The organism is Streptomyces lacrimifluminis, from assembly GCF_014646095.1.
Classification (GTDB): domain Bacteria; phylum Actinomycetota; class Actinomycetes; order Streptomycetales; family Streptomycetaceae; genus Streptomyces; species Streptomyces lacrimifluminis.
In genome coordinates this window covers 71622-186964 of record NZ_BMMU01000007.1, presented here as the reverse complement: position 1 = coordinate 186964, position 115343 = coordinate 71622, and the positions used below count along the sequence as shown (strand labels likewise).

The 115343-nt window shown below is 70.8% G+C and carries 92 protein-coding genes, 1 pseudogene and 1 riboswitch (1 of these 94 only partly in view); of the genes and pseudogenes, 29 read left to right on the top strand and 64 right to left on the bottom strand.

The features are described from left to right. Together IEY89_RS13570 and IEY89_RS13565 are read right to left on the bottom strand one after the other, a co-directional pair. A protein-coding gene (locus IEY89_RS13570; RefSeq protein ID WP_189147626.1) for a polynucleotide kinase-phosphatase crosses the window boundary here: on the bottom strand, positions 1–2368 show its 5' portion. The gene continues 227 nt to the left of window position 1, outside the view; only the first 2368 of its 2595 coding nucleotides appear in the window; the start codon lies at positions 2366–2368; its stop codon lies off the left edge, out of view. After that, complete coding sequence (locus IEY89_RS13565; RefSeq protein WP_189147625.1) at positions 2365–3870, bottom strand: 3' terminal RNA ribose 2'-O-methyltransferase Hen1; 1506 nt, start codon at positions 3868–3870, stop codon at positions 2365–2367. The genes IEY89_RS13570 and IEY89_RS13565 overlap by 4 nt, the downstream gene beginning before the upstream one ends. Positions 3871–4124: 254 nt before the next feature. On the opposite strand from IEY89_RS13565, the gene IEY89_RS13560 reads away from it, so the two are divergent. Continuing rightward, on the top strand, positions 4125–5525 hold the full coding sequence (locus IEY89_RS13560; protein WP_189147624.1) for a M1 family metallopeptidase: 1401 nt from the start codon (positions 4125–4127) through the stop codon (positions 5523–5525). A gap of 43 nt (positions 5526–5568) precedes the next feature. Here the strand turns inward: IEY89_RS13560 and IEY89_RS13555 are convergent, their stop codons facing one another. The 10 genes from IEY89_RS13555 to IEY89_RS13510 all read right to left on the bottom strand — a co-directional run bounded on the left by IEY89_RS13555 (position 5569) and on the right by IEY89_RS13510 (position 17257). After that, positions 5569–7119 carry an ABC transporter ATP-binding protein gene (locus tag IEY89_RS13555; RefSeq protein ID WP_189147623.1) on the bottom strand — a complete coding sequence of 517 codons (1551 nt, stop codon included), beginning with the start codon at positions 7117–7119 and terminating at the stop codon, positions 5569–5571. Next, positions 7116–7976, bottom strand: coding sequence for an ABC transporter permease (locus IEY89_RS13550; RefSeq protein ID WP_189147622.1), 861 nt, complete (start codon positions 7974–7976; stop codon positions 7116–7118). Before IEY89_RS13550 ends, IEY89_RS13555 begins: the two co-directional genes overlap by 4 nt. After that, entirely contained in the window at positions 7973–8926 is a 954-nt protein-coding gene (locus tag IEY89_RS13545) for an ABC transporter permease (RefSeq protein ID WP_189147621.1), read from the bottom strand. Before IEY89_RS13545 ends, IEY89_RS13550 begins: the two co-directional genes overlap by 4 nt. Beyond that, complete coding sequence (locus tag IEY89_RS13540; RefSeq protein ID WP_189147620.1) at positions 8923–10500, bottom strand: ABC transporter substrate-binding protein; 1578 nt, start codon at positions 10498–10500, stop codon at positions 8923–8925. Before IEY89_RS13540 ends, IEY89_RS13545 begins: the two co-directional genes overlap by 4 nt. 88 nt (positions 10501–10588) lie before the next feature. Next, entirely contained in the window at positions 10589–11374 is a 786-nt protein-coding gene (locus IEY89_RS13535; RefSeq protein ID WP_189147619.1) for a class I SAM-dependent DNA methyltransferase, read from the bottom strand. 293 nt (positions 11375–11667) lie between these two features. After that, positions 11668–12924: an MFS transporter gene (locus tag IEY89_RS13530; RefSeq protein WP_189147618.1), complete on the bottom strand. Its 1257-nt coding sequence runs from the start codon at positions 12922–12924 to the stop codon at positions 11668–11670. Further along, positions 12908–14035 (bottom strand): dipeptide epimerase, encoded by a 1128-nt coding sequence (locus tag IEY89_RS13525; RefSeq protein ID WP_189147617.1) that lies wholly within the window; start codon positions 14033–14035, stop codon positions 12908–12910. Before IEY89_RS13525 ends, IEY89_RS13530 begins: the two co-directional genes overlap by 17 nt. Next, positions 14032–15117, bottom strand: a complete 1086-nt coding sequence (locus IEY89_RS13520; RefSeq protein WP_189147616.1) for a PLP-dependent cysteine synthase family protein — start codon at positions 15115–15117, stop codon at positions 14032–14034. Before IEY89_RS13520 ends, IEY89_RS13525 begins: the two co-directional genes overlap by 4 nt. Further along, positions 15114–15965 (bottom strand): Rossmann-like domain-containing protein, encoded by an 852-nt coding sequence (locus IEY89_RS13515; protein ID WP_189147726.1) that lies wholly within the window; start codon positions 15963–15965, stop codon positions 15114–15116. Before IEY89_RS13515 ends, IEY89_RS13520 begins: the two co-directional genes overlap by 4 nt. Before the next feature lie 32 nt (positions 15966–15997). Next, positions 15998–17257 (bottom strand): ATP-grasp domain-containing protein, encoded by a 1260-nt coding sequence (locus IEY89_RS13510; RefSeq protein ID WP_189147615.1) that lies wholly within the window; start codon positions 17255–17257, stop codon positions 15998–16000. Positions 17258–17424: 167 nt separating this feature from the next. On the opposite strand from IEY89_RS13510, the gene IEY89_RS13505 reads away from it, so the two are divergent. Then, a complete protein-coding gene (locus IEY89_RS13505; RefSeq protein WP_189147614.1) occupies positions 17425–18933 on the top strand; it encodes an alpha/beta hydrolase in 1509 nt (502 codons plus the stop codon). 84 nt (positions 18934–19017) lie between these two features. Here the strand turns inward: IEY89_RS13505 and IEY89_RS13500 are convergent, their stop codons facing one another. Next, complete coding sequence (locus IEY89_RS13500; RefSeq protein ID WP_189147613.1) at positions 19018–19941, bottom strand: LLM class F420-dependent oxidoreductase; 924 nt, start codon at positions 19939–19941, stop codon at positions 19018–19020. 270 nt (positions 19942–20211) lie between these two features. On the opposite strand from IEY89_RS13500, the gene IEY89_RS13495 reads away from it, so the two are divergent. After that, positions 20212–20382 (top strand): hypothetical protein, encoded by a 171-nt coding sequence (locus tag IEY89_RS13495; RefSeq protein WP_189147612.1) that lies wholly within the window; start codon positions 20212–20214, stop codon positions 20380–20382. Between the two features lie 126 nt (positions 20383–20508). Here IEY89_RS13495 and IEY89_RS13490 read toward each other — a convergent pair whose 3' ends face one another. The 4 genes from IEY89_RS13490 to IEY89_RS13475 form a co-directional block, all read right to left on the bottom strand. Beyond that, complete coding sequence (locus IEY89_RS13490; RefSeq protein WP_189147611.1) at positions 20509–20982, bottom strand: DUF6099 family protein; 474 nt, start codon at positions 20980–20982, stop codon at positions 20509–20511. A gap of 160 nt (positions 20983–21142) precedes the next feature. Beyond that, positions 21143–21508, bottom strand: coding sequence for a nucleotide pyrophosphohydrolase (locus tag IEY89_RS13485; protein ID WP_189147610.1), 366 nt, complete (start codon positions 21506–21508; stop codon positions 21143–21145). 304 nt (positions 21509–21812) lie between these two features. Next, complete coding sequence (locus IEY89_RS13480) at positions 21813–22997, bottom strand: ATP-binding protein (RefSeq protein WP_189147609.1); 1185 nt, start codon at positions 22995–22997, stop codon at positions 21813–21815. A gap of 120 nt (positions 22998–23117) precedes the next feature. Continuing rightward, entirely contained in the window at positions 23118–23507 is a 390-nt protein-coding gene (locus IEY89_RS13475; protein WP_189147608.1) for a cell division protein SepF, read from the bottom strand. Between the two features lie 271 nt (positions 23508–23778). Here IEY89_RS13475 and IEY89_RS13470 point away from each other — a divergent pair, with 271 nt between their 5' ends. Both IEY89_RS13470 and IEY89_RS13465 read left to right on the top strand, forming a co-directional pair. Continuing rightward, a complete protein-coding gene (locus IEY89_RS13470) occupies positions 23779–27936 on the top strand; it encodes a bifunctional nitrate reductase/sulfite reductase flavoprotein subunit alpha (RefSeq protein WP_189147607.1) in 4158 nt (1385 codons plus the stop codon). A gap of 139 nt (positions 27937–28075) precedes the next feature. Beyond that, entirely contained in the window at positions 28076–29830 is a 1755-nt protein-coding gene (locus tag IEY89_RS13465; protein ID WP_373287236.1) for a hypothetical protein, read from the top strand. Positions 29831–29849: 19 nt separating this feature from the next. Here IEY89_RS13465 and IEY89_RS13460 read toward each other — a convergent pair whose 3' ends face one another. Next, positions 29850–30365, bottom strand: a complete 516-nt coding sequence (locus IEY89_RS13460; RefSeq protein WP_189147606.1) for a YceI family protein — start codon at positions 30363–30365, stop codon at positions 29850–29852. A 160-nt stretch (positions 30366–30525) separates the two neighbouring features. Here IEY89_RS13460 and IEY89_RS13455 point away from each other — a divergent pair, with 160 nt between their 5' ends. Beyond that, positions 30526–31038: a MarR family winged helix-turn-helix transcriptional regulator gene (locus tag IEY89_RS13455; RefSeq protein ID WP_189147605.1), complete on the top strand. Its 513-nt coding sequence runs from the start codon at positions 30526–30528 to the stop codon at positions 31036–31038. A gap of 23 nt (positions 31039–31061) precedes the next feature. Here IEY89_RS13455 and IEY89_RS13450 read toward each other — a convergent pair whose 3' ends face one another. Beyond that, entirely contained in the window at positions 31062–31754 is a 693-nt protein-coding gene (locus tag IEY89_RS13450) for a sigma-70 family RNA polymerase sigma factor (protein WP_229695204.1), read from the bottom strand. A gap of 230 nt (positions 31755–31984) precedes the next feature. Next, the gene (locus IEY89_RS13445) at positions 31985–32662 is read right to left on the bottom strand and encodes a hypothetical protein (protein ID WP_189147603.1); all 678 of its coding nucleotides are present in this window, start codon (positions 32660–32662) and stop codon (positions 31985–31987) included. A gap of 417 nt (positions 32663–33079) precedes the next feature. Between IEY89_RS13445 and IEY89_RS13440 the strand changes: the two genes are divergently transcribed. Both IEY89_RS13440 and IEY89_RS13435 read left to right on the top strand, forming a co-directional pair. Next, on the top strand, positions 33080–34075 hold the full coding sequence (locus tag IEY89_RS13440; protein ID WP_189147602.1) for a TIGR01777 family oxidoreductase: 996 nt from the start codon (positions 33080–33082) through the stop codon (positions 34073–34075). A 284-nt stretch (positions 34076–34359) separates the two neighbouring features. Beyond that, a complete protein-coding gene (locus tag IEY89_RS13435) occupies positions 34360–35826 on the top strand; it encodes an alpha/beta hydrolase (RefSeq protein WP_229695203.1) in 1467 nt (488 codons plus the stop codon). 75 nt (positions 35827–35901) lie between these two features. On the opposite strand, the gene IEY89_RS13430 is transcribed toward IEY89_RS13435, so the two are convergent. Beyond that, a complete protein-coding gene (locus tag IEY89_RS13430; RefSeq protein ID WP_189147601.1) occupies positions 35902–36741 on the bottom strand; it encodes an NmrA family NAD(P)-binding protein in 840 nt (279 codons plus the stop codon). A gap of 82 nt (positions 36742–36823) precedes the next feature. Between IEY89_RS13430 and IEY89_RS13425 the strand changes: the two genes are divergently transcribed. Further along, positions 36824–37783, top strand: coding sequence for an AraC family transcriptional regulator (locus IEY89_RS13425; RefSeq protein ID WP_229695202.1), 960 nt, complete (start codon positions 36824–36826; stop codon positions 37781–37783). Between the two features lie 18 nt (positions 37784–37801). Here IEY89_RS13425 and IEY89_RS13420 read toward each other — a convergent pair whose 3' ends face one another. Then, a complete protein-coding gene (locus IEY89_RS13420; RefSeq protein WP_189147600.1) occupies positions 37802–39130 on the bottom strand; it encodes a class I SAM-dependent RNA methyltransferase in 1329 nt (442 codons plus the stop codon). Positions 39131–39243: 113 nt separating this feature from the next. Next, a complete protein-coding gene (locus tag IEY89_RS13415) occupies positions 39244–41292 on the bottom strand; it encodes an APC family permease (RefSeq protein WP_189147599.1) in 2049 nt (682 codons plus the stop codon). 442 nt (positions 41293–41734) lie between these two features. Between IEY89_RS13415 and IEY89_RS13410 the strand changes: the two genes are divergently transcribed. Together IEY89_RS13410 and IEY89_RS13405 are read left to right on the top strand one after the other, a co-directional pair. Further along, a complete protein-coding gene (locus IEY89_RS13410; RefSeq protein WP_189147598.1) occupies positions 41735–42406 on the top strand; it encodes a potassium channel family protein in 672 nt (223 codons plus the stop codon). Next, a complete protein-coding gene (locus tag IEY89_RS13405; protein ID WP_189147597.1) occupies positions 42406–43083 on the top strand; it encodes a potassium channel family protein in 678 nt (225 codons plus the stop codon). Before IEY89_RS13410 ends, IEY89_RS13405 begins: the two co-directional genes overlap by 1 nt. 180 nt (positions 43084–43263) lie before the next feature. Here the strand turns inward: IEY89_RS13405 and IEY89_RS13400 are convergent, their stop codons facing one another. From IEY89_RS13400 to IEY89_RS13370, 7 genes are all read right to left on the bottom strand, one after another. Further along, positions 43264–43983, bottom strand: a complete 720-nt coding sequence (locus tag IEY89_RS13400) for a DUF3159 domain-containing protein (RefSeq protein WP_189147596.1) — start codon at positions 43981–43983, stop codon at positions 43264–43266. Between the two features lie 3 nt (positions 43984–43986). Further along, positions 43987–44385 (bottom strand): OB-fold nucleic acid binding domain-containing protein, encoded by a 399-nt coding sequence (locus IEY89_RS13395; RefSeq protein ID WP_189147595.1) that lies wholly within the window; start codon positions 44383–44385, stop codon positions 43987–43989. 66 nt (positions 44386–44451) lie between these two features. Then, positions 44452–45135, bottom strand: a complete 684-nt coding sequence (locus tag IEY89_RS13390; protein WP_189147594.1) for a response regulator — start codon at positions 45133–45135, stop codon at positions 44452–44454. Next, positions 45132–47729 carry a sensor histidine kinase gene (locus tag IEY89_RS13385; RefSeq protein ID WP_189147593.1) on the bottom strand — a complete coding sequence of 866 codons (2598 nt, stop codon included), beginning with the start codon at positions 47727–47729 and terminating at the stop codon, positions 45132–45134. The genes IEY89_RS13390 and IEY89_RS13385 overlap by 4 nt, the downstream gene beginning before the upstream one ends. Positions 47730–48006: 277 nt before the next feature. After that, a complete protein-coding gene (locus IEY89_RS13380; RefSeq protein WP_189147592.1) occupies positions 48007–48774 on the bottom strand; it encodes a DUF3710 domain-containing protein in 768 nt (255 codons plus the stop codon). Position 48775: 1 nt separating this feature from the next. Then, positions 48776–49327 carry a dUTP diphosphatase gene (gene dut / locus IEY89_RS13375; RefSeq protein ID WP_189147722.1) on the bottom strand — a complete coding sequence of 184 codons (552 nt, stop codon included), beginning with the start codon at positions 49325–49327 and terminating at the stop codon, positions 48776–48778. Between the two features lie 11 nt (positions 49328–49338). Then, positions 49339–49923, bottom strand: a complete 585-nt coding sequence (locus IEY89_RS13370) for a PaaI family thioesterase (RefSeq protein ID WP_189147591.1) — start codon at positions 49921–49923, stop codon at positions 49339–49341. 58 nt (positions 49924–49981) lie between these two features. Between IEY89_RS13370 and IEY89_RS13365 the strand changes: the two genes are divergently transcribed. Beyond that, a complete protein-coding gene (locus IEY89_RS13365; protein ID WP_189147590.1) occupies positions 49982–50455 on the top strand; it encodes a DUF3093 domain-containing protein in 474 nt (157 codons plus the stop codon). Between the two features lie 109 nt (positions 50456–50564). On the opposite strand, the gene IEY89_RS13360 is transcribed toward IEY89_RS13365, so the two are convergent. The 4 genes from IEY89_RS13360 to IEY89_RS13345 form a co-directional block, all read right to left on the bottom strand. Further along, positions 50565–51488 carry a hypothetical protein gene (locus IEY89_RS13360; RefSeq protein ID WP_189147589.1) on the bottom strand — a complete coding sequence of 308 codons (924 nt, stop codon included), beginning with the start codon at positions 51486–51488 and terminating at the stop codon, positions 50565–50567. A gap of 13 nt (positions 51489–51501) precedes the next feature. Next, the gene (locus IEY89_RS13355) at positions 51502–51798 is read right to left on the bottom strand and encodes a DUF4193 domain-containing protein (RefSeq protein ID WP_006380512.1); all 297 of its coding nucleotides are present in this window, start codon (positions 51796–51798) and stop codon (positions 51502–51504) included. A 393-nt stretch (positions 51799–52191) separates the two neighbouring features. After that, positions 52192–53442 (bottom strand): sensor histidine kinase, encoded by a 1251-nt coding sequence (locus IEY89_RS13350; RefSeq protein WP_189147588.1) that lies wholly within the window; start codon positions 53440–53442, stop codon positions 52192–52194. Between the two features lie 6 nt (positions 53443–53448). Then, the gene (locus IEY89_RS13345; protein ID WP_189147587.1) at positions 53449–54102 is read right to left on the bottom strand and encodes a response regulator transcription factor; all 654 of its coding nucleotides are present in this window, start codon (positions 54100–54102) and stop codon (positions 53449–53451) included. A gap of 433 nt (positions 54103–54535) precedes the next feature. Here IEY89_RS13345 and IEY89_RS13340 point away from each other — a divergent pair, with 433 nt between their 5' ends. Then, the gene (locus IEY89_RS13340; RefSeq protein ID WP_189147586.1) at positions 54536–54709 is read left to right on the top strand and encodes a hypothetical protein; all 174 of its coding nucleotides are present in this window, start codon (positions 54536–54538) and stop codon (positions 54707–54709) included. A gap of 200 nt (positions 54710–54909) precedes the next feature. On the opposite strand, the gene IEY89_RS13335 is transcribed toward IEY89_RS13340, so the two are convergent. Beyond that, complete coding sequence (locus IEY89_RS13335; RefSeq protein ID WP_189147585.1) at positions 54910–55725, bottom strand: inositol monophosphatase family protein; 816 nt, start codon at positions 55723–55725, stop codon at positions 54910–54912. 8 nt (positions 55726–55733) lie between these two features. After that, positions 55734–56861: a ferrochelatase gene (locus IEY89_RS13330; RefSeq protein ID WP_189147584.1), complete on the bottom strand. Its 1128-nt coding sequence runs from the start codon at positions 56859–56861 to the stop codon at positions 55734–55736. 151 nt (positions 56862–57012) lie between these two features. On the opposite strand from IEY89_RS13330, the gene IEY89_RS13325 reads away from it, so the two are divergent. The 3 genes from IEY89_RS13325 to sepH all read left to right on the top strand — a co-directional run bounded on the left by IEY89_RS13325 (position 57013) and on the right by sepH (position 60962). Further along, the gene (locus IEY89_RS13325; protein ID WP_189147583.1) at positions 57013–58251 is read left to right on the top strand and encodes an MFS transporter; all 1239 of its coding nucleotides are present in this window, start codon (positions 57013–57015) and stop codon (positions 58249–58251) included. Further along, the gene (locus IEY89_RS13320) at positions 58211–59530 is read left to right on the top strand and encodes a D-arabinono-1,4-lactone oxidase (RefSeq protein WP_189147582.1); all 1320 of its coding nucleotides are present in this window, start codon (positions 58211–58213) and stop codon (positions 59528–59530) included. Before IEY89_RS13325 ends, IEY89_RS13320 begins: the two co-directional genes overlap by 41 nt. Before the next feature lie 406 nt (positions 59531–59936). Further along, positions 59937–60962 (top strand): septation protein SepH, encoded by a 1026-nt coding sequence (gene sepH / locus IEY89_RS13315; RefSeq protein WP_189147581.1) that lies wholly within the window; start codon positions 59937–59939, stop codon positions 60960–60962. Positions 60963–61086: 124 nt separating this feature from the next. On the opposite strand, the gene IEY89_RS13310 is transcribed toward sepH, so the two are convergent. Further along, the gene (locus IEY89_RS13310; protein WP_189147580.1) at positions 61087–61938 is read right to left on the bottom strand and encodes a sulfurtransferase; all 852 of its coding nucleotides are present in this window, start codon (positions 61936–61938) and stop codon (positions 61087–61089) included. A gap of 380 nt (positions 61939–62318) precedes the next feature. Here IEY89_RS13310 and IEY89_RS13305 point away from each other — a divergent pair, with 380 nt between their 5' ends. Beyond that, positions 62319–63122, top strand: coding sequence for a VOC family protein (locus IEY89_RS13305; protein ID WP_189147579.1), 804 nt, complete (start codon positions 62319–62321; stop codon positions 63120–63122). Between the two features lie 19 nt (positions 63123–63141). Here IEY89_RS13305 and IEY89_RS13300 read toward each other — a convergent pair whose 3' ends face one another. From IEY89_RS13300 to IEY89_RS13280, 5 genes are all read right to left on the bottom strand, one after another. Continuing rightward, complete coding sequence (locus IEY89_RS13300) at positions 63142–64512, bottom strand: C40 family peptidase (protein ID WP_229695201.1); 1371 nt, start codon at positions 64510–64512, stop codon at positions 63142–63144. A gap of 195 nt (positions 64513–64707) precedes the next feature. Continuing rightward, positions 64708–65358 carry a thymidine kinase gene (locus IEY89_RS13295; protein ID WP_189147578.1) on the bottom strand — a complete coding sequence of 217 codons (651 nt, stop codon included), beginning with the start codon at positions 65356–65358 and terminating at the stop codon, positions 64708–64710. Between the two features lie 86 nt (positions 65359–65444). Continuing rightward, positions 65445–66635 (bottom strand): alkaline phosphatase family protein, encoded by a 1191-nt coding sequence (locus tag IEY89_RS13290; protein ID WP_189147577.1) that lies wholly within the window; start codon positions 66633–66635, stop codon positions 65445–65447. Beyond that, positions 66635–67222 (bottom strand): DUF5998 family protein, encoded by a 588-nt coding sequence (locus IEY89_RS13285; protein ID WP_189147576.1) that lies wholly within the window; start codon positions 67220–67222, stop codon positions 66635–66637. Before IEY89_RS13285 ends, IEY89_RS13290 begins: the two co-directional genes overlap by 1 nt. Before the next feature lie 40 nt (positions 67223–67262). After that, positions 67263–70136, bottom strand: coding sequence for a bifunctional acetate--CoA ligase family protein/GNAT family N-acetyltransferase (locus IEY89_RS13280; protein ID WP_189147575.1), 2874 nt, complete (start codon positions 70134–70136; stop codon positions 67263–67265). 179 nt (positions 70137–70315) lie between these two features. Between IEY89_RS13280 and IEY89_RS13275 the strand changes: the two genes are divergently transcribed. Then, positions 70316–70597 carry an HPr family phosphocarrier protein gene (locus IEY89_RS13275; RefSeq protein WP_006379745.1) on the top strand — a complete coding sequence of 94 codons (282 nt, stop codon included), beginning with the start codon at positions 70316–70318 and terminating at the stop codon, positions 70595–70597. A 172-nt stretch (positions 70598–70769) separates the two neighbouring features. Here the strand turns inward: IEY89_RS13275 and IEY89_RS13270 are convergent, their stop codons facing one another. The 4 genes from IEY89_RS13270 to IEY89_RS13255 all read right to left on the bottom strand — a co-directional run bounded on the left by IEY89_RS13270 (position 70770) and on the right by IEY89_RS13255 (position 75540). Continuing rightward, a complete protein-coding gene (locus IEY89_RS13270) occupies positions 70770–71465 on the bottom strand; it encodes a GntR family transcriptional regulator (RefSeq protein WP_189147574.1) in 696 nt (231 codons plus the stop codon). A gap of 188 nt (positions 71466–71653) precedes the next feature. Beyond that, positions 71654–72427, bottom strand: coding sequence for a M23 family metallopeptidase (locus tag IEY89_RS13265; protein WP_189147573.1), 774 nt, complete (start codon positions 72425–72427; stop codon positions 71654–71656). Positions 72428–72440: 13 nt separating this feature from the next. After that, a riboswitch (cyclic di-AMP (ydaO/yuaA leader) is annotated at positions 72441–72608 on the bottom strand. 215 nt (positions 72609–72823) lie between these two features. Further along, a complete protein-coding gene (locus IEY89_RS13260; RefSeq protein ID WP_189147572.1) occupies positions 72824–74212 on the bottom strand; it encodes a M16 family metallopeptidase in 1389 nt (462 codons plus the stop codon). Beyond that, positions 74209–75540 (bottom strand): M16 family metallopeptidase, encoded by a 1332-nt coding sequence (locus IEY89_RS13255; protein ID WP_189147720.1) that lies wholly within the window; start codon positions 75538–75540, stop codon positions 74209–74211. The genes IEY89_RS13260 and IEY89_RS13255 overlap by 4 nt, the downstream gene beginning before the upstream one ends. A 398-nt stretch (positions 75541–75938) precedes the next feature. Between IEY89_RS13255 and IEY89_RS13250 the strand changes: the two genes are divergently transcribed. After that, positions 75939–78395 carry a DNA gyrase/topoisomerase IV subunit A gene (locus tag IEY89_RS13250; RefSeq protein ID WP_189147571.1) on the top strand — a complete coding sequence of 819 codons (2457 nt, stop codon included), beginning with the start codon at positions 75939–75941 and terminating at the stop codon, positions 78393–78395. Between the two features lies 1 nt (position 78396). Here the strand turns inward: IEY89_RS13250 and IEY89_RS13245 are convergent, their stop codons facing one another. Next, positions 78397–79509: a CobW family GTP-binding protein gene (locus IEY89_RS13245; RefSeq protein WP_189147570.1), complete on the bottom strand. Its 1113-nt coding sequence runs from the start codon at positions 79507–79509 to the stop codon at positions 78397–78399. Positions 79510–79829: 320 nt separating this feature from the next. Here IEY89_RS13245 and IEY89_RS13240 point away from each other — a divergent pair, with 320 nt between their 5' ends. Both IEY89_RS13240 and IEY89_RS13235 read left to right on the top strand, forming a co-directional pair. Continuing rightward, complete coding sequence (locus IEY89_RS13240) at positions 79830–80381, top strand: DUF6082 family protein (RefSeq protein ID WP_189147569.1); 552 nt, start codon at positions 79830–79832, stop codon at positions 80379–80381. 156 nt (positions 80382–80537) lie between these two features. Continuing rightward, positions 80538–80774 carry a hypothetical protein gene (locus IEY89_RS13235; protein ID WP_189147568.1) on the top strand — a complete coding sequence of 79 codons (237 nt, stop codon included), beginning with the start codon at positions 80538–80540 and terminating at the stop codon, positions 80772–80774. Between the two features lie 207 nt (positions 80775–80981). On the opposite strand, the gene IEY89_RS13230 is transcribed toward IEY89_RS13235, so the two are convergent. Then, positions 80982–82157, bottom strand: a complete 1176-nt coding sequence (locus IEY89_RS13230) for a citrate synthase/methylcitrate synthase (RefSeq protein WP_189147567.1) — start codon at positions 82155–82157, stop codon at positions 80982–80984. A 97-nt stretch (positions 82158–82254) separates the two neighbouring features. Here IEY89_RS13230 and IEY89_RS13225 point away from each other — a divergent pair, with 97 nt between their 5' ends. From IEY89_RS13225 to IEY89_RS13205, 5 genes are all read left to right on the top strand, one after another. Beyond that, positions 82255–83511 carry a citrate synthase family protein gene (locus IEY89_RS13225; protein WP_189147566.1) on the top strand — a complete coding sequence of 419 codons (1257 nt, stop codon included), beginning with the start codon at positions 82255–82257 and terminating at the stop codon, positions 83509–83511. Between the two features lie 73 nt (positions 83512–83584). Then, positions 83585–84523, top strand: coding sequence for a ferredoxin family protein (locus tag IEY89_RS13220; RefSeq protein ID WP_189147565.1), 939 nt, complete (start codon positions 83585–83587; stop codon positions 84521–84523). Between the two features lie 144 nt (positions 84524–84667). After that, the gene (locus IEY89_RS13215; protein ID WP_229695200.1) at positions 84668–86374 is read left to right on the top strand and encodes an ATP-binding protein; all 1707 of its coding nucleotides are present in this window, start codon (positions 84668–84670) and stop codon (positions 86372–86374) included. Next, positions 86371–87051: a response regulator gene (locus tag IEY89_RS13210; protein WP_189147564.1), complete on the top strand. Its 681-nt coding sequence runs from the start codon at positions 86371–86373 to the stop codon at positions 87049–87051. Before IEY89_RS13215 ends, IEY89_RS13210 begins: the two co-directional genes overlap by 4 nt. A 213-nt stretch (positions 87052–87264) precedes the next feature. Further along, the gene (locus tag IEY89_RS13205; protein ID WP_189147563.1) at positions 87265–87957 is read left to right on the top strand and encodes a response regulator; all 693 of its coding nucleotides are present in this window, start codon (positions 87265–87267) and stop codon (positions 87955–87957) included. A gap of 48 nt (positions 87958–88005) precedes the next feature. On the opposite strand, the gene IEY89_RS13200 is transcribed toward IEY89_RS13205, so the two are convergent. The 5 genes and pseudogenes from IEY89_RS13200 to IEY89_RS13180 form a co-directional block, all read right to left on the bottom strand. Then, positions 88006–89598 carry a monocarboxylic acid transporter gene (locus tag IEY89_RS13200; protein ID WP_189147562.1) on the bottom strand — a complete coding sequence of 531 codons (1593 nt, stop codon included), beginning with the start codon at positions 89596–89598 and terminating at the stop codon, positions 88006–88008. After that, positions 89595–90161, bottom strand: a complete 567-nt coding sequence (locus IEY89_RS13195; protein WP_189147561.1) for a DUF485 domain-containing protein — start codon at positions 90159–90161, stop codon at positions 89595–89597. The genes IEY89_RS13200 and IEY89_RS13195 overlap by 4 nt, the downstream gene beginning before the upstream one ends. A gap of 69 nt (positions 90162–90230) precedes the next feature. Next, positions 90231–90347, bottom strand: a pseudogene (locus IEY89_RS40610) (LuxR C-terminal-related transcriptional regulator); the annotation flags it as partial. A gap of 924 nt (positions 90348–91271) precedes the next feature. Further along, positions 91272–91547 (bottom strand): hypothetical protein, encoded by a 276-nt coding sequence (locus tag IEY89_RS41905; RefSeq protein ID WP_189147559.1) that lies wholly within the window; start codon positions 91545–91547, stop codon positions 91272–91274. 203 nt (positions 91548–91750) lie between these two features. After that, positions 91751–93871, bottom strand: a complete 2121-nt coding sequence (locus IEY89_RS13180; protein ID WP_189147558.1) for a DNA gyrase/topoisomerase IV subunit B — start codon at positions 93869–93871, stop codon at positions 91751–91753. Positions 93872–94321: 450 nt separating this feature from the next. On the opposite strand from IEY89_RS13180, the gene IEY89_RS13175 reads away from it, so the two are divergent. Continuing rightward, entirely contained in the window at positions 94322–94552 is a 231-nt protein-coding gene (locus IEY89_RS13175) for a DUF7455 domain-containing protein (RefSeq protein WP_055532400.1), read from the top strand. Between the two features lie 169 nt (positions 94553–94721). Here IEY89_RS13175 and IEY89_RS13170 read toward each other — a convergent pair whose 3' ends face one another. The 8 genes from IEY89_RS13170 to IEY89_RS13135 all read right to left on the bottom strand — a co-directional run bounded on the left by IEY89_RS13170 (position 94722) and on the right by IEY89_RS13135 (position 109466). Further along, positions 94722–95576: a S1 family peptidase gene (locus IEY89_RS13170; RefSeq protein ID WP_189147557.1), complete on the bottom strand. Its 855-nt coding sequence runs from the start codon at positions 95574–95576 to the stop codon at positions 94722–94724. A 225-nt stretch (positions 95577–95801) separates the two neighbouring features. Continuing rightward, positions 95802–97337, bottom strand: coding sequence for an RNA polymerase sigma factor (locus IEY89_RS13165; protein ID WP_189147556.1), 1536 nt, complete (start codon positions 97335–97337; stop codon positions 95802–95804). A 514-nt stretch (positions 97338–97851) separates the two neighbouring features. Further along, entirely contained in the window at positions 97852–98739 is an 888-nt protein-coding gene (locus IEY89_RS13160) for a FadR/GntR family transcriptional regulator (RefSeq protein WP_189147555.1), read from the bottom strand. A gap of 162 nt (positions 98740–98901) precedes the next feature. Continuing rightward, a complete protein-coding gene (locus tag IEY89_RS13155; protein WP_189147554.1) occupies positions 98902–101028 on the bottom strand; it encodes an ABC transporter ATP-binding protein in 2127 nt (708 codons plus the stop codon). Positions 101029–101112: 84 nt separating this feature from the next. Beyond that, positions 101113–101871, bottom strand: a complete 759-nt coding sequence (locus tag IEY89_RS13150; protein WP_189147553.1) for an NUDIX hydrolase — start codon at positions 101869–101871, stop codon at positions 101113–101115. A 140-nt stretch (positions 101872–102011) separates the two neighbouring features. After that, a complete protein-coding gene (locus IEY89_RS13145) occupies positions 102012–103928 on the bottom strand; it encodes a glycogen debranching N-terminal domain-containing protein (protein ID WP_189147718.1) in 1917 nt (638 codons plus the stop codon). Positions 103929–104743: 815 nt separating this feature from the next. Further along, the gene (locus IEY89_RS13140) at positions 104744–106330 is read right to left on the bottom strand and encodes a DUF4192 domain-containing protein (RefSeq protein ID WP_189147552.1); all 1587 of its coding nucleotides are present in this window, start codon (positions 106328–106330) and stop codon (positions 104744–104746) included. Positions 106331–107306: 976 nt separating this feature from the next. Then, positions 107307–109466, bottom strand: a complete 2160-nt coding sequence (locus IEY89_RS13135) for a RecQ family ATP-dependent DNA helicase (protein WP_189147551.1) — start codon at positions 109464–109466, stop codon at positions 107307–107309. 492 nt (positions 109467–109958) lie between these two features. On the opposite strand from IEY89_RS13135, the gene IEY89_RS13130 reads away from it, so the two are divergent. Then, positions 109959–110600, top strand: coding sequence for a hypothetical protein (locus IEY89_RS13130; protein ID WP_189147550.1), 642 nt, complete (start codon positions 109959–109961; stop codon positions 110598–110600). A gap of 404 nt (positions 110601–111004) precedes the next feature. Here IEY89_RS13130 and IEY89_RS13125 read toward each other — a convergent pair whose 3' ends face one another. From IEY89_RS13125 to IEY89_RS13115, 3 genes are all read right to left on the bottom strand, one after another. After that, entirely contained in the window at positions 111005–111691 is a 687-nt protein-coding gene (locus IEY89_RS13125; protein ID WP_189147549.1) for a hypothetical protein, read from the bottom strand. 68 nt (positions 111692–111759) lie between these two features. Then, positions 111760–112461 (bottom strand): ribonuclease HII, encoded by a 702-nt coding sequence (gene rnhB / locus IEY89_RS13120; RefSeq protein WP_189147548.1) that lies wholly within the window; start codon positions 112459–112461, stop codon positions 111760–111762. A 105-nt stretch (positions 112462–112566) separates the two neighbouring features. Continuing rightward, on the bottom strand, positions 112567–113190 hold the full coding sequence (locus tag IEY89_RS13115) for a TetR/AcrR family transcriptional regulator (RefSeq protein ID WP_189147547.1): 624 nt from the start codon (positions 113188–113190) through the stop codon (positions 112567–112569). A 226-nt stretch (positions 113191–113416) separates the two neighbouring features. Between IEY89_RS13115 and IEY89_RS13110 the strand changes: the two genes are divergently transcribed. Continuing rightward, the gene (locus tag IEY89_RS13110; RefSeq protein WP_189147546.1) at positions 113417–114973 is read left to right on the top strand and encodes an MFS transporter; all 1557 of its coding nucleotides are present in this window, start codon (positions 113417–113419) and stop codon (positions 114971–114973) included. The last annotated feature ends 370 nt before the right edge of the window (positions 114974–115343 follow it).

Below are 115343 nucleotides of genomic sequence, written 5' to 3'. Positions count from 1 at the left end.
GCCCCCGGCACTTGATGCCGGGCTGCACCAGCCGCCCCTTCGTGTCCCGCACCACCCCGCCCAGCGGCTTGACGACCATGCCCTCACCACCCCGCCCGGTCATCTCCAGCCACCAGTCCACACCCGCCCGCACCGACTCCGCGTCCCCCGTCCCGACGTACAGACGACGCGTCGTCTGCAGCAGACCCGTACCGTCGTGCTCCACCAGCCGGTCCAGCAGGGCCAGTTGCTCGTCGTGCGGCAGCCCGGCCAGGCTCCGCCCCTCCGTCGCCAGGACCTGGAAGGGGGCCAGGCGGACCCCGTCCAGTCCCTCCGTCGGCCAGCAGTAGCGCCGGTAGGCCGCCGTGAACGCCGAGGCGTCCGAGGCCCGTTCACGCTGGCGCGCCAGCAGGTCCCGCACGTCGATGCCCCGCGCCGACGCACCCTCCAGCGCGGCCAGCGCCCCCGGGAACACCGCCCCGGAGGCGGCGCCGACCGCCGCGTACTGCGACCGCAGCAGCCCGGACGCCTTCAGCGACCACGGCATCAACTCGGCGTCCATCAGCAGCCAGTCGGTGCCCAGCTCCGCCCACAGGCCGGCCGCGTCCGCCGCCGCCCGCACCCGGCCGAGGATCTCCTCGGTCACCGTCGGATCGTCGACGAACGGACGCCCGGTGCGCGTGTACAGCGCCCCGGTAGGACCGTCATCGGCACCTGCTCCCCCACCACTGGCAGCGTTCACACCGAACCGCTTCCTGGCCACCTCCGCGTCGCGGCACACCAGGACCACCGCCCGCGACCCCATGTGCTTCTCCTCGCACACGACCCGCCCGACCCCGTCCGCCCGGTACTGCTCGAACGCCTCCGCCGGGTGCTCCAGGTAGCCTTCCACCTGGGACGTCGCCGTCGGAGCCATCGTCGGCGGCAGGTACGGCAGCAGGCGCGGGTCCACCGCGAAACGGCTCATGACCTCCAGGGCCGCTGCCGCGTTCTCCTCCCGGACGGTGATCCGGCCCGCGTGGCGCGTCTCCACCACCCGGCGTCCGTGGACGTCCGCGAGATCCAGCGGCCGGCCGTCGTGCCCGCCCGGCGCCTCCGACCGCAGCGGTCTCACCGGCTCGTACCAGACCTGCTCCGCCGGTACGTCGACCAGTTCCCGCTCCGGCCAGCGCAGCGCGGTCAGCTTGCCGCCGAAGACGGCACCGGTGTCGAGGCAGATGGTGTTGTTCAGCCAACTCGCCTCCGGGACGGGTGTGTGGCCGTACACGACGGCCGCCCGCCCCCGGTAGTCCTCCGCCCACGGGTAACGCACCGGCAGGCCGAACTCGTCGGTCTCACCGGTCGTTTCGCCGTACAGGGCGTGCGAGCGCACCCGGCCCGACGTACGGCCGTGGTACTTCTCGGGCAGACCGGCGTGGCAGACCACCAGCCGCCCGCCGTCCAGGACGTAGTGACTGACCAGCCCGTCGATGAACTCCCGCACCTCGGCGTGGAACTCGGCGCTCTCGTCGGCCATCTGCTCGATGGTCTCGGCGAGTCCGTGGGTGTGCTGGACCTTGCGGCCCTTGAGGTGACGGCCGTACTTGTTCTCGTGGTTGCCGGGTACGCACAGCGCGTTGCCCGATCCGACCATGGACATCACACGGCGCAGTACACCCGGGCTGTCCGGGCCGCGGTCGACGAGGTCGCCCACGAAGACAGCGGTACGGCCGTCCGGGTGCACCCCGTCCTCGTAACCCAACGTGCCGAGCAGGGACTCCAGTTCGGACGCGCAGCCGTGGATGTCGCCGATGATGTCGAAGGGGCCGGTGAGGTGGGTCAGGTCGTTGAAGCGCTTCTCGGTGCGGACCTCGGCGTTCTCGATCTCCTCCACACCGCGCAGAACATGCACCTTGCGGAACCCCTCGCGCTCCAAGTGGCGCAGGGAGCGGCGGAGTTCGCGAATGTGGCGGTGGATGACCCGGCGCGGCATGTCGGCCCGGTCGGTACGGGAGGCGTTGCGTTCGGCGCACACCTCGTCGGGCACGTCGAGGACGATGGCGATGGGCAGCACGTCGTACTGCCGCGCCAGCTCGATCAGCTGCTTCCGGCTGCTCTCCTGGACGCTGGTCGCGTCGACGACCGTACGGCGACCCGCCGCGAGTCGCTTGCCGGCGATGTAGTGCAGGACGTCGAAGGCGTCCCCGCTGGCGCTCTGGTCGTTCTCGTCGTCGGCGACCAGGCCTCGGCAGAAGTCCGACGAGATGATCTCGGTCGGCTTGAAGTGCCGTCGGGCGAAGGTGGACTTGCCCGAGCCGGACGCCCCGATCAGAACGACCAGGGAGAGGTCGGTGACGGGCAGCACACGCCCGTTCTTCTCAACACGTGCGACGTTCTCGACACTGCTCATGCGCCCTTCGCCTCCTTCTCTTCCTTCATGTCGTTCCTGGAATCGGTCTCGGTCTCGGTCTTCATCGTGAACACGGCCATCTGCGTGGGCGGACCCACCTCCGGGTCGTCCGGCCCGACGGGCACGAACTCCGCCTCGTAGCCGTGCCGTTCGGCCACCGCGTCCGCCCAGACGCGGAACTCCTCCCGGGTCCACTCGAAGCGGTGGTCGCTGTGCCGGCTGTGTCCGGCCGGGAGGGATTCCCAGCGGACGTTGTACTCGACGTTCGGCGTCGTCACGAGGACCGTGCGGGGGCTGGCCGCGCCGAACACCGCGTACTCCAGGGCCGGCAGTCGCGGCAGGTCGAGGTGTTCGACGACCTCGCACAGTACGGCCGCGTCGTACCCCTTGAGCCGCTTGTCGGTGTAGGCGAGCGAGCCCTGGAGCAGCTTGACGCGCGACGCCTGCCGCTCCCCCATCCGGTCCAGCTTGAGCCGCCGCGCGGCGATGGTGAGCGCGCGCATCGACACGTCGACGCCGACGATCTCGGTGAACGCGGGGTCCTTTAGCAGCGCCTGCACCAACTGGCCCTGCCCGCACCCGAGATCGAGCACCCGGGCGGCCCCCGACGCCTTCAACGCCGCGATGATCGCGTCCCGGCGCTGCACGTTGAGCGACGTCGGCTTCTCCTCCGGCTCCGCCTCCGTCTCGTCCTCGACCGCGTTGTCGATCTCCTCGACCTCGCTGTCGTCGGCCTCGGCCAGCCGGACCAGTTCCAGGCGTTCCATCGCCTGCCGGGTCAGCGACCAACGGCGGGACAGATAGCGGCTGGTGATCAGCTTCTGCTCCGGGTGCGCGGGCAGCCAGCCCTCGCCGGCCCGCAGTAGTTTGTCGACCTCGTCGGGCGCGACCCAGTAGTGCTTGGCGTCGTCGAGGACCGGCAGCAGGACGTACAGGTGGCGCAGCGCCTCGGCGAGGGTCAGCGTCTCCGATTCCAGGACGAGACGCACGTACCGGGAGTCGCCCCACTCCGGGAACTCCGTGTCCAGCGCCACCGGTTCGGCCGTCACCGTCCAGCCGAGCGGCTCGAAGAGGTTCCGTACGAGGTCGGCGCCGCCCCGGGCCGGCAGTGCGGGCACCTCGATGCGCAACGGACGTACCTGGTCCGGGAGTTCCGGCTTCGCCCGGCACTGACCCTTCATCGCGCTGCTGAACACGGCGCTGAGCGCGACCGCGAGCAGCGAGGACGCCGCGTACGGGCGGTCGTTGACGTACTGCGCGAGTGCCGCGTCGGGTGCGCCACCGCGTCCCTTGCCCTTGCCGCGCCGGACCAGTGCGACCGCGTCGACCTCCAGCAGCAGCGCGGCCGTGCAGCGCTCGTCGGACGCCTCGGGGTAGAGGACGTGCGCGGTGCCGTAGGAGGTGGAGAACGTCTGCGCGTTGTCGGGATGCTTGTGCAGCAGGTAGCCGAGGTCGGTCGCCGGGCGTTCGGGGGTGCCGGTGGTACTGATCGTCAGGAACACGGTGGGTAGGCCTCGATGAAGGGTCTGAACTGGGGATACTTCCTGTGCGTCAAACTACAGGGAACACCCCCGGCGTACTCAGGCATTTTCTTTCGGCACGGCCACGGGCACCGGCACCGTCACCGTCGGCCGTCCGGGATCCGGCGCGTGTCTCCGCCGGCCTCCGTCGGTCTCCGCCGCCGAAGCGGAGTCGTCCCCCTCGCTTCTCGCAGGCAGGGGGCCGGCATCGGGACGATGTGACAGGATCCGCTGCCATGTCGTCGCTACCCGCGTGGTCGTCAAGAGCCGCTCACCGTCTGCTCGTTGCACTGCTCGCGTCTCTCGTGACGGCCGGCTCCACCGTGGCCCGGGCCGACACGGCGCCCGCCGCGAGGGCGGGGGCCTCCGCCGTGGCCGCGACACCCGACAGGCTTCGCTACGACGTGACCCTGCGCGGCGACGCCGACGGCTCCCACTGGACCGGCCGGCAACGGGTGTCGTTCCGCAACGCCTCCGATCGCCCCCTGCGTGAGGTGTTCCTACGCCTGTGGGGCAACGGCGACGACGGGTGCGGCGCTCCCGGCAAGCCGTCCCCCGTCAGGGTGTCCAAGGTGCGCGGTGGCGCTCCGGGCCGGCTCACCGTGGGCTGCACGGCGCTGGGCGTCACCCTGCCGAAGCCGCTCGCACGCGGTGAGCGGACGGCCATCGCCCTCGACGTGTCCATCGCCGTGCCCGAACGGAACAGCCGCTTCGGCCGCGAGGGCGCGTTCCGCTTCCTGGGCAACGCGCTGCCGGTCCTGGCCGTGCACGACGCGAAGGGATGGCACCTCGACCCGTACGTGTCCACCGGCGAGAGCTTCTACGCTCTGGCAAGCGACTTCCGGGTGCGCCTCGACCACCCGTCGTCCCTCAAGGTCCCGGCGACCGGCCGTACGTGGACCCGCCCCGGCAAGCCCGGGCGCACGATCACCCAGAGTGTCGCCCAGCGGGTACGGGACTTCGCGTGGGCGGCGGGCCCGTTCCGCACCGCGACCGAGACCTCGCCCGCCGGTGTGCGGGTGAAGTCGTACTGGTCGCCTGACACACCCGCCGCGGGCGTCCGCCTCACCCGCCAGGACGGCGTAGCCGCCGTCGACCGGTTCGGCAGGGAGTTCGGCCGCTATCCGTACGGCGAGATCGATCTCGTGATGACCAGCGGGTTCGGCGGCGGCATGGAGTACCCCGGCCTCGTCCTCCTCGGCACCACCGAGGAAGGCGGCGCCGTCGTCCACGAGGTGGCCCACCAGTGGTGGTACGGCATCGTGGGCAACGACGAGTACAACTCGCCCTGGCTGGACGAGAGTTTCGCCCAGTACGCCAACGCGCGCTTCTACGGCTGGGACACACTCGGCTGCTGGTCGGAGGACGACTGGCCGAGCGACAGCGCCGCACTCACCAACTCGATGGCCTACTGGGCAGCGCACCGCGACGAGTACCACCTCGTGTACACGGCCGGCTCGTGTGCCCTGGCGGATCTGGAGCGCGCCCTCGGCGCCGACACCATGGCGCGACTCCTCAAGCGGTACGCCCACGACCACTGGTACGGCGTCTCCACCACGGCCGACTTCAAGAAGGCCGCACAGTCCGTGACGGACAAGGACCTGGGCCCCTTCTGGAAGCAACACCGCATCCGCTGAAGCCCCGCGAGCCACCCGCCCGGCTCCCCTCTCCGCTCCGCCTCTACCCGGCCGCCGCCAACAGCCGCTTCGTGAACGGGTGCGACGGCTCGGTCAGCACCCTTGCCACCGAGCCCTGTTCGACCATCTCCCCGGCATCGAGTACGGCGATCCGGTCGGCCAGCGACGCGATGTCCAGGTCATGCGTGATGAGGACGACGGACAGGTCGTCGCGCCCTCGCCGCAGCCCGGCGAGGACTTCGAGGAGACCCCGCCGGGTGACCGTGTCGAGGCCCGAGGTGATCTCGTCGCAGATGAGGACGCGAGGCCGGGCCAGCAACGCCCGTGCGAGCGCGGCACGTTGGAGTTCGCCGCCGGAGAGCCGACCGGGGAGACGGTGGGCCTGCTCCTCGGTGAGCCCCAGCTCCAGGAGGGCGGCGAGGGCCTCCGCCCCGGCGTCCGCGGCTTCGGCGCCGCGCAGCCGTACGGCCGTCCGGGCGACCTGGTCGACGACCGGCCGGTACTCGTCGAACGCTGCTCGCGCGTCCTGGAACACATACTGGACGGCGGCCAGTTGACGCCGGTCGCGAGCGCGCAGGCTACGCGGAAGGACGTTGCCGTCGAGGGTCACCTGCCCGTCGTGGTCCCGATGGAGTCCGGCGAGGCATCGGGCGAGGGTGGTCTTGCCGCTGCCAGAACGACCGACGACTGCGAGGCACTCACCCGCGTGCAGACCGAGTTCGGGGACGCGAAGGACCTGGGTGCGGTGGTGGCGGGCAGTGAGGTCCCGGACGTGCAGGACGGGGACACCGGTCCGGTCGTCAGAGTCTCCGTCATTGCCGTCCCTGTTGCCGAACTCCGTCTGTCGGGCCAGGAGTTCACGGGTCCACACATGGCGGGGCGCGCGCCACACACGTTCCGTCGGTCCGGACTCGACGACCCGGCCCTCGTACATCACCAGCACCTCGTCGGCCAGCGCGCGGACGACGTCGAGGTCATGGCTGAGCAGGACCACGGCGATGCCCTGCGCGGCGACGGCCGTCAGCTCGTCGACGATGCGGCTCTTCGTCAACGCGTCCTGGCCCGTGGTGGGTTCGTCCGCGACGACGACCCGGGCACCCAGCAGCAGCGCCTGGGCCAGCACCACCCGTTGCTGCTGACCGCCGGAAAGCTGGTGGGGGTAGCGGTGCAACAGGGTCTCCCCCGCGCTCAGTTGGGCATCCGCCAGGGAACGAAGCACTCGGGTGCGAGCTTCCGTCCGGCGTACCGCCCGGGGCAGGTCCCGTACTTGTTGGCGGGCGATGTCGTGGAGGAGGGCGCCCACCCGGCGGGCGGGGTTGAGGACGGCGGCGGGATGCTGGGGGACGTATCCGATCGGCCCGCCGCCTGACACCCGCACGTCGCCCGACACCCGGGCGCCGGGCGGGTGTTCCCCGAGCAGGGCCAGGCCTGTGGTGGTCTTGCCGCTGCCGGACGCGCCGACCAGGGCGGTCACCCGGCCGGGGAACACCCGGAGGCAGACTCCGTCGACGAGGGGCCAGCCGTCGATCTCGACACGGAGGTTCTCGATCTCGGCGACAGGTGAGTCGGTGGAGGCGTTGACGGGGGCGTTCATGACTGTCGTACCTTCTCGCCGTTGCGTCGGTTGTCGCCGGGGCGTCGGGGGTTACCGGCGCGTCGGGTGCTGCCGGAACGTCGGTCGAGCGCCGCGTCGAACAGCAGGTTGCTGCCCGTCGTCAGCGTGACGATCAGCAGCGCGGGCACGACCACGGCCCAGGGCTGCACGAACAGCCCGGTGCGGTTGCGGTCCACCATGACCGCCCAGTCCGCGGCGTCCGGTGCGACCCCGACACCGAGGAACGCGGCCGTCGCCACCAGGTACAGCACGCCGGTGAGCCGGATGCCCGCGTCGGCGGCGAGGGTGCGGAGGATGGCGCGGCCGACATGGCCGAAGGCGATGCGCCACCAGGTCTCGCCCTGCATACGCAGTGCCTCGACAGCCGGGCGGGAGGCGGCCTCGGCCGCCGCCGCGCGCACGATCCGGGCCGCGTCCGGGATGTTGGCCAGGGCGACGAGCAGGGCGAGCCCGACCGCGCCCGGTTCGAACACCGAGGCCACGAGCAGGATCAGCAGCAGCGAGGGGACCGCGAGCAGCACGTCCAGGGGCCGCATCAGGAGCTCCTCCAGCCAACTCCGGTGTGTGAGCGCGCTGATGAGGCCGAGGGGCAGCGACACGAGGTAGGCGAGCGCGGTCGCGGCCAGCGCGGTCACGACCACGGGCCGGCCGCCGTGCAGCACCTGCTGCCATACGTCCCGGCCCACGAAGTCGGTGCCGAGCCAGTGCCCGTCCCCGAGCGTGAACGAGACGGCCCGCGGCCCCGGTTCACCCGCGAACAGCGGCCCGAGCAGGGCGAGTACGAGGGGCAGGCCGATGACGGCGGCCCCGAGCACAAAACGCGAACGGCCCTTCACGCGGCCACCCCCGCCCGGGGCGCGAACCGGTGGGCGACTAGATCGGCGCCCAGGTTGAGGACGACGGTGAGCACACCGAACACCACCGCCAGTCCCTGCACGACCGGCACATCGCGTTCGGCGACGGCGTTCATCAGCACGGTTCCCAGGCCCGGGATCACGAACAGTGCCTCCACGACGATGACTCCGCACAGCAACCAGTCGACGGTGCGCGCGAGTTGCTGCGCAGCCGGGGCGACGGCGTTGGGCAGGGCATGGCCGTACCGGACGCGGGCGCCCGGGATGCCGTACCGGCGTGCCTGGGCGACGTACGGCGAGTTCAGCGCGTCGACCATGCCGGCGCGTACCAGGCGGGACAGTGAGCACACCGGCCGTGACAGCAGGACCAGGACGGGCAGGACCAGGGCGGCGGGGTGGCCGAGCAGGTCGGTGCCGTAGCCGACGGCGGTCGGCGGCAACCAGCCCAGCCGGAGCGCGAAGACGGTCACCAGCAGCACTCCGAGGGCGAACTCCGGTACGGCGTACACGCCGAGGGTGACCGAACTGACGAGCCGGTCCACGAGCCGCCCTTCGTGCCGGGCTGCCAGTACGCCCAGCCCGACTCCCAGCGGAATCAGCAGCGTTACGGTGGTGGTCGCGAGCAGCAGAGTCGGACCGAACCCGTCCTCGATGTACGTGGTGACCGGGCGCCCGGAGGTCAGCGAGGTACCGAAGTCCCCGTGTGCGAGGCCGGCCGCCCAGCCCAGCAGCCGTTCGTGGGCGGGCCGGTCGAGGTGCATGGCCTCGCGGATGGCCGCGATACGCGCCGGGTCGGGCTGGTCCCCGGCGAGTGCGACGGCCGCGTCGCCCGGCAGCGCCTCGGTGAGCGCGAAGACCAGCAGCACCACGGCCACGGTCTGCGCGCCGCCGAGGAGCAGCCGCCGGACGACGAAGGAGCGCAGTCCGCTCACGCCAGCCAGACCTTGTCGAACCGCGCCCAGTCGAGCGAGTTGGCGGGTGCCTTGGCCTCAACCCCCTTGACGTTCCTGGCGGTTCCGAGAATCCAGTCCGCGAACCCCCACACCAGGAAGCCGCCCTCGGTGTACAGCCGGCGCTGCATCCGCTCGTACACAGCCGTCCGCTCGGTCTTGTCCTTCGTCGACTGGGCCTGCTGGTAGAGCGCGTCGAAGTCCTTGTGGTGCCACTTCGTCGCGTTGGTGGTGGAGTCGGTGAGCAGTCGCTGCGAGATGTGCGCCTCGATGGGCATGGCGCCGGAGCGGTAGCAGCAGATCGTGCCGGAGTCGAGGATGTCGCTCCAGTAGGAGTCCTTGCTGCCCATCTTCACGTCGATCGTGACGCCCGCCTTGGCGGCCTGGTCGCGGAAGATCCCGGCGGCCTCGGTGAAACCGGCGGCGACCGCGGAGGTGTCGAGCGTGACCTTGAGGTTCTCGGCTCCGGCCTGCTTCAGCAGGGCCTTGGCCCGGTCGAGATCCTGCGCCCGCTGCGGGAGGTCGGCGGCGTAGTACTCGTACCCCTTGCCGAACAGGTCGTTGCCGACGACTCCCGCGCCGGACAGCGCGCCGTCGACGAGTTCCTGCCGGTCGGCGATGAGGAAGAAGGCCTCGCGGACCCGCTTGTCGTCGAAGGGCGCGCGGTCGGTCTTCATCGCGAATCCCTGCATGGCGCTGTTGCGCAGCCGCACGATCTCGATCTGTCCCTTGCCCTCATGGGCCCGCGCGGTGGTCGGGTTCAGTTCGTGGGCGTACTCGACCTGGCCGCCGAGCAGCGCGTTGACGCGTGCGGACTCCTCGTTGGCGACGACGAACTCGATCTCGTCGAGGTGCGGGGCGCCCTCCCAGTAGTCGTCATAGCGGCGGAACAGGGCGGAACGGCCGGGCGTGAAGGACACGAACCGGAAGGGCCCGGAACCGACGGGCTCGCTGTCGAAGTCGGTTGCGTCGGCGGGCACGATGTACGCGCCGAACGCGGCCAGGATGTTGGGGAATTCGGCAGTGGGCCGCTTCAGTACGAACTCGATCCCGTGCGTGCCCGTGGCCCGGCTGGCGTCGAGGTCGATCGGTTCCAGGGACGCCTTCGCCCGGAACGCCTGGTCGGGGTCGGCGATCCGCCGGTAGCTGTACAGCACGTCCTCGGCGGTGACCGCCTTGCCGTTGTGGAACGTGGCCCGGCGCAGGGTGACCTGCCAGCGGTCCAGTGCCTTGTTGGCCTCCCACTTCTCGGCGAGGCGGGGCTGCGCGGAGAGGTCGGCGCCGTAGTCGGCGAGTTTGTCGTAGAGCGCCTTGGCACGGGCCGCGTCAGCGAACAGGCTGGCCAGATGCGGGTCCAGGGTCTCGCTGGCACCCCCGCCGGCGAAGGCGGCGCGCAGCCGCCCGCCGCGTCTGGGCGTACCGCTGTCGGAGCCGCTGCCGTCGGACGGGTCGTCGGTGGAGTCGGCGCAGCCCGCGAGGCCGAGCACACCTAGCGCGGCGGTGGTGCCCACGGCGGTGAGAAAGCCGCGTCGGCGCAGGGCAGGCAAGTCGTGCATGGGAGTCCTTTGTTCGGCGTCACGGGAGGTGCGGAAATGTGTGTGCGTGGGGGGGCTGTCGGCGATCGCGCCGGCGTCAGTGCCGGCTTCAGTGCCGACGTCGCGCGACGAGGTGCAGCCGGTCCGCGTCGGTCGTCTCACCGGGCAACTCGCCTTCCTGCCAGGCGGGTTCGCTACGCGGCCCCGGACCGTCGTGCAGTTCGAGTACGTCGAAACCGTGCGCGGCGAGGACGTGACGCAGCTCCTGCGGGAACAACAGCCGCCAGGCGGACCGCTGTTGGCTGGGCGGCGTACCGTCGTCGGCCGTCCAGTCCCGCACCCGGCGCAGGAGCCCGGCCGTCCGGTCCACGGTGAGCGTGGTGACGGAGCGGTAGGCGGTGCCCTGCCAGGTGAACCCTCCGACGGCCGGGGTGTCGAGCAGGTCGGTACGGCCGAGGAAGTAGGCGCCGTTGCGCATCTCGGCGACAAGGAGTCCGCCGGGCGTGAGGGCTCGTCGGCAGGAGGCGAGGAATCCGTCGAGCTGTTCGTTGGTGTGGCAGTACAGAAGCGCACTGTCGAGACAGACGACGGCGTCGAAGGCACCGGCGCCCAGTTCGAACCCGGTGAGATCGGCGCGAACGTACTCAGGGCCCGGGTGCCTCTCCCGGGCGTGGGTGAGCATCGCCTCGGAGAGATCGGCTCCGGTGACGGTCCGCCCGGCGCGCTGCAGATACTCGGCGTCGCGCCCCGTACCGCACCCGATGTCGAGCACCCGCGGCCCGCCTCCGTGCCGGCTCAGACAGTCCTCGGCCCAGCGCCCGGCCAGCCGGTCGGGGTCGGGGAAGCGCGCCTCGTACAGCTCCGGGTGGTCGGTGAGCAGGTTGCCGCTGCTCACAGAACGTTTCTCGGCGTACGGATTCACAGCGGGCTCCCCGCTGGAACAGTTCACAGTGGGCTCGTCGCCGGAGCAATTCACAGCACGATCGCCGTCGGCACCGTTCACACCACGGCTCGCGCCAACGGTGTTCACAGCACGTTCCGCGCCAGGGCGGTTCACACTGCGCCCGCCGCCCCCGCTGTTCACAGCCTTCCCCTCTCCACGATTGTTCACAGCACGTCCCTCCCCACGACTGTTCACAGCACGCTCCTCCCCCGACCTGTTCACAGCCCTCACCTCTCCAGCCCTGTTCACACCGCACTCCTCTCCGTCACGCCCGCCAGGCCCGCCGGGCTCACCGGCAGCGCCCCCAGCCGGTGCAGCCAGGCCACGCCCCCGGCCGACGCGAGGCCGAACACCGCGCAGCACGCCCAGGGCACCCACTCGCCGCCGCCGCGGTCACCCGCGTCCATGGCCCACCCGACGACCGTGTTGCCGACGGCGGCGGCGATGCCGGAGACGACGTAGAAGATGCCGAAGTAGGTGCCCGTCAGTTCGGGCCGGCCGAAGTCGGGGATCAGTTCCATGACGAACGGCGAGGCGACCATCACGCCGAGGTTGAGGATGAGCACCCCCACCAGAACGGGTACGGCGGCCCACCACGACCCGTCTCCCGCCCCCGCCACGAGCATCGGCGGGACGAACGCCAGCCCCATCAGCGCCAGCCCCGCCGCGATCCAACGAGCCCTTGTGCCAGATGACTTGAGCGAGCGGGTGATCCGGAGCTGCAGCGCGAGGTTGGCGAGTGTGCCGACGAGGAAGACGAGGCCCGCCGCGCCGTCCCAGCCTGTCGCCCGCCGGGCACCGTCGGGGAGGAGCAGGTAGAGCTGGTTCTCCAGGGTGAACATGCCGACCATGGCGAGCGCGAAGGCCACGAAGGCGCGGTTGCTCACCACCTCACGCCAGTCTGCGAGGACGCCGCCCTTCGCGGGTTCGACCTCCCGGGCGGGCAGGACGAGAGCCTGGGCGACCGTGAGGACCGCGAAGATACCGGCGGCGGTGAGTGCGGACGCCCGGAAGTCGACCAGGAGCAGTGCGCTGCCGAGCAGCGGTCCGACCAGCGCTCCGGTGGTGGCGAAGACGTTGAACAGCGCGAACGCCTCCGCTTTCCGGCCTCCGGCCTCCTGCGCGAGGTAGGCCCGTACGGCCGGGTTGAACAGCGCCCCGGCCAGCCCGCTCAGCACGGACGCGGCCAGCAGCACCGGCAGTCCGTCGCCGAGCGCGAACAGCCCGAACCCGACCGTCCTCAGCCCGCACCCGGCGATGATCACCCCACGTGCGCCGAGCCGGTCGGCAGCGGAGCCGCCGATGATGAACAGGCCCTGCTGGCTGAGGTTGCGCACCCCGAGGACGATGCCGACGACGGCCGCCGACATCCCGAGGTCCTCGCCGAGGTGGGTCGCGAGGTAGGGGATGAGGAGGTAGAAGCCGGTGTTGACGCCGAGTTGGTTGACGAGGAGCAGTTGGACGGCGAGGGGGAAGCTCCGCATCTCACGCAGCGTTCCCATGCCCGCCCCCCTCGGCTCCGAGCACCTGGGGTCCAGATCCCTGTACCCCGGACTCCCTCACCCCGGACTCCCGCACCCCGCGCTCCTCAACTCCGAGGCCGGGTCCGCCACTTGTCCGTACGACGCCGTCGGCACCGCCGATTCCGGACCACGGGTCCCGGGCCAGCAGCAGATGTCCGTCCAGGTCGGTCCAGCGGGCGCGGTCGGCGAGGTGGACGGCGGGTGCGATGCCGAGGGTGCTGGCGGTGAGACAGCCGAGCATCAACTCCGTACCGCTGCCCTCGATCAGCCCGGCGATACGCAGGGCCGCGTGCACCCCGCCGCACTTGGCGAGCTTGACGTTGATGCCGTGCACGCGCCCGGCGAGCCGCCGCGCGTCCTCCAGGTCCACCGCGTCCTCGTCGGCGATGAGCGGCAGCGGCGATCTCTCGGCCAGGGCCCCGAAGGCCTCCGGGTCGCCGGGGGCAACGGGCTGTTCCACCGCCTCGACGCCGAGTTCGGCGAACCGGGGCAGCAACTCCCGCGCCTGGGCGATGCTCCAGGCCCCGTTGGGGTCGAGGAGCAGCCGTACGCCGGGCGCGGCGTCGCGGATGACGCGTACGCGCTCCACGTCGTCCTCCGGATCGGGCGCCCCCGCCTTGACCTTGACGATCCGGAAGCCGCTCGCGGCGAGCCGCCGGGCCGCGTCCGCCGCGTCCCGCGCCGAGGTGATGCCGATGGTGCGGGCGGTCGCGGCGACGGGCCCACCGGCCACGCCCAACAGCCGGTGTACGGGGACGTCGGCGCGCTTGCCGACGAGGTCGAGGAGCGCGGCCTCCACAGCGGCGGTGACAGCGGGCGGTGTGCTGTCGTCACCCGCCGATTCCCGGGCCCGCAGCGCCTCCAGGGCGTCTTCCGGAGTGGCGAAGCGGCTCAACTCCACTTCTCCGAGGTGCCGTTGGAGCGTGTTGGCGTCGAGGCCGTAGTACACGCTGGTGACGGCCTCACCGTGGCCGTGCAGGCCCTCGTGTTCGATGCCGAGCCACACGGCGTCGCGGGCTGCCATGGTGGAGCGGGAGATGCGCAGCGGCTCGGTGAGTTCGAGGCGGACGGTGCGCAGGCTGGCCTTCACTGGTTCCTTTCCTGCGGGGAGAGCGGGTCGGTCACGCGCGTGCAGCGCACCCAGCCGGTGGCCTCGGCCGCGCGGGGGTGCGGTATCTCGACCGGGCGGGTCGCCGCCGCGCTCGGGTCGAGACCGTGGGCGAGGGCGAAGTCGTCGTCGTAGACGGTGCCGAGGTAGCGGTGCGGACCGTCGGGGAAGACGGTGGCGACGACGGCGCCCGGGTGGACACGGGCCGCCCAGGCGGCGACGCGGGCGACGGCACCGGTGCTCCAGCCGCCGCTGACGAAGCTTTCGCGGGCGAGTCTGCGGCAGCTGTCCACGGCTTCGGAGGGGCCGACCCAGTGGACCTCCTCGAAGGCGTCGTAGGCGACGTTCCGCGGGTGGATGCTGCTCCCGAGGCCGCGCATCAGACGGGGCCGGGCGGGCTGGCCGAAGATGGTGGAGCCGGTCGCGTCGACGCCGATGAGCCGCAGTCCCGGCCAGCGCCGGCGCAGTGGGCCGGTGATTCCGGCGCTGTGCCCGCCGGTGCCGACGCTGCACACCAGGATGTCCAAGTGGTCGAGCTGGGCGGTGAGTTCGGCGGCCAGAGAGGCGTATCCGGCGATGTTGTCGGGGTTGTTGTACTGGTCGGGCCAGTAGGCGCCGGGCAGTACGGCGAGGAGTTCACGGAGCCGGGTGAGCCGCGCCGCCTGCCAGCCGCCCTGTGCCGCCGGCCGGTCGACGATCTCCAGCCGTACCCCGTGCGAGCGCAGCAACTGCCGCATGGAGGGCTCAAGTTCACTGTCGCCGACCAGCACCACGGGGTGCCCGAGGGCCTGCCCGGCGAAGGCGAGCCCGACTCCGAGGGTGCCGGAGGTGGACTCCACCACCGGTGCGCCGGGGAGCAGTTCGCCCCGCTCACAGGCGCCGAGGAGCATGGACACGGCGGCGCGTGCCTTCATCCCGCCGACCCCGAGCCCTTCGAGCTTGGCCCAGAACCCCGGCTGCGGGCCCGGGAGTTCGGCGGTGATCCGGGCGAGGGGGGTGCGTCCGAGGAGCGCCAGCAACTCATGGCGTGCGGCAGGGGTGGAACGTACAACGGTCGTCGTCATCGGAGACCGCTTCCGCCGTAGCAGTGGATGGTGCCGGGGCCGCCGTCGAGCCAGAAGAAGGGGTACGGCTCCGCACACACCGCGCTCACACCGTGCCCGAGGAAGCGGGGCAGAATCGCGCTGCCGGTCTGGGCGAACATCACCAACTGCCGTCCGTGCGCGAGCGCGTGGCGCCGAAGCGGCTCGAACGTCCCGTTGCCGAGTGTCATCCCGGAGGCGAGTACGGCGTCACAGCGTCCGCTCTCCGTCTCGGCGAGGGCGTCCGTGACCACCGGCTCGCCCCACTCCGTCGTACCACCCTTGAGATCGCACGCGACATAGTTCAGTCCACGGGAACGCAACGCCTCCAGAAGGGAGTTGACAACCCCGACGACCAGGACCGTCGCCCCGGCGGGCAGGTCGAGCAGCGCGACGACGGCCCGTGCCCGTGCCCGCGACTTCACCAGCGAGGACCCCGGCGGGAGTTGGACCGTCCGGGCCCCGCACTCCGGAACGTGCGGGGTGACATGCATCAGGTAGGCGTCGAGGGCGGCCACGCGCACGGGCAGCAGGGGGTGTTGGAGGAGCCGGACGATGTCCGCGCCGACGCAGTCGTCGATCGCGGAGTCCGGCAGTTCCCGGGGTTCGACGGCACACGACCCGACGGCCGCGCCGAGCCGCAGGCTGAGCACCTCGTTGCGGTATCCGCTCCCCCGCCCTTCGTGCCGTACGGCCTGCCGGGTGGAGAAGGCAACGGCGATGCGCAGCTTCGCCGGATCGGGTCCCAGCTCACCGGCGAGGGCACGGGCCACCAGCCCGTCGTAGGAAACCGCTGAAGCGACTGCCGGCGAAAGCTCCGAAGCGGCCACCGGGGCGACCGTCGGTGTACGCGGTCCGGCGTTCACTTGATCACCAGTCCGGCGCGCAGCCCGTCGAGCAGGGAGTCGACGCGGGCGCGGGCGCCGAGTCCGTCCGGGTCGGCCGCCATGACGTGCCCCAGGTATTCGTTGTTGCTGCCCGCCACCCTGACCGTGGTTCCCGGCTCGGCGAGTTGCACCTCCAGCACGCCTTCCTGGGCCCGGAGCCGGTCACCGCCGGTCAGCGCCTCCAACCGCCCCTCCGTCTCCGGGACGAGAAAGCCGATGGCCGCGCTGCGCAGACCCGTGTCGGTGCGGCGCAGGTCGGGGGCGTGGCCGAGGGAGACGTCCACGAAGACTGCGGCGAGGTCGATGCCGGTGACATGGCGGACGAGTTCGGTGATCCGGTTGCCGGCCGGGCGGGGGTTCACCTCGATGACACGCGGCCCCGCGGAGGTCAGTTTGATCTCCGTGTGCGCCACGACCCCCTCCACCAGGCCGAGTGCCTTCAGGGCGCCCAGCGCGGTCTGCTCGGCGGCCTCGGTGTCGGCGGCCGAGAGCGCGGCCGGGAACATATGGCCGGTCTCGATGAAGGCGGGCGCTCCGCCGATGCTCTTGTCGGTCACTCCGACCACCTGGACCGCGCCCGCGAAGGACACGGTCTCGACACTCACCTCGGGCCCGTCGAGGAGCTCTTCGAGGAGTACGACGGGCGGGCGCCGCTGCCCCCGGGCGTTGACCGGGAACGCGCTCAACGCCTTGCACGCCTCGGCGAGTTGGGCCTCGTCGTCGACGCGGCGAACGTACATCCCCGCACACAGGTCGACCGGCTTGACGACCAGCGGATACCCGATGGCGGCGGCCTCGCGCACGATGTCGGCCCACTCCTCGCACACGGCGAAGCGCGGCCCGGGTACCCCGGCGTCGGCCAGTGCACGCCGGGTGGCGTCCTTGCGGCAGGCGCTCTCCACGGCTTCGGGGCCGGAGCCCAGCAGCCCGAGACGCCCGGCGATCCGCGCGACCGTGGGCAGGTAGTAGTCGCACGAGGTGATCACCCCGTCGAAGCCGAGTACCCCGTGCAACCGCTCGACGTACGGCAGCAGTTCGTCGAGATCGTTGGTGTCGGCGGTGACCACGTTGCGGGCACCGAGCAGCGGGTGGGCGGCCCCCTCGGGCGCGCTGCGCAGGTAGTGGTGCAGGTCACGGGTGAGGAACGTGAACTCGTGTCCGCTCTCCCGGATCGCTCGCGGCAGCAGCCTGCTCATCGATCCGACCCAGCTCTCGACCACCAGCAAATGAGCCACAACTCCCCTTTCCACCCCGGCGGTTACGGCCGTCAGGGCAGCGCGAAAGCGCCCCCGTCAGGGAGGGCTCCGGACTTGACCGTGGACACGTTATCGATAATCGTTTTCATTGTCATCTGATGGCCCGACGATTACCGAAGCCGAACCGACCCGAGATTGCGAGACCCGTGACCCGCCCCCCACGCCGTTCGGCCCTGCTGTGCGCCCTCCTGGCCGGCGCCACAGCCCTTCTCCCCACCCCGACGGCCCAGGCCACTGCCGCCCCCCTCCACTTCGGCACCTGCCCCGACTCCGTACCGAGACCGACGGCGCCCGAGACCGTCGAGTGCGGCTGGGTCGACGTACCCCTGAACTGGAACGCCCCGGCGGCGGACGGCCCACGGCTGCGGATCGCCGTCTCCCGGGTCCGCGCCTCCGGTACGGCCGTCGAACGGCGCGGCATCCTGTTGGTGAACCCGGGCGGGCCGGGCGGCTCCGGCCTGCCCTACGCGGTCACCAAGCGGGCCAAGCTCCCCGAGAGCGTGCGGCGCGCGTACGACGTGATCGGCTTCGATCCGCGGGGCACCGGCCTGAGTTCACCCGCCGACTGCGGTGCGATGGGGAGCCTGTTCGACAGCGACCGTCCACACACCGACCCCGTGCCCGTGGGACCCCGCGCCGAGTCGGCATACCTCCGCTCGCTGCGCGCCCTGGCGGACGACTGCGCGGCGGGCGTCGGCGACGAGACGCTGCCCCACCTCTCCACGGAACAGACCGCGCGGGACATGGACGCGATCCGTGCCGCTCTCGGCGAGCGCCGGACCAGCTTCCTCGGTGTCTCGTACGGGAGTTATCTCGGCGCCGCCTACGCGGCCCGATTCCCCTACCGGGTAGGGAAGATGCTGCTGGACAGTGCCGTCGGACCGTGGGACTGGTACGGCTTCGACGTCGTCCAGAGCCGGGCGCTGCTGCGCCAGCGTGACACCTTCTTCAACTGGACCGCACAGCACCCGGACCGATTCGGGCTCGGCCACGACGCCGGGGCGGTGCGCGACGCGTATCTGCGGGTGCGGGACGGGCTTCGCGAGCGGCCCGTGGACGGGTTCGGGGCGGCGGCCTTCGACCGGGCCGTCTACCGCGCCCTCGGCCGGACCGAACGCTGGGCGGGACTGGCCGACGGACTGCGTACGTACCTGCGCGGCGGTACGCCGGGCACCCTGCGCCCCGCGACAGACCTCGACTCGCCGGGCTCACGCACCTTCGAGGCGGCGAACCGCACGGTGAAGTGCGCCGACGGCCCCGGTCCGGCCCCCGCCCGCATCCTGGCCGACCTCCGCCGCACGCGACGACTGGACCCACAGCCCGTACTGACCGGCTTGGAGGCGTCGGCCTGCGCCTTCTGGCACCACCGGCCCGCCCGCCGTACGGCCCTGGGCAGCCCCGCCGCCCCGCCCGTCCTGCTGATCGCCTCCGCCCACGACCCGGTCACCCCGATCGAGGGCGCCCGCGAACTGCGTCGCCTGCTGCCCGGCTCCCGCCTCGTCACCCTCGACGACGACTACTCCCACGGCGTGTTCGCGAGCCGGGGCAACGCGTGCGTGGACTCGACGGCCGCCACCTATCTGGTCGACGGGCAGGTACCCACGGCCGATGTGCGGTGCGCGGGACCCGGGCTGCCGGTGGTGACCGGTCCGTAGCGGACACCACGAACGCACCCCGTCGCGGCCGGAGAACAACGGTCGACGGGTACGAGCCGACCACGAACCGGCCACACGCCGGGGTTACGACAGCTGCGACTGCACCTGCGAGGAGATCAGCTCCAGGTGGTCCAGATCGTCGAGGTCGAGGATCTGGAGGTAGAACCGCTGGGAGCCGGCCTCCGCGTACCGGCCGATCTTCTCCACGACCTCGGCCGGGGAACCCGCCAGTCCGTTGGCCCTCAGTTCGTCGACCTCGCGTCCGATCGCGGCAGCGCGGCGGGCCAGCTCCTGCTCGTCCTTGCCGACACAGACCACGAGCGCGTTCGAGTACGTCAGCTCGTCGGCCTTGCGGCCCGCCTGTTCGGCCGCCGCACGCACCCGACCGAACTGACGCTCGGTGTCCTCGACCGATGCGAACGGCATGTTGAACTCGTCGGCGTACTGCGCGGTCAGCCGCGGGGTACGGGTCGCGCCGTGGCCGCCGATGAGTACGGGGATCTTTGCCTGCGCGGGCTTGGGCAGGGCGGGCGAGTCGGTCAGGTCGTAATGCGTGCCGTGATGACTGAACGTTTCCCCGGTCTTCGCCTCCCACAGTCCGGTGACGATCGCCAGCTGCTCTTCGAGACGGGCGAACTTCTCCTGCGGGAAGGGGATGCCGTACGCCTTGTGCTCCTCCTCGAACCAGCCCGCGCCCAGGCCGAGTTCCACCCGGCCGCCGGACATCTGGTCGACCTGCGCGACCTGGATCGCCAGGACGCCCGGGAGCCGGAAGGTGGCGGCCGTCATCAGGGTGCCGAGGCGGATACGCCTGGTCTCACGGGCGAGTCCCGCAAGGGTGATCCAGGCGTCGGTGGGACCGGGCAGGCCGTCCCCACCACCCATGCGGAGATAATGGTCAGAGCGGAAAAAGGCGTCGAAACCAAGGTCCTCGGTGGCCTTCGCCACGGCGAGCAGGGTGTCGTAGGTCGCGCCTTGCTGGGGTTCGGTGAAGATGCGAAGATCCATGCCCCCATCCTGCACGGTCGGACACCGGTCAACCCCACCGGCGCCCTCCTGCCCCACGCCTCCCCGGGCGGGTGAAAAACCGTCAACCGCGCGTGAGGTGCGGGTCCGTGCCAGTGACCCCCCACCGCGATGATCGTTGGCTCGGGCGGAGCCGGCCCGACCGGCGCCCGCCCCGGCACCGACCGGTCGGCCGCTCGATCGCCGGCCCGCTCGCTCCGGGGCGCACCCGCGTCGGCCCCCTCGGGGGCAAGGGGCCGAGGAGGCCGTCCGTTGTCCGAAGAAGTCGTGCCGCAGCAGGCGGGGCCCACCCAGCCGAAGGGGCTGCTGCAGCAGATGGAGGAGCTGATGGCCGCGCTGAACGCGGATCTGTCTGCGCTCGACGCGGACTTCCAGTCCGCGGGGGTGTCGTCGACGTCCGCGGAGGAGCCTGAGGCGGTGTGACATTGCCCGGGCCGAGCTGCTGGGCTCGGCCCTCTGCCCCACTGGGATTCGGGCGCGCAACGCGCCCCGAAAGGGGCGCGGGGAACCGCGCGGTCGGCCCCCACCGGCCCGCACCGAGCGAACCGCCTAGCCGGCCACTCGCTCCGCTCCCCCCGCCGCCTCCCTGGCCGCCAGTTTGCGGAGCATCTCCAGGACCCGGTCGCGGGACTCGTCCGCCGCGTCGATCGATTCCATGCACTGCCAGTACGTCGTCTCGTCGTCCGCCGCGCTGGCGATGCCGACCAGGGCCATGCCCGCCTCGCCGAGGAGGGCGCCGAGGCAGAGGAGTGCGTGGCGGGCGTCGCCCAGCTCGGTGAGCTGAGCCGCGCGTAACGCGCCGGCGGCGAGGGGCGGTTCGTCCAGTACCCCGCAGCCTCGGCCCGCCAGTTCGGTCAACCCCAGCGCCTCGCCCCGCAGTTCGGGCGGCCCGGTGACCGCGAGGCGGCTGCCTATCGCCTGCGCGAGGGCCTGTGCCTGCCACACCTCCGTCAGGGTCTGAGGCACACCGTCGCTGCTCGCGAGGGCACGTCTGCTCGTCAGGATGAGCCGCACCGCATCCATGCGCTGCCCCAGTCTGTCCCCGACGCGCTGTTCGCACGTCCGCCCGAACTTTCACCGTCCACTACCCAGAGTGAAGGTGTGTGGGACGAAAAGCCAGAGGAAGACGGAAATCTGCGGACAACAAATCGGGAACGGACCGCGATTCGACTCCGTAGAGTAACTATTCCTTTGTCGGGAACCGCTGTTCGTTGCGGTCGATCTTCGCGTCGAGGGCGGCCAGCGCGTCGATCCCGAGCACCTCGCACAGTTGGAGCAGATACGCGAGCACATCCGCGACCTCGTCCGTCACGCGGTGGGCGGTGTCCGGGTCGTCCATCACCCGGGCCGACTCCTCCGGCGTCAACCACTGGAAGATCTCCACCAGTTCGGACGCCTCCACGCTGAGCGCGGTGGCGAGGTTCTTGGGGGTGTGGAAGGGCTGCCAGTTCCGTGCCGCCGCGAAGTCGGCCAGCCTGCGCTGGAGTTTCGCTACGTCCGAGCCGACGCCGCCACCCTCGTCGTGCTCGCGGTGTTCCTGTTCTGTCACGACTTCAGTGTGATCCAGCAAGGAACCCCGCGCCCTTGGATCGGGAGGAATCGCCTCTCCGGACCGTGAGGAACCCCAGGTGTGAGCGCGGAGGCGGGAATCGCGTCCTGGGCCCGCACTCCCGCACGGCGGGCTTGCATCCGGTGAACGGCTCCCGCAACATCCGCGCCCGCGCGTGGGAGTTGTGGCGACGCGGGACACGGTCAGCGGCCCCCGCCCCACCCCGGAAGCCGGACGGCCGGGGCGGGGCTGGAAGCAGACGCGGTATCACCGCCTGTGATGCCCGTTGTGCAGGCCCGGCGCTTCAGTCGGCGCCCGGGTAGTTGACGTGTACCACCGTCGCCCCCTCCACCCCCTCCGCCCAGGACGCGTCGCTCACCGTCCCGAGGAGGCGGATGTGGCCGCGGTCGCACATACGGGCCGCCAGTCGCAGGAGTTCAGCGCGCTGCCGTACGTCCAGGGACCGGTCGAAGCCGTCGGCCAGGACCGTGAGCGACTGGAGGGCGTCCGGCACCTCGCCGGGCCGGTCGACGGCCAGGACACCTGGGCCGGTCAGCAGGACCAGCGCCAGGCCCGCGTACCTCAACTCACCGTCGCCCAGCCTGCCGAAGTGGGTGAGCGGACCGTTGCCCCGGTCGAGGACGGCCCGCACGCGGCCGTCGGCGACCTCGTCGGCCCGTACGTCCGTGACCGGGCCCGCGCAGGCATCGCGGACGGCGGCGACCAACAGCCCGTGGCGGATGGCGCATTCGGACCGGGTGCGCCAGAGGACCTCGGCCAGGTTGTCGCAGCCCGGCAGGAGTCGCCCACTGGCCACCGGGACCGCCGCGCGCATCCGGTCGGGCCGAGGGTCGCAGGCGAAGACGGAGCGCAGGGCGACCACCATCTGCTCGGCGGCGGCGAGGACCTGGCGCTGCCCGTCCGTCTTCCCGGCCACCCGCAGCGGCAGCAGGGCCGTGCCGAGCCGGTCGTCCGGCATCGGGGCGCGGGTGACCGACGCCGAGCCGGCGGTGTACCAGGCGGCCTGGACGGTGCGCCGGCTGGGATCGCGCAGCGCCGTCTCCAGCAGGACGACCCCGCCGGCGCTCAACCGCTCGCCCACGATGCGCAGTTCGGGTTCAGCCTGGACGGCGACGTCGAGCAGGACGGGACCCTCGGGGCCGTCCGCCGTACAGCCGATGCGGAAGCCGCGCCGGCGCTGGGCGTCGGGGCGGGCGCGTTCCGGTACACAGGCCGCCGGGTCCGGGAACGCCTCCGAGACGGCGGCGCCGGAGCCGAGCCGGGCCAGCGACTCGTACGCCCTGAGGGCGGTCGACTTGCCGCCGCCGCTCGGCCCGGCGAGCAGGGTGAGCCGCCCGAGCGGGAACCTGGCCCGGCGGTGCCCCGCGTAGGCGGACAGCCTCAGCTCGATGACGCTCGGCCGTTCGGGACGCGCCGCCCTCTGCGCTGCGGTGGCCGGGGCGGGCGGTAAGTCCAGTGACAGGGTCATATCCGGACCGTAGGCCTCCGCCCGTGAGGCGAACCGTTCCGCCCGCCGCACCTTCCTACGAACGAGGGACGGATCTCCTGACGAGGCCTGTTGGTGAGGGCTGTTGGTGTGAGGCCGGTCTCAGTGTCCCGGGATCCCCGCTCCCCCCATGAGCCCCCCGACCTCCGTGCCTGGCGGGGTGAGAAGGAACACGTTCCGATCGACCCGGTGCATCCCGCTCGCGAGGCCGAAGACGACGCCCGTGCTGAAATCGAGGACCCGCTTGGCGGTGTCCGCCTCGGCGCCCGTCAGATCGAGGAGCACCGGTATGCCCGCCATCAGCGTCTCGGCGACCTCGCGCGCGTCCGCGAAGACGTTGACACGCAGGACGACGAAACGGCGCCTGGCCTCCGTCTCCGCCTCGGGCATCGACCGGTGGCCCACCGCGGACGGCCAGGCGTCCCGGCCTCTCAGCGGTACGACCTGGGCGAGCCCCTCCCACTGTTCGTCGGTGACATCGTGGCTTCTCATCGGCACACTCCGCCCTGGCTCGCACTGACTGTCTGCATCAGCCAATTCTTACTCATGGTCACCCGATCGGCCCAATACGACACGCTCAGCGACCCCCTGTGTGAGAAAAATCCGAACACCTATACGTACCTCACAGCACTGACACTCTGGCTGTGCAGGGGGCGTAACCGCTCATGATCGGATCACGTGACATCGACGTAACGGGCAATTCGTACGCTCACGGGTAGCGGGCCCGGCATGGAGAACGACGGAAGACGGAGAAGGGCAGCACGTGACCACTACCCCCACGACCACGCAGGTACGAACCGTGTGCTCGTACTGCGGGGTGGGCTGCGGAATCGTGCTGGACGTCGGGCTCGGACCCGACGGACGGCGTACGGTCTTCAAGGCGTCCGGGGACAAGGCGCACCCCGCGAACGCCGGGCGGCTGTGCACCAAGGGCGCCACCACCGCCGACATGCTCGGCGCGCCCGGCCGGCTGACCACCGCGCTGGTCCGGGACGGTCTCGACGACCGGGGCGAGGAACTGGTGCCCGCGCCCGTCGCGGACGCCATCGCGGAGACCGCGCGGCGGCTGCGCGGAGTCGTCGACGAGCACGGGCCCGACGCCGTCGCCTTCTATGTCTCCGGGCAGATGGGCCTGGAGGCCCAGTACCTGGCGAACAAACTGGCGAAGGGGTTCGTCGGCACGAACCAGATCGAGTCGAACTCCCGGCTGTGCATGGCGAGCGCGGGCACCGGATACAAGCTGTCGCTGGGCGCCGACGGGCCGCCCGGCTCGTACGACGACTTCGACCACGCGGACGCCTTCCTCGTCATCGGGTCGAACATGGCCGACTGCCATCCGATCCTGTATCTGCGGATGATGGAGCGGGTCAAGGCCGGGGCGAAGCTCATCGTGGTCGACCCCAGGCGTACCGCCACCGCCGCCAAGGCCGATCTGTTCCTGCAGATCAGGCCCGGGACGGACCTGGCGTTCCTCAACGGGCTGCTCCACCTGCTGCACGCCGACGGGTACACGGACCCGGAGTTCATCGCCGCCCACACCGAGGGCTGGGAGGAGATGCCGGCGTTCCTCGCCGACTACGCGCCGGACGCCGTCTCCGCGATCACCGGGATCCCCGAGGCCGACATCCGGGAAGCGGCGCGGATCATCGGGGAGGCCAGTGCGTCCGGTGAGTGGATGAGCTGCTGGACCATGGGGCTCAACCAGTCCACGCACGGCACCTGGAACACGAACGCGCTGGTCAACCTGCATCTCGCCACCGGCGCGATCTGCCGCACCGGCAGCGGGCCGTTCTCCCTCACCGGCCAGCCCAACGCCATGGGCGGCCGGGAGATGGGGTACATGGGGCCGGGGCTTCCGGGGCAACGGTCCGTGCTCGTGGACGAGGAGCGGGCGTTCGTCGAGGAGCTCTGGGAGCTGCCGGCCGGCACGCTCCGCAAGGACGGCGCCGGGCACGGCACGGTCGAGATGTTCCGGCGGATGGCCGAGGGGCACATCAAGGCCTGCTGGATCATCTGCACCAACCCGGTCGCCTCGGTCGCCAACCGCCGTACGGTCATCGAGGGCCTGGAGGCCGCCGAGTTCGTCGTGACCCAGGACGTCTTCGCCGAGACCGAGACCAACGCGTACGCCGATGTCGTCCTGCCCGGCGCGATGTGGACCGAGGCGGAGGGCGTCCTCGTCAACAGCGAGCGCAGTCTGACCCTGGCCCAGGCGGCCGTCGACCCGCCCGGCGACGCCATGGCCGACTGGCGGATCATCGCGGCCGTCGCCCGCGCGATGGGGTTCGAGGGCTTCGCGTACGAGAGCGCCGAGGACGTCTTCGAGGATCTCAAGCGGGCGTGGAACCCGAAGACCGGCTGGGATCTTCGCGGGGTCACGTACGAGCGGCTGCGGGAGACGCCCGTGCAGTGGCCGGCGCCCACGGTGGACGGGCCCGCGCGCAATCCCATCCGGTACCGGGAGAAGAACGGGGACAAGGAGGGCGAGGGGCTGCGGTTCCCCACCGCCAGTGGACGTGGCGTCTTCCACGCCCGGCCGCATCTGCCCGCCGCCGAACTGCCTGACGACGACTACCCGTTCGTCCTCAACACCGGGCGCGTGCAGCACCAGTGGCACACCCTGACGAAGACGGGGAAGGTCGCCAAGCTCAACAAGCTGAACTCCGGGCCGTTCGTGGAGGTGCATCCCGAGGACGCGTGGGAGTTGGGGGTCGTCGACGGCGACTCGGTCGAGGTCGGCTCACGGCGCGGACGGGCCGTGCTGCCGGCCGTTGTCACGGACCGGGTGCGGAGGGGTTGCGTCTTCGCGCCCTTCCACTGGAACGACCTCTTCGGGGAGTACCTCAGCATCAACGCGGTGACGAGCGACGCGGTCGATCCGCTGTCCCTGCAGCCGGAGTTCAAGGTGTGCGCGGTGTCCTTGGTGAAGGTGCACCGCCCCGAGTCCGAGGTGCGGCCACCGGAAACCCCCGAGCCGGTCCGCCCTCACGTACCTGTCGCCGTACCGGAGTTCGCGTTCACGCCCGCTCCCCCGCCCGTCCTCAGCTCGCAGGAACGCCGGTACCTCTCGGGTTTCCTCGCCGGGCTGCCCACGGGCGCCGTGGGGATTCCCGTGCTGCCCGCTTCCGCTCCCTTCAGCGCCGAGCACGCCGACTGGGTGAACGGGATGCTCGCCGGCATGTACTCCAGGGCGGTCGACGCCCCGCCGCAGGAACGGGTCGGTGTCGGGGTCGAGGTCGACGGGCGCGAGGTCGTCGTGCTGTGGGCGTCGCAGACCGGCAACGCCGAGGAACTCGCCGGCGCGGCGGCCGAGCGGCTCAACGCCGGCGGACACCGGGCGAGGCTCGTCGGCATGGACGAGGCCGATGTGACCGCCCTCGCGCGCAGTGCCGATCTCCTCTTCATCACCAGTACGTTCGGCGACGGCGACGCACCCGACAACGGCTCCGGCTTCTGGGACGCCCTCTCCGGGGAGCAGGCACCGCGGCTGGACGGCGTGCGGTACGCCGTCCTCGCGCTGGGCGACTCCTCGTACGACGACTTCTGCGGGCACGGGCGCCGACTGGACGCGCGGCTCGACGAGTTGGGGGCGGTGCGGATCGCGCCGCGCACCGACTGCGAGCCCGACTTCGAACCGTCGGCGGACGCGTGGCTCGACCAGGTGCTCGACGTACTGGACACGAAGGACGCGCAGGACGCGCAGGACGCGCAAAAGCCGGGTTCCCCGCAGAAGCAACAGCCGGGCAGGACGGCTGCCCAGGCCTCCGCTCCCGCCGCCGTCCCCTCTCCCGCCGTCCGGTCCGTCAAGCCCGCCCCCTCCCCCGCCCGGCTCGTCGGCAACCGGCTGCTCAGCCTGCCGGGCGCGACCAAGGAGGTGCGCCGGTTCACCTTCGACACGAGCGGCACGGCACTGACGTACGAAGCGGGTGACGCGCTCGGTGTGCGGCCCGTCAACTCCGCCTCCCTGGTGGCGGAATGGCTGGCCGTGACCGGACTGGACGCGTCAACCGGCGTACAGGTGGAGGGAGTCGGTGAGTTCTCGCTCTCCGATGCGCTGCACCGGCAGCTCGACATCACCCGGATCACGCCCGACCTGCTGCGCTTCGTCTCCGAACGGGCCCGGGACAACCGCGAATTGAAGAAGCTGATGCGGTCCGACAACAAGGACGGGCTGGCTCGCTGGTCGTGGGGGCGGCAGGCCGTCGACGTGGTCGCCGAGTACGGGGTGCGGGCGTCCGCGCAGGAGTGGGTGACGGTGCTGCGGCGGATGCAGCCCCGGCTGTACTCCATATCGTCGAGCCCGCTCGTCGACCCGGCGCGGGTGTCGCTGACGGTGTCCGTGGTGCGGTACGAGAACCTGCACGGCCGGCCGCGCGGCGGAGTCTGCTCGCCCTTCCTGGCGGACGCCGGGCCGGACACGGCGGTGCCCGTCTTCGTACAGCGCTCACCGCACTTCAGGCCGCCCGCGGACGCCTCGACGCCGATGGTGATGGTCGGGCCGGGTACCGGGGTGGCGCCGTTCGTGGGGTTCCTGGAGGAGCGGCGGGCGCTCGGGCACGCGGCGCCGAACTGGCTGTTCTTCGGCGAGCAGCACCGCGCCACCGACTTCTACTACGAGGACGAGCTGGCCGCCCTGGTCGCCGACGGCACGCTGACCCGTCTGGACACGGCGTTCTCCCGCGACCAGCGCAACAAGGTCTACGTCCAGGACCGGATGCGCGAGCACGGACCCGAGCTGTGGCACTGGCTCCAGGAGGGCGCCCACTTCTACGTCTGCGGGGACGCCTCCCGCATGGCCAAGGACGTGGACCGGGCGCTGCGGGACATCGCGGTGGCGCACGGCGGTCTGAGCGAGGACGAGGCAGGTGTGTACGTGAAGCAGCTGACGGTGGCGAAACGCTATGTGCGAGACGTGTACTGATTCCTCTACCGATTTCTCATGACGTGACGTTGCCCAAATCGCCATAATCAACTACCGGCTGACGTTCTTACCGGTCTCACACCGGACCTTTCACCTCCACCCGCGTGCGGCACACCGGGCACGAATACGTTCCGGTGTCGTGCACTTGGCAGAAGCAGCACCGGACGTCACGGCAGAGACCGGCCCCCTGCGACCCCGGGCCCCGGCGATCACGCCGGAGGCCGACGCCCCCGCGCAGTGGCATCGTGTCCTGACGCTGCTCGCGACCGTCAGCCTGTTCATCGGCACGCGAGCGGTGTGGACACAGGCCGCCAGTCACCGGCTCGCCGTCGCCGCCGTCATCTCGCTCTGCTATCTGTCGATCCTGGTCGGCGGAGTACTGGCGTCGACCGTACGCCGGACGCGTTCGCTCGCCCGCCTCGACCTGTGCGTCCTGGTCACGGCCGTGACCCTGACCCTGTGCACGTTCACCCTGAACCACGCAGGCGGCGACGAGGGCGTCCTCACCGCGCAGGCCGCCCGCGAACTCACCGCCGGGCACCCGGTGTACGGGCAGCCCTGGCCGTGGCTCTTCCAGCACAATCCCGACGTCGCCCTGACCCCGACGATGAACGGCGGCTACGACCTCACGTACGGCTACCCGCCCCTGGCCCCGCTGCTGACCGCGCCGCTTCTGTGGCTCGGGCACGGCGCGCTCGCGGCGACCGCCGTGACGACCGGGGCGCTGCTCGTCGGTGCGGTGACGCTGTGGCGGCTGCTGCCGGTGCCATGGCGGTCGGCGGCGACCCTGGCGTGCCTGGGCTTCGGCTTCCTGCCGAGTTACGCGCGGCTCGGTTACCCGGCGATCCTCGGGCTCGCGCTGCTCATCCCGGTGGTGGTGCGCTGGCCGCGGATCGGTGCGGGCGGACGCCTTGGACGCGGCGGCCTCGCGCGGGCCGCCTGTCTGGGCGCGGCCTGCGCGGCGCAGCAACTGCCGTGGTTCCTCGTGCCGTTCCTGCTGGCCGGGATCTACGCGGTGCGCCGGGGCGAGCTGGGCGCGCGGCCCGCCGCCGGGGTGGTGCTGCGGATCGCCGGTACGGCAGTCGTTGTATGGCTGCTGATCAACACGTACTTCATCGTCAGCGAGCCGCGCACCTGGGCGGCCGGGGTCGCGCTGCCGCTGACGCAGAACGCGACGATCCACGGGCAGGGCCTGGTGGGCGTCGCGCTCTACTACACCGCCGGCAGCGATCGGCTGGCCTGGTACAGCCACGCGAGCATGCTGCTGACGGGGGCCCTGCTGGCGTTGCTCGTCCTGTTCGTGCGGCGGCTCGGTCCGGCGGCGACGGTGCTGCCGTGGTGCGCCTTCTTCCTGGCGACGCGTTCGCAGGACGGTTACTACCTGCTGATGACCCCGCTGTGGCTGGCGGCGGCGGTGACCGCGCCGGCCGCGTCCTTCGCCGGTGCCTGGCAGCCCCGGCCGCGCTTCCTGTCGGGTCCGCGCAGGCGTCCGGCGCTGGTCGCGGCGGCCGGACTGCTCCTCGTACCGGCGCTGGCGAGTGGCGCCGTGGCGGCGACGGGTTCGCCGCCGCTTCGGATGCGGGTGACGAGGGTGCTCACGGTCCGTCCGGGCGCCGTGTCGGAGCTGGACCTCCGGGTCACGAACACGGACGACAGCGCCCTCGCACCCCACTTCACGCTCACCACCGGCCAGGGCATGAGCCGCTGGTGGAAGGTGGTCCAGGGGCCGGCCGCGCTGCCCGCACGCGCGAGCGCCGTCTACCGGCTCCGGCCGCCCGGACCGGTGTTCCACGTACCCCGGCGCCCGGGTACGCGGATCCGGCTGCGCGTGTTCACGGCGTCGCCGGACACCTTGTCGAGCATGGACGTCAGGCTGCCGGGCGAGCGGTCGTAGAGCCCTGCGGCACCGTCCCTCAGACGGGGGTGCGGGTGAAGCGGAGGGTGGCCGTGACCGTCGCGAGGCCGCGGATCATGCCCAGCTGGTTCCAGCCCAGGCCGAACTGGTCCCGGTCCACGGTGAACTCCGCGTCCAGGGTGAGCACGTCGGCACCGGCGCCCGTGAGGCGTGCGGTGACGGTCGTGGGGCGGCTGATGCCGCGCACGGTCAACTGACCGTTGACGTGGACGGAGTCGCCGTCACGGAGTTCGGCGCCGCGCACCGCGAAGGTGATCTCGGGATGGTTCTCGGCGTCGAAGAAGTCGGCCCCGTGCAGGTGCTTGTCACGCTTGGCGTGCTTGGTGTCCAGGGAGGCGGCGTCCAGGGTCACGGTGCCCGTGGCGGAGCCGTCGGGCAGGACCTCGCCACCACCGCCGGTGGCGGTGAAGGTGCCCTTCACGGTGACCAGCCCCCACATCGTCTTGTGCGCGACGGCGACGGTGGAGGCCGTCCGGTCGAGCTGCCACAGGCCTGTTTCCACGGCAACGGTCATGAGCTGTCTCCTGACAGGAACGAGGGTCTCGCGACTGGTGCGATTCGCGCGACCCCGAGTCATCCAAATTTGGACGACGGGGCGATGACGTCACACTAGCTCGTTATCCAAATATGAACAACCCCTCGTGCAAAATTGGACAACCGGTAGAATCGACGGCATGGCCGCCCCTCCCGAACACCCCGCCGACCTGACCCGATGCGCCGCCGCGCGGGAGGGCGGTCTGCTCCCGGCCGAGCTACGGGGCTGGATGGTCCTGCTGGCCGCGACCGGGGCGATCGAGCAGCGGCTCGGCCCCGTCCTCAAGGACACGCTCGGGGTCTCCCACGACGAGTTCCTGGTGCTGTGCCTGCTCGCGGACCGGCCCGACGGCGGACTGCGGATGACCCGGATCGCGGAGCTGCTAGGACGCCCCAAGACCCGGCTCACCTACCAGATCGCCTGCCTCTCGCACGCCGGGCTGGTCACCCGGCGCTCGGTGTGCGGCGACAAGCGGGGGGTCGAGGTGGCCCTCACCGACAAGGGCCGCCGCCTGTTCACGGAGACCTCGCCGGCCCTGGCCGACACCGTCGCCTCGGGGCTCGCGGATATCGGCCCCGAGGAGCGCGAGACAATGTGCGCGCTGCTGCCCGAGGAGCCCGAGAAAGTGGACGCGGACAGGGAGAAGCGGTGACCCTCCTGCCGCGCCCACCCTCCTCAGGCAGCCAGAACGGCCAACGGGCGCTCGTTCACGGCCTCGGACACGGACTCCGGCGCCGCCGTCTGGCTCTCGGCCTCGCGCTCGGCCTCGGCGAGCAGGTCGACGAGGGTCGCGCGGGCCCGGGCCACGCGTGAACGCACCGTGCCCACAGGGCAGTCGCTGACCTCGGCCGCCTCCGCGTAGGGCAGCCCCATCAACTGCGTGAGGACGAACGCCTCGCGCCGCTCGTCGGGCAGCGCGGCCAGCAGGTCGAGGAGGGCGACCCCGTCGTCGAAACCGGGCAGCCCGCGCGGCTGGGCCAGTTCGACGGTGAGCCGCCAGTCCTCGGCGTCGTAGAGCCGGGGCCGGGCGGCGGCGTGCCGGAAGCTGTCGATCACCGCGCGCCGCGCGATGGCCATCAGCCAGGAACGGGCCGAGGAGCGCCCCTCGAACCGGTGCAGACTGCCGAGCGCCCGCAGGAACGTGTCCTGGGCCAGGTCGTCGGCGGCCTGCGGGTCGGCGCAGAGATGGGCTACGTAGCGCACCACATCGCGGTGCAGGGCGCCGACGAAGCGTTCGACGGCGACCGGATCACCGCCACGGGCGGCGAGCGCCCAGGCGGTTATCGACTCGTCGACCGAGAGGGTCGGGGAGGCCGGGACAGTCGGGGAGGCCGACACGGTCGGGGCGGGGAGTACGGGAGTGATCACCTGGTGTCCTTCTCGGATCATCCGGAATCCGGCAGGGCGGCCCACGCGACACGGTGCGAGGCAGCGCGACGCGGGGGCGATGCGATGCGCGAGACGTGGGCGCACACCGCTGCCGGCAGAGGGAGGACGGCCGTCCGCGCAGGTGGGTACGGCCGAGGCCCGGGGCTCCTGCGGCGGCCGACGCGGAGTACGTCGCCACCATCCGGAGCGGCCCCGGGGAACCAGCTGTCTCAGGCGACAGCGATCCCCGTGGGCGGGCCCCGAGAGGTGATCGCGTGGACGAGCAGGAGCAGCCGCGGCGCCCGGTCCGAGCCGCCGCGCCGCGGGCACAGGCGGGGGCGGTCCGGCGTCGCGGGCAGCGCGAGCGCCAGCCGCAGCGGAGCGGTCAACCGGCCTGCCACCGCCCGCAGAATGCGGAACGCGGCCCGCTCACCGTGCGCCAGCCACAGACCGCACAGCAGCGCGGCGAGCGTGTGGGCGGCGAGCATGCCGTACGAGGACGACAGGACGTCCATACCGTGACCGCCGTGGGCCATGTGCCCCGCGCCCGCGCCCGCACCCATGCCCATGCCCATGCCCAGGTCGGTGCCGCCGTGGGCCATGTCCATGGAGTCCATCGCCGTGCCGACGGCGCCCGTACCCGCATCCGTACCCGTGCTCCGGGTGAACGAGAACGCCGAGTGGAGCGCGCCCTGGGCGACGACCACCACGCCCACCACCAGCGGGAGTCCGCGCTCGCGGCCGGTCAGGCACCAGCCCGCACCGCCCGTGATCAGGACCCCGGCGACCAGCGTCCACCAGGCGACGGTGGAGCCGGACATGAGCACGTGCCCGAGGGCGGCGAGCAGCACACAGACGGCCGCGAACACCGCGGCCCGTAGCGTGCGTACACCCCACCCGGCAGTCATGACGGCCCTCATCCTTCCATCCGGGGCTCGAACGTCACTGACAGGTACGCAAAGTACCGATCTACCGTTCGGCGGGTACCCCAGGCCGTTCGGCGGGATGCCACCGGACACTCGGCGGACACACCGTCCGGCCTGCGCGTTCCCCGTCCGGACGCACGACGCGGAATGCTTCGCCGCCGAACCCGGACCCTCACGCTCCGATCCAACCCACAGCTGCTGTCAACATCGCCGACGCGCGTCCCGTGCAGGTCGGCCGACCGGTCGGCGTGGACTCGCGCGCGGCCCTCGCCATCCTCGGGATGGACGCCGGCCTTACGGCCTCCGCTTCGCCACGGTCCCGCCCTCAGCAAATTTTGAACACGTTCAAATAATTGCGCTACTCTCTCACCATCACGTTCCAAGCCCACAGGGGGAGCCATGAAGGTAGTCATACCGGGTGGAACCGGTCAGGTGGGTGGCATCCTCGACCGGGCGCTCACCGCCGCCGGTCACGACGTCACCGTGCTGACCCGACGGCCGGCACGCGACCGTGAGATCGGCTGGGACGGCGAGACGCTGGGCGCCTGGGCCGAGACGATCGACGGCAGCGACGTCGTGGTCAACCTGGCGGGCCGCAGCGTCAGCTGCCGCTACACGCCCGCCAACCTGCGGGCCATGATGGACTCGCGCGTGCACTCCACCCGGGTCGTCGGCGAGGCGATCGCGGGCGCCGCGCGGCCTCCCCGGCTCTGGCTCCAGATGAGCACCGCCACCATGTACGCCCACCGCTTCGACGCCCCCAACGACGAGGCGACCGGCGTCATCGGCGGCACCGAACCGGACGTACCGGACTACTGGGCCTACAGCATCGACATCGCCAAGGCCTGGGAGGAGGCCCAGGAGCAGGCGGCGACCCCCGCCACGCGCAAGGTCGCCCTGCGGACGGCCATGGTGATGAGCCCGGACCGCGGCGGCGTCCTCGACATCCTGCTGCGGCTGGCCCGGCTCGGCCTCGGCGGCCCGGTCGCGGGCGGCGCACAGTACGTGTCCTGGATCCACGGCCACGACTTCGTCCGCGCCGTCGAGTTCCTGATCGACCGGGACGACCTCGCCGGACCGGTGAACCTCGCCGCTCCCCACCCCGTACCGCAGCGCGCGTTCATGCAGGCGCTGCGCGCCGCGTGGGGTGTGCCGGTGGGCCTGCCCGCGACGCGGTGGATGGCGGAGCTGGGCGCGTTCGCGCTCCGCTCGGACACCGAACTCCTGCTGAAGAGCCGCCGTGTCGTCCCCGGCCGGCTGCTCGACGCGGGCTTCACCTTCGAACACGCCGAGTGGCCGGAGGCCGCCACCGACCTCGTACGCCAGGTACGCGCCAGGGGGCGGACAGACAGCACCCGGGCCCTGCCGAAGGCCATGGGGCCGGCGGGCCGATGACCGGCCGAAGGCGGGCGAGCGAGTGCGCCGGCCCCGATCGGCCGCACCTGGACGGGGCCCCGAAGCCGCTCATGACGACGTGAGTGCCGGACACGGGCCACTTCTCCCGGGCGGCACAGCAAGGCCGTCGAGCATGACAGGGGCGCCGCGGCCGGGCATGCCTCCGGCCTCGGCCGGTGCGGAGGAGCAGGTACGCCGCCGCCCTCTTGTTCCCGCCTCGGACCCGGCCCGTCGACCATGACTCGTCCGTCATGCGACGACAGGCCCGCCGAGGCTTCGCGCAAGTGACCCCTGCCGCGCGGGCCGTCGAGGGCGAGGGAGAAGCTGATCTCGACCAACTCTCCCTGGAGGTACGTGAGATGACGAGCCGTCTGCCGCGCCGTTCGGTGCTGGGTGGAATGATCGGCGGTGTGGCGCTGGCCGTGTCCGGCACGGGGGCCGGATCCGCACTGGCCGCAGGACGCACACCGGGCGCCACCGGACAAGGGGCCGTCGGCCCGGAGCCCTACGTGCCGGTGAAAGTGGGCGCCGGGGGCGGACCCGCCGGGACGGACCGGGTGCGTGTCCTCAAGGTCGGCCCGAACACGGCGACCAGCGTTCTCGTGCTGGTGCCCGGCATGTTCGGGGCCGCGAACGACTTCCGCCTGCTGGCCCGTGACCTGGTCGCGGCCGTGCCCGGGTTGCAGGTGTGGGCACCCGACCGGCGCGAGGAGAACCTCGCCGACCGGTCGGGATTCGCGGGCCCGGACCCCCTCGCCTACTACCTGGACGGCCACTACCGCACCCAGGACCCGGCCGCCTCCCCCTTCGCCGCCCACTGGGGCCTGCCCCTGGCCCTCGCCGATCTCCGGGCCGTCGTCCGGTCGGCGGGGCGCGGTGGCCGGCGCGTGGTGCTCGGCGGGCACTCGTGGGGAGCGACGACCGCGATGGCGTACGCGGCCTGGGACTTCGACGGCTGCCCCGGCTACCGGGATCTCGCCGGGCTGGTGGCCATCGACGGCGGGGTGCTCGGGGCCTTCGACGGGACGGGCGACCCGGTTCACGACTCGCCGGAGGAGATACGGGAGCGGCTGGCGGCCATCGACGCCGGGGCGGTCTTCGACCTGACGCTGAGCGGCGTGGGTCTCGGCAGCCGCCCGGAGAGCACCCAGATCTGGTACCAGCTCGCCGGCCACTACGCGCTCCACGACCCCGACGGCCCCTCGGTCCTCCAGCCCCGCCTGCCCGACGCCCTGCGCCTGCCGTACACCGTCACCAACGCGGGCCAGCTGGGCTTCTTCGTGGACGCCGGCTTCGGCTGGCCGAACGCCATCACCGTGCACTCCGGCCACCTCGCCGACAGCGGCGACGTACGCGGCTGGGTCGACGCCGGGATCACACCGATCGGCCGGGTCGCGGCGGCGTACGCCGGTCCGGTGCCGACCGTGTGGGAGTGGTACTGGCCGGCCCGGCTCTCCGTCGACCTCGACGTCACGGACGCCTACACCGACTCGGCGCTCGCCCGCTCCCTGGGCCTGCGCCTGCACCACGCCCACCGTCTCGACGTACCCCTGTACGCCTTCGGGACGAGCCAGGCCAAGGGCACGATCGAGGAGGCGGCGCGCAGGGTGGTGGCCGGTTCCCGTATCCCGTACGCCGCTTACGAGACCGACACCGGCATGAACCACCTCGACCCGCTCTTCGCGGCCCCGGCCCACAACACCCTGACGCGGACACTCGCGGAGTTCCTGACGGGGCCGGGAGCGCGCTGACTGAGGGGACCCGTCCGGCCGGTTCCCGCGGGGACCGGCCGGACAGCCGGTGCCGACGCTCCGGGGACGAATGGTTCAGCTGCTCCAGACGCCTTGTCGGGCGGCGGCGTCGGCGTACTCGGAGAAGTCGCGGGGAGCCCGGCCCAGCGCCCGCTGGACGCCGTCGCTGAGCGAGGCAAGGCCGCCCGAGCGGACGTAGTCGTACATGCCGACCGACAGGTGCACCCACTCCTCGGGCGCACCCTGTGCCCGCTGCTCCTCCGCGTACGCCTCCTGCGTCACCGGCACATAGCGGAGGTCACGGCCGGTGGCCCGGGCGATCTCCGCGACCGTGTCCCCGAACGTCATCAGCCGGGGGCCACTGAGCTCGTAGTGCCATCCGGCGTGCCCGGCCTCCGTGAGGGCGGCGACCGCCACCTCGGCGATGTCCTCGGCGTCGATGAACGCCTCCTTGCCGTCCCCGGCCGGCAACCGAACCTCGCCGCTGAGCACGGGGTCGAGCAAGAAGTCCTCGCTGAAGTTCTGAAAGAACCACCGCACCCGCAGCACGGTCCACTCCGGGCCCGCGTGCTCCAACGCCCGCTCCGCGGCCAGGACATGTTCCTGAGCAGGGCCCCAGGCGTCGGAGGGCGTCGACAGCAACACCGCGTGCCGCACACCGGCCTCCGCGGCCCGCCGCCCGAACGCGGCGACGTCCTGCGCGGCCTGCGGGCCGCCCAGCCCGGGGTGCACCACGTACATCCCCGTCACACCCCGCAGGGCCGGCTCCCAGGTGGAACGGTCCGTCCAGTCGAAGGTCGCCGTGCCGGAACGGGAGGCAGCGCGGACCGTCGTACCCCGCTCCCGAAGCAGCCGTGCCACTCTGCGGCCGGTCTTGCCCGTGGCCCCTGTCACCAGGATCATCTCGTCGCTCATGACCTCAACAGAACCAGCCGCAGACCGGCCGGACCATGCCGTGCGGACTCACGTCCATATGCGTTCGTCTACCCTGACCGGCATGGATCCCATGGGACTGACCAGCACGGATCCGCTGACGGACCTCCTGACCGGGGTACGGACCAGTGGCGCCGTCTTCAACCAGTCCTGCCTGACCGGCTCCTGGGCGGCCCGCTTCGAGGGCGGCCCGCCACTGGCCCTCGCCGTCCTCGTACGCGGCTCCGCCTGGATCACCCCCCAGGACGGCGACCCGGTCCGGATCGGCCCCGGGGACGTCGCCGTCCTGTGCGGCGGCGCCCCTTACGTGATCGCGGACGCCCCGGACACCGAACCGGACGTGGTGGTCCGTCACGATGGCCGCTGCACGACCCCGCAGGGCGAGGAACTGGCCGGTCCCCGGGTTCCGGACGCCGACGCCTGGGACACGGAAAAGGCCCACAGCACACTCCTGTTGAGCGCTGTGTACACCGTGGACAGCGGCACCCCGGGCCGGCTGCTCGCCGCGCTGCCACCCCTGGCCGTCGTCGAGGCGCGCGTGGGTGTCTGCCCGGTCGGTCGGACGACCTTCGAGGAGATCACCCGAGAGGAACCCGGCCGGCAGATCCTCCTGGACCGGACACTGGACCTGATGCTCATCACCGCCCTGCGCGCCTGGTTCACCCGCCCTGGCGCCCAGGTCCCCGCCTGGTACCGGGCGCACAGTGACCCCGTGGTCGGCCCCGCCCTACGAATGCTGCAGGGAGACCCCGCCCACCCGTGGACCCTGCCTGCCCTGGCGGCGAGGACCGGTGTGTCCCGGGCCAACCTGGCCCGCCGCTTCACCACCCTCGTCGGACAGCCACCCATGACCTACCTGAGGAAACGCCGCCTCACCCTGGCAGCCGACCTCCTGCGCAAGCCCGACACCACCCTCGCCACGGTCGCGAACCGCGTCGGCTTCTCCAACGCCTTCGCCCTCAGCGCCGCATTCAAACGCGAACACGGGGTCAGCCCGAGCGAGTACCGAACAAGCGTTGGATGAGCCCCAAGGAACAACAGCTCAGACACCCTTGGCGGCAGGCTCCAGAATCGCCACGCACTCCACGTGGTGCGTCATCGGAAACAGATCGAAAGCCCGCAACGTCCGCACCCGATACCCCCCGTCCCGGAAGTACCCCAGGTCCCGCGCCAGCGCCGCCGGATCGCAAGCCACGTACGCGATCTTCCGCGCCCCCAGCTTCACCAGCTGCTCGACCGTCTTCCGCCCCGCCCCCGCCCGCGGCGGGTCCAGGACGATCAGGTCGACCTCGGTGATGCCCGTGCGCGGCAGGACCGCCTCGACCTTGCCCTGTTCGATGCGGACGCGGTCGAAGGCGGCGAGGTTGTGCCGGGCGTCCTCGACCGCGCGCTTGCCCGACTCGATGCCGAGGACCGCGCCCTTGTCGCCGATGCGGTCGGCGAGGGCGCCCGCGAAGAGGCCGACGCCGCAGTAGAGGTCGAGGGCCATGTCACCCTTGCGCGGGAGCAGGCCCTGCATGACCGCCTTCGTCAGTGTGTCCGCCGCCATCGGGTGCACCTGCCAGAAGCCGCCGCTGCCGACCCGGTGCGTACGGCCGTCGGCACGCTCGCGGACGAACGCGCGGCCGTGGACGCGGTGGATGCCGCCGTCGTGCTCCTCGACCCGCATGACGGAGACGGGCTTGTCAAGCTCGACCAGGGGCAGCCGGGCGCCCGGCCTCGGCTCCAGGATGACCATGCGGTCCTGGGATCCGGTCGCGGCGATCACGTCGACGGACTCCATCCCGGACCAGTCGCGCTCCTCGATGCCCAGCTCGCTGACGCCCGGCGCCGCGATCATGCAGTGCTCGATCGGCTCGACCTCGTGTGAACGGTGGTGCCGCAGCCCGGCGTTGCCGTCCGCGTCCACCGCGTACTGGACCCTCGTACGCCACTGGGGGACTTCGCCCGGCGGCAGCTTGTCGCCCTCGGCCGGCATCACCGTGCCGTCCCAGCCGGCCTCCTCCGGGGTGAGGCCGGCGAGCCGCTGCAGCTGTTCGGCGATGACCTCGCCCTTGAGGCGGCGCTGGGCGCCGGGCTTGGCGTGCTGCCAGTCGCAGCCACCACAGCGGCCGGGGCCCGCGTACGGACAGGGGGCCTCGACCCGGTCCTTGGACGCCGTCAGCACCTCCACCGCGTCGGCGCGCAGGAACCGCGCCCCCTCCTCGCCCTCCGTCACCCTGGCCACGACCCGCTCACCGGGCAGCGTGTGCCGGACGAAGAGCACCTGCCCGTCATCCGTACGGGCGACGCAGTGGCCACCATGGGCGACGGGACCGACCTCGACCTCGTACTCCTGCCCCGCCAGCGATTTCTTCGGTTCTGCCTGCATGGCGGGGTGACTCCAGGGGAGAGAAAAGGGAACGGCCGGACAACAGCCCACCAGTCTACGTGGGTGCCGCCCGACCACTCACCACAAGCCCGTAGCGGGCCGTCCCCGGTTCGTCAGTTCTTCCCGCTCGGTTCGCGCGTCCGCTCCTCGGCCGGCCCACGCCGGACGGAGCCGGGCGCGTTCCAGTCCTGCCGCTTGCGGGCCCGCTTCTTGGCCACCTCGGACGACTGGAGCTGGTAGGGCACCGACGTCACCATGACGCCCGGGGTGAACAGCAGGCGCCCTTTGAGCCGCAGCGCGCTCTGGTTGTGCAGCAGCTGCTCGTACCAGTGACCGACCACGTACTCCGGGATGATCACGGACACGGCGTCGCGCGGCGACTCCCGGCGCAGCCCCTTCACGTACTCGATCACCGGTCGGGTGATCTCCCGGTACGGCGAGTCGAGCACCTTCAGCGGGACGGTGATCCCCCGCCGCTCCCACTCCTCCTGCAGCGCTCTCGTCTCCGCCGGATCGACGTTGACGCTGAGCGCCTCCAGTGTGTCGGAGCGCATCAGTTTCGCGTACGCGAGCGCGCGCAGCGTGGGCCGGTGGATCTTCGAGATCAGGACGACCGAGTGCACCCGCGACGGCCGCACGCTGTCGTCGCTCGGACCCTCCGGGGCCACGAGCTCCTCGGCGACCCGGTCGTAGTGCTTACGGATCGCCGTCATCACCGCGTAGAAGATCACCATGCCGAGGAGCGCCACCCAGGCGCCGTGGGTGAACTTCGTACCGAGTACGACGACCAGCACCAGCCCGGTGAAGAAGGCGCCGAAGGTGTTGATGGCGCGGGAGCGGAGCATGCGCCGGCGCTTCGCCGGGTCCTTCTCGGTGGCCAGGTGCCGGTTCCAGTGCCGGACCATGCCGGTCTGGCTGAGCGTGAAGGACACGAACACGCCGACGATGTACAGCTGGATGAGCCGGGTCGAGTCCGCCCCGTAGACCCACACCAGCAGGATGGCCGCGCCGGAGAGCAGCACGATGCCGTTGGAGAAGGCGAGCCGGTCGCCGCGGGTGTGCAGCTGGCGCGGGAGGTAGCGGTCCTGCGCGAGGATCGAGCCGAGCAGCGGGAAGCCGTTGTACGCGGTGTTGGCGGCCAGGAAGAGCACCAGCGCGGTGGCGGCGGCGAGCAGGATGAAGAAGAAGCTGCCGTCGCCGAAGACGGCCTCGGCGACCTGTGAGATCACCGGGTTCTGGACGTAGTCCGAGCCGACCGCGACTCCCTTGTCCAGCAGGTCGTGCGCGGGATTCTCGGCCATCCGCACTTTCGTGGCCATGGCCAGCACGATGATCCCGCAGAACATGGTGACGGCGAGGATACCCATCGCCGCGAGGGTGGTCGCCGCGTTCTTGGACTTGGGCTTGCGGAAGGCCGGCACACCGTTGGAGATGGCCTCGACACCGGTGAGCGCGGCACAGCCGGAGGAGAAGGCGCGCAGCAGCAGGAACACGAGGGCGAACCCGGCCAGTCCCTGGTGTTCGGCCTTGATCTCGTAGCCGGCCGTCGGCGCGCGCATGGTGTCGTCCAGCACCAGGCCGCGGAACGCGCCCCACGCGATCATGATGAAGACGCCCGCGACGAACACGTACGTCGGAATCGCGAACAGCTTCCCGGACTCCTTGACGCCCCGCAGGTTCATCAGCGTCAGCAGCACGATGACGGCGATCGCGCAGAACACCTTGTGCTCGACGACGAAGGGGACGGCGGAGCCGAGGTTCTCGATGCCGGAGGAGATCGACACGGCGACGGTCAGCACGTAGTCGACGAGCAGCGCGCTGGCGACCGTGAGGCCGGCCTTGGGGCCGAGGTTGGTGTTCGCGACCTCGTAGTCGCCGCCGCCGCTCGGGTAGGCGTGCACGTTCTGCCGGTAGGAGGCGACCACGGTGAACATCAGTACGACGACAGCGACCGCGATCCACGGGCTGAAGTGGTACGCCGACACACCCGCGATCGACAGGACCAGCAGCACTTCCCCGGGAGCGTAGGCCACGGAGGACAGCGGGTCGGAGGCGAAGACGGGGAGAGCGATGCGCTTCGGCAGGAGGGTTTCGCCGAGCCGATCACTGCGCAGTGCGCGCCCGATCAGGATCCGTTTGGGCACGTCGGTCAGTTTGGACACGGACAGGATCGTAAGCTCCCCACCTTGTCCTGGGCACATCCGGGTGAAAACCCGACGGTCCGCCGAGTGAAATCCCGGTATCCGAGACAGGCGCAGGCCCCCGTCCCCGCGTCCTCATGGCTATATGACGAAAACACGGCACCCTTTATGCCCCCTTTAGCCTTCTTTCCGGCTTCCTCGCTTTCCCCTCTTGCCCGGGAGACCCCATGCAGCATCTCGCCGCGGAGCTGATCGGCGCCGCCGTCGCACTCGCCGCCCTCGCCCTTCTGACCGCGGCCAGCGTGCGCAGCATCAGCCGCAGGTAGGCGGCCCACGGATACACATGGAGTGCACACGGGGTGCCCAGCGCCCACCGTGCGTGTATAGCTTGGGCGGGGGTCTGAGACCCTGTTCAGGCCAGGTCGACAACGGCGGGCTTCGACATCGGATCGGAAGGACGGTCGTGCACATCGTCATCATGGGCTGCGGCAGAGTGGGTTCCGCTCTCGCGCAGACCCTGGAGCAACAGGGGCACACGGTCGCCGTGATCGACCAGGACCCCACCGCCTTCCGACGACTGGGCTCCGGGTTCGGCGGCCGTCGTGTCACCGGAGTCGGCTTCGACCAGGACACCCTGCGCGAGGCGGGCATCGAGGACGCCGGCGCCTTCGCCGCCGTCTCCAGCGGTGACAACTCGAACATCATCGCCGCCCGGGTGGCCCGTGAGATGTTCGGCATCGAGAACGTCGCGGCCCGCATCTACGATCCCCGCCGCGCCGAGGTCTACCAGCGCCTGGGCATCCCGACCGTCGCCACGGTCCGCTGGACGGCCGACCAGATGCTGCGCAGGCTGCTGCCCTCCGGTGCGGAGCCGCTGTGGCGCGATCCCACGGGCGGCGTCCAGCTCGCCGAGGTGCACGCGTCGTCCGCCTGGGTGGGCCACAAGATCAGCAGGATGCAGGACGAGACCGGCGTACGCGTCGCCTTCCTCACCCGCCTGGGCGAGGCGGTCCTGCCCACCTCGCAGACGGTGCTGCAGGAGGGTGACCTGGTGCACGTGATGATGCGTACGGACCACGTCGAGAAGGTCGAGGCGTCCTTCGCCGAGGGCCCTGAAGAGGAGGCCGGTCACTGATGAGGGTCGCCATTGCCGGTGCCGGTGCCGTCGGCCGCTCGATCGCGGGCGAGCTGCTGGAGAACGGCCACGAGATCCTGCTGATCGACAAGGCCCCCACGGCCATCTCGGTCGAACGGGTCCCCCAGGCGGAGTGGCTGCTGGCCGACGCCTGCGAGATCACGTCGTTGGACGAGGCCGCGTTGCAGCGCTGCAACGTCGTGATCGCCGCGACGGGTGACGACAAGGTGAACCTGGTCGTGTCACTGCTCGCGAAGACGGAGTACGGCGTTCCACGCGTCGTCGCCCGCGTCAACAACCCCAAGAACGAGTGGCTCTTCACCGAGGCCTGGGGCGTGGACGTCGCGGTCTCCACGCCGCGTCTGATGTCGGCCCTGGTCGAGGAGGCGGTGAGCGTCGGCGACCTGGTACGCCTGCTCCGCTTCAGCCACGGCGACGCGAACCTGGTCGAACTGACCCTCCCCCCGGAGTCGGCGCTGGCCGGCACCCAGGTCGGCGACGTGGAGTGGCCGGACGACACGTCCCTGGTGACGATCATCCGCGGCTCCCGGGTTCTGACCCCGTCCCGGGAGGACTCCCTGGAAGCAGGCGACGAACTCCTGTTCGTAGCCGCCCAGGCCAGGGAGGAACAGCTGGAGGACCTCCTGTCGGTACGCAAGGAGGAAGCCCCGAGCTGATTGATCTAGCCCGTCTGGGGGTCCCCCCTCTGGGGGAGCTTGAGGACGAGGCCGTTCAGGCCGAAGGGGTCTGGGGCGCAGCCACAGCGGGGTCGAAGGGGCGGAGCCCCTGGGGATGGGACGGGTAGGGGCGGCGGGGTGAAACAAGCCGACGCCCGCCCCACTCCCCCCACTCGGAACCTACTCGGGAGAGGAAGCCGCGGCCTTCCGCTGCTCAGCCGCCCGCTCCTCCGCCTCCATCTCCGCGAACACATCGATCGGCGCCGGCGCCTTCGCCAGGAACACCCACGTGAGCCACACGGCCAGCAGGAACGGCGGAATCTTCAACGCCACCAGCACCCACCCGAACGACGCCGTGTCCGCCCACCAGTACAGCGGGAAGAGAATCGCGCACTTGGTGAGCAGAATCAGCCCCCACGCATAACTGGCCTTCGCATACGCCTTCTTGCGCCCCGGGTTGCGCGTACGCCAGGAGAGGTTCTCCTTGAACACCGGGCCGAGGATCAGCCCGAGCAGCGGAACACCGCACAACGTCGTGATGATGTACGCGAGCGCCAGCCCCAGCGTGTAGAGCATGCCGGGCAGATAGAAGTCCTTGGCGTTGCCCGTCATCATCGCGAAGACGACACCGAAGGCCACACCGAACACACCACTGAAGGCGTGCTTGACGGTGTCCTTCATGACGAGGCGCACCACGACCAGCAGCACCGAGACACCGAGGGCCGCGATGGCCGACGAGTGCAGGTCCTTGTTGACCGTGTAGATCGTGACGAAGAGCAGCCCCGGCAGGACCGTCTCGATCATGCCCCGCAGACCGCCGAACGCCTCGAAGAGCGCGGCCTCGGTCACCGCCCTGGAATCGTGCTGGGCGTCTTCGGTCGGCTTGTCGAGCGAGGTCACCGGCTACTCCCGTCCGAGGGGTCTGAGTTCGTATTTCGGATTGAACAGCACACGGCGGCCCCGGCTCATCGATATCCGCCCCGACGCGATCAGCTTGCGCCCCGGCTCTATCCCGACGATGGAACGCCTGCCGAGCCACACCACGTCCAGCGCGGCCGAACCGTCGAAGAGCTCGGCCTCCAGGGCCGGAACCCCCGCCCTCGGCCGCAGCGTGACCGTGCGCAAGGTACCAGTAACCGTCACCACCTGTCGGTCGTGGCAGTCACCGATACGCGTACAGCCCGCGGTCGCGGTGTCCTCGCGCAGCTCCTCGGACTCCAGGTCCTCCTGCGACGAGGAGAGCCGGTCGAGCATGCGACGGAACCGGCCCGCCGGCTTCTCGGAACGAGGAACAGCACTCATACCTGAAGCGTACCGGCGCCCACCGACACCGACGTACCCCGGGACCACGTCTCTCCGGGGACGGCCCTACCGCTCGAACCGGTACCCCATCCCGGGTTCGGTGATGAAGTGCTTCGGATGCGAGGGATCCGCCTCCAGCTTGCGCCGCAGCTGCGCCATGTACACACGCAGGTAGTTGGTCTCGGTCCCGTACGACGGCCCCCACACCTCCTGGAGCAGCTGTCTCTGGCTGACCAGCCGTCCCGTGTTGCGCACGAGCACCTCCAGCAGATGCCACTCGGTGGGAGTCAGCCGTACGTCGCGCCCCTGACGGTGGACCTTTTTCGCGGCCAGGTCGACGGTGAACTCGTCGGTCTCCACCATGACGTCGTCCTCGGGGCTACCGGTGGGCTCGGCCCGGCGGACGGCGGCCCGCAGCCGGGCCAGCAGTTCGTCCATGCCGAAGGGCTTGGTGACGTAGTCGTCGGCGCCCGCGTCGAGCGCCTCGACCTTCTCGTCGGACGAGTGCCGGGCCGACAGCACCAGGATGGGCACCCGTGTCCACCCCCGGAGCCCTTTGATCACCTCGACGCCGTCCATGTCGGGCAGCCCCAGGTCGAGCACGACGACGTCGGGATGGCGGGCGGCGGCGAGTTCGAGAGCGGTGGCACCGTCGGGGGCCGCGTCGACCTCGTACTTGCGTGCCTTGAGGTTGATCACGAGGGCACGCACGATCTGCGGCTCGTCCTCGACCACCAGCACCCGGGTCATGACACCTGCCTTTCCGACACCGCCGACTCCGCTGACACTTCTGTTCCCACTTCCACGGCCCCCGCTCCACCACTCCGCGGCGGTTCAGCTCTCTCGCCGTCCCCGGCCGCCCGCACCGTGAGCACCATGCTCAGCCCGCCCCCAGGCGTGTCCTCGGCCTGCAGGGTGCCGCCCATCGCCTCGGCGAACCCCCTGGCCACCGCGAGGCCCAGCCCGACCCCGGCCCCGCGCGGGGCGTCACCGTACCGCTGGAAGGGCTCGAAAATGCGGTCCTTCGCCTCGTCCGGCACGCCCGGCCCCCGGTCGACCACCCGCACCTCCACCCGCTCGGCGATGGCACTGGCGGCCACCAGCACCGTCTCCCCGTCCGGGCTGTACTTGACGGCGTTCTCGACCAGATTGGCCACCGACCGCTCCAGCAACCCCGGGTCGACGGCGACCATCGGCAGGGTCTCGGGAATGTCCAGCTCGACACTGTCCTCGGGTACGCCGCCCAGCGCCATCGGCACCACCTCGTCGAGGTCGATCTCCCTGATCAGCGGGGTCACGGTGCCGGTCTGGAGCCGGGACATGTCCAGCAGGTTGCCCACGAGGTGGTCGAGCCGGTCGGCCCCGTCCTCGATACCGGCCAGCAGCTCGGCCTGATCCTCCTCGGACCACGCCACGTCGTCCGACCGCAGCGACGAGACCGCCGCCTTGATCCCGGCCAGCGGCGTACGGAGGTCATGGCTGACAGCGGCGAGCAGCGCCGTGCGGATCCGGTTGCCCTCGGCGAGGGTACGGGCCTGGTCGGCCTGGGACTGGAGGCGCCGGCGGTCCAGCACCACGGCCGCCTGGGCGGCGAACGCGGCCAGCACCCGCCGGTCGGCGGCGGGCAGTACCCGGCCGGACAGTGCGAGCGCCATGTGGTCGCCGACCGGCATGTCGACGTCGGCGTCCTCCGGCCGCTCCACCGCCTGCCGGGTGCCGACGCTGCCCGCGCAGGTCCACGGATCGACGTCGGAGGCGCGCTCCAGCAGGGCCACGGACTCCATCCCGAAGGTCTCCCGGACCCGGTCGAGCAGGGCCTCAAGACTGGTCTCACCGCGCAGGACACTGCCCGCGAGGAAGGACAGGATCTCCGACTCGGCCCGCAGCCGGGCCGCCTGATGCGTGCGCCGGGCGGCCAGATCCACCACGGACGCCACCGACACGGCGACCCCGAAGAAGATCACCAGGGCGACGATGTTCTTCGGGTCGGCGATGGTCAGCCGGTGGTACGGCGGCGTGTAGTAGTAGTTCAGCAGCAACGAGCCGACGGCCGCCGAGGCCAGCGCCGGGTGGAGGCCGCCGAGCAGGGCCGCCGCCACCGTGAGCGCCAGGAACAGCAGCATGTCGTTGGCGAGACCGAGGTCGACGGCGTTCAGGAGCAGCGCGAGGACCACCGGACCGGCCACGCCGACCAGCCAGCCCCACACGATCCGCGCCCGCCCGAGCCGGGCCCCCCGGGCCACGGGCAGTCCGCGCCCCTTGCCCGCCTCGTCGTGGGTGATCAGATGGACGTCGAGGTCGGGCCCCGAGTCCCTGGCCACGGTCGCGCCGACCCCGGGCCCGAAGACGTACTGCCAGGTCTTGCGCCGGGACACACCCAGCACGACCTGCGTGGCGTTCACGCCCCGCGCGAAGTCGAGCAGTGCCACCGGAACGTCGTCCCCGACCACATGGTGAAACGTTCCGCCAAGGTCCTCGACCAGGGTCCGCTGGACGGCCAGTTCCTTCGGCGAGGCGTTGGTCAGCCCGTCACTGCGGGCGACGTAGACGGCCATGACCTCGCCGCCTGCGCCCTTCTCGGCGAGCCGCGCGGCCCGCCGGATCAGGGTGCGGCCCTCGGGTCCGCCGGTCAGCCCGACGACGATCCGCTCGCGCGAGCCCCAGATCCTGGAGACCCGGTGCTCACTGCGGTACTCGGTCAGGTACTCGTCGACCCGGTCCGCCACCCACAGCAGCGCCAGCTCCCGCAGAGCGGTCAGGTTCCCCGGCCGGAAGTAGTTGGCGAGAGCCGCGTCGACCTTGTCGGACTTGTAGATGTTGCCGTGGGCCATGCGCCGGCGCAGCGCCTGCGGGGACATGTCGACCAGCTCGATCTGATCCGCACGCCGGACCACCTCGTCGGGAACGGTCTCCTGTTGACGTACACCAGTGATCGACTCAACCACATCACCCAACGACTCAAGATGTTGAATGTTGACAGTCGATATCACGTCAATACCCGCGGCCAGCAGCTCCTCCACGTCCTGCCAGCGCTTGGCGTTGCGCGAGCCGGGAATGTTGGTGTGCGGCAGTTCGTCCACCAGGGCGATCTGCGGCCGTCGGGCGAGCACGGCGTCCACGTCCATCTCGGTGAACACGGATCCGCGGTAAGGCAGCTCCTTGAGCGGGATCTGTTCCAGCCCGTGCAGCATCACTTCCGTACGCGGCCGGCCGTGGTGCTCCACGAACGCCACCACGCAGTCCGTCCCGCGCTCGACACGGCGGTGCGCCTCGGACAGCATCGCGTACGTCTTGCCGACGCCCGGTGCCGCACCGAGGTAGATCCGAAGCTTGCCGCGTCCCATGGCCTCATTGTCTTCCCGTGCCCGCTGACTGCGCAGCGTCGACCTTACGTCCAGCAATGTCGACAAAAGGGACGAGAGGCAGACCGGACCACGCCTTTGACGCAACCCTGACGCACAGACGAACGAAGAAACGGTCCGTACCCCTCGACGGAGGGATACGGACCGTTCCGCGAAACTCATGGCCGGGTGCGGAACCGGGCTCCGACAGGGGCGCGGGGAACTGCACACCCAGCCCCCACCGGCCCGCCGCGAACGACCCGCGTGACCAGCGGAGCTCTCAGCGGACCTCGGTGATCTCCGGCCCGCGCTGCAGCTGGCCCATGCCGCCACCGAAGCGGGAACCCTCCTCCTCGACCTGCGACACGCCTTCGGGCACCATCTGCGCGTCGTTCGGCAGCTTCAGGACGATCGGGTCGCGGGGCGCCATCGGCCCCTCGCCACGGACGACGACCGTGTCCCGGAAGATCTGCTCCAGGAGACCGGCGGCCTGCGGCTGCACAGCGCCCTGCCCGGAGATGACCCCTCGCAGGAACCACCGCGGACCGTCGACTCCGACGAACCGCACGACCTGGAAACCGCCCGTGCCGTCCGGCAGTTGCACCGGCACCTGCGCGCGCAGCTCCCAGCCCAGCGGCCCCTCGACCTCGTCGACGATGCCACCCTGCTGGGTGATGCCGCTGGCGATCTCCTCGCGCACCTCGCCCCAGATGCCCTCGCGCTTGGGCGCGGCGAAGGCCTGGAGCTGCACGGCGCTGTCGCGCAGCACTACGGTCGCCGCGACGATCGCGTCGCCCGCGACCTCGACCCGCAGCTCCATGCCGTCGACCCCGGGCACGAACAGTCCGCCCAGGTCCACCCGGCCCTCGCCGGGCTCGCGCACCTCGGTGTCGTCCCAGGGTCCGTCGGGACGCGGCTCCGGCTCCAGCCGGACGCGCCCACGGCTGCCCGCTGCTTCGTCCGCCTCAGTGTCGACGCTGTCGACGACCTGCTCGGCCTCGCCGGCCGCGTCCTCGGCGGCACCCTTCTTCTTGCGACGTCCGAACACGTCACTGTCCTTCCCGGTCGGCTACGACCGAAGCGTATCGATTCCCACCCGTTGTGCCGCCTACTGCGGCCTGACCGCTGTGACCGCTCGCACCGCCCACCGAGGCGTGACCACCGGTGGACCCGAAGCCCCCCTCGGCCCGCGCCGAGCCGGGAAGTTCCGCGACCTCCCGGAAGCGGACCTTCTCGACCTGCTGGACGACCAGTTGGGCAATCCTGTCGAAGCGCTCGAATCGCACGGGTTCGTGCGGGTCGAGATTCACCACGATCACCTTGATCTCCCCACGGTACCCGGCATCAACCGTCCCCGGGGCATTCACCAGAGCGACACCGCACCGGGCCGCCAGGCCCGAACGAGGGTGCACGAAGGCCGCGTACCCGTCCGGGAGAGCGACAGACACCCCGGTGGGCAGAACAGCCCGTTCCCCGGGCGCCAGTTCGCAACCCTCCGTGGTCCGCAGGTCGGCTCCGGCGTCGCCCGGCTGCGCGTACGCCGGAAGCGGTACGTCCGGATCGACGCGTCGGATGAGGACGTCCAGGGGCTCACGGCCCACGGGTGCGGGGCTCACGGGTTCACCTCGAATGCGCGGGCACGCCGGACCTGGTCCGGGTCGCTCATGGCTGCCCGGATCTCCTCAGGGCGGCCGTTGTCGATGAAGTGCTCGACCCTGACCTCGATGAAGAGTGCCTCCGCGCGCACCGCGACAGGCCCGTCGGGGCCGCCGATGCGTCCGGTGGCGGTCGAGTAGATCTTGCGCCGGGCCACCGCCGTGACCTCGGCCTCCAGGTACAGCAGGGTGCCGACGGGCACGGGCCGGACGAACTCGGTCTCCAGCCGTCCGGTCACGGCGATGGTGCGCAGCAGCCAGTTCAGCGAGCCGAGTGTCTCGTCCAGCGCGCTGGCGAGCACACCGCCGTGGGCGAGGCCGGGGGCGCCCTGGTGGGCCTCCCGCACGGTGAATTCGGCGGTGACACTGACACCGTCGCCGGCCCGGGCGGCGAGGTGCAGTCCGTGGGCCTGCTCGCCGCCGCACCCGAAACACTGTTCGTAGTGGGCGCCCAGGAGCTCGCCGGGCGCGGGCGCGTCCGGGTGCCGCACGGGCGCCACGGCGTCGGCGGGGGGCTTCAGAGCTGCGGAAGTACCACTCACAGCCGCAGACCTTACCCGCGAGTCGGCCGCCGACCGACACCATGCCAAGCTTGGTTCCATGCAGCTTTCCGCATCCCCGTACGAAGAACGCCTCACGGCCCCCCGCTCCTGGTGGCTGATCTCGTTCCTGGTCGGCGTCTCCTTCGCCCTGATCCTCCTCCCGTTCGGCACGCTGCCCCTGCTCGGCGGCCTGGTGGGCGGCACCGCGGTGGCCGCGGTCGCGGCGAGTTCGTACGGCTCGATCCGGATCCGGGTCGTGGGCGACGCGCTGATCGCGGGTGAGGCGAAGATCCCGGTGGCGGCCCTGGGCGAGGCGGAGATCCTGGACGCGGAGGAGGCGCGCGCCTGGCGCACCTACAAGGCGGACACCCGTGCCTTCATGCTCCTGCGCTCCTACATCCCCACGGCGCTGCGCGTCCAGGTGACGGACCCCGAGGACCCCACCCCGTACCTGTATCTGTCGACGCGGGAGCCCGAACAGCTGATGGCGGCACTGGAGTCGACGCGGGCGGCTGCGCGCGACGCGGGCTGAACCGCCCGGCGCGGCGGCTCGGCGCGCCTCGGCACATTCTTCTTCGGCGGCGGGCAAAGACCTGCCCGCCGCACCGGCGTCCGGGGGCGGGCATGCCCCCCCGCAGCCCTTACGTCCCGAGTTCCTTCGGCCCGTCCCCGAGGCTCAGCGCGTCCGTGGGGGGCTCCAGCGGGGCCAGTTCCGGGAGTTGGTCCCAGGGAACCTGGAACTTGCGCAGGTCCTTGCGGATGCGGTCCGCGAGCTTTCTCGTGTCGCGCCTGTTCATGACCGCGCCGACGGCGGCTCCCACCATGAACGGCAACAGGTTGGGCAGGTCCCGGATCATCCGCTTCATGATCTGCTGGCGCAGTTCGCGCTTCATCTGGCCCCCGAGGGCCGAGTTGATCGTCGACGGCTTCGTCACGTCGATCCCGCGCTCACCCGACCACGAGTTGAGGTACGCGGTACTGCGCTGCTTCAGGTTGCCGGGCGGACGTGCACCGTAGACCTCGTGCAGCTCGGCGATCATTTTCAGCTCGATCGCGGCCACACCGGTGATCTCGGCGGCCAGCTCGGTCGGCATGGCCGGTGGCACCGGCATCATCGCCGCCGCCCCGATGCCCGCGCCGACGGTCGCCGTCGCGCTCGCGGCGCCCGCGACGAGCTTGTCCGCGAGCTGCTCGGGACCGAGACCCGGGAACTGTCGGCGGAGGGTGGCGAGGTCGCGTACGGGGATACGCGGGGCGATCTCGATGATCCGGTCGGTGAGATACGCCAGGCCTGCCCGTGCGCGGCTGCCGCCCTTGCGGACGCCTTCCCTGGCCTTGTTCCGGATCGTGGCCGCCCGTCCCCCGGTGACGGGTGCGGAAGGCTCGGCCGGCACCGGGAGGTCATCCCCGTGGTCGGCCGGCCCGGCGGCCGGTTCGAGCGAGGCCGATCCTGTATCGGATGAGCCCCGCTCGTCGTCACGCACACCATGAGGGCCGTTCTGCGGCCCCTGGTCCGCTCCCCGCATGGGGAAGCGGCGCTTCCAAGGAGGGGTCGAGCCAGTCACGGCCGACCCCGCCTCAGTCGCAGTCGCGGCAGATCGGCTGACCGTTCTTCTCGCGGGCCAGCTGACTGCGGTGGTGCACCAGGAAGCAGGTCATGCAAGTGAACTCGTCCTGCTGCTTGGGCAGCACCCGGACGGCCAACTCCTCGTTCGAGAGGTCCGCTCCGGGCAGTTCGAGGCCCTCGGCGGCCTCGAACTCGTCGACGTCCACGGAGGAAGTCGACTTGTCGTTCCTCCTGGCCTTCAGTTCTTCAAGGCTGTCCGAGTCGACGTCGTCGTCGGTCTTGCGTGGGGTGTCGTAATCCGTTGCCATGTCGCGCTCTCCCCCTCTGGGTGTCTGCGGTGTCTCAGCGCAGGTAACGCGTGAGAGGCCGGACTTGTGCCCGACCTGAGGCGGAGATTTTGCCTCACATCAAGGTCTGTTACTCAATCGACACCCAACCGACCCCCTTGAGAGAGATCAGCATGGATGGCGATCGGGACCGTACACGGTCCGAATGCCATACTCAAAAGGCCCCCACCGTGTACTTCCCGTGATCAAGACCCCCGAAAACCCGGATCTACCGGGCCTTACGATGACTTGCCCAATCACGGAGAGTGGATGGCCGTAAATTCGCCCTTGTGATCGATCACACATGAGGTCGCCGGGAGGGTACCCCGGAAATTCCGCGCAAAGCGAACATCCTCGCGTGTCGGCGACATGATCTCAGATCGGCAGGGCCACTCGCATCACGAGTCCACCTCCCTCACGCGGCAGGGCCGAGATGTGGCCGCAGTGAGCGCGCGCCACAGAGCGCGCGATCGACAGTCCGAGGCCCACACCCTTGTCACTGCCCGTACGCTCCGTACGCAGCCGCCTGAAGGGCTCGAAGAGGTTGTCGATCTCGTACGCGGGGACCACGGGACCTGTGTTCGAGACGAGCAGTACCGCCTGCCCGTGCTGGACCGCCGTGGTCACCTCGACCCAGCCGCCCTCCGGCACGTTGTACCGCACCGCGTTCTGTACGAGGTTCAGCGCGATCCGCTCCAGCAGTACACCGTTGCCCTGGACGACCGCGGGATCGCGCTTCCCGCGGAACTCGACGCCCTTGGCCTCGGCCTCGGCATGCGTCTGGTCGACCGCCTGTTCGGCGACCTCGGCGAGGTCGACCGGTTTGCGCTCGACGATCTGGTTGTCGCTGCGGGCGAGCAGCAGCAGTCCCTCGACGAGCTGCTCGCTGCGCTCGTTGGTGGCCAGCAGGGTCTTGCCGAGCTGCTGGAGCTCCGGCGGCGCCGCCGGGTCGGACAGGTGCACCTCCAGGAGCGTGCGATTGATCGCCAGCGGCGTTCGCAGCTCGTGGGAGGCGTTGCCGACGAACCTCTGCTGGGCGGTGAAGGCCCGCTGGAGACGCTCCAGCATGTCGTCGAGGGTGTCCGCCAGTTCCTTCAGCTCGTCGTCGGGGCCGTCCAGCTCGATCCGGCGGGACAGGTCCGAGCCGGCCACCGCACGGGCGGTGCGGGTGATCCGGCCGAGCGGGGTCAGGACCCGGCCGGCCATCGCGTAGCCGAAGGCGAAGGCGATCACGGCGAGACCCAGCAGCGTGAGCAGCGAGCGGCTGAGCAGGCCGTCCAGTGCGTGCTGGCGCAGGGCGTCGCCGCATGCCTTGAGGGCGGCGGTGCGCTCCTCGTCGGTGGTCGCGACGTTCAGCACCGGGCACGTGTCACTGGTGATCTTGATGTTGCTGCTGCTGCTGATCTGGAAGGACTGGCTGCCGCTACCCTCACGGATTGCCTGCGCGGCCAGCAGGTAGATGATCGACAGCAGCAGGATGCCCGCGATCAGGAACATGCCGCCGTACAGCAGCGTGAGGCGTATGCGGATGGTCGGGCGCAGCCAGGGCAGGGGCAGCTGCTGCGGCTTCCTCGGGTCCCAGGTGGGCTTCGGAGGCGCCTGCGGGGGCGCGGGTGTCGTGGCCATCGGATATCAGATCCGGTAGCCGGAACCCGGCACGGTGACGATCACAGGCGGCTCGCCCAGCTTGCGGCGCAGGGTCATCACGGTCACCCGGACGACGTTGGTGAACGGGTCGGTGTTCTCGTCCCAGGCCTTCTCCAGGAGCTGCTCGGCGGAGACGACCGCGCCCTCGCTGCGCAGCAGCACCTCCAGGACGGCGAACTCCTTTGGCGCGAGCTGGACTTCCTTGCCCTCGCGGAAGACCTCCCGGCGGTTCGGGTCGAGCTTGATCCCGGCGCGTTCCAGAACGGGCGGCAGCGGCAGGCTCGTACGCCGGCCGAGGGCACGCACGCGTGCCGTCAGCTCGCTGAAGGCGAAGGGCTTGGGGAGGTAGTCGTCGGCGCCGATCTCCAGCCCCTCGACCCGGTCGCTGACATCCCCGGAAGCCGTGAGCATCAACACGCGCGTGGGCATGCCGAGTTCGACGATCTTGCGGCAGACGTCGTCTCCGTGCACCAGCGGGAGGTCCCGGTCGAGGACGACCACGTCGTAGTCATTGACGCCGATGCGTTCCAGGGCCGCCGCACCGTCGTACACGACGTCGACGGCCATGGCCTCCCGGCGCAGTCCGGTGGCCACCGCATCGGCGAGCAGTTGCTCGTCCTCGACGACGAGTACGCGCACGTCGTTTGTCCTTCCTCGGGGTCGCCCGCGGGCCGGGAGGGCACGTTGGCGGAAACTTGTCCTGCGGTCAGGCCTCCATCCTGCCGCTTTCGCCCGTAAACCGGTTGTAAGAGGCTCGCGGACGATCACCGCATGGCAGCTTCCCGGCCGCCCCGGGCCGCTCGTGCCGACAGCGGGGGAAGAAATCTTGGTGGGCCGAGGTTTCCTCCGCAGGGGCCGGGGGGAGGACGGCTTTACACCCCGCGATCACGCTCTGCGTGTGCCATGAGACCTAGTGGCACATCGAACCGCTTTCCGCAGAGCGGGCGTGGGTGTCCGGCACCGTGGCCGCCCGGCAGGGCAACGCCGGGCACCCAGTTGGAGACGTGATCGCCCCTTCCGAACGGCACACCCCCGTGCCATCGACCCACGACCCAGGACGAGGGGGCGCAGCATGGACGCATTCACCGCAGGACTTCTGCAGCGCATAAGGGCAACCGAGACCGACCTGACGCGGGCTCGCGACGAGGGCGACGACTTCCTCGTCGACGTGGAACAGGCCGACCTCGACGAGCTGCGCCGTCTCGCCGCCGAACACGGCGTGGAGCTCGGCGCGGCCAGCGTCTGAATCAGTCCGCAGGAGAGAAAAAGAGGAGCCCCGGCATCGATCCAGTGCCGGGGCTCACCTCTTTGTGCTCGTTCGCCTTCGGGGCGCCGAAGCCGGCGTCGGATCTCTCGCGGCCGTTGGCACGAAGGCAGCGAGCCCCGGTGGACCCGCACCGCTGCCTCACTGATGGTTGGGTCCCCCGGTATCGGTGTCGCCCCTCGTCAGTCGTGCCAGGCTCCGAAGTCCTCCAGGAGGCGCTGGAGGGGTTCGAAGACCCCGGGGGTGCCCGCGACCGTCAGATCGCGTGACGGGCGCTCTCCGGGGCGTCCACCGGTCAGCGCGCCCGCCTCTCGGGCGATCAGGTCGCCCGCGGCAACGTCCCAGGCGTTGAGACCGCGCTCGTAGTAGCCGTCCAGGCGGCCCGCCGCCACGTCGCACAGGTCGACCGCCGCCGAGCCGCCGCGCCGGATGTCGCGCAGCAGGGGGATCAGTTGCCGGGCCACCTCGGCCTGGTGGGCCTTGACCTCGGCGACGTAGTTGAATCCCGTCGACACCAGTGCCTGGTCCAGCGGCGGGGCCGGGCGGACGGCGAGCCGGCGTTCGCCCTCCCAGGCTCCGGTGGCCCAGGCTCCCCCGCCGCGCACCGCGTGGAAGGTCTCGCCACGCATCGGCACCGCGACCACGCCGACGATGCGCTCGCCGTCCTGCTCGGCCGCGATGGACACGGACCAAGTGGGCAGCCCATACAGGTAGTTGACCGTGCCGTCGAGCGGGTCGATGATCCAGCGGAGGCCGCTGCTGCCCTCGCTGGAGGCACCCTCCTCGCCGAGGAAACCGTCCTGCGGGCGGTGGTCGGAGATCACGTCGGTGATCAGCTTCTCCGCCGCGATGTCCATCTCCGTGACGACGTCGATCGGGCTGGACTTGGTGGCGGCGACCGCGAGATCGGCCGGCCGTCCGTCCCGCAGCAGTTCTCCCGCGCGGAGGGCCGCCTCCTGGGCGAGCCGGAGCAGTTCGGGCAGCAGGGGGTCGCTCACAGGGGTCCTCACGCGTACGGGCTGTCGGCGCCCGCGGCGGCGGGCCTGGGGGTACGGGACGGACAGCAGCCCACGGGGCAGAGGTTCCGGGTCGCGCCGAGAGCGCCCAGGGCGCACGGCGTGACGTCCTGGCCGCTCTCGGTGGCGGCGCGCTCCAGGACGAGCTCACGGATCGCGGCGGCGAAGCGCGGGTCGGCGCCCACCGTCGCGGAGCGGCGCATGGGCATGCCCAGCTCCTCCGCCTTCGCCCTGGCCTCCGTGTCGAGGTCGTACAGGACCTCCATGTGGTCCGACACGAACCCGATCGGCGCGATCACGACGGCCGGGACACCGGCGCCGTGCAGCTCCTCCAGGTGGTCGCAGATGTCGGGCTCGAGCCACGGGATGTGCGGGGCTCCGGAGCGCGACTGGTAGACGAGCCGCCAGGGGTGCTCGACGCCGGTCCGTTCGCGCACCGCGTCGGCGATCAGCCGCGCGGTGTCCAGGTGCTGCTTCACGTAGGCCCCGCCGTCCCCGTGGTCCTCGACGGGCCCGGAGGTGTTGGCGGACGCGGTCGGGATGGAGTGGGTCGAGAAGGCGAGGTGTGCGCCCTCCCTGACGTCCTCGGGGAGGTCGGCGAGGGAGGTGAGCACGCCCTCGGTCATGGGTTCCAGGAAGCCCGGGTGGTTGAAGTAGTGCCGCATCTTGTCGACCTCGGGCAGGTCGAGGCCCTCGGCCTCCAGGGCGGCCAGGGAGTCCGCGAGGTTCTCGCGGTACTGGCGACAGCCCGAGTACGAGGCGTACGCGCTGGTGGCGAGGACGAGGATGCGGCGTCTGCCGTCCTGGACCATCTCGCGCAGGGTGTCGGTCAGATAGGGGGCCCAGTTGCGGTTGCCCCAGTAGACCGGCAGGTCCAGACCGTGATCGGCGAAGTCCTTGCGGAGGGCGTCCAGAAGGGCGCGGTTCTGGTCGTTGATCGGGCTGACCCCGCCGAACAGGAAGTAGTGCTGTCCGACCTCCTTGAGGCGTTCCTTGGGGATGCCCCGCCCACGCGTCACGTTCTCCAGGAACGGAACCACGTCGTCCGGGCCCTCGGGGCCGCCGAAGGAGAGCAGGAGCAGGGCGTCGTAGGGGGTGGCGTCGAGCGCATCTCGCATGGTTCCGATCCTGCCACCCCCCTCCGACGGGCGGGATCCCGGCCCGTCCCCGGGAGTGCGTCGGACGCCACCCGACTCGTAAGCTGTAACGGCTCCCTTCACGCCTTACCCCCGTATCCGTCACGCCCTACCGGATCGACCGGAGACTCCCGTGCCCAGCCCCTACCGCGCCCTGTTCGCCGCCCCCGGCTCCAGGCGCTTCACCGCCGCGGGGTTCCTCGGCCGGATGCCGCTGTCGATGATGGGCATCGGCGTGGTCACGATGGTCTCCCAGCTCACCGGCCGGTACGGCCTCGCGGGCGCGCTCTCGGCGACCATCGCCCTGGCCGCCGCGGTGGCGGGCCCGCAGGTCTCGCGGCTGGTCGACCGGTACGGGCAGCGCCGTGTGCTGCGTCCCGCGACGCTCTGCGCCCTGCTGGCCTCGGCCGGGCTGCTGTTCGCCGCGCACTTCGGGTGGCCGGACTGGGTGCTGTTCGTCTGCAGCGCCGGTATCGGCTGCGTACCGAGTGTCGGCGCGATGACCCGGGCGCGCTGGGCGGCCGTCTACCGGGACACCCCGCAGCTGCACACCGCGTACTCCTTCGAGTCGGTGGTGGACGAGGTCTGCTTCATCTTCGGGCCGATCCTCTCGATCGGTCTGTCCACGGCGTGGTTCCCGGAGGCGGGACCGCTGCTCGCCGCCTGTTTCCTGGCGGTCGGCGTTTTCTGGCTGACGTCCCAGCGAGACACCGAGCCGAAGCCGCATCCGCTCGCTCAGCACAAGGGCGGGTCGGCGCTGCGCTCCCCCGGCCTCCAGGTTCTGGCGGTCACCTTCGCGGCGACCGGGGCGATCTTCGGGGCCGTCGACGTGGTGACCGTCGCCTTCGCCGAGGAACAGGGACACAAGGGCGCCGCGAGCGTCGTGCTGGCCCTCTACGCGGCGGGCTCCTGCGCGGCAGGTGTCGTGTTCGGGCTGCTGCACCTGCCGGGAGCCCCGGAACGTCGGTGGTTGCTGGGCGTATGTGCGATGGCCGTGAGTATGATCCCCCTCCTACTGGTCGGAAACCTGCCGTCTCTGGCCGTGGCGCTGTTCGTTGCGGGTCTGTCCATCGCTCCCACGATGATCACGACGATGTCCCTCATCGAACAGCACGTACCACGCGCGCAATTGACCGAGGGCATGACCTGGGTGAGCACCGGGCTCGCGGTCGGTGTCGCGCTCGGCTCCTCCGTGTCCGGCTGGGTGATCGACGCCGCCGGTGCGAGCGCCGGGTACGGGGTTCCGGTGGCGTCCGGGGCCGTCGCGGTCGCGGTCGGTTTCCTCGGGTACCGCCGGCTGAACAGGCCGGCTCCGTGTCGGGGAGGCACCGTTGAACAGCACAGTGAGCGGCAAGAGCGGCACGTGGCGTAACTGGGCGGGCAACGTCACCGCCCGGCCCGCCCGGGAGGTCACGCCCGCTTCCGTGGAGGAACTGTCCGCGGCCGTGCGGGAGGCAGCCGCGGACGGCCTGAAGGTGAAGGCCGTGGGCACGGGGCACTCCTTCACGGCGACCGCCGCCACCGACGGGGTGTTGATCCGCCCTCAACTGTTGACCGGCATCCGCAACGTTGACCGCGAGAACATGACGGTCACGGTCGAGGCGGGCACTCCGCTCAAGAGACTCAACATGGCTCTCGCCCGCGAGGGTCTCTCGCTCACGAACATGGGCGACATCATGGAGCAGACGGTCTCGGGCGCCGCCAGCACCGGCACCCACGGCACGGGCCGCGAGTCGGGCTCGATAGCCGCCCAGATCAAGGGACTTGAGCTGGTGACGGCGGACGGTTCCCTGCTCGTCTGTTCCGAGAAGGAGAACCCGGAGGTCTTCGCCGCGGCCCGGGTCGGCATCGGCGCCCTGGGGATCATCACGGCGATCACCTTCGCCGTGGAGCCTCTCTTCCTGCTCACCGCCCGCGAGGAGCCGATGACCTTCGACAGGGTCACCAGCGCCTTCGACGAACTCTGGGCCGAGAACGAGCACTTCGAGTTCTACTGGTTCCCGCACACCGGAAACACCAACACCAAGCGCAACAACCGCAGCGCCGGCCCCGAGAAGCCGGTCAGCCGGATCAGCGGCTGGATCGAGGACGAGTTCCTCTCCAACGGCGTCTTCCAGGCGGCCCAGTTGGTCGGCCGCACCGTGCCCGCCACGATCCCGGCGATCGCGCAGATCTCCAGCAAGGCCCTGTCCGCGCGGACCTACACCGACATCCCGTACAAGGTCTACACGTCGCCGCGCCGGGTGCGCTTCGTGGAGATGGAGTACGCCGTTCCGCGCGAGGCCCTGGTGGCGACGCTGCGCGAACTCAAGGCGATGGTCGACCGGTCGGGCATGCGGATCAGCTTCCCCGTGGAGGTGCGCACGGCCCCCGCGGACGACATCACGCTCTCCACGGCATCGGGCCGCGACAGTGCCTACGTCGCCGTCCACATGTTCCGCGGGACGCCCTACCAGGCGTACTTCACCGCCGCCGAGCGCATCTTCACGGCGCACGAGGGACGTCCGCACTGGGGCAAGGTCCACACGCGGGACGCCGGGTACTTCGCCGGGGTCTACCCCCGCTTCGGGGAGTTCACCGCCCTGCGGGACCGCCTCGACCCTGAACGCCTGTTCCAGAACGACTACTTGCGACGGGTTCTCGGGGCGTAGCGAAGCAATTGGTTCCGTTTCCGATGTTTACGTGAACTGTGCTGCGTCCGAGGTCACAGAACCGGCGGGAGATCGGCCAACTCGCACTCCCCGGCAGGAATTGGGTGGCGTGCCAATCCACGCACGTGGCCCAAATGGAGTACTGTTGCGAGCCCTGGGTCCGGTCTCCCGCCTGGGCGTCCGGGGCCTTCCAGGATCGCCAAGAGGGGGCTCGTCGCACAGGGTGACGGAGTTTGTCACTTAGCGTTGCGAATAGATAACCGTGACATAACGGCGATCCCGGGCACCCGCCCGACACGCCGGGCAACTCGGCAAGGTTGTGGCAGGCTGCACCCGGGCAGGCCACACTCGACTAGCGGAAGCAGCGACGCACGTGACGTCGGCAGGCACCACCCGGGAGGTCCCCATGCCCGAACTGCGTGTCGTGGCCGTCTCTAACGACGGCACACGGCTGGTGCTGAAGGCTGCGGACAGCACGGAGTACACGCTTCCGATCGATGAGCGTCTGCGCGCCGCCGTACGCGGCGACCGTCCCCGCCTCGGCCAGATCGAGATCGAGGTGGAGAGTCATCTCCGCCCCCGCGACATCCAGGCACGCATACGTGCCGGCGCGTCCGCGGAAGAGGTGGCGCAGCTCGCCGGAATCCCGGTGGACCGCGTACGCCGCTTCGAGGGCCCCGTGCTGGCCGAGCGAGCCTTCATGGCCGAGCGGGCCCGGAAGACTCCGGTCCGTCGGCCCGGTGAGAACGCCGGTCCACAGCTCGGCGAGGCCGTGCAGGAGCGGCTGACGATCCGTGGCGCCGAGAAGGACACCGTCCAGTGGGACTCCTGGCGCCGTGACGACGGCACCTGGGAAGTCCTGCTGGTCTACCTGGTGGCCGGCGAACCTCACTCGGCGAGCTGGACGTACGACCCGCCCAGGCGGCTCGTACAGGCCGTCGACGAGGAGGCCCGCTCGCTGATCGGCGAGTCGGACGACCTCGCCGCGCCCGAGCCCAGTTTCCCGTTCGTACCGCGCATCGCCCGGCTGCCGCGCGACCGCCCGCTGGACCGTCCGGTCCTGCCCGCGCCGTCGTCCGAGCTCACCGAGGAGGGCGTGAGCGCGAGCGAGCGTGACTCGCTGACGAGCCTCCTGGAAGCGGTACCGAGTTTCCGCGGCGACATGGTCGTGCCGGAACGACCCTCCTCCACGGAAGCCCCGGAGGAACCGGCGCCCGAACCCGAGCTGGAGGAGCCCCCGGCTCCCGCGGCCTCGGCCGGTTCCGCGTACGCGGACGTGCTCATGCCCCGTTCGGTCGGCGCCCACCGCGACCGCCTGGTCGGCGCCACCGACCGCCAGGCCGAGGCGGACGGCGTCCGTCCCGGCCGCAGAGCGGCTGTACCGAGCTGGGACGAGATCGTGTTCGGCACACGCCGGAAGAACAAGGAGTAGCTCCGCTGGTCAGGCGGTTCGTTTCCTGCGGGTGAGTGGGGGCTGGTCGCGCAGTTCCCCGCGCCCCTTACCGGGCCGCTGCGCGCCCCCCGTTCAGCCGAACGGGGGGCATGGAACTGTCGGGCTACTGCGGGTCCGGGCCCACGGCCACCGGCCGCGTCGGATCCTGCGACCATTCCGACCACGACCCGACGTACAGCGCGGCCGGAATGCCCGCGACCGCCAGGGCCAGGACCTCATGGGCGCCCGAGACGCCCGATCCGCAGTACACGCCCACCGCGGTGGCGTCCGCCGCGCCCAGGGTCTTGAAACGGGCCGTCAGTTCGTCCGCGGGCAGGAACCGTCCGTCCGCCCCCACGTTCTCGTTCGTGGGTGCCGAGACCGCGCCCGGGATGTGTCCGCCAACCCTGTCGATGGGCTCGACCTCACCCCGGTAACGCTCCCCCGCGCGCGCGTCGAGCAGCAGCCCGGAGCGGGCCAGTGCCGCGGCCCCGTCTGCGTCGAGCAGTTCCACCGCTCCCGGCACCGGCGTGAAGTCGCCCTCGGCGGGCGCCGGTACGTCCGTGTCGAGCGCCCCCTCCCAGGACGGCAACCCGCCGTCCAGGACCCGCACGTCCGGGTGACCCGTCCAGCGCAACAGCCACCAGGCGCGGGCCGCCGCCCAGCCCTGTCCACCGTCGTACACGACGACCGGGACTCCGGACGAGACGCCCGCGCGGCGCATCGCGGCGCCGAACACCTCCGGGTCGGGAAGCGGATGCCGGCCGGCCAGTCCCGCCGCCGAGGCGAGCTCCCGGTCCAGGTCGACGAAGACCGCGCCGGGGAGGTGCCCGGCGGCATACTCGGCGGGCCCGTCGAAAGGCGCCGCGCCGCCCGCGGCGGGCATGCTCAGCTGCCAGCGGATGTCGAGCAGGACCGGCGGGTCGGTACCGGCCAGCTCGTTCACTAGTTCGGGTGCGGTGATGATGGCGTTCATGGCTCCATCCTTGCGTACGGGGTGGCCGCGGCGGCCAGGGCGGGCTACTCTCCCGCCGGACAGGTTCGATCACGGGGTGTACGGGATCGCGCACATGCTGTACGACTGATGGACACCTTGCGGCAATTGAGCTGAAACAGACGGGAACCGCCGGTTCGGGCACCCTCATGACGAGGACGTGCGGAGTCGGCGCGGCCCGGGCGCGCGGTACCGCGGGTAGTGCGAGCATCGGCACGGAGCGTGCGGGCACACGAGAACACGGCACGGCGCGACCGACGTACGCAACGGAGCACGCCGTACGACGGCATGCGGCAGGTCCGCCGACGCGGCGGACAGCGGAAGTGACACGGCCACCGCGAGGGGTCGAGGAGAGAGTGACGATGACCGAGGCACGGGAGTCGGCCGACCGGAACAGCGAAGCGCTTCCCCGGCACGCGCCCGGCACACCCTGCTGGGTGAGTCTGATGGTGCACGGCATGACAGCGACCCAGGATTTCTACGGGGATCTGTTCGGCTGGGAGTTCGAGTTGGGCCCTCAGCAGCTCGGCTGGTACGTACGGGCCCTGCTCGACGGTCAGGAGGTGGCCGGCATCGGCCAGCTGCCGCCGGACCGCCATCTCCCCGTCGCCTGGACGCCGTACCTGGCGTCGGACGACGTGGACCTCACGGCGGAGATGGTCCGCCACTCCGGGGGCACCGTGGGCGTGGGCCCCCTGGACGCGGCGGAGGCGGGCCGGCTGGCGATCGCCTCCGACCCGATGGGCGCGGTGTTCGGCATCTGGCAGACCGCCGCCCATCTGGGCACGGGGATCACCGGCGTCCCCGGCACCCCCGCCTGGAACGAGCTGGTGACCCGCGACTCGTCGAGTGTCGCCAAGTTCTACAGGACCGTCTTCGGGTACGAGGAAGAACCCGTGGTGTCGGCGGACTTCGACTACGTCACCCTGCACGTCGAGGGCCGCCCGGTCGCCGGCGTCCACGGTGTGGGCAACTTCCTGCCCCGTGACCGGGGTCCGCACTGGATGACGTACTTCGAGGTCGCCGACACGGACGCGGCGACCACTCACCTGGTGGACCTGGGCGGTCATGTCGTCAGGCCCCCGCACGACAGCGCACACGGCCGCGTGGCGACGGTGACGGACCCGGAGGGGGCGATGTTCTCGCTGATCCAGGGAGCCCACTGACGGCCCCCTGGAAGGGCGTCTACGCGGGCCGCAGGATGCTGTGGATCGCCGCCTCGCCGGCCGCGAAGATCGAGTCCTCGCGCACTCTCGCGCCCGGACTCGGCGCGTGCATCATCATTCCGTCGCCGACGAAGATGCCCACGTGACCGACGTGGCCCGCGTCGCCGTGGAAGAAGACGAGGTCGCCGAGCCGGACGTCGGCGACGTTGATCGCCATACCGGCGCTCGCCTGCTCCTGCACGGAACGCGGGAGCGCGACCCCGGCGGCCTTCCAGGCGGCCTGGATGAGACCGGAGTTGTCGTACGAGCCCGGCCCGACCGCGCCCCATACGCACGGTCTGCCGATCTGCGCACGGGCGAAGGCGACCGCCTTCGCGGCCTTCGCGCCGGGCTCCAGGCCCAACGCGAGGCCGTTGCCGATGCTCGCGCCGGTCCCGGCACCCGGAATCGACTCGGTGCCGAAGTAGTAGGTCCCGGTGGCGTAGGACGTCTGCGTGCCGTGGGGCGGCGTCTGGGTTCCGTAGGACGTCTGCGTGCCGTGCGGCGGCGTGTGCGTGCCGTAGGACGTGTCCGTCGCGGGGAAGGGGTCGGCGACCGGGAACGGTTCGGTGACGAGGGGGAGTTCGGTGACGAGGGCGTAGTCCCCGTCGCGGAGCGTGCCCGCGTAGAGGGGCGTGCCGGCGTCGAAAAACGCGTCCGCGCTCAGGCCGGCCGGCTGAGGCAGTTGCCACTCCTCGGCGGGCTGGGGGCGAGCCTGTTCCACGGGGTTGGGGAGGCGCCAGGCATCCTCGACGGGCAGGGAACCGGCCGTCGGGATCGGAGCGGGGCCCTGGTCGGGCGACGGGAACCAACTGGGCCCGGCCGAAAGTGTGTCCAGGCCACCCAGGGCTTCCTGGCGCGGTGCGGGCACGGCCGGCAGTACGGCCATGGGTGCGGCGGGCAGTTCGGCGACCGGGGCGGGCGGCAGTCCGGCCACGGGCCCGGACGGCAGCGCGGCCGTCGGGCCGACGGGCAGCGCGGCGACAGGTCCGCCGGTCAGCTCCGCCACGGGAAGGGCTGCCAGCTCGACGTTCGGGCCCGCGGGTCGGGCGGGCCGGACCTCTGCCGCGCGGGCCGGCCTCCGGTCGGGGGGCAGCACCGCCGGCACGGTCGGGCCCAACTGGGCGCGCCCCACGTCGAACCACGGTCGGGCGACCTCGTCGAGGGACGGATCGGAGCGCCTGCGCGCGGGCTCGGGCGCCGGGTTGACGCGCTTGCGTATCCCGAGCCTCATCGCGCGGGTGGCGTTGAAGGTCCCGGTGAAGCTCTCGGCCTGGTCGTAGAGGCTGTTGATCCGTTGCTGGACCTCCTCACGGGTCGGCCCATCGTCTCGGGTTCGTTCCGGCGCCATGCGGGACGAGCCTCCTTCCGTGGTACGTCCCCCCAGCCAACTGTCAGGTGCGGACAGCAGGTTTAGGAAGGTGTTCGGGGGTCAACTTAGCCAACTTGTGTGCTTCAAGTGAAGATTGAAGCGCGAAATGCCCGATACGTTATTGTGACCTTCATCGTACCGAGAACGGCCGGAAAGCAGCGCCGAGGAAAAGGATCAGGCCGAACCGACCGGCAGGACGTCCGGAGAGATGACGGAGGCGTGTGCGGAGGCGCTCGTCATACGGCGCCGATGGTGGCGTCGGCACAGCACTTCGTAGCCGATCTGCTCGGCCGGGCGGTTCACGTCACCGACGACGACCTGCTCGCCCTCCACGACCATCACGCCTCCCACGGTGCGCGCGTTGTGCGTGGCCCGTGCCCCGCACCAGCACATCGCCTCCACCTGGAGGGTCTCGATCCGGTCCGCCAGCTCGATCAGCCGTTGGGAGCCCGGGAAGAGCTTCGTGCGGAAGTCGGTGGTGATGCCGAAGGCGAAGACGTCCAGCCCCAGATCGTCCACCACCCGCGCCAACTGGTCGATCTGCTGCGGCGCGAGGAACTGCGCCTCGTCCACGATCACGTAGTCGACCTTGCCGCCCCTGGACATCTGGTCGACCAGATAGGCGTGCAGATCCATGCCCACGGTAGCCTCCACGGCCTCCGTCACCAGCCCCAGCCGCGAGGAGAGCTTGCCCTCCCCCGCCCGGTCGTCGCGCGTGAAGATCACACCCTGGAGCCCTCGGGCCGACCGGTTGTGCCCGATCTGGAGCGCCAGCGTCGACTTCCCGCAGTCCATCGTTCCGGAGAAGAACACCAGCTCGGGCATGGGAGGTCGAGCACCTTTCGGCGAGACACGCGGAGGACGGGACGAAGACGAGAGGCTGGGCAGGGGGTGTCGGGCAGGGACGGGCGTCAGGAGCGTACTTGCAGGAGCGGGACCAACTGTTCCGCAGGGGTCATGGAACCGTGGTTGCCGACCATCGCCGACTCCCTGGGCTCCCGCTCGGAGGCGACGATCAGGACGTCGTCCCGGGCTGCCGCGACCACGTCGCCGATCCGCCCGTACACCCGTTCATCGACCGTCGGCCCGAACCAGCCCGCCGTGATCGCCTCGTCGCGCGAGGCCACCCAGAACTGCTCGCCGAGCACCTCGCGCCAGCAGGTCAGCACGTCGGCCTCGGCGCCCGGTACCGAGTACACGTGCCGGGCGCGGCCCTCACCGCCCAACAGGGCGACCCCGGCGCGCAGTTCCCAGTCCTCGTCGAAGTCGATGCGATGCTGCTCGTCGAACGGGATGTCGATCATGCCGTGGTCGGCGGTGACGTACAGCGCGGCACGCGGCGGGAGTTGTTCCGCCAGCCGCTGGACGAGCCGGTCGACGTACATGAGCTGACCGCGCCAGGCGTCCGAGTCGACGCCGAAGCGGTGGCCCTTGCCGTCCACCTCCGCATAGTACGTGTAGACCAACGAGCGGTCACCGGCGGCCAGTTGCTCGGCCGCGAGGTCCATCCGGTCCTCGCCGGAGAGCTTCCCCCGGAATGTTCCGCCACTGAGCGCGATCTTCGTCAGCGGGGTGTTCTCGAAGGTCGGCGAGGAGACCTGGGCCGTGTGCACACCGGCCGCGTGCGCCAGCTGGAACACCGTGGGGTACGGCTGCCACGCGCGCGGCTCCGTCCACGGCTGCCAGCGCAGCTGGTTCATCAGCTCGCCGGTGGCCGGGTTGCGTACGGTGTAACCGGGCAGGCCGTGTGCGCCCGGCGGCAGTCCGGTGCCCACGGAGGCGAGGGAGGTCGCGGTGGTCGCCGGGTAGCCGGTGGTGATCGGGCGGCCCGTGTCACCGCGCGAGCTGCCCATGAGCGAGTTCATGAAGGGGGCCTCGTCCGGGTGAGCCCGGAGCTGCTCCCAGCCCAGTCCGTCGATCAGGAACACGCAGTTCCGGTCGGCGGGCGCCAGTTCGGGGATCGCCGCGGACATGCCCGGTACGTCCATACCGGCGGCCAGGGTGGGCAGCAGGTCGGCGAGGGAGCCCGTGCCGTAGTGCGGGACGGGGGCGGAGGACACGGCGAGCGGTTCCGGGTGGTCCCAAGCGGTCGGCTGCGCCATCAGCGGGTGACGTCCGCGGTCGCCTCCGAGAGGGCCTGCGCGAAGACGAGGGCCTGGCGGACCGTCTCCGGGCCGTCACCGGCCTCGCTGACCCGCAGGCTCAGGTCGTCCGCCGTCGAGCTGCCGGTGTAGCCGTGGTCCGCCTCGCAGTTGGGATCGCCGCAGGCGGCAGGCTCCAGGTCGATGCGGGAGACGGCGCCCCAGCCGATGGTCAGGACGACCTCGCGGGGCAGTGTGCCCGGCGTGTACGACTCCGGGTTGGCGACGACCCTGCTGACGACGACGGAGGAGATCCGGCCCAGCTTCACGGATTCCGTGGACGTGGTGGCGTACGGCGTGGGGGACGTGGTGTCCGCGGCCTGCTCGTCGGTGTGGCTGACGATGAAACGGTTGCCCGTGAGGACGAGCACGGTCACGTGCCGACGCACCTCGTTCGCGTCGAACGTCGTCTCCTGGTGGACCAGGTACGACCGGATGGAATCGCCGCCGATCGCGGCCTCCACCGCCTCGGCCACGAGAGCCGGGTAGTAGCCGCTGCGCTCGATCGCCGCTCGCAGCCCCTGGGTCGACGTACTGGTCTTGGCCATGTGCCCATCTTACGGGGGCCCACTGGCTGCGAGGCACCGCTCAGTACACAGGAAGTGTCCTGGGACCCAGGTCGTCGCGGACGGGTGGCGGCGCCAGCCGCACCGACGCCCCGAGCACGCTCAGGCCGTGCTGCGCGACGACCACCGGCTCCAGGGACACCGCGATGACCTCGGGATGATCGTCGACCAGCCTGGACACCCTGAGCAGCAGTTCCTCCAGTGCCCCGGTGTCGACAGGCGCCGAGCCGCGCCAGCCGAAGAGGAGCGGCGCCGTCCGGATCGACCGGATAAGCGAGGCCGCGTCGCGGTCCGTGACCGGTATCAGCCGGTGTGCGATGTCCCCGAGCAGCTGTGAGGCGGGGCCGGCGAGCCCGAAGGAGAGCACCGCGCCGGCCGCCGGGTCGATCACCGCCCGTACGACGGTGTCCACTCCCCGTGGTGCCATCCCCTGCACCACGGGCCGCACCTCCTCCGGGTCGCCGAAGAGACCGGTCAGTTCGGCGTAGGCCCGCCGCAGTTGCTCCTCGTCCGCGAGATCCAGACGGACGCCGCCCAGGTCCGCGCGGTGCCGCAGGTGCGGGGCGGTGGCCTTGAGCGCGACGGGGTAACCCAGCGTCCGCGCGGCGGCCACGGCGCTCTCGGGGCTCGCGGCGGGCAGGGCCCCGCGCACCGGGATGCCGTACGTCCCGAGGAGCTCGCACGTCTCGTCCGTACCCAGGGTGAGCCCCTGCCCGCGCGCGAGGAGCCCGCCGATCAGCTCGGCGGCCCTCTTCTCGTCGATGTCCGCGTCGATGGACTCGGGCACCTTGCCGGGCTCGGCGGCCTCGCGCCGCCACTGCGCGTACTTCACGGCTTCCCCGAGTGCCCGGGCGGCTCGCTCGGCGGCGGGGTAGGCGGGGATGAGACGGGAGCAGGAGTCGGGGGCGGGCGGGGTCGCGGATGCCGGTGCCTGCGACACCGGTGCGGGAGTCTGCCGTTCCGACCCGGCGACGGGCGGGCGTTCCGCCACGGCCGCCCCCAGTGCCGGTGAACCTGCCTGTGGGGCAGTGCTGGCGGCAGCCGACAGTGCCTCGGCCAGTCCCCCGAGCTCCACATGAACCACCAGCACCGGCTTCCCGGGAACCTCCGACGAAGCCGACCTCAGTGCCTCGGCCAACGCGGCGTCCCCCGGGGAACCCTCCCCCACCGTGGGGATCGCGGTGACGACGACCGCGTCGCACCCCTCGTCCGCCAGCGCCTCCGACAGCGCCCGGTGGAAGTCCTCGGGCGACGCCCCCGTGGTCAGATCCAGCGGCGCCAGCGGCATCAGCCCCTCGGAGAGGCACGCGTCGTACGTCAGCAGCCCCAGCGACTCCGAGTTCCCCAGGATCGCCACCCGCGGCCCGGCGGGCAGTGGCTGCCGGGCCAGCAGCAGCCCCGCGTCGACCAGTTCGGTGATCGTGTCCACCCGGATCACCCCGGCCTGCCGCAGCAGCTCGGACACCGTGGCGTGCGGCAACCGCGTGGCCCGTACGGCATGCCCCTGGGGAGCCGCGCCGCCGTGCCGCGTCCCCTGGACGACCACCAGCGGCTTCGCCGCCGCCGTGCGCCGCGCGAGGCGCGTGAACTTGCGCGGGTTGCCGATGGATTCGAGGTACATGAGGACGACATCGGTGTCCGGGTCGTCGTACCAGTACTGGAGTACGTCGTTGCCCGAGACGTCGGCCCGGTTGCCGGACGAGACGAAGGTCGACACCCCGGTGACCCCGGTGACGCCTGCCCCGCGCCGGTGCAGCCGGGACAGCAGCGCGATCCCGATGGCCCCGGACTGCGCGAACAGCCCGATCCGCCCGGGCCTCGGCATCTCGGGGGCGAGCGACGCGTTCAGCCGGACGTCCTCCGCCGTGTTGATGACACCGAAGGCGTTGGGGCCGATGATGCGCATCCCGTACGTGCGCGCGTGCCGTACGAGTTCGCGCTGCCGCTCCCGTCCCTCGGGGCCGCTCTCGGCGTACCCGGCGGAGACCACGACGAGTCCCTGTACGCCGTGCTCACCGCACTCGGCGACGACGTCGGGGACGTACGCGGCCGGGACGGCGACGACCGCGAGGTCGACGGGGCCCTCGATGTCGCGCACCGATCGGTGGGCCGGTACTCCCTCGATGTCCTTCTGCTCCTCCGGGAAGGCGCTGTTGACCGCGTACAGCGCACCGGTGAAACCGGCGTCCCTGATGTGGTCGAGGACGCTGCGGCCGACGCCACCGGGGGCGCGCCCGACACCGATGACGGCCACGGCGCCCGGGACGAGCAGCCGCCGGACGGAACGCGCCTCGGCCCGCTGCTCCCGCGCGCGCTGGACGGCGAGTGAGCGGTCGGTGGGCTCCAGGTCGAACTCCAGGCGTACGACGCCGTCCTCGAAGCTGCGTTTCTGGGTGTACCCGGCGTCCGTGAACACCTTGATCATCTTGCTGTTGGCCGGCAGCACCTCGGCGGCGAAGCGGCGGATGTCGCGCTCGCGGGCGACAGCCGCGATGTGTTCGAGGAGGGCGGAGGCGACACCCCGGCCCTGGTGCGCGTCCTGCACCAGGAAGGCGACCTCGGCCTCGCTGGCGGGACCGGGGGCGGGCAGTCCCTCGGCGTCGATACGGTCGTAGCGTACGGTGGCGATGAACTCGCCGCCGACCGTGGCCGCGAGCCCCACCCGGTCCACGAAGTCGTGGTGGGTGAAGCGGTGGACGTCCTTTGCGGACAGGCGCGGATAGGGCGCGAAGAAGCGGTAGTACTTCGACTCGTCCGACACCTGTTCGTAGAAGCTGACCAGCCGGTCGGCGTCGTCCGCCGTGATGGGCCGGACACGGGCGGTGCCGCCGTCGCGCAGCACGACGTCCGCCTCCCAGTGGGCGGGGTACTCGTGCCGGTCCGCCGAGTTCTGCATGCGCCCCAGAGTACGGCTCGCGTCCGACATCGTCGCGAGGCAGTCTGTGGGGGACCGAAGTCGGGCCCAGGCCGGGGTTCGAACGCGGTTTTGGGACGGGTTTCGGCCCGCCTCCCGGCACGCTTCACGCTATGGAACAATGGTCTAGACAACCCTGAGACAGTGAAGGGCAGCATCACATGGCTGAGCGCCGCGTCAACGTCGGCTGGGCGGAGGGCCTCCACGCCCGCCCCGCCTCCATCTTCGTCCGTGCGGCCACGGCCGCCGGCGTCCCCATGACGATCGCCAAGGCTGACGGCAACCCCGTCAACGCGGCCTCCATGCTGGCCGTCCTCGGCCTGGGCGCCCAGGGCGGCGAGGAGATCGTCCTCGCCTCCGAGGCGGAGGGCGCCGACGCCGCGCTCGACCGCCTGGCGAAGCTGGTGGCCGAGGGACTCGAGGAACTTCCCGAGACCGTCTGAGGAAGCCCACGGGGTCCTCAATTGACGGTGGCAACAGAAGCCACCGCAAAAGCATCATCCGCACACGACGAAGGGCCCGCCCGAATATCGGGCGGGCCCTTCGTAATTCCCGGTCGCAGGCAGCAGAAATAATCCCCCGCGAATTCAACCCTCTTTGTATACGGCGCTCGTGTTAATGACGGAGGCCCGTCATGTTTACGGGATGTTGCGAAGTCCTCACACGATCCGGCCGGTCCCCGGTGCCCGGAAATCGAAGGCGGTGCACGACGGCCGCCCGCTCGGTGTGCAGCGCCGTGATCGCCCGCGCCCGCTCACCGTCGCCGCGTGCCACCGCGTCCACGATCGCCCCGTGTTCCGCCCAGGAGTCGACGGGACTGGCCGGCGCCTCCACCGCGTACATCCAGGCGATCTTGTGGCGGAGCTGGGTGAGCGTCGAGGTCAGGGCGTGACTTCCGGAGGCCTGGGCGAGCGTCTCGTGGAACCAGCCTCCCAAGGAGCGCAGGTCCTCGCTGTTCCCCCTCCTGGCCCGCTCCTGCCCCAGCCGGACCAGACCCCGCAGCACCTTGAGGTGGGCCTCGGTGCGCCGCTGGGCGGCCCGGGAGGCACCCAGCGGCTCCAGGAGCATGCGCATCTCCAGCAGGTCGGAGGCCTCCTGCTCGGTGGGCTCCGCGACGCACGCGCCCGCGTGCCGCCGGGTCACCACGAAGCCCTCGGCCTCCAGCGTGCGCAGGGCCTCGCGCACGGGGACGCGCGAGACGCCGTACCGGCGGGCGAGCAGTTCCTCGGTGAGCCGGCTGCCGCGCTCGTAGACACCGGCGACGATGTCGTCCCGGATCGCCGTGCATACCGAGTGCGCCGGAATACGCATGTCCGACCTCCGCTTTAATCCCCGTGAAACGTCGACGATTGACGTGTGTTCAGTGACTCTATTGCAGAGAACCGGAATTTCCGACGGCAGGCCGGAATCCATGGATATTTTTTGGACACACAGCCCCCCGAAACGCCGAAAGCCCCGGCTCGATGAGCCGGGGCCACGACAAGTGGTGCGCGGGGTCGTCAGACGTTCACACCGTGCGAGCGGAGGTAGGCGACAGGGCTGATGTCCGAGCCGTACTCCTGGGTGGTGCGCGCCTCGAAGTGGAGATGCGCACCGGTGACGTTGCCAGTGGCTCCGGAGAGGCCTATCTGCTGGCCCGGGGTGACCGTCTGGCCGACGGTGACGTTGATGGACGACAGATGACCATACTGAGTGTATGTGCCATCAATCATCTTGATCACGATGTTGTTGCCGTAGGACCCACCCCAGCCGGCCTCGACGACGATGCCGGAGCCCACGGCCTGGACGGTGGTGCCGGACGCTGCGTGGAAGTCGACGCCGGTGTGGCTGCCGGAGGACCAGACTGCGCCCCCGGCCTTGTAGCCCGTGGAGATGTACGAGCCGGCGATCGGGGCGACATAGCTGGTGAGGCGCTTGCGCTCGGCCTCGCGGGCGGCACGGGCCTTCGCCTCGCGCGCCTCCTTGACCCGCTCCTCCGCCTCCTTCTGCGCGGCGGCCAAGGCCCGCTTCTCGGCGGCGGCCTTCTCGGCGGCCTGTTCCTGGGCGGCGGCCTGCGCGTCGATCTGCTCGGCGAGCGACTCGCCGATGGAGATCACCGGGGTGAGGCCTGTCCGCTCGACGGCGGACTCCGCCGCGAGCGCCGGAGCGGCGAGGGAGCCGACGACGCCGGAGGTCGCGAGGGCGGCGACGCCGGCCGCGCGGACGGTCGTACGGGTGACGAGGCTGGGGCGGCTGGGACGACGGTGCTTCCCGGTGGCGCGGGTGAACGCCATGTGGTGGTGGGTCCTTTCCTTCCTTCTCGCCTACCGGGTTAGCTGACGGGTTCGGAGCAGGAAGGTCTCCTACGAACGCCCTCGCTGCACGCGCGGGCATCCGATTCACCCCAGGGACTGCACATGGTGGGTCCCCGGCTCCCCTGGCTCGCGCCGTACGGGGACTCGGCGATGACTGTCCGGTGCCGCGGCTGCGGCGCAGTGCATGACGGACAGCCGGACAGACGCTAAGCGGGGCGTCTTTCAATCAACAAACCGATCACGGGTTTTGTAGCGCATGCCACAGCGCAGACAGTCCACCTCACCATCAATATGGACAACTTGCGCATCACCATGGACACAGAGGCCCCGGTGACGCTTGCGTCACCGGGGCCTCTCTCGTGTACGCCGGTGCCGCTACTCGGCGGGGACGACGGTCACTTCGCCGATGCCGAGGGCCCGGACGGGCTCCTCGATCGTCGCCGCGTCGCCGACGAGGACCGTCACCAGACGGTCCACCGGGAAGGCGTTCACGGCCGCCGCGGTGGCCTCCACGGTGCCGGTCGCGGCGAGCTGCCGGTACAGCGTCGCCTGGTAGTCGTCGGGCAGGTGCTGCTCGACCTGGTCGGCCAGCGTGCTCGCCACGGCCGCCGCGGTCTCGTACTTGAGCGGCGCGACGCCGACCAGGTTCTGCACCGCGACATCGCGCTCGGCGTCGGTGAGGCCTTCCGCCGCGAGGGTGCGGAGCACCTTCCAGAGGTCCTCCAGGGCAGGACCGGTGTTCGGTGTGTCGAATGAGCCGCTGATGGCGAGCAGCGCGGCGCCGGTGCCGTCCGGAGCCGAGCGCAGGACCTGGCCGAACGCCCGCACACCGTAGGTGTAGCCCTTCTCCTCTCGCAGGACACGGTCCAGGCGGGAGGTGAGGGTGCCGCCCAGGCAGTACGTGCCGAGGACCTGGGCGGCCCAGACACGGTCGTGCCGGTCGGCGCCGATACGGCCGATGAGCAGCTGGGTCTGCACGGCGCCCGGGCGGTCCACGATGACGACCCGGCCGGTGTCGTCGGCGCTCACCGGCGGCACCGGCCGCGGCTCGGCCGAGGAGCCCGTCCAGGCTCCCAGAGTGTCACCGAGCAGCGCGTCCAGGTCGACGCCGGTGAGGTCGCCGACGACCACGGCGGTGGCCGTGGCGGGCCGGACGTGCTTCTCGTAGAAGGCGCGTACGGCAGCCGCGTCGATCTTCGCGACGGTCTCCTCGGTGCCCTGGCGCGGACGTGACATGCGCGAGGCCGCCGGGAACAGCTCCTTGTACAGCTGCTTGGCGGAGCGACGGGCCGGGTTGGCCGTCTCGTGCGGGATCTCGTCGAGCCGGTTGCGCACCAGCCGCTCGATCTCGCTGTCCGAGAACGCGGGCGCCCTGAGGGCGTCGGCCAGCAGACCGAGCGCCTTGGGGAGCCGCGACACGGGGACTTCGAGGCTGAGGCGCACACACGGGTGGTCGGCGTGCGCGTCGAGGGTGGCGCCGCAGCGCTCCAGCTCGGCGGCGAACTCCTCCGCGGAGTGCTTGTCGGTGCCCTCGGAGAAGGCCCTGGCCATGATCGTGGCCACTCCGTCGAGACCGGCGGGCTCGGCCTCCAGGGGGGCGTCGACGAGTACCTCGACGGCGACGACCTGCTGGCCGGGGCGGTGGCAGCGCAGAACGGTCAGACCGTTGCCGAGCGTGCCGCGACCGGGCGCCGGAAAGGCCCAGGGCCTGGCCTCGCCCGCCTGGGGCTGGGGGTGGAACTCCATCGTGGCGAGCTCGGTCACTTGGCCGCCTCCTCGTCGGTGTCGGTGTCGGCGGTCAGGGGCTCGTAGACGAGCACCGCGCGGTTGTCGGGTCGCAGCCGGTCCTTGGCGGCCTGCTGGACCTCCTCGGCCGTCACGTCGAGCACGCGCTGCACGGCGGTCAGCGCGAGCTGCGGGTCGCCGAACAGCACCGCGAAGCGGCACAGTTCGTCGGCGCGGCCCGCGACCGTACCGAGCCGGTCCAGCCACTCGCGCTCCAACTGGGCCTGGGCGCGCTCCATTTCCTCGGCCGTGGGGCCCTCCGTGGCGAACCGGGCGAGTTCTTCGTCGACGGCGGCCTCGATGACCGGTACCTCGACGTCCGCTGAGGTCTTCACGTCCAGCCACCCCAGGGAGGGCGCTCCGGCCAGCCGCAGCAGGCCGAACCCGGCCGCGACCGCCGTACGGTCCCGGCGTACGAGCCGGTTGTAGAGGCGGGAGGACTCACCGCCGCCGAGGACGGTGAGCGCCAGGTCGGCCGCGTCGCACGCACGCGTGCCGTCCTCCGGGAGCCGGTAGGCGGCCATCAACGCGCGCGCGGGGACCTCCTCCACGACGACCTCGCGCAGTTCCTCACCGATGACGTCGGGGAGCGCGCCGGAGCGCGGCGCGGGCTTGCCGTCGTGCCCGGCGATGGATCCGAAGTACTTCTCGACCCAGGCGAGGGTCTCCTCGGGGTCGATGTCCCCGACGACCGAGAGGACGGCGTTGTTGGGCGCGTAGTACGTGCGGAAGAACGCGCGCGCGTCCTCCAGCGTCGCCGCGTCCAGGTCGGCCATCGAGCCGATCGGGGTGTGGTGGTAGGGATGGCCCGCCGGGTAGGCGAGGGCGGTCAGCTTCTCGAACGCCGTGCCGTAGGGGACGTTGTCGTAGCGCTGCCGTCGCTCGTTCTTGACGACGTCCCGCTGGTTCTCCATGGACTCGTCGTCGAGGGCCGCGAGCAGCGAGCCCATGCGGTCGGCCTCCAGCCAGAGGGCGAGCTCCAGTTGGTGGGTGGGCATGGTCTCGAAGTAGTTGGTGCGCTCGAAGCTGGTGGTGCCGTTGAGCGAGCCGCCCGCGCCCTGGACCAGTTCGAAGTGACCGTTGCCCTTCACCTGGCCCGAACCCTGGAACATCAGGTGCTCGAAGAGGTGAGCCAGGCCGGTGCGGCCCTTGACCTCGTGGCGCGACCCGACGTCGTACCAGAGGCACACCGCTGCGACCGGGGTCAGGTGGTCCTCGGAGAGCACCACGCGCAGCCCGTTGGCGAGGCGGTGCTCGGTCGCTGTCAGGCCGCCGGAGCCTGCCTCGGCTGTGGCCGTGTGACCCATGGGCATGTACGTCCCTTCGATCGCGGATGCGGTTGTTGCAACCGCTGTTTTCCTGCCGGTCCTGCCACTGTATGCAAGCGTGTGGAGTGCTGGCGAAGTTCCCGGCGGACGTACGCCGACAGCGAGATTCCTCGGGTTCCAGGCGGTACGTTTCAGCATCGGCCGCCATCGCCCAACACCGCCGCAGGGACGGGCCTTGGTCCGCGTTGTCAGTGCGGCAGTCCACAATGGTCCGCGTCAGATCCCGTTCATGTCTCAGCAAGAGTGAGCCGCAGGGGCGCGTCGGTGTCGAGAGGGCGAGCACGCGGAGGCCCGCAGGGCTGAGCACGATCGGGCTCTCGACACCGACACAAGCACCCCGTAGGCGAACGACCAGGAATCAGAAGGAGCCGGCAGCGATGGCCCGCCGCACCACGAAGACCCCGCCGCCCGATGACTTCGAGGAGCGGATCCTCGACATCGACGTCGTCGACGAGATGCAGGGCTCCTTCCTCGAGTACGCGTACTCGGTCATCTACTCCCGAGCCCTGCCCGACGCCCGCGACGGCCTCAAACCCGTACACCGTCGCATCGTGTACCAGATGAACGAGATGGGCCTGCGCCCCGACCGCGGCTATGTGAAGTGCGCCCGCGTCGTCGGCGAGGTCATGGGTAAGCTGCACCCGCACGGCGACTCGTCGATCTACGACGCCCTGGTGCGTCTCGCCCAGCCGTTCTCCATGCGCGTGCCGCTGGTCGACGGCCACGGCAACTTCGGTTCGCTGGGCAACGACGACCCGCCGGCCGCCATGCGTTACACCGAGGCCCGCATGGCCGACGCGACGTCCCTGATGACGGAGTCGATCGAAGAGGACACGGTCGATTTCGCCCCCAACTACGACGGCCAGGAGCAGGAACCGGTGGCGCTGCCCGCCGCCTTCCCGAACCTGCTGGTGAACGGCGCGTCGGGTATCGCCGTCGGTATGGCCACCAACATGCCTCCGCACAACCTCGGCGAGGTCATCTCGGCCGCCCGCCACCTCATCCGCTACCCGGCCGCCGACCTCGACACCCTGATGCGGCACGTGCCGGGCCCCGACCTGCCCACCGGTGGCCGGATCGTCGGTCTCGCCGGGATCAGGGACGCGTACGAGACGGGCCGCGGCACGTTCAAGATCCGCGCCACGGTGTCGGTGGAGAACGTGACGGCCCGTCGCATGGGCCTGGTCGTCACCGAACTGCCGTTCACCGTCGGCCCGGAGAAGGTGATCGCCAAGATCAAGGACCTGGTCGGCGCGAAGAAGCTCCAGGGCATCGCCGACGTCAAGGACCTCACCGACCGCAGCCACGGCCTGCGCCTGGTCATCGAGGTCAAGAACGGCTTCGTGCCGGAGGCCGTCCTGGAGCAGCTCTACAAGCTGACGCCGATGGAGGAGTCCTTCGGCATCAACAACGTGGCACTGGTGGACGGCCAGCCCCTGACCCTGGGCCTCAAGGAGCTCCTGGAGGTCTATCTCGACCACCGCTTCGAGGTCGTGCGGCGTCGCTCGGAGTTCCGCCGCAGCAAGCGCCGCGACCGGCTGCACCTGGTCGAGGGCCTGCTCACCGCGCTGGTGGACATCGACGAGGTCATCCGGCTGATCCGCTCCAGCGACAACTCCGCGCAGGCGAAGGAACGCCTGATGGAGCGCTTCTCCCTCTCGGAGATCCAGACCCAGTACATCCTGGACACCCCGCTGCGCCGGCTGACCCGGTTCGACCGCATCGAGCTGGAGTCCGAGAAGGAGCGGCTGGCCGCGGAGATCGCGGAGCTGACCCGGATCCTGGAGTCGGACGCGGAACTCCGCAAGCTGGTCTCGAACGAACTGGCCGCGGTGGCCAAGAAGTTCGGCACCGAGCGCCGCACGGTTCTGCTGGAGTCGGCCGGCGCCGCCCCCGCGGCCGGTGTCCCGCTCCAGGTGGCCGACGACCCGTGCCGGGTCCTGCTCTCCTCGACGGACCTGCTGGCGCGTACGGCGAACGGTGAGCCGTTCCCGGCGGACGAGGACGGCAGACGCGCGAAGCACGACCTGATCGTCTCCGCGGTCCCGGCGACGGCGCGGGGCGAGGTGGGCGCGGTGACGTCGGCCGGCCGCCTGCTGCGTATCAACGTCATCGATCTCCCCCGGCTCCCCGACACGACGGCGGCGCCCAACCTCTCGGGCGGTGCCCCGCTGTCGGAGTTCCTCTCCCTGGAGGACGGCGAGATGGTGGTCTGCCTGACGACGCTGGACGAGTCGTCCCCGGGGCTCGCGATCGGCACGGAGCAGGGCGTCGTCAAGCGTGTGGTCCCCGACTATCCGTCCAACAAGGGGGAGTTGGAGGTCATCACGCTCAGGGACGGCGACCGGATCGTCGGCGCGGCGGAGCTGCGCACCGGCGAGGAGGACCTGGTCTTCATCACGGACGACGCCCAGTTGCTGCGCTTCCAGGCCGCGCATGTCCGCCCCCAGGGCCGCCCGGCCGGCGGTATGGCCGGCATCAAGCTCACGGACGGCGCCAAGGTGATCTCGTTCACGGCGGTGGATCCGGCGGTGGACGCGGTCGTCTTCACGGTCGCCGGCTCGCGGGGCACGCTGGACGACTCCGTCCAGACGACCGCGAAGCTGACCCCCTTCGACCAGTACCCGCGCAAGGGTCGCGCCACCGGCGGCGTCCGCTGCCAGCGGTTCCTGAAGGGCGAGGACTGTCTGTCCCTGGCCTGGGCGGGCCCGGCACCGGCACGAGCGTCCCAGAAGAACGGCACCCCGGCCGAACTCCCGGAGATGGACCCGCGCCGCGACGGCTCGGGCGTGTCGTTGCCGAAGACGGTGGGTGTGGTGACGGGTCCGGTGTAGTTCAGCCGACCTCGTCGGAGCCCTCCGGGCCCTGCTCCTGTACGTACCTCAGGACGCCCCACATGCTGTGCTCGTCGGCGTGTGGGGCGTCGTCCATACATGCCTCCAAGTCCTTGCCGAGGGCGGGCAGCCGGATGCCGGACCCGATGAGGACGAGTCGGCTGAGCCGCTCCTCGCCGTCGCTCCAGGGCTCGGGATAGAACCGCAGGAACCGCCCGACGGCATGCACGGCGTACCGGTTGCCCGGGTCGTGCGGTCCGAAGTCGACGTACCCCTTGATGCGGTAGAGCCCTTCGGGCCGGCTGTCGAGGAAGTCCATCAGCCGACGCGGATGGAGGGGGGTCGAGGAGCTGAAGGAGAGACTGTCGTAGGCGGCGTGCAGATGCCCGGAATGGTCTCCCGCGCCGTCCTCATGACCGTCTTCGCCCTCCCCGCGCTCGTCCGCTCCATGGTCGTGCAGGTCATCGAAGGACAACTGTCCGATACGTTCCTCCGGCGGCCGGCAGTCGAAGAGCAGCTCCGGGTCGACGCGCCCGTAGTCGGCGGGGACGACAGCCGCACGGTCGACCAGCCCGTGGACGGTCCCCAGAACTTTCTCCCCACCGTCGGCTACCCGCCCGACCTTGTTCACGACGACGAGATCGGCGAGGGCGAGATGCCGGTCGATCTCGGGGTGCTTCATCCGGGTGTCGTCGAACTCGACGGCGTCGACCACCTCGACCAGCCCCCCGTACACGACTCGGGGATTGTCACTGGCGAGCACCATCCGAACGAGTTCCTGCGGCTCGGCGAGCCCACTGGCCTCGATGACGATGACGTCGATCCGGGACGAGGGTTGAGTGAGTCGATCAAGATAGACATCGAGTTCGCTCGCATCAACAGCGCAGCACAGACATCCGTTGCCCAGCGACACCGTGGAGTCGCCCAGCGCCCCCGCGACGGCCATGGCGTCGATCTCGATGGCCCCGAAGTCATTGACGATGGCCCCGATACGGCTGCCTCCGCTGCGGTGGAGGAGGTGGTTGAGGAGGGTGGTCTTGCCGGAACCGAGGAAGCCGGCGAGGACGATGACGGGGATCTGCCGAGGGTTCTGGCTCGGACCCGGCTGACTCAATCTGCGACCTCTCTCACGCCGACGCGCACACCGGCTCACGGCCCCGCGCGCGTACGAGGAACGAATGCCGCCCCAGGATACGAGCCGGAGGACGTGTCGCCGGGTGAACGATTGTCAGCAGTCGGTGCGGGGCACACGTTGGGCATGGCGCCGGACTGTGCGACCCTCGCTTCCTTCCGTGCGCCTCCTCTCCGCCTCCCCCGCCGATCAGAGCCACTCGGCACTCTGGAGGTGGCAAGCGCCGCCCAACGCTCGCCGGTCCCCCTCCGTCGACCCGCACTACGACGACCGGCGGACTGCCGCCTGATTCGGGGGTTGACATGGCCACAGAGAAGTACTCGGCGGGGAGGCTGGGCTCCACCGCGCTCACCCTCCTGCTCACCGCCGCTTCGGTGACGCTGGCGGCGCGACAGCGTCGCCTGGAGGAAGCCCGTCTGCATGAGAGGCGCCTGGAGCTCGAGGAGTTGGCGATCCGGCGCAAGACTCTCGCGCACCAGCAGCGCATGCAGTGGGAGTTGCTGGCCAGGGCGATCGACGATCCGTCCCTCGCCGCGGTGATCGACACCTACGACAAGAACATCCCTGCAGAGAAGCGCCGCCAGTTCTTCTACGCAAACGCCTGGTATGTCCACCTTTACCACCTGTACAAAGCGGGAATTCTGGATCGGGAGGAGTTGTACAGGCACCTGCGCGAGTTCTTCCAAAGCCCGCTGTTCCGCGAGTACTGGGAGGCCTCCAAGAAACAGCGTGCGTCCCTGAACGAGTCGTCCGACGAGGCCCGGATCGGGCAGATGGTCGACAACCTCGTCATAGACCTCGACGACGCGGACACGGACGAGTGGTGGGTGGCGGGCACCCCTCCTACCGACTGACGGCTCGCCCGCACCAGCGAGCCTGTCAACCTCGCAGAGCCAAGGACCCCGACGGAGGGAATTTTGTGCATGCCGCCACGAAAGCAACACGAACACCAGTAGCCTGCTGGCGCACCTCTGTACTCCAGACCTTTTGTTTCGTAAGGACCGAATTCCTTGAAGATCGTGCGCCGCATCGGTGTGCCGCCGAGTGCCCGAGGCAGTAACTCAGGAGCTACCTGCCCGGACGTGTTCGAACTCAGTGACGGCAATTTCGCCGTCATCGGCACCGAGGCCACCGAGGCGCTGGACGGCGAACTGCCCGCCGACGCCGCTCGTGCCGACTACGAACGCATCGTCATCGTGAGCCGGGAGACCTTGATCCGCGCCAAGGCGGATATTCCCGACGCCTGACATCACCGCACGAGCACGCGTTCACCCAAGACGCGTCCGTCACCCGCCCGGCCTCACTCCACCGTTGAGGGATCAGGGCACCTAGACGACGAGCAGTCCGGCACCCCGTCCCTGTTCGATCGACCCCGATGAGGCCTGGCGCCAGAACGGCACCAGGCCACAGGTGTGTCAGGCCACTTTTGGAAGCCGAGTGCCTTCGAGACGCCGTCAGACCATCAACGGCACCGCCACCGGAGGCACAGGCCCCACGTATCGCGCCGCCGGTCGGATGATCTTCGAGTCCTCCGCCTGTTCCAGGATGTTGGCGCTCCAGCCCACCACACGGGCCGCCGCGAAGGTCGGTGTGAACATCTCGCGCGGCAGGCCGCACAGTTCCATGACCACGCCCGCGTAGAACTCGACGTTCGTGTGCAGTTCGCGGCCCGGCTTCAGTTCGGCCAAGATCGCCTCCACCCGTCGTTCGACCTCTACCGCCAGATCGACCAACGGACCGCCGAACTGTTCGGCGATGCCCCGGAGCATGCGGGAGCGGGGATCCTCGGTGCGGTAGACCGGGTGACCGAAGCCCATGATGCGGTCACCGGCGAGAACACGTTCGCGGATCCAGGAGTCGATGCGGTCCGGCGTGCCGATCGCGTCCAGCGTGTCCAGCGCTCGGCTCGGGGCGCCGCCGTGCAGCGGACCCGACAGGGCTCCCACCGCTCCCACGAGGCACGCGGCCACGTCCGCCCCTGTCGACGCGATGACCCGCGCCGTAAAGGTTGATGCATTGAAGCCATGATCAATGGTTGAGATCAAGTATTGCTCGATCGCCCTGGCGTGCAGCGGTTCCGGCTCCGACCCCGTCAACATGTACAGGTAGTTGGCCGCATAAGGGAGGTCGTCCCGCGGCTCCACCGGGTCGAGGCCCCGACCCAGCCGATGCAGCGCCGTCAGTACGGTCGGCACGGCCGCCGAGGCGACCAGGGAGTCCGCGCGCCGACCCTCCGCGTCGATGTCGTACACGGGACGGAAGCCCTTCGCCGCACCGAGCAGCGACAGCGCGGTGCGCATGCCGGCCAGCGGTCCGGACCGGCCGCTCGCCGCCGCGATCGCCGGAAGCGCCGCCCCTACCTCGTCGGGCAGCCGCCGCAGCGCCGCCGTACGCGCGGTGAAGGCGGCGAGACGGCCCGCCTCAGGCAGCTCACCGTGGACCAGGAGGTGCCATACATCTTCGAAACCGCGGGTCCGAGCGAGTTCGACGGCGGAGTACTGGCGGTAGTGGTAAAAGCCCTCGCGTCCCCTGACGTCACCAATTCGGGTGTCGGTGACGACGACGCCCGCGAGCCCTCGCGGTACGTCGACAACGGTGGTTGCGGCTGTCGCGGCCCGGTTGTTCGGCATGTTTCCTCCCTGAACTTGATTCGACTGTCCATGATTGACTGAAACGATGTCAATATTGATTGAGTCAACATTCAGTCCATACGGATACGGTGAGCCCATGCACGATCAGGAACCCGCCCCCGACCACACCAGCCGTCGGCTGAGCACCAAGGAGACCGCCGAGCTGCTCGGCGTGAAGCCCGAGACCGTGTACGCGTACGTGAGCCGCGGTCAGCTCAGCAGCCGACGCGACCCCGGGGGCCGGGGCAGCACCTTCGACGCCATGGAGGTGGAGGCGCTCGCCCGCCGCAACAAGCGGGAGAGCGGCGGGAGTTCGGCCTCGGGCGGCGAACTGTCCGTACGGACCCGGCTCACCCTCATCGACAAGGACCGGTACTACTTCCGGGGCGTCGACGCCGCCGAGCTGGCCGCGCGCCACTCCTACGAAGAAGTCGCCGAATGGCTGTGGACTGGGACCCTGCGCCCCGGAGCCACCTTCACGGCGCCCAGTGCCTCCGTCGCTGCCGCCCGCCGCTCCGTCAACGCGCTGCCGGAGCACAGCGACCCGGTCGACCGGCTCCGGGTGGCGGCGATCGCCGCGGCAGCGGTCGATCCGCTCCGCTTCGACCTCTCCGAGGACACCGTCCTGGGCACCGCTCGTACCCTCATCCCCACCCTCGTGGCCGCTCTGCCGTCACGCGCTCCCGGCCACCGCGACGAGGGTCCACTGGCCCAGCGCCTCTGGGGCCGGCTCACCGTGCGGATCGCCGACGAGGCGTCACTGCGCGCCCTGGACACGGCACTCGGCCTCCTCGTCGACCACGACCTGGCCGCCTCGACCCTCGCCGTACGGGTCGCCGCGTCCGCCCGCGCCCACCCCTACGCGGCCGTCTCGGCCGGGCTCGGAGTCCTCGAAGGCCCCCTCCACGGCGCCGCCAGCGGCCTGGCGCACCGGATGCTGCTCGACGTGCTCGACGAGGGAGACGCGGCTCCCGTGGTCGCGGACGAACTGCGCGCGGGCCGCCGCGTCCCCGGGCTCGGCCACCGGCTCTACCCCGGAGAGGATCCACGCGCGCGTGCCCTGTTCACCCTCCTCGACGAGATGCCGCACGCCGCGCCCGCCCTCGCCGCGGCCCGGGACGTCGTGACGACCACCGCCCGTCACACCCCTCTGCACGCCAACGTGGACCTTGCCCTGGCCGCGTTCACCGTCGCCTGCGGCATGGGAGCGTCTGCGGGCGAGACGATCTTCGCCGTCGCCCGTACGGCGGGCTGGATCGCACACGCCCTGGAGGAGTACGGCGAGCGCCCGCTACGGATGCGCCCGTCGGGAACCTACGTGGGCGAGCGCCCTCCGCAACCACTCCCGAAGTAGCCGACAGCCCCGGAACCACCCGTTCCGCGCGGCCGGAAGTCGCCTCGCCCCAAGTCAGGTTAGGCTCACCTCTGTGAGTAGGTGCGCAACCGTCTCCCGGGACCTCGACGAGCCCATCGCGGGTACCGCGGCGACCGCGAGGACGTGGCTGCTGCTGGAGCAGTCGGGCCCCTGGGGTGCCCAGGCGCTCACCATGAGCCACCTGGACCCCGCACTCGGCCACGCCCTGGAGAAGGCTGCGGAGGGTACCGGCGTACGGATCGCGCTGATCCGGCGCCCCGGCCGCCACGCCGACTTCGGCACACCCGCGGTCCGGCAGGTGTACGCGGCCCACACCACACCGGGGAACGTCTGGCTGCACAGCGCCACGACCCGCGCCCCCGAGCAGTTGCTCGACCTCGACTTCGTCTCACTCGGCCAGGGCACCCCGCAGACCTTCGACGCCGCGCTCCAGGGGCGGCCCCACACCGGGGACCCCCTCGCGCTCGTCTGCACCAACGGCAAGCGCGACCGCTGTTGCGCGTTGCTCGGCCGCCCTCTCGCCGCCGAACTGGCCGCCTCCGGGGTCGAGGGCGCCTGGGAGGTCACGCACCTCGGCGGACACCGCTTCTCGCCGACGCTGCTCGTCCTGCCGTACGGATACGCGTACGGCCGTGCCCAGGCCCCGCACGTGAAGGAAGTCCTCCAGGGCGTGCGCGAAGGGCGCGTCGTCGTGGAGGGCTGTCGCGGCGGCTCCGCCTGGGAGCGGCCCGGACAGGCCGCGGAACTGGCCGTCCGCTCGGCGGTGCGCGAGTACGCGGTGGACACGGTGAGCGTCGTACGGACGGACGGCTCGGCCCCGCACTGGGAGGTGACCGTCGCGCACGCGGACGGACGCCGGTGGAGTGTCGCGGTGGCCCAGGGCGCCTCGCAGCCACCTCGCCCGGAGAGCTGCGGATCGGCGTTGGGTTCGCCGGCCCGGATGGACGTGGTGGCGGTGCGCGAACTGGAGTCCACGGCTCCGGCGCGCTGACCGCACGGCGCTGTCCCGTACGGCCCGCGGTCCACCCGTCAAGCACTCCGTACATGCCTACACACGCCTGTACATGCATTGATCAAGGAATCCACGTCACACCCCACTACGGCACGGGCCACTCATCCCCGTACCGTCATGGGTATGAGCCCCACTCCCCCTGGACGCCGCCTGCGCCTCGGTCTGCCGCGGCGGATGTTCTCGCAGGTGCTGCTGATGCAGGTGGCGATCGCCGCGGGAGTCGCGGTGCTCGCGACCGGGCTGTTCCTCGCGCCGCTCAGCGATCAGCTGGACGACCAGGCGATGCGCCGGGCACTGGCGATCGCGCAGACCACCGCGGCCCAGCCGCAGATCGCCGCGGATCTGCAGGGGAGCCGGCCGTCGGTCGACGGGCCGGTGCAGGCCGAGGCGGAGCGGATCCGGAAGGCCAGCGGGGCCGAGTACGTCGTGGTGATGGACATGCGAGGCGTGCGCTGGTCGCACACGGATCCGAAGGAGATCGGCCGGGTCGTCTCCACCGACCCCCGCCAGGCTCTGGCGGGCAAGGAGGTCATGGAGATCGACAGCGGCACCCTGGGCCGCTCGGCCCGTGGCAAGGTACCGCTGCGCGACACCGGCGGCAGGGTCGTCGGCGCGGTCTCGGTCGGCATCGAGTACGACAGCGTGCGCGCCCGGTTGTTCCACGCGATTCCGGGGTTGCTGGCCTACGCGGGTGGCGCCATGGCCGTCGGTACCCTCGCAGCCTGGCTGATCTCCCGGCGAGTGCAGCGGCAGACCCGGGACCTGGCCTTCTCGGACATCGCGGCACTGCTGGCGGAGCGTGAGGCCGTACTGCACGGCATCCGCGAGGGTGTCGTCGCCCTGGATCGCGCGGGCCGCGTCCGGCTCCTCAACGACGAGGCACAGCGCCTGCTGGGCATCGGCGAGGAAGCTGTCGGCCGCTCCCTGGACGAGGCGCTCGGTGCCGGACGTACGACCGATGTACTGGCCGGACGCGTTACCGGAACCGACCTGCTCACCGTGCGCGGCCAGCGTGTCCTGGTCGCCAACCGCATGCCAACCGACGACGGGGGCGCCGTCGCCACCCTGCGCGACCGCACCGAGCTGGAGCAGCTCGGCCGCGAACTCGACTCCACGCACGGTCTGCTCGACGCCCTGCGCGCCCAGGACCACGAACACGCCAACCGCATGCACACGCTTCTGGGGCTGCTCGAACTGGAGATGTACGAAGACGCCGCGGAGTTCATCGGCGAGGTAGTGGGCGACCACCGGGCCACCGCGGAGCAGGTCGCCGAGAAGATCCGCGATCCGCTGCTCGCCGCGCTGCTGGTCGGCAAGGCCACCGTGGCGGCGGAGCGCGGTGTCGCCCTGTGGGTCTCGGACCGGACCCTGCTCCCGGACCGGCTGATCGATCCCAGGGGACTGGTCACCGTCGTCGGCAATCTGGTCGACAACGCGCTGGACGCCGTCGCCGGCACGGCGCACGCGCGCGTGGAGGTCGAACTGCGCGCGGAGGGCCGGACCGCGGTCCTCAGGGTGCGCGACACGGGGCCCGGAATCCCGGCGGAACAGCGCGAGTTGATCTTCACGGAGGGGTGGTCCACGAAGAAGCCCCCGGCACACGGCAAGCGTGGCATCGGGCTGCCCCTGGTACGCCGGCTCGCGGAGCGGCAGGGCGGCAGCGCGCGCGTGGACGAGGCCGAGGGCGGGGGCGCGGAGTTCAGCGTCGTACTGCCGGAGGCACTCGCGGAGCCGACACCGGCGCCGGAGCGCGTGAGTGTCCCGGAGACGGCACCGCCCCCGGCCACCACTACGGCCACCGGCGCCGCCGCACAGGAGGAGTCGAGATGATCGAGGTCCTGGTCGTGGACGACGACACCCGGGTGGCGCGCGTCAACGCCGCCTATGTGGAGAAGGTGCCCGGCTTCCATGTCGCGGGAGCGGCGCACAGCGCGGCCGAGGCGCTGCGGCAGTTGGAGGCGCTGCCGCACCTCGACCTCGTCCTCATGGACCACTACCTGCCCGACGGCACGGGCCTCTCGGTCGTCCAGGAGATGCGACGGCGCGGCCACGAGACCGACGTGATCATGGTGACGGCGGCCAGGGACGTGTCGACCGTACAGGCGGCGATGCGACAGGGAGCACTGCAGTATCTGGTCAAGCCGTTCGCCTTCGCGGGGCTGCGCGCCAAGCTGGAGGCGTACGCGGAGCTGCGTCGCACCCTCGACGGCGGCGGCGAGGCCGAACAGGCCGAGGTGGACCGGATCTTCGGCGCCCTGTCCTCCGGGCCCGAGCCCGAACTGCCCAAGGGGCACTCCCCCACCACCGCGGAACTCATGCGCCGAACCCTGGTGAACGCCGAAGGCCCACTGTCGGCTCAGGAGATCGCCGAACGGACCGGGGTGAGCCGTCAGACCGCCCAGCGCTATCTGAAGCTGCTGGAGCGCACGGGACGGGCCAGGCTGACCCTCAAGTACGGTGACGCGGGCCGCCCGGAACACCGCTATGTGTGGGCGACCCGCCCCTGAGAGCGAGCACGACGCAGTTGTGAAGATCTTGCTCGCGCCCCGCTGTTCGATGGCGGGAGACATGGCGCATGCCACAACATCGGACTTCGGGGCGCAAGGCGTTCTTCTGCTTGCGAAAATCTGTTCTGCTCGTTCCGCGCGCCGAAGCCGCGGAGCCGCAACACGGATTCACCGCACGGGCTTGCCGCTCGTCGGCCCCGAGGGAGAGGCCCGATGATTGACGTCCTGGTAGTGGACGACGACCTCCGTGTCGCAGAGATCAACGCCAGGTATGTGGGCAGGGTTCCCGGATTCCGGGTCGCCGCCCGCGCGCACACCGCCGCCCAAGCCCTGGCCGCCGTGCAGCAGGGCACCATCGACCTGGTCCTGCTCGACCACTACCTGCCCGACCAGACGGGGCTCGAACTCGTTCACCGCATGCGGGAACAGGGCCACTGCACCGATGTCATCATGATCACGGCGGCTAGCGACGTGGTGACCGTACAGACCGCGATGCGCCTGGGCGCCCTGCACTACCTGGTCAAGCCGTTCACCTTCGCCGCGCTGCGCACCCGCCTGGACTCCTATGCCGTCCTGCGCCGCACCGTCGACCACGTCGAGGACCGGAGCCACGCCGGCCAGGAGCAGGTCGACCAGATCTTCGGTGCCCTGCGCACCTCGCCCTCCGCGTCGTCCCCCGGCCTGCCGAGCGGCCACTCGGAACCGACCACGGACCTCATCTGCGGCGTGCTTCACCGCGCCGGCCACCCGCTCTCGGCTCACGAGGTGGCCGTCGAGACAGGCCTGAGCCGCTCCACGGCCCAGCGCTACCTCCGTCATCTGGAACAGGAGGGCCGCCTCCGCCTCTCCCTCAAGTACGGCGACACGGGCCGCCCCGAACACCGGTACGCATGGGTGGCCCCCTGAGCCAGTCCCCTGCCCGTCAAGGCCCTACGGCGGTGAAATCGTCGCCCGTCACACGGCACCCGCCCCCGTGAGCGACCGCACCTCGGTCTCCGCGTGCTTGGCCTCGTCCGGCTCCTCGGCCGAGGTCACCGTGCCGAGCCAGCCGGCGAGGAATCCCAACGGGATCGAGACGAGGCCCGGGTTCTGCAACGGGAAGTACTGGAAGTCCACCCCCGGGAACAGCGATTCGGGGCTCCCCGACACCACGGGCGACAGCAGTACGAGAACCACTGACGGAATCAGCCCCCCGTACACCGACCACACAGCCCCCCTGGTCGTGAAGCCGCCCCAGAACAGCGAGTAGAGCAGCACCGGCAGATTCGCGGACGCCGCGACAGCGAAGGCCAGGCCCACCAGGAAGGCGACATTGAGGTCTCGGGCCAGCAGGCCGAGGGCGATCGCGACCACTCCGATGCCGACGGCGGCGGTACGGGCCACGGCCACCTCGCTGCGCGGCTTGGCGCGCGGGCGCCGCAGTGACGCGTACAGGTCGTGGGCCACGGACGCCGAGGACGCGAGGGTGATGCCCGCGACCACCGCGAGAATCGTTGCGAAGGCGATGGCCGCGACGATCGCGAACAGAACCGTTCCGCCTGTGGAGTCCGCTCCGCCGCCCAGGTCGAGGGCCAGCAGCGGGACCGCCGTGTTCCCGGCCGCGTTCGACCCGCGGACGGCCTGCGGTCCGACGATCGCCGCCGCGCCGAAGCCGAGGACGATCGTCATGAGGTAGAAGCCACCGATGAGCCCGATCGACCAGACGACCGACCGGCGCGCGGCCCGAGCGGTCGGCACGGTGTAGAAGCGGGAGAGGATGTGCGGCAGCCCGGCCGTACCCAGTACGAGGGCGAGCCCCAGGCTGATGAAGTCGAAGCGCGAGGTCAAGTCGCCGCCGTACCTCAGCCCGGGGGCGAGGAACGCGTCACCGTGACCACTGCGCTCGGCCGCCGTGCGCAGCAGTTGGTCGAAGTCGCCGTGGAACCGCACCAGCACCAGCACGGTCAGTGTGATCGCCCCGCCCATCAGCAGGACAGCCTTGACGATCTGGATCCACGTAGTGGCCCGCATCCCTCCCAACGACACATAGATCACCATGAGCGCGCCGACCGCGATCACCGTCCAGGACTGCGCCGCCTCGCTCGTCCCGCCCAGCAGCAGCGCGACCAGGCTGCCCGCCCCCACCATTTGCGCCACCAAATACAGAACGGACACGGTGACCGAGGAAGTTCCCGCAGCGATCCGCACCGGCCGCTCCCGCATCCGCGACGCGACGACATCGGCCAGTGTGAACCGCCCGCAGTTGCGCACCAGTTCGGCGACCAGGAACAGCACGACGAGCCAGGCCACCAGGAAGCCGACCGAGTACAGCAGGCCGTCGTAGCCGAAGAGCGCGATGAGGCCGGAGATGCCGAGGAAGGAAGCGGCAGACATGTAGTCGCCCGCGATGGCAAAACCATTCTCCATCGGGGAGAAGAGCCGACCACCCGCGTAGAACTCCTCCGCCGAGCCCTGTCGGTGTCGGCTCACCCACGTGGTGATGGCCAGGGTGACGGCCACGAACGCGCTGAACAGCACCAGCGCCAGCATCTGATGGTTGCCGGTCACGATCCACCGCCTCTGAGGCCACGCGTCAGTTCCTGGGTGTCCCAGCGCAGATCGAGCGCGGCCCGGTCCCTGCGCAGCCGTGCGTGCCGCGCGTACGCCCAGGTGAACAGGAACGTCGTGAGGAACTGTCCGAGTCCCGCCAGCATCGCCACGTTCACCGCCCCCACCACGGGACGGGCCATGAATCCGGGCGCCGTGGTCGCGGTCACCACGTAACCCACGTACCAGGAGAAGAAGATGGCGACACCGGGGATCACGAACCTCCGGTACCGACTGCGCACCTCCTGGAATGCAGCGCTGCGCTGTACCTCCAGGTAGACGTCGGCCGCGCCACCACCCCGGCTCTCCTGCTGCCGGCGCGCGGGCGGGACGACGGGGGCGGGCGCACCCGTGCCGTCCAACTCGCCCCAGCCAGAGGCGAGCGCGTCGTACCAGGGATCGTCGAACCGCGGGTCCCCGCCCACCCCCGTGTGCGTCGGGACGGTGTCACGACCTTCGGGGGTCTCGGCCGAACTCTCAGGGCCGCCCCCGCGTCTGTTGGGGCGACCGGTGCTTGACTGCATGCCCAAGGATGGACAGATCGGGAAGATCCCCGACTCTTCTTCTCCACAGTCTTCACCCCATTAGGTGATTCACCCCGTGGGAGACCGCACCATTCCCCTCCCGAAGGCGTAACGCACCGCCTGCGCACGGTCCTTGATCCCCGTCTTGGCGAAGAGGTTGTTGATGTGGGTCTTCACGGTCGCCACCGCCCGTTCGGGTATCCGGTCCCGGTCGGCGCCCCGCTCGATCAGCAGGCGGGGCCGCCTCCAGGTGCACCAGCTGCGCCGAGAGGCTGTGCGCCAGTACGTCGTCGATCTCCCGCGCTGTCCGGGCGCGCTCCGCGAGCGCCGCCGACTCCGCTTCGGCGGCCCGTGCGGCTCGCTCCTGAGCGAGGAGCAGTTGGGCGTTGCCACGTGCCTCGGCGTCGAGCCGCAGGACGTATCCGGCGAGTGCGAGTGCAAGTGCGAGACCGATGCTGGTGACGGTTGTGGTGAGCAAGGGATCGTCGTTGACCAGTGCGTACGAGCAGAGGGCCACGATGCTCATGGGCAGAGCGGCTGGCATGGGCTTTCTTTCCGGGGCCGTGATCGCCCACCCGCACCACAGGACGAAAGCCGGCACCCGGAGGTCCGCGGTCTGGCCCGCGACAGCGAGGCCCTGAAGCAGCAGCAGGAGGGCAAGAGAGGGCAACAGGCGGTGCTGGAACGTTGTCCGGTAGAGCGCCCGGGCGAGCAGCGCGGCGAACAGCACTTCCCCGACGGCCGGAGCCGAGTCCCAGCCCCGGGGCGGGTTGCTGCTGACCGCTCCCCGCAGCAGCATGCCGAAAACCAGCATCCGGGTGGCCCGGGCGAGCCGACGGCGGTTGCCTGAGATTCCCCCGCGGCTGAGCGCTGCCGGTGGACCGAGGGCGTGGACGCCGGAGGAAGCGGCTCCGAGTGCGGGGATGCCCGGCGCAGGGACTCGTCCGCCAGTGCAGGATTCCGGCGCGGACCAGGAGGGCCGCCGCGAGGGCGAAGAGAAGGGCCGAGGTGTCGTGGTGGACTCCGAGCGCCGCACCCAGAGCGAGGAAATCGACGCGGAGGCCGATCCCGATGATCCACACGGTGGCGCTCGCCCTTGGTGCTCCGGCCCTACACCACACCGTCCGCCTCCGCCCAGACGCGGGTCGTCCAGGCCCAGCCGGCTCCGGTGACGAGGCCGATGAGCAGTTCGACCGCGAGCAGGATGATCGACTCCTCGCGGTGGTGGATGTCGACGGGTCCGGGCTCTCGCAGCGCCACCACGGTCAGGATCGCGGGCACGGCCCACCAGCGCCGGTCCGCGTCCATGCGACGTGTGCGGAACTGTCGTACGACCACCAGGATGACGACGGCGACGATCAGCAAGGCATCAGCGAGCCCGGGCATCAGGCCTCGGTGGCGAAGAAGGAGCGGGTGTCGGCAGCGGGTGCTGTCGACGCCTTCGCCGCTACGGAAATCGGCAGGTCACAGAATCGGACCAGGGGTGGGTCATGGGCGGATTCGCAACGGGGGGGAGGTCCACCCCGGGGTGGAGAGATGGTGCCGGGCCAGCGCGTGGAAGCGCTGCCCCGGCACCGAAACCCGGACGATTACGCGTCGATGCGCGACCTGTCCAGCGTTGCCGCCGAGCTGGAGATGAACTCCTTGCGAGGAGCGACGTCGTTGCCCATCAGAAGATCGAAGACCTGTTCGGCGGAGTCCAGGTCGGACAGGTTGATCCGGCGCAGGGTGCGGTGGCGCGGGTCCATAGTGGTCTCGGCCAGCTGGTCGGCGTCCATCTCGCCGAGGCCCTTGTAACGCTGGATCGAGTCCTTGAAGCGGACGCCCTTGCTCTGGAACTCCAGAAGCTTCTCGCGCAGCTCACGGTCCGAGTACGTGTAGACGTACTTGTCCTGGCCCTTCTTCGGCTGGATGAGCTCGATGCGATGCAGCGGCGGCACCGCGGCGAACACCCGGCCCGCTTCGACCATGGGCCGCATGTAGCGGTGGAACAGGGTGAGAAGCAGGGTGCGGATGTGGGAACCGTCGACGTCGGCATCGGTCATCATGATGATCTTGCCGTAGCGGGCCGCGTCGATATCGAACGTACGGCCTGATCCGGCCCCTATGACCTGGATGATCGCGCCGCACTCGGCGTTCTTCAGCATGTCGGTCACGGACGACTTCTGGACGTTGAGGATCTTGCCGCGGATCGGCAGCAGTGCCTGGAACTCCGAGTTCCGGGCGAGCTTGGCCGTACCGAGCGCGGAGTCGCCCTCGACGATGAAGAGCTCGCTGCGGTCGACGTCGTCGCTGCGGCAGTCGGCGAGCTTGGCGGGCAGGGAGGAGGATTCCAGTGCGGTCTTGCGGCGCTGCGCGTCCTTGTGCTGACGGGCCGCGATGCGCGTACGCGCCGCAGCCACAGCCTTCTCCATGACCACACGGGCCTGCGCGGCGGCATCCCGCTTGGTGGAGGTCAGGAACGCCTTGAGTTCCTTGCTGATCACGGTGTTGACAATGCGGCGGGCGGCCGAGGTGCCGAGGATCTCCTTGGTCTGCCCCTCGAACTGCGGCTCGGCGAGACGCACGGTGACGACCGCGGTGAGGCCCTCCAGGGCGTCGTCCTTGACGATGTCGTCCTCGGCCACGCGCAGCAGCTTCTTGGTGCGCAGCACCTCGTTCATCGTCTTCGCGACGGCCTGTTCGAATCCCGCCATATGGGTGCCGCCCTTGGGCGTGGCGATGATGTTCACGAACGACTTGAGGGTCACGTCGTAACCCGTCCCCCAGCGCAGCGCCACGTCGACACCCAGCTCGCGGGTGACCTCGGTGGGGGTCATCTGCCCGTGGTCGTCGAGGACCGGGACCGTCTCCTTGAAGGATCCCTGCCCGGAGAAGCGGAGGACGTCGCAGACCGGCTTGTCGGTGGCCAGGTACTCGCAGAACTCGCTGATGCCTCCGTCGAAGCGGAAGGACTCCTCGCCCTTGCTGCCGCCCTCGCCGAGCCCTACCTCGTCACGGACGACGATGGTGAGGCCCGGCACCAGGAACGCGGTCTGCCGAGCACGCTGATGGAGGTTCTCCAGGGAGAGCTTGGCGTCCTTGAGGAAGATCTGGCGGTCGGCCCAGTACCGCACTCGCGTACCGGTGCGGGTCTTGGGGATCCGCTTGGTCTTGCGCAGGCCGCCCATCTCGAACGTGGCGTCCGGGCCCACGTCGGAGAAGGAGCCGGGCACGCCCCGTCGGAAGCTGATCGCATGGACGCTCCCCCCGCGGTCGACCTCGACGTCCAGGCGCGCCGAGAGCGCGTTCACCACGGACGCGCCCACCCCGTGCAGGCCACCGGAGGCTGCGTACGAGCCGCCGCCGAACTTCCCGCCGGCGTGCAGCTTGGTCATGACGACCTCGACACCGGAGAGGCCGGTTTTGGGCTCGACGTCCACAGGGATGCCGCGGCCGTTGTCCCGCACCTCGACGGAGCCGTCGTCGTGCAGGATGACGTCGATGTGGTCGCAGTAGCCCCCGAGAGCCTCGTCCACGGAGTTGTCGATGATCTCCCAGAGACAGTGCATCAGGCCACGGCTGTCGGTGGACCCGATGTACATGCCCGGGCGCTTTCGCACGGCCTCGAGCCCTTCGAGGACGAGCAGGTGCCGCGCGGTGTAGTTGGAACCGTCCCGGTCTGCTCCTGCCAGCAGCGCTGTGGACGGCACGGACGTATCGGCGGTCACGCGGTTCGCTCCTCGCTGAATTTCAATTGGCGCCCTGATGGGTAAGGGCGTGGCTTCGGTCGCCGCTCAGAGGGTACCGAGGCCTGGTAGAGCCGATGTAACACCACCCTCGGCGAAACTCACACTAATCCAGAGTCGCATGCTTGTTCGATCCCTCGATGGAGTGAAGTACATATCACGTTCCCTTCCAGGCATGAACCATTTAGGCTCCGGGCACGTCCTCATGAACAACCGGCAACCCAGCCGGAGGACCCACACCCCCTACAGACGACAGACAGCGCGAACCCGTACAGACACATAGACACGCAATACGGCACATTCGCCGCCAACCGGAATCAGACAGCCGCCTCGAAAAGATTTTTTCAAGGAAGGGCCACGAGCGGGAACGTTTTCGGCCTGGTTGGATGTTGACCCTGGTACGACAGCTCGTCGAGCTAGAGAAGAGGCGACGTGACTACTGTTCTGACCCCCGCGAGCCCGCTGACGGCCGCTGATCGCTGCGACCGCTGCGGCGCCCAGGCATACCTTCGCGTTGTCTTGGCGAGCGGCGGAGAACTGCTCTTCTGCGCCCACCACGGTCGCAAGTTCGAGCCGGAACTCAAGAAGATCGCCGCTGAGATACAGGACGAGACGGAGCGACTGACGACCGTTCCGGCCAGCTCCAACGAAGAGGAACGCTGATACTGCGCGTCGACGACGAGCCAGCCCCGGCACAGGTCGGTTGATTCGGGCGGCCACTCCTATCCCAGGAGTGGCCGCCCGCTTCACTCAAGCCGCTCAGCGGCCATCAGGCGCCCATCACGTCGGGGCACAACTCCAGAAGCCCCCTCAGGTCGCCACCCACACGCCCTCAGCCGTCGCTCCCGGCAGCGACGGCGGAACCCCACCCCAACGTCCGTACGGCGTCCGAGACGCGCGTGTAGACGCCCGGACTGCCGGGCCGTCCACAGCCGCTCCCCCAGGACACGAGCCCGACCAGTCGGCCCTGAGCGATCAGCGGCCCTCCGCTGTCCCCTTGGCAGGCGTCCGGCCCCCCTGCGGCCTCGCCGGCACACAGCATGCTGTCGGCCCGGTACTTTCCGTCGGCGCTGCCCGGGTAGGTCCGCTCACAGAGCGCGTCGGACAGCACCTGCACCCGTGCGGCCCGCAGACTGCGCGCGTAGTCGCCGCCTCCCGTGATGTCGCCCCAGCCGTAGACCGTGGCACTCGTACCGGGCTGGTAGGCCGGGTCGCCTGCAGCCGCCATCCCGATGACCGAGCCCTCCGGAAGCGCCTCGGCGAGGATGAGCACGGCGAAGTCCCCGGCGTTGCTGATCTTGTCGTAGCCCGGATTGACCCAGGTGTCGCGTACGGCGATCTCCTTGCCCTGGGCCGACGTCAGGTCCGTACGTCCGGTGATGACCTTCAAGTCCCTTGCACGGTTGGGGGGTGTCCCCAAGACGTCTGCGCCCATGCAGTGAGCCGCGGTCAGTACGGTGGTCCGGCCGACGGCCACGCCACCGCAGAACTGCCCGGCGCGCGTACCCCCGAACCGGTCACGGCTGGACAGCGCCACCGTCCACGGACCCTCGGACACATCGACAGGGAACCCACCGACGACCACGCCGTCGGCAGCCACGGGGGCGGCGGACGCCAGCGGTATCACGGCCGCCGCGGTCGCCAGGGCCAGCGACCGGGACAGGGCCCGGACAAAGGGATGGCGCATGCGTGCTCCTCACTCTGGGGTGATCACGAGAAACCCAGAGTGATCCAAGAGGCTCCGCCCCGCACGCTCGCGCCACGAACGAGGGACGCCGCGGAGGGGAGCACCTCGCTCCGCACGCGCCCGGCCGCACTCCGCGTACGCCGGTGCGACGACCCGCGCCCGCTCAGCACGAAGGCCCGGCTTCCCCTGCGGGAGGCCGGGCCTTCGGTGTCGTACGACCGCGACCTAGTCGAGGTAGTCGCGCAGCACCTGGGAACGCGACGGGTGGCGCAGCTTCGACATGGTCTTGGACTCGATCTGGCGGATGCGCTCGCGGGTGACGCCGTACACCTTGCCGATCTCGTCGAGGGTCTTCGGCTGACCGTCGGTGAGACCGAAGCGCATGGAGACGACGCCCGCCTCGCGCTCGGAGAGCGTGTCGAGGACCGAGTGCAGCTGCTCCTGAAGAAGCGTGAAGCTGACCGCGTCGGCCGGGACGACCGCCTCGGAGTCCTCGATGAGGTCACCGAACTCGCTGTCGCCGTCCTCACCCAGGGGGGTGTGGAGGGAGATCGGCTCGCGGCCGTACTTCTGGACCTCGATGACCTTCTCCGGGGTCATGTCGAGTTCCTTGGCCAGCTCCTCCGGAGTGGGCTCGCGGCCCAGGTCCTGGAGCATCTGGCGCTGCACGCGCGCCAGCTTGTTGATGACCTCGACCATGTGCACCGGGATACGGATGGTGCGGGCCTGGTCGGCCATCGCGCGGGTGATCGCCTGACGGATCCACCAGGTGGCGTACGTGGAGAACTTGTAGCCCTTGGTGTAGTCGAACTTCTCCACCGCGCGGATCAGACCGAGGTTGCCCTCCTGGATGAGGTCCAGGAAGAGCATGCCGCGACCGGTGTAACGCTTGGCCAGGGAGACCACCAGACGGAGGTTGGCCTCCAGGAGGTGGTTCTTGGCGCGGCGGCCGTCCTCGGCGATGATCTCCAGCTCGCGCTTGAGCTTCGGGGCGAGCTTGTCGGCGTTCGCCAGCTTGTCCTCGGCGAACAGACCGGCCTCGATGCGCTTGGCGAGCTCGACCTCCTGCTCGGCGTTGAGCAGCGGGACCTTGCCGATCTGCTTGAGGTAGTCCTTGACCGGGTCGGCGGTGGCACCGGCCACGGCGACCTGCTGGGCCGGCGCGTCGTCCTCGTCGTCGTCGGAGAGGACGAAGCCCTTGTTCTCGGCCCCCTCCTCTTCCTCTTCACCGGGCTTGACGTCCTCGAGTGCTTCGTCCTCGACGGCCTCGGCGTCGTCCTTGCCGGCGGCCGTCTTCTTGGCCGCCGTCTTCTTGGCGACGGTCTTCTTGGCGACAGCCTTCTTGGCAGTCGTCGTCTTCTTGGCGGCGGCCTTCTTCGCAGGCGCCTCGTCGTCGACGGAGGGGTCGGCGGAGGGGGCCGTCGGGGTGGCGGTGGCGGTGGCCTTCTTCGTGGTCACCGCCTTCGCCGCGACCGTCTTGGTGGCGGTGCGCTTGGCCGGGCTCTTCGCTGCGACGCTCTTTCGGGTGCGCTTTGGCTCCGCGGCACTGACCATCAGCGTCACACCCTCTTCCTCGAGGATCTGGTTGAGGCTGCGCAGTACGTTCTTCCACTGAGTGGCCGGAATCTGGTCAGCTTCGAAGGCCCGACGCACGTCGTCGCCGGCGATCTGCCCCTCAGCCTTTCCCCGCTCGATGAGCGCCATGACAGAGACGGACTCGGCGATCTCCGGCGGGAGCGTACGGGATGTGCTGGCCGACACGAACAACCTCTCGAACGTTGGAAAACGGCTTCCGGCCCCGTCCACTACGGACAGGAGCCGACGACCGCCGACTGGGGATGGGCCGACGGCGCGGGCGGGGGCCGGGAAGATGCACAGCGCCCTGAACGGCGCCCGTATTCCCTCCGCGGCTGTCACCTCTTAGGTCATCGCGCTGCCTCCGCAAGCGTTACGCCCAATCTGCGTGGCCCGAGTCACACCCCTAAATGCCCAGAAGCGGTCAAATGTGACTAGAGGTGGTCAGGTGTGGCGGCGACCAGGCCGGTCCGGACCGATCCGCGCCCCCATCGGCAGCGGCAGTCACCACCATGATGGACGCTTCAGGGCGATCGGCCGCCTCTTCCTCGCTCCACTCACCGCTCGGTCGTCCCGTCTCACTGCCGGGCCCCGCCGCCCCCTCTCGGGATCCGACGGGGCCCGGCAGTGACGGTTCGCGAGCCGAGCGATGATTCCGGAGGGCGACACTGCCTCCGATCGCGCCGCCCTCGGCGCGCGGTCAGTGCTCGCGCGGGGCCGGGACCACGCGCTCCACCTCGGGGTGCACCATGAGGAGCTGCCGCATGGCCGCCTCCGCCCCCGCACCGTCGCCCGCACCGAGCGCCTCGACGATCCGGGCATGGTGCGCCAAGGACGCCTCGGTGGGCCGGTCACAACCGGTGATCGGACCGCCGGACACCTGAAGGGCGGCGGACACGATCCCGGAGAGGTGCTCCAGCATGCGGTTGCCGGCGAGCTGGATGAGCAGCGAGTGGTACTCGGCGTCGGCGCGCGAGAAGGTCACCCCGTCACCCTGACTCATGGCGTGGCCCATGATCTCGACCATGTCGACGAGCCGCTGCTGGACGTCCTCGCGTCCGTGCCCGGCGGCGAGGCGGGCGGCGAGCGGCTCGATCGTCCAGCGCAGTTCGCTGAGCTCGCGGCGCTGGTTGTCACGCTGTGGCCCGAAGGCGCGCCACTCGATGATGTCGGGGTCGAGGAGGTTCCAGTCGCTGACGGGACGCACGCGCGTGCCCACGTTCGGCCGGGCGCTCACCAGGCCCTTGGCCTCCAGCACCCGGAGCGATTCACGGACTACGGTGCGGGAGACCTCGAAACGCTGGCCGATCTCCTCGGGCACGAGGGGGCGGTCCGCGCCAAGGTCGCCGGCGACGATCATCTGGCCAAGCTGCTGGACGAGTTGACCGTGCAGGCCGCGGCCGCGGCTGCCCGCGCTGCGGCGGCCGACACGGCCGAGTTCCGGGTCCGCGGCATCCCAGGAGGGCACTCCCACCCGGTCGACGCCGGGGGCCTCGGCGTAGGGGTAGCGGTCGAGCCCGCCCGGGCCGACGAGACCGGAGTCTGCGGAGCGGGCGGCGGTCATCATGGTGTGCGCAAGGGTACTCACGGATCCTTTGTCGGCTCCGTCTTCAACTCCCTTGAGGTCTTTGGTGAAAAGCACACGAAAGGGTGATCGCTCGCCTCGTCGCAATTGACGCCTTATCGGAAAGAAACGGGCGTTCTCCGGGGAGTTGTGCGCAGGGCAGGACGGGAAGGGCCCGGACGATCGTCATCGGACCCTGCTTCGCAGGGTCGTGAGCAGATACGCACAGAGCAGAGCAGCCAGCGACAACGTCAGCGCGCCACCGACGGGTTGGGCGATCACCCGCGCTCCGGCAGCCAGATACCGTTCACCGCCGAAGGGCCACTCCGCCAGGAACAGCTCCCGAAGGCGCACGGAGAAACCGGCCGCGCTCCGCACGGACGATCCCTCCAGGACCTTCTGTACGAGGGGCACCACGAGGACCGGTACGGCGAGCACCGCCGCGAGCCCCGCGGTGGTGGAGCGGAAGATGCCCGCCGCCAGCACCCCGGCCCACGCGCAGCCGATCACAAGGCCGACCCAACTCGCGCTCAGCATGAGCCAGTCCGCGGGAACTCGCGCCAGCTCCCGACCGTAGACGAGGTAGAGCACTTCCGCGTCGCAGCCCACGGTGAGGAAGGCCAGCAGCAGCCCGGTGGCCGCGGCGACGACGAGCTTGGCCATGAGCAGCCCCAGTCGGCGGGGCACGGTGCCGCGGTCGACCGCCAGCGCGGGGTGGCGGAACTCGTCGCCGAAGGCGATGGCGCCCAGCAGCCCGGCGCCGAGTGCCGCCGGCGGCAGCGGCAGCTCCTGCGGCCAGGCGGCCAGCAGGCGGTGCTGTGGGGTGTGGCCGACGCGAGCCAGGAGTACGGCGACGAGTGCGGACGAGACGAGCACGGCGGCCCCGGTGAGAAACCCGGTGCCGACACCGCCGGCCCGGCGCAGCTCGTACCGGAGGGGACGCAGTGGACTCGGAGCGGGTCGAACAGAGATGGGAGGCGGGAGCGGGGGCAGGCTGTCGGAGGTGAGGACGCCGGAGGAGCACGGTCGGGCGCTCTGGGGGCCCGTGGGCGCGGACGCCGCTGAGGCACGGCCGGCTGTCGACTCGGAGACCCGAGTGACTGTCGGCAGTCGGCCGGTGGGCACGTTCGGCTCGGGGAGAGAGATTGCCGAGGTGGCCTCGGTCGACGGCACGGTGGCTGTGTGAAGGCTCTGCCCGGCAGAGCCGTGCGATGCGGAAGGGCCCAGAGGGATGGCAGAACCCTGAGGCAGGTCGGCGTCCTCGGACGCGGCCACGGCCCCGGCAGCCTTCCGTACTGCTGTGCCGTCGGCCTCTCCGGTCATACCGGTTGCTCCGACCTCACCGAGCACCAATGACCCACCAGCCACACGGGCCTCGCCGAGTGTCCGCGTCTCTCGGCATGCCGACGTCTCCTCCTCGCGGGTCGAGTCTGCTCCGGGACCCATGTCACCGACCTCGTCGGCGAGTTGGTGTACGAGGATGCCGTGCCGGAACGCGGTCTCGCCGATGTCCGCGCAGGTACTGCCGTACACGGAGAGCCGATTGCCGGCCTCACGTACGACCTCCACGGAGCGCTGTGCCGTCCGGGCCTCTTTGGTCAGCAGGGCCGCGAGACGGGCGGCGTGCGGGCTGCGCACGGCGACACGGGGGCGCAGTCTGGTGCGGGAGAAGTCCGCGGCTTCCTGGTCGGCGACAAGCCGTCCCTGCTCCAGGGTGATGATCCGGTCGGCGGTGCGGGCTGCCTCCTTGGGGTCGGCGGTGGTGCACAGGACGGTGCCGCCCTGGGCCGCGTGGGCACGCAGCATGCCGTGCAGCCAATGGCGTTCACGGGCGGACATACCGTCGGTGAGCGCGTCGAGCACGAGGGTGTGCGGGTCCGCCAGCAGAGCGCAGGCCAGGCCGAGCCGACGGTCCATGCCGCGGGACAGTGCGCCCAGGCGTTCGTCGCGCAGGCTGACGAGGCCGACGACCTCGAGGACCTCGTCGGCACGGCGCACCGGGACGCCTGCCGCCGCGCACAGCATGCGGAGTTGGCCGCGGACGGTGCGCGCGGGGTGCCCCGGCACATCCCCCAGGAGAACGCCGACCTCGCGTGACGGATGGGCGATGCGGTGCAGTGGGCGGCCTCTGAAGTAGGTGGTCCCCCGGCCCTGTTGGAGTTCGAGCATGAGCCTGAGCACCGTTGTCTTGCCGGCGCCTGGGGTGCCGAGGAGCGTGGTGACGCAGCCCGCGCGCGCCTCGAAGGAGACGTCGTCGACGGCGGGCGGGAGCTCCTTGCGCGGGTTGCTGGTCAGTCCGAAGGCCTGGATCACCCGTAGCAAGATAGCGCGTTATGTCCGTTTTACCGGGTGCGGCGGGGCCCACCGAGGGCAGAGGTTGCCCCATGGTGTTCGGGGTCAGACCTCGGGACGCAGCATCGGAGGGTTGAGCAGGGTTGCGCCGCCCGCCCGGAAGAGCTGGGCCGGACGACCGCCCTGCCGGGTGGTCGTACCGCCGGTGGGGACGAGGAAGCCCGGGGTGCCCGTGACCTTGCGGTGGAAGTTGCGCGGGTCGAGGGCGACGCCCCACACCGCCTCGTACACACGGCGCAACTCGCCGACGGTGAACTCGGTCGGGCAGAACGCCGTGGCCAGCGACGAGTACTCGATCTTGGAGCGGGCCCGTTCCACCCCGTCCGACAGGATCTGGGCGTGGTCGAAGGCGAGGGGTGCCGCCTGTTCGCCGTCTCGGCCGTAGCCGCCCTGTTGCAGCAGTTCCTCGACGGGTGCCCAGCGGGCGCTGTTGGCGTCACCGCCCGCCCGGGGAGCGGGCAGGTCGGGGGCGAGCGCGAGATGGGCGACGCTGACCACCCGCATCCGGGGATCACGCTTGGGGTCGCCGTACGTCGCGAGCTGTTCCAGATGAGCACCGTTGTCCTGAGCCGGGGCGTCCGGGTCGTGGGCGCGCAGACCGGTCTCCTCGGCCAGTTCACGCGCCGCGGCCTGCGCCAGATCCTCGTCGGCCCGCACGAAGCCACCAGGGAGCGCCCAACGTCCCTGAAAGGGCGGTTCACCCCTGCGTACCGCCAGCGCGCACAGGGCATGACGACGCACGGTCAGCACGACCAGGTCCACGGTGACGGCGAAGGGCGGGAAGGCTGACGGGTCGTAGGGCATGCCGCGATCATAGTCGTCTGCCTGACGATAAACACTCCCCTCTCCGGCCGCGCCCACGGCTGGTCCACGGTGGTCGGAAGCAGGTCTCACAGGTCTCACGGGCCGCTTTGAGTCGCCTTCCCGGGACCTGTCGTACGAGGTCATGCTCCCAGTTGGAGTCCCTCTGCAGCCTCCTCGACGATGGCGACGCCGAGACGGCCGACCCGTACGGAAAAGGGGGCGCCCGCGATCCGCAGCCCGGTCAGGCCGATCTCGCCCAGCGGCACGCTGCGTACCGGGCGGAGCATGACCGTGCTCGCCGGGGCGTCCGGACGGATACCGGCCAGGGTCGTGAGCAGCAGCACCCCGGAGGCGGCAGCGGTGGCCGACGGCCGACAGGCCGCCGGGTGGGGCAACGGAGCGCCTCCTTCCGCGCGCTGCTCCCCCGCGTACATCTCCGGCAGCCGGTACGCGAAGGCCTCGGCCGCCGCCAGGAGGCCGCGCAGCAGGGAACTCGCCTCCTTCTCGTACCCTGCGGTGGCCAGGCCCGCGACGGCCACCGCGGTCTCCTGCACCCGCACGGCACCGCTCCGGTGACCGAAGGGGTTGTATCCCGCCTCCTTGACGCCCAGGCCGCGCAGTCCCCAGCCGGAGTCCATGGCCGGACTGCCGAACAGCCGGGCGAGCTGTCCGGTCTGTACCTTGTCGAGCAGCCCGGGGGCCTGTTCGCCCGCGCCCAGCAGACCGGTGTCCAGGAGATGGGCGGCGATCGCGCCGAAGTGCGGCACGGTGCGCCCGTCCGGTGTACGGGCGGCAGCGGGTCTGCCCCCGCCCCGGTCCTCGACCCAGAAGTCGTCCCTGAACGCGGTGCGCAACTCCTGAGCCCATTGCCGCAGCCCGGCACCGCCCGGCCGGCCGTACGCGTCGAGGAGGTCGGCCCCGAGGAGGGCGGCTCGGTGCGCATGGGCCTGCGTCTCGCAGCGCACAGGGCCGCCCGGTTGGGGATCGGGCAGGTAGGTTCCGTCACCCACGGTCGTGCGCAGCCAGGTCAGACAGCGTTCGGCGGTCGGGAGCAGTTCCTCGGTCGTCTGTTCCGGGAGCCCCCAGCGGCGGGCCTCGGCGAGGAGCACGGGGAAGAGCAGGGTTGCCTCCGTGCCCGTGCAGCCCGGTGGCAGGTGGGGGCCGGCGTCCCGGCGCGGGCCGGGGAGCATGCCGGACCTCGGGCCCGGCCCGGGGAGCTGGGTGCGGGCGAGGGTTCGCAGCGTTCCTGCCGCGAGCCCGGTGCCGAGGGGAAGCGTCATGCGGGCGGCGGCAAGAGCCTCGGCCGGGGCCATGCCGCAGCGCCACGGTGCGCCTGCCGCGAGGTGGGTGTCGGAGGGATGCGCGGAGTCGCGCAGGAGCAGGGCCTGGAGGTCGTCGATGCCGGTCCCAAGGAGTGCCTCGACGCGTGGATCGTCGCCGGCGGCCCGGGCCGGGGCGAAGGGGCTCGTCGCCACGTGACCCACGGCTCGGACGGGTCCCGCGCCATCCTGCCGGATACGCAGCTCCAGGGTCATGGAACCGCCCGGGGGCAGTTCCAGCTCCCAGCGCAGCAGACCGGCGGAGGCCAACGCGTCGGCAGGTGGCGGGTCGGCCGTGACGGCGGCGCTGCCGGTGGCGCAGGACCAGCGCAGGCCGGAGGCATGGACGCTGGCGGGCAGTTCGGGGCCCGCGGTGCCGGAGGCGATCGTGCCCAGGTCAGCCAGGTCGGTACCGAGTGACACCTCGACCGGCAGACGCAGCGGGCGCGGCGCCGAGCTGCGCAGGGTGATCCGCTCCGTGCCGTCCGCGTGGCGGACGCGTTCGACGACGATGTCGGGGTCCGGCCCGCCGTCGGGGGAGATGCGCAGCGTCCCCACGAAGCGGGCGCGATCCGCCGCCGTCATCCGGGCCTGTACCGCGAGCGGTTCGCGGCCGGCCACGCGGACCTGACACCGGGAGAGCACACGCCTGCCCCCGCGGTAGAAGCCCTCCAGTCCTCGGCCGGTGAGCTGACCCTGGTCCGTGGAGATCGCGAGCCCGGGGAGGGCGACACAGATCAGGGTGGTGTGGGTCGGGGGCAGCTGGGCCGGGCGGCGGGTGGTGGTGGGCGGGGCAAGCGGCGGCCGGGAAGAGGGAGGCGGCGCGAGCGGTGGCGGGGTGCCCCGGCCCGGGGGTGCGGAAGGGCGTCCGGTGCCCGGGAAACGAGGCTCCGGACCTCGCGGGTCCCCTGCGTGCCCGGGAGCTCCGCCGCCACCTCCCCGCAAGGACGGCGTGGGTGTTCCAGCGGCACGACGGTCGTCGTCGGCCGAGGGCGGGGTCGGCGGATGCATGGGCGACTTCTTCTGCGCTCTGGGCGCCGAGGGCGCACTCGGCGCCCAGTAGGGGGCTTCGGCAGGACAGGGGTGGTGCGGCGGCTCGGCCTGTCCAAGGGTTCCGCCACTCAGGTGAACGGACCAGGGCTTCCCCGGGTCACGCCTCCGGCGGGACAAGCCGACCGATTGGCGGTGAGGCGGAGCATACGTGCGGCCGGTGCCGGGACGACTGCGTCGGCCGTCCACTGTGGTCGGGAGGGTGAGGTGTCCGTGAGCTGTCCTGGCGCCGGTCAGTTGTACGTGGGACGCGCTGCCGTCGCTCAATCGCGGGTCGCGTTGTCCGCCGTTGCCGATCCGGCCGCAGACCGGCACTCGGTCGGCGGAGCGGCGGTCTGCTGTCCCCTCACTGAGGGGTCGCTCCTCGGGCGTCCTGGCCCTGCTCAGCCTGCGGGCGTCCCTCCCGCCGCCGATCGGGCACCCGGCGGCTGTCCCGCCCCTGTCGATTCGTCCACCTGGCATGTGACTGCCGCCGGAGCACGGGTGAACCGCCCCGTCCCAGTTCACGCGCCGTCCCTCTTCATCCGATGGCCGCGAGGGGCGGCCTTCCCCTCGCCCGGGCTGTGGCGACGTACGACGGGCCTGCCCGAGGGCTGGGGACGGGTTGCGCCCGTCCTCCTGGCGCGAGGGCGCGTCTCGGCGTCGGCTGCCGGGACTGCCCGACGTCGACGCCTCGTGGCCGACTCCAGCGCCCGGGTGGCGCCGCTGGTCGACGTCGAGCGGGACGAGGGACCCGTGACATCGCCGAGCGGTGCCGTGGCCTCGGTGCCGTCGATCCAGCCGTCGCTCTCGATCCCCTCCACACCATCGGCACCGCTCGCTCCCGGGAACCTCTCCGTCCCCTCCGACCCCTCCGTGGCCTCGAACCCCTGTGGGTCCTCACCCCACCCGATGTCCCTGTCCTCGTACGTGTCACCGACTCCGGTCCGCTCGGTGTCCGGCGTGCTTCCGGGCGGTCCGGCAGAGACTCCAGGCCGGCCGCCGCGCTCCGCGCGCAGACAGCGCCGGATCGACTCCGGGTCCAGACCCTCGTTGCAGGCCTGGTGCAGCAGGCGGGCGAACAGGTACCCGGGGTCCGCGCCGAGTGCCATGGCCAGGGCTTCCCTCGCCTCCAGTTCGTCACCCGTCGACCAGGCGACCCAGCCGGCGAGTGTCAGAGGGGCCGCGGCGTGCTCGCGGTACGGCCCGACACAGCGGCGGGCGAGGGCCCGCCAGAGACGCAGGGCAGGTGCCGCCTCGTCACCCTCCATCCACTCCGCCGCGCGATCGCGCGTCGTACGATCCTGCAGGCCCAGAATCAGCGTGGCGGCCTCGTCGTGTGCGAGCAGTTCGTCGTCGCGAAGGTCCGCCAGAAACGTGCCGGCGACGGTAGGGGCGCCGGCGAATCGGCTCCTGACCTGCGATGCCTGTCGCAGGGTCTCCTCGGCCACGTCCGCGCGGCTCGCGTCGTCGAGGATCCGCGGCACCATGCGGGCGTTCGCGATGTCGAGCGCACGTTCCTGTTCCAGCGCCGCAGCGGTCTCCCAGGGGTGGAACCTGGCCCGCAACTCGCTCAGTGTGCCTCGCACTTGCAGACCGGCGTAGGTCGCCGCGGCGGCCAGCACCGAGGTGCCGGGCAGGCCCATGGGCACTCCGTCGTCCGGACAGCACTCGGGCGTCACACAGCAGTAGGACCAGAAGCGGTTGTCGGCGATGCACAGAGCCTCGACCACGGGTACGTCGAGGCGGCCACATTCGGTGCGCAGCAACTGGGCGAGCGGGCGCAGACGTTCCCTCACCTGATGCGGCGCTTCACCCTCCGTCGGTTCCTGGCAGAGGTACACGACCATGCTCTCGGGCCGTGCGCCTCTGCGCTCGCTTCCGGTCACCAGACCATGCGTCAGCTGCTGTGCCACAGCGGGCCAGTCGTCCGGGTTCGCGGGAATTCCGAGGCGGGCACGTCCGCCGAACCGGCCACGCCCGTCCCTGTCGTGGAGCGCGACGAGAACGATGCTGTCCTCGGGGTGGTAGCCGAGCAGGTACGGCAGGGCATCGGCCAGTTCGGCCGGGGTACGCAGGGTGACCTGATGCGTTTCGCTGTGATTCGTCATGCCGTGACGATCTCGCGGATTCCGCGATTCCGCTTGAGCCTGTGGATAACCCCGACCAGGGACACGTCAAGGGCAGCGTCGACATCCGCACGCCATCCCGTACACCCGCGAAGCGACGTGACACCGCCTCGAACAGGCACTCGCATGCCGCCAGCGGTGGCCTGTCGGCGAGGACGGGCGAACGCGTTGTTTCGGGTCGCCCGCCCCCGTGGCCGTGGTCGGCGCATGGGTGTACCGACGCGAACTCCCGTCTGCCGGGGCGATGTCCGCGAAGTCGCTCGCGAAGTCGCTGACAGCCGATCGGTGTGATCGACGGCGGAGTCGCGGGGACCTGCTCCCGGCGCTGCCCTCATCGCCGTTCGACGCCACAGCCCCGTGACTGCTCGCCTTCGCCTCGGTGATTCTCACCTCCGAACGGCCCCTGTCCCAAGGGTTGAACACCACGCGGGCCACACGGTCGGCGTGAGTTCCCGCACCTCCCTGCTCGGGCGGTTCGCCTCGCTGTTTACGGGGGTTATTTCGACGGGGCCGTAGGCATCCTGATCCCGGCCTTGCCGAGCCGGAGTGTCGGCCTCGGACTCGACACCGCGGTGAGCAACCCGAGGCGTAGCGCACGACTCGCCGCCATCTACCTCAGCGCGACCGTGATGTTCCCCATCGCCTGGGACGCGCTGAGCGCTCCGCTTCTCCCCCCGCTTCCACGCTGGTCGGCGCGATGGCCGGAAGCCTCACCGGCGCCCACCTCGCCCGGCCGCTGCGGGGCCCGGAAAAGACTCCCTACGTTGTTCTGCGGGAGGTGGTGAGCCCCCCGCCGACGGAGCCGAAGCCGGCTGACATGACCGCAGGTCACCCGGGGAGCCCCGCACCGTTCACGCATGCCGCGCGCGAGGCCGGCGACGGCCTCCGAGGCGGGCGAGCGCCCGCACGCGCACGTGCCACCGTCCCGATGCCCTCCAGCGCCCTCAGCGACGCTTCCTCACCCTGCCACGGCAAGGGTGAGCGGGAGGACCGCGTCGGCTCCGGCCTGGCGCAGGAGGCGTGCGCCTACGGCCAGGGTCCAGCCGGAGTCCGTGTAGTCGTCGACGAGCAGAACCGGGCCGGGGGTGGCGGCCAGCGCGGCGGCGAGTTCTTCGGGCACCGTGAACGAGGCGGCCAGGGCGCGCAGCCGCTGGGCGGAGTTGCTGCGGTGCGCCGCGTACTCGTCCGCCCGCTCGGTGTAGGCCAGGCTGCCCAGCAGGGGAAGCCTGCCGACCCGGGCGAGTCCGCCGGCCAGTGAACCGACCAGTTGCGGACGGGTGCGGGAGGGCATGGCGACGATCCCCACCGGCCGCGTCGCCGCGTCGGGACCGCCGCCCGCCCAGCCGCCCGGCGAGCGGGCCCAGTCGGTCACCACCGTCACCACGGCGGCCAGCACGTCGTCCGGGACCGGCCCGTCCGCAGCCTGCGCCGACAGCAGCGGACGCAGGCGGTTGCCCCAGCCGATGTCCGACAGTCTGCCCAGCGCCCGCCCGGTGGCCGCCTGCTGGCCCACGGGGATCCGGCCCTTGAGATCGACCCCGACCGCAGGCATGCCCGAGGGCCACATCCGGCGCGGTTCGACCTCGATCCCGGGGCGGTCCAGTTCGCCCGCAGCACCCGCCAGAGCGCCGGGCGACACGGCGGGATCGAGCCAGGGTCCTGCGCAGGTGTCGCAGCGACCGCACGGGACCGCCTTCTCGTCGTCGAGCTGCCGCTGGAGGAACTCCATCCGGCATCCCGTGGTCGCCACGTAGTCCCTCATGGCCTGCTGCTCGGCTGCGCGCTGTTTGGCGACCCAGGCGTAGCGCTCGGTGTCGTACGCCCACGGCTGCCCTGTCGCCGTCCAGCCCCCCTTCACACGCTTGACCGCCCCGTCCACGTCTAGGACCTTCAGCATCGTCTCCAGCCGTGAACGCCGAAGGTCCACCAACGGCTCCAGTGCCGGCAGCGACAACGGACGGCCCGCCTCCTCCAGAACGCCCAATGTGCGCCGTACCTGCTCCTCAGGAGGGAAGCCCACCGAAGCGAAGTACGCCCAGATCGCCTCGTCCTCCCGCCCCGGCAGCAGCAGTACATCCGCATGATCCACACCGCGCCCCGCACGCCCCACCTGCTGGTAGTAGGCGATCGGGGACGAGGGCGACCCCAGGTGGACCACGAACCCCAGGTCCGGCTTGTCGAAGCCCATTCCCAGCGCCGAGGTCGCCACCAGCGCCTTCACCCGGTTCGCCAGCAGATCCTCCTCGGCCTGCAACCGGTCGGCGTTCTCCGTCTTCCCCGTGTACGAGGCCACCGGATACCCGCGCTGCCGCAGGAACGCCGCGACCTCCTCCGCCGCCGCCACCGTCAGTGTGTAGATGATCCCCGAGCCCGGCAGATCCCCCAGCCGCTCCCCCAGCCACGCCAGCCGGTGCGCCGCATCCGGCAGCGACAGCACGCCCAGCCGCAGGCTCTCCCGGTCCAGCGGCCCCCGCAGCACCAGGGCGTCCCCGCCCCCCGTGCCCAGCTGCTCGGCCACATCCGCCGTCACCCGCGCGTTCGCGGTCGCCGTCGTGGCCAGCACCGGCACCCCCGCCGGCAACTCGGCGAGCATCGTGCGCAACCGGCGGTAGTCAGGACGGAAATCGTGTCCCCAGTCGGAGATGCAGTGCGCCTCGTCGACCACGAGAAGGCCGGTGGTGGCCGCGAGCCTGGGCAGCACCTGATCACGGAAATCCACGGAGTTGAGGCGTTCCGGACTGACGAGGAGAACGTCGGTCTCGCCGCGCTCGACCTCCCCGTAGATGGCGTCCCACTCCTCCGGGTTGGCCGAGTTGATCGTGCGCGCCCGGATACCGGCCCGAGCCGCCGACTCGACCTGGTTGCGCATCAACGCCAACAGCGGCGAGATGATCACCGTCGGGCCGGAGCCACGCCTGCGAAGCAGAGCCGTGGCGACGAAGTACACCGCCGACTTGCCCCAGCCGGTGCGCTGCACCACCAGCGCACGTCGGCGCTCCTGCACCAGGGCCGCCACCGCCTGCCACTGGTCCTCCCGCAACCGCGCCGAACCCCCAGGGGCACCGACCAGCTCGGCGAGGATGGCGTCGGCTTCGTCACGTAGCTCCTGGTTACTCATGCCCCCATGCAACCCCACAGCACTGACAACGGCCCAATCCCCGGCCGTGACGAGGCGCGCACAGCCCTTCCGTCCAGCCGCTCCGGCGGTGGGCCCGTCCCCCTTTCGGACGACACCGAGGTGATCGGGTGGACCCTCGCGGTGGCGGCCCGGGGCGTCGACGGATCGGTGCGCGGGAGACGTTGCCACTGGTCCTCGCCCCATAATCACCGATGACGAGAACGTGAACCAAACCGAACAAGCGGACCAACGGCACGTTCCCGGCCACCTCAGCCATCTACAAATGACACACCTGGCAGGGATATAATCCACAGATCACCAGAAGCCGGTCGGTGGCCCCATTTGCTCGTTGCCGCAACCCAGTTCGACAGCGAGAATTGGAGTCCGCTCCCCGCACGGCGTGTCCGTGGTCCGGCAGGGCTCCGCCGCGGTGTGCGCTCCCCCAAGTCCGTTTTCCGCCCGCAGTGTGGGCGCGTAGCCGAAGGGAGGACCGTGACCTTCGGATTCGCTCCGTCCCCCGCGGCATCCATGTCGACGTCTGCCGACCTGTCCGCCGCTTCCACCAACTCAGCAGCCCGCATGCTCGAACCCGCGGAGTGGGCCGCAGCCGGGATTCCCCTGCTGCGCAATCCCCGCGAGCTCGTCAGCGGACTGCACGCGCGGCACCGCCCCGGGCCCGCGACCGCGATCGTGGCCGTCCTCGATCCGGACGAACGGCTGCGGGCGAGCGCCTCGTTCACCCGCCGCTCGGCGCCGGCCGACGGCTGGATGTTCCGCAACTCGCTGCTCGCGCAGCTGCGCCGGGTCATCCCCCACGACCTGCGTCGCCGTACTCCGGTGCGCACCGCCGTCCTGCTCTACTGCCGTGACGGCGACGCGCGCTGGACGGAGGAGGACGGCGCGTGGATGTGGGGTCTGCGCGACGCCTGCACCCTGCACGGGCTGCGCTGCGGCGCGTACATCACGCTGACACGCGACGGCTGGCAGGTGCTCGGCGAGGGGCGCGGAGGGCGCCGCCCGAGCTCGGATTCACGCCCGGAGCCCTTCGCCATGTCCGAGGCACCGCCACCGTTGCCGATGCCCCGCACCGGAGGCACCGCCTCGGACATCCTGCGCCGCGCGGCAGCCCGCTGACAGAGGCGCCCGGCGGCCAGCGGTTGGCCACGCCGTACGGCTGCCCCTGCCGAGCAGGGACAACGGCCACATCACACGAAGAGTCGTACGGAGAGCAGCCACCGCGGACAACGGGGTCCGCAGGTACGGCGTACACCGGTGAGAGCCCCTGCCTGGGCACCACGAGTCGCCCGAACGGCATCCGGCACGCACGCACGGCACGAGGGGGGCACGCGTGCGCGTGCCCCCCTCGTGCCGTGCGATTCGATCGGCCCTGACGATCCGGTTTCCGGCCGCCCGGGCCCAGACACCGCAGAGCGCCGTACGGCGGTCACCGCTTCAACGGCCTCCGCCAGCCGGTCCGGTGTCGCTGGACCGGCCGACCCGGGACGGTGCCCGAAGCTGCTCGACGAACCGGAACCGGCTCAGACCCCCGCGCCCAGCACCGAGTTGATCCGCTGCGGGTCGCCGCAGCAGATCAGCAGGGCACCGGCTCGGCCGAGGGCCAGGGGAAGGGCCGCGGCGGTCGTCGTGTCGGCACCGCCGTTGACGGCGACCACGACCACGGGACGGGAGGCGGCACGGCTCAGAGCGGCGGCGTCGGCGTAGAAGACGTCGTCGCCCGCGTCGTGCTGCGCCCAGTACGGGCCCTCACCGAAGGACAGCTCGTGCGCGGCCCACGGATGCGGATCGCCGGTGGTGATCACCAGCACCTCACCGGGGGCCCGACCCGACTCCAGGAGCAGGTCGACGGCTTCCTCGGCAGCGTCCAGCGCACCCTCGGCCGAGGCCGGGATCAGCTGGATCTTCGGGGCCGCCGGGGCCCCGGAGACAGGCGCGGAGGGGGTGGAAGGGACAGGGGCGGCCGGAGCCGCGGACGGCCGGGGCTTGACCCCGCCCGCGGTCGAAGCCACATTCGCGGGCGAGTCGCGCGGTGCACGCTGCGCCGGCGCGGTGGGCCGGAAAGGCCCCGGACGGCCGGGACGCGGCGAAGCCGCGGGGCGCGGGCCGGGGACGGGACGGGGGGTCGGCGCGCTGTGGCCACTGGCCGGAGCGACGCGGGGACCCTGGGCACTCTCGTGAATCTGAGGCTCCTCGGGAATGAGAGGCATGACTTGATATTTATCAAACGCCGGTGCGATTCGCGTCGGCGGGTGGCACATGAGTGCGAAGGGAACTGTCAGAAGTCGAAGCCGAGCTGGCCCTCGATCTCCGGAGCGTTCCCGTTCGCCCAGCTGCGGGCCTTCTTGAGGTGCCGCCACTGGGGCAGCGCATCAAGATACGCCCACGAAAGCCGGTGGTACGGGGTGGGACCCCGCTCCTCCAGCGCGGCCTTGTGCACGGGTGACGGATACCCGGCATTGGCCGCAAACCCGAAGTCTGCATGGTCAATACCCAGTTCGGCCATCATCTTGTCGCGTTGGACCTTGGCGATCACGGACGCCGCCGCGACCGCCACACACGACTGGTCACCCTTGATCACCGTACGGACCCGCCACGGCGACCCGAGGTAGTCGTGCTTCCCGTCGAGGATGACCGCGTCGGGGCGGACCGGCAAGGCTTCGAGAGCACGTTCCGCGGCGAGCCGCAGCGCTGCGGTCATCCCCAGATCGTCGATCTCCTCCGGTGAGGCATGCCCCAACGCGTACGACGTGACCCATTCCCGCAGTATTTCAGCGAGTTGGGTACGCCGCTTGACCGCGAGGAGCTTGGAGTCGGTGAGCCCCTCGGGGGGCCGCCGGAGACCGGTGACCGCCGCGCAGACGGTGACGGGGCCGGCCCACGCGCCCCGCCCCACCTCGTCGACGCCGGCGATGACCTTCGCTCCGGTCGTGGCGCGCAAAGAGCGCTCGACGGTGTGGGTGGGTGCTTCGTACGGCATGGCGCTCTTAGCCTACGCCGCCCGGAACCCCACACGACACCCCGGTTCCCCCAAGCGACTTGAGGCTCACCACGGAACACACGCGGGCGCCTTCGGAGCGGACTTTCAGACACCGCCGGCCCGCAGCAGCGGAAGCATCAGCCGGTCGATCATCTCCTCGATGTCCCGCTCCTCCCATTCGCTCCCGCACATCTTGGAGCGGTACATCATCATCGCCGGGATGGCGTCCAGGACGTAGCCGTTGGCGGCGTCGGGACGCACCTCCCCCCGCTCGATCCCTCGGTCGATGATCTCCCGAAGGAGCTTCACCGTCGGCTCGACGAGCCCTCCGAAGATCACACTCTGAAAGCGCTCCGCCTGCGGGTTGTCGCATTCGTGAATCACCGAGCGCAGCGCGAACCCGGGGCGTGAGAACAGCGCATCACGCACCTGCCGGCACAGTTCGAGAAGGTCGTCCCGCACGTTCCCGAGGTCGGGCGCCCGGTCGAAGCGCGGCAGTCCGGCCTGGAGCGCGTCCGCGACGAGGTCCTCCTTGGAGGGCCAGCGCCGGTAGACCGCGGCCTTGCCGGTCTGGGCGCCGGCGGCCACACCCTCCATCGTGAGCCCGTTCCAGCCGACCGTACTGAGCTGCTCCAGGGCGGCATCGAGGATCGCGCGTTCGAGCACGGCGCCGCGCCGGCGGGGGGAAGCCGCCTGGGCGGGGGCAGCCGTCCAGCGCGAGGTAACCATCTGAGCGTCTCCAGCGGGCAGGGGATGGCGGGGAATGCGATTATTTATGAGGATTGTCGGCATTGGGGGGATCGCCGACCAGGTGGAACGCCGAGATTACCCGGGTGACCGGTACACGACTCGGCGGCGGCTTCAGTGAACGCTTGCGTTCACTGTCGGGGACTCACTACCGTTCGACACGACAGTGAACGCAAGCGTTCACTAGTGCTCTTATGGGGGACCCATAGTGACTACCTCTTCGTTGATGAAAGACCAGAAACCAGGTGCGGCCCGCCGGGAGGGGCATCCCGGCATAGCACTCACCGTCATCGCGGCCTGCCAACTCATGGTGGTACTCGACGCGACGATTGTGAATATCGCGCTACCGCACATTCAAGGCGCCCTCAAGTTCAGCACGACCGACCTCACCTGGGTGGTCAGCGCCTACACGCTCACCTTCGGCGGCCTGCTGCTGCTCGGCGGCCGGGCCGGTGACATCCTCGGCCGCCGCCGGGTCTTCCTGACCGGCATCCTGGTGTTCATCGCCGCCTCCCTGCTGGGCGGACTCGCCCAGGAACCCTGGCAGTTGCTGGCCGCGCGAGCCCTCCAGGGCGTGGGCGGCGCGATCGCCTCGCCCACCTCGCTGGCGCTCATCACGACCACGTTCGCCGAAGGCCCGGAGCGCAACCGCGCGTTCGGGGTCTTCGCCGCCGTCTCCGCCGGCGGCGGCGCCGTCGGCCTGCTCGCCGGCGGCATGCTCACGGAGTGGCTCGACTGGCGCTGGGTGCTCTTCGTCAACGTACCGATCGGTCTTTTGATCGCCGTGCTCACGCCGCTGTACATCAGCGAGTCCGAACGCCACCCGGGCCGCTTCGACGTCGTGGGCGCGCTGACGTCGACGCTGGGCATGGCGTCCCTCGTCTACGGCTTCATCCGCGCGGCGGAGAAGGGCTGGCGGGACGGCGTGACCCTCGCGTCCTTCGGCACGGCGGTGGTCCTGCTGGTCGCCTTCGTGTTCGTGGAGATGCGCGCCAAGGAGCCGATCACCCCGCTGAGGATGTTCGCCGACCGCAACCGCTCGGGCACGTACGTGATCATGCTGAGCCTGGCCGCGGCGATGTTCGGCATGTTCTTCTTCATCGTCCTCTTCGTACAGAACGTCCTGCTGTACACACCGATCGAGGCGGGTCTCGCCTTCCTCCCGGTGACCGTCGCGATCGCCATCGGCGCGGGCCTGTCGCAGCGGTTCCTGCCGGTCCTGGGGCCCAAACCGTTCATGGTGGTCGGCTCGGCGCTGGCCACGCTCGGCCTCGCCTGGCAGGCGTTCATCACACCCGACAGCTCGTACGTCGGCGGGGTGCTCGGACCGATGCTGGTGTTCGGCTTCGGCATGGGCCTGAACTTCGTGACGCTGACCCTGACGGCGGTCTCCGGGGTCGCCGCCCACGAGGCGGGCGCCGCGTCCGGGCTGCTCAACGTCACACAGCAGGTGGGCGGTTCGCTCGGCCTCTCCATCCTGACGACGGTGTTCGGCTCGGCTAGCCGCGACGAGGCGGCGAAACAGGTGCCCAAGTTCCTCGCCGAGGCCACGGCGGAGCAGAAGGCGGAGTTCGCCCGGACCGGGCAACTCCCCGCGCCCTGGAGCCACGAGGTACTCGCGCACGGCATCTCCACTGCCTTCATCCCCGCCGCCGCGATGGCCGTCCTGGCCCTCGCCACCGCCTGGTTCGTCATCCGCGTCCGCAAGAGCGACCTGGAGGCCCTGGCAGGCACGGCGAGCACCACCGGCCCGGCCGGCGGCTGATCTCCCGGCAGCGGGCCGCAGGTGCCGTCGAGAGGGTCACGGCCGACAGCGGCCACGGTACGTGGCTCCCGGCGCGGGAGCTACGTACCGGGCCGCCTGTCGGACCGCGCGAGGGCACCGCGCACGCACGACGTCCGGCACCCGACAGCGTTCCCCCGGCGACGCGGCCTGCAGGCGCTGCCCCGACGGATGCACGCCCACCAGGTCAGCGGCGCATGTCGCGGCGCACACCGGAACGGCACATGGACGGCTGCCAGACCACGCGAGGGCGCGCGTGCGGACGAGATCCGGTGCCGTGTCGCCGTTCCCCCTGCGACCCGAACGGACGATCGCTCACGGCGGCACCGCGACAGCGGGGCGCCTCACCGAG

Coding starts and splice junctions, on each gene's coding strand:
- IEY89_RS13500 (WP_189147613.1), bottom strand. CDS start 19,941: ATGGATCTTCGCATCTTCACCGAACCCCAGCAAGGCGCGACCTACGAC.
- IEY89_RS13135 (WP_189147551.1), bottom strand. CDS start 109,466: ATGAGTAACCAGGAGCTACGTGACGAAGCCGACGCCATCCTCGCCGAG.
- IEY89_RS13270 (WP_189147574.1), bottom strand. CDS start 71,465: ATGCGTATTCCGGCGCACTCGGTATGCACGGCGATCCGGGACGACATC.
- IEY89_RS13195 (WP_189147561.1), bottom strand. CDS start 90,161: ATGCAGTCAAGCACCGGTCGCCCCAACAGACGCGGGGGCGGCCCTGAG.
- sepH (WP_189147581.1), top strand. CDS start 59,937: ATGCCCGAACTGCGTGTCGTGGCCGTCTCTAACGACGGCACACGGCTG.
- IEY89_RS13310 (WP_189147580.1), bottom strand. CDS start 61,938: ATGAACGCCATCATCACCGCACCCGAACTAGTGAACGAGCTGGCCGGT.
- IEY89_RS13240 (WP_189147569.1), top strand. CDS start 79,830: ATGGCCACAGAGAAGTACTCGGCGGGGAGGCTGGGCTCCACCGCGCTC.
- IEY89_RS13255 (WP_189147720.1), bottom strand. CDS start 75,540: ATGGGTCACACGGCCACAGCCGAGGCAGGCTCCGGCGGCCTGACAGCG.
- IEY89_RS13385 (WP_189147593.1), bottom strand. CDS start 47,729: ATGGGACGCGGCAAGCTTCGGATCTACCTCGGTGCGGCACCGGGCGTC.
- IEY89_RS13125 (WP_189147549.1), bottom strand. CDS start 111,691: ATGCCTCTCATTCCCGAGGAGCCTCAGATTCACGAGAGTGCCCAGGGT.
- IEY89_RS13480 (WP_189147609.1), bottom strand. CDS start 22,997: ATGACCCTGTCACTGGACTTACCGCCCGCCCCGGCCACCGCAGCGCAG.
- IEY89_RS13265 (WP_189147573.1), bottom strand. CDS start 72,427: ATGGCGTTCACCCGCGCCACCGGGAAGCACCGTCGTCCCAGCCGCCCC.
- IEY89_RS13340 (WP_189147586.1), top strand. CDS start 54,536: ATGGACGCATTCACCGCAGGACTTCTGCAGCGCATAAGGGCAACCGAG.
- IEY89_RS13390 (WP_189147594.1), bottom strand. CDS start 45,135: ATGACCCGGGTGCTGGTGGTCGAGGACGAGCCGCAGATCGTGCGTGCC.
- IEY89_RS13405 (WP_189147597.1), top strand. CDS start 42,406: ATGAGGGTCGCCATTGCCGGTGCCGGTGCCGTCGGCCGCTCGATCGCG.
- IEY89_RS13355 (WP_006380512.1), bottom strand. CDS start 51,798: ATGGCAACGGATTACGACACCCCACGCAAGACCGACGACGACGTCGAC.
- IEY89_RS13530 (WP_189147618.1), bottom strand. CDS start 12,924: ATGGGAACGCTGCGTGAGATGCGGAGCTTCCCCCTCGCCGTCCAACTG.
- IEY89_RS13330 (WP_189147584.1), bottom strand. CDS start 56,861: ATGCGAGATGCGCTCGACGCCACCCCCTACGACGCCCTGCTCCTGCTC.
- IEY89_RS13425 (WP_229695202.1), top strand. CDS start 36,824: ATGGATCCCATGGGACTGACCAGCACGGATCCGCTGACGGACCTCCTG.
- IEY89_RS13430 (WP_189147601.1), bottom strand. CDS start 36,741: ATGAGCGACGAGATGATCCTGGTGACAGGGGCCACGGGCAAGACCGGC.
- IEY89_RS13225 (WP_189147566.1), top strand. CDS start 82,255: ATGCACGATCAGGAACCCGCCCCCGACCACACCAGCCGTCGGCTGAGC.
- IEY89_RS13440 (WP_189147602.1), top strand. CDS start 33,080: ATGAAGGTAGTCATACCGGGTGGAACCGGTCAGGTGGGTGGCATCCTC.
- IEY89_RS13290 (WP_189147577.1), bottom strand. CDS start 66,635: ATGGCGCAGCCGACCGCTTGGGACCACCCGGAACCGCTCGCCGTGTCC.
- IEY89_RS13170 (WP_189147557.1), bottom strand. CDS start 95,576: ATGCGCCATCCCTTTGTCCGGGCCCTGTCCCGGTCGCTGGCCCTGGCG.
- IEY89_RS13365 (WP_189147590.1), top strand. CDS start 49,982: ATGCAGCTTTCCGCATCCCCGTACGAAGAACGCCTCACGGCCCCCCGC.
- IEY89_RS13520 (WP_189147616.1), bottom strand. CDS start 15,117: ATGACGACGACCGTTGTACGTTCCACCCCTGCCGCACGCCATGAGTTG.
- rnhB (WP_189147548.1), bottom strand. CDS start 112,461: ATGCCGTACGAAGCACCCACCCACACCGTCGAGCGCTCTTTGCGCGCC.
- IEY89_RS13395 (WP_189147595.1), bottom strand. CDS start 44,385: ATGAGTGCTGTTCCTCGTTCCGAGAAGCCGGCGGGCCGGTTCCGTCGC.
- IEY89_RS13295 (WP_189147578.1), bottom strand. CDS start 65,358: ATGCCCGAGCTGGTGTTCTTCTCCGGAACGATGGACTGCGGGAAGTCG.
- IEY89_RS13540 (WP_189147620.1), bottom strand. CDS start 10,500: ATGCACGACTTGCCTGCCCTGCGCCGACGCGGCTTTCTCACCGCCGTG.
- IEY89_RS13455 (WP_189147605.1), top strand. CDS start 30,526: ATGGCCGCCCCTCCCGAACACCCCGCCGACCTGACCCGATGCGCCGCC.
- IEY89_RS13490 (WP_189147611.1), bottom strand. CDS start 20,982: ATGGATGCGGTGCGGCTCATCCTGACGAGCAGACGTGCCCTCGCGAGC.
- IEY89_RS13300 (WP_229695201.1), bottom strand. CDS start 64,512: ATGGCGCCGGAACGAACCCGAGACGATGGGCCGACCCGTGAGGAGGTC.
- IEY89_RS13460 (WP_189147606.1), bottom strand. CDS start 30,365: ATGACCGTTGCCGTGGAAACAGGCCTGTGGCAGCTCGACCGGACGGCC.
- IEY89_RS13420 (WP_189147600.1), bottom strand. CDS start 39,130: ATGCAGGCAGAACCGAAGAAATCGCTGGCGGGGCAGGAGTACGAGGTC.
- IEY89_RS13140 (WP_189147552.1), bottom strand. CDS start 106,330: ATGACGAATCACAGCGAAACGCATCAGGTCACCCTGCGTACCCCGGCC.
- IEY89_RS13275 (WP_006379745.1), top strand. CDS start 70,316: ATGGCTGAGCGCCGCGTCAACGTCGGCTGGGCGGAGGGCCTCCACGCC.
- IEY89_RS13115 (WP_189147547.1), bottom strand. CDS start 113,190: ATGGTTACCTCGCGCTGGACGGCTGCCCCCGCCCAGGCGGCTTCCCCC.
- IEY89_RS13230 (WP_189147567.1), bottom strand. CDS start 82,157: ATGCCGAACAACCGGGCCGCGACAGCCGCAACCACCGTTGTCGACGTA.
- IEY89_RS13445 (WP_189147603.1), bottom strand. CDS start 32,662: ATGACTGCCGGGTGGGGTGTACGCACGCTACGGGCCGCGGTGTTCGCG.
- IEY89_RS13210 (WP_189147564.1), top strand. CDS start 86,371: ATGATCGAGGTCCTGGTCGTGGACGACGACACCCGGGTGGCGCGCGTC.
- IEY89_RS13560 (WP_189147624.1), top strand. CDS start 4,125: ATGTCGTCGCTACCCGCGTGGTCGTCAAGAGCCGCTCACCGTCTGCTC.
- IEY89_RS13475 (WP_189147608.1), bottom strand. CDS start 23,507: ATGAGAAGCCACGATGTCACCGACGAACAGTGGGAGGGGCTCGCCCAG.
- IEY89_RS13150 (WP_189147553.1), bottom strand. CDS start 101,871: ATGCCCTACGACCCGTCAGCCTTCCCGCCCTTCGCCGTCACCGTGGAC.
- IEY89_RS13285 (WP_189147576.1), bottom strand. CDS start 67,222: ATGGCCAAGACCAGTACGTCGACCCAGGGGCTGCGAGCGGCGATCGAG.
- IEY89_RS13305 (WP_189147579.1), top strand. CDS start 62,319: ATGACCGAGGCACGGGAGTCGGCCGACCGGAACAGCGAAGCGCTTCCC.
- IEY89_RS13555 (WP_189147623.1), bottom strand. CDS start 7,119: ATGAACGCCCCCGTCAACGCCTCCACCGACTCACCTGTCGCCGAGATC.
- IEY89_RS13350 (WP_189147588.1), bottom strand. CDS start 53,442: ATGGCCACGACACCCGCGCCCCCGCAGGCGCCTCCGAAGCCCACCTGG.
- IEY89_RS13280 (WP_189147575.1), bottom strand. CDS start 70,136: ATGCAGAACTCGGCGGACCGGCACGAGTACCCCGCCCACTGGGAGGCG.
- IEY89_RS41905 (WP_189147559.1), bottom strand. CDS start 91,547: ATGCCCGGGCTCGCTGATGCCTTGCTGATCGTCGCCGTCGTCATCCTG.
- IEY89_RS13250 (WP_189147571.1), top strand. CDS start 75,939: ATGGCCCGCCGCACCACGAAGACCCCGCCGCCCGATGACTTCGAGGAG.
- IEY89_RS13205 (WP_189147563.1), top strand. CDS start 87,265: ATGATTGACGTCCTGGTAGTGGACGACGACCTCCGTGTCGCAGAGATC.
- IEY89_RS13215 (WP_229695200.1), top strand. CDS start 84,668: ATGAGCCCCACTCCCCCTGGACGCCGCCTGCGCCTCGGTCTGCCGCGG.